104 protein-coding genes, 3 tRNA genes and 1 other RNA gene (2 of these 108 running past the window's edge) are annotated in these 113372 nt (G+C 59.2%); 75 read left to right on the top strand and 33 right to left on the bottom strand.

Features of this window, described 5'->3' with window-relative positions; translation table 11 throughout:
• The 14 genes from pdxB to hisP all read left to right on the top strand — a co-directional run.
• On the top strand, positions 1-153 hold the end of the coding sequence (pdxB, locus tag ACJ8J4_RS08455) for a 4-phosphoerythronate dehydrogenase PdxB (protein WP_043140127.1). Its footprint begins 969 nt before the window's first position; 153 of the gene's 1122 nt are visible here — the last part of the coding sequence; its start codon lies off the left edge, out of view; its stop codon occupies positions 151-153.
• A 110-nt stretch (positions 154-263) separates the two neighbouring features.
• Positions 264-1274: an aspartate-semialdehyde dehydrogenase gene (locus tag ACJ8J4_RS08450; RefSeq protein WP_025303693.1), complete on the top strand. Its 1011-nt coding sequence runs from the start codon at positions 264-266 to the stop codon at positions 1272-1274.
• A complete protein-coding gene (gene truA, locus ACJ8J4_RS08445) occupies positions 1274-2095 on the top strand; it encodes a tRNA pseudouridine(38-40) synthase TruA (protein WP_043140123.1) in 822 nt (273 codons plus the stop codon). Before ACJ8J4_RS08450 ends, truA begins: the two co-directional genes overlap by 1 nt.
• 78 nt (positions 2096-2173) lie before the next feature.
• Complete coding sequence (locus ACJ8J4_RS08440; protein ID WP_004936130.1) at positions 2174-2836, top strand: DedA family protein; 663 nt, start codon at positions 2174-2176, stop codon at positions 2834-2836.
• A 232-nt stretch (positions 2837-3068) separates the two neighbouring features.
• Positions 3069-3977, top strand: a complete 909-nt coding sequence (gene accD / locus ACJ8J4_RS08435) for an acetyl-CoA carboxylase, carboxyltransferase subunit beta (RefSeq protein ID WP_025303691.1) — start codon at positions 3069-3071, stop codon at positions 3975-3977.
• A 191-nt stretch (positions 3978-4168) separates the two neighbouring features.
• Positions 4169-5434: a bifunctional tetrahydrofolate synthase/dihydrofolate synthase gene (folC, locus tag ACJ8J4_RS08430; RefSeq protein WP_043140120.1), complete on the top strand. Its 1266-nt coding sequence runs from the start codon at positions 4169-4171 to the stop codon at positions 5432-5434.
• Entirely contained in the window at positions 5435-6172 is a 738-nt protein-coding gene (dedD, locus tag ACJ8J4_RS08425) for a cell division protein DedD (RefSeq protein ID WP_025303689.1), read from the top strand. It begins immediately after the preceding gene.
• Positions 6173-6406: 234 nt separating this feature from the next.
• Positions 6407-6907 (top strand): colicin V production protein, encoded by a 501-nt coding sequence (gene cvpA / locus ACJ8J4_RS08420; protein ID WP_004936119.1) that lies wholly within the window; start codon positions 6407-6409, stop codon positions 6905-6907.
• A 21-nt stretch (positions 6908-6928) separates the two neighbouring features.
• A complete protein-coding gene (gene purF, locus ACJ8J4_RS08415; RefSeq protein ID WP_025303688.1) occupies positions 6929-8446 on the top strand; it encodes an amidophosphoribosyltransferase in 1518 nt (505 codons plus the stop codon).
• 131 nt (positions 8447-8577) lie between these two features.
• On the top strand, positions 8578-9150 hold the full coding sequence (locus ACJ8J4_RS08410) for a UbiX family flavin prenyltransferase (RefSeq protein ID WP_019453741.1): 573 nt from the start codon (positions 8578-8580) through the stop codon (positions 9148-9150).
• 303 nt (positions 9151-9453) lie between these two features.
• Entirely contained in the window at positions 9454-10236 is a 783-nt protein-coding gene (hisJ, locus tag ACJ8J4_RS08405; RefSeq protein ID WP_004936109.1) for a histidine ABC transporter substrate-binding protein HisJ, read from the top strand.
• An 82-nt stretch (positions 10237-10318) separates the two neighbouring features.
• Positions 10319-11005, top strand: a complete 687-nt coding sequence (locus tag ACJ8J4_RS08400) for a histidine ABC transporter permease HisQ (protein WP_025303686.1) — start codon at positions 10319-10321, stop codon at positions 11003-11005.
• Positions 11002-11706 (top strand): ABC transporter permease, encoded by a 705-nt coding sequence (locus ACJ8J4_RS08395; protein WP_025303685.1) that lies wholly within the window; start codon positions 11002-11004, stop codon positions 11704-11706. Before ACJ8J4_RS08400 ends, ACJ8J4_RS08395 begins: the two co-directional genes overlap by 4 nt.
• Positions 11707-11727: 21 nt before the next feature.
• Complete coding sequence (hisP, locus tag ACJ8J4_RS08390; protein ID WP_004936098.1) at positions 11728-12501, top strand: histidine ABC transporter ATP-binding protein HisP; 774 nt, start codon at positions 11728-11730, stop codon at positions 12499-12501.
• A gap of 7 nt (positions 12502-12508) precedes the next feature.
• Here the strand turns inward: hisP and ACJ8J4_RS08385 are convergent, their stop codons facing one another.
• From ACJ8J4_RS08385 to yfcG, 3 genes are all read right to left on the bottom strand, one after another.
• Entirely contained in the window at positions 12509-13423 is a 915-nt protein-coding gene (locus ACJ8J4_RS08385) for a TIGR01777 family oxidoreductase (RefSeq protein WP_025303683.1), read from the bottom strand.
• Between the two features lie 16 nt (positions 13424-13439).
• Positions 13440-13811: a dihydroneopterin triphosphate 2'-epimerase gene (folX, locus tag ACJ8J4_RS08380; RefSeq protein WP_025303682.1), complete on the bottom strand. Its 372-nt coding sequence runs from the start codon at positions 13809-13811 to the stop codon at positions 13440-13442.
• 111 nt (positions 13812-13922) lie between these two features.
• Positions 13923-14552: a GSH-dependent disulfide bond oxidoreductase gene (gene yfcG / locus ACJ8J4_RS08375; RefSeq protein WP_043140104.1), complete on the bottom strand. Its 630-nt coding sequence runs from the start codon at positions 14550-14552 to the stop codon at positions 13923-13925.
• A gap of 233 nt (positions 14553-14785) precedes the next feature.
• Between yfcG and yfcE the strand changes: the two genes are divergently transcribed.
• Both yfcE and yfcD read left to right on the top strand, forming a co-directional pair.
• The gene (gene yfcE / locus ACJ8J4_RS08370) at positions 14786-15337 is read left to right on the top strand and encodes a phosphodiesterase (RefSeq protein ID WP_025303680.1); all 552 of its coding nucleotides are present in this window, start codon (positions 14786-14788) and stop codon (positions 15335-15337) included.
• A gap of 99 nt (positions 15338-15436) precedes the next feature.
• Entirely contained in the window at positions 15437-15982 is a 546-nt protein-coding gene (yfcD, locus tag ACJ8J4_RS08365) for an NUDIX hydrolase YfcD (RefSeq protein WP_025303679.1), read from the top strand.
• Between the two features lie 54 nt (positions 15983-16036).
• On the opposite strand, the gene ACJ8J4_RS08360 is transcribed toward yfcD, so the two are convergent.
• Positions 16037-17056, bottom strand: a complete 1020-nt coding sequence (locus ACJ8J4_RS08360; RefSeq protein WP_151428807.1) for a LacI family DNA-binding transcriptional regulator — start codon at positions 17054-17056, stop codon at positions 16037-16039.
• A 310-nt stretch (positions 17057-17366) separates the two neighbouring features.
• Here ACJ8J4_RS08360 and ACJ8J4_RS08355 point away from each other — a divergent pair, with 310 nt between their 5' ends.
• The 5 genes from ACJ8J4_RS08355 to ACJ8J4_RS08335 all read left to right on the top strand — a co-directional run bounded on the left by ACJ8J4_RS08355 (position 17367) and on the right by ACJ8J4_RS08335 (position 21403).
• Complete coding sequence (locus ACJ8J4_RS08355) at positions 17367-17810, top strand: PTS sugar transporter subunit IIA (protein ID WP_049207320.1); 444 nt, start codon at positions 17367-17369, stop codon at positions 17808-17810.
• 92 nt (positions 17811-17902) lie between these two features.
• Positions 17903-18184 carry a PTS sugar transporter subunit IIB gene (locus tag ACJ8J4_RS08350; RefSeq protein WP_025303676.1) on the top strand — a complete coding sequence of 94 codons (282 nt, stop codon included), beginning with the start codon at positions 17903-17905 and terminating at the stop codon, positions 18182-18184.
• Positions 18185-18207: 23 nt separating this feature from the next.
• On the top strand, positions 18208-19587 hold the full coding sequence (locus ACJ8J4_RS08345; protein WP_043140091.1) for a PTS ascorbate transporter subunit IIC: 1380 nt from the start codon (positions 18208-18210) through the stop codon (positions 19585-19587).
• A gap of 12 nt (positions 19588-19599) precedes the next feature.
• Positions 19600-20451, top strand: coding sequence for a transketolase (locus ACJ8J4_RS08340; RefSeq protein ID WP_049207319.1), 852 nt, complete (start codon positions 19600-19602; stop codon positions 20449-20451).
• A complete protein-coding gene (locus ACJ8J4_RS08335; protein WP_264383666.1) occupies positions 20444-21403 on the top strand; it encodes a transketolase family protein in 960 nt (319 codons plus the stop codon). The genes ACJ8J4_RS08340 and ACJ8J4_RS08335 overlap by 8 nt, the downstream gene beginning before the upstream one ends.
• Before the next feature lie 63 nt (positions 21404-21466).
• Here ACJ8J4_RS08335 and pta read toward each other — a convergent pair whose 3' ends face one another.
• Complete coding sequence (pta, locus tag ACJ8J4_RS08330; protein ID WP_043140081.1) at positions 21467-23629, bottom strand: phosphate acetyltransferase; 2163 nt, start codon at positions 23627-23629, stop codon at positions 21467-21469.
• 74 nt (positions 23630-23703) lie between these two features.
• Positions 23704-24906, bottom strand: coding sequence for an acetate kinase (gene ackA, locus ACJ8J4_RS08325; protein WP_025303669.1), 1203 nt, complete (start codon positions 24904-24906; stop codon positions 23704-23706).
• Between the two features lie 358 nt (positions 24907-25264).
• Here ackA and yfbV point away from each other — a divergent pair, with 358 nt between their 5' ends.
• The 4 genes from yfbV to ACJ8J4_RS08305 all read left to right on the top strand — a co-directional run bounded on the left by yfbV (position 25265) and on the right by ACJ8J4_RS08305 (position 28962).
• The gene (gene yfbV / locus ACJ8J4_RS08320) at positions 25265-25720 is read left to right on the top strand and encodes a terminus macrodomain insulation protein YfbV (protein WP_025303668.1); all 456 of its coding nucleotides are present in this window, start codon (positions 25265-25267) and stop codon (positions 25718-25720) included.
• A 143-nt stretch (positions 25721-25863) separates the two neighbouring features.
• Positions 25864-26358, top strand: a complete 495-nt coding sequence (locus ACJ8J4_RS08315; RefSeq protein WP_016926898.1) for a YfbU family protein — start codon at positions 25864-25866, stop codon at positions 26356-26358.
• 17 nt (positions 26359-26375) lie between these two features.
• A complete protein-coding gene (locus ACJ8J4_RS08310) occupies positions 26376-27032 on the top strand; it encodes a sugar phosphatase (RefSeq protein ID WP_197824142.1) in 657 nt (218 codons plus the stop codon).
• A gap of 79 nt (positions 27033-27111) precedes the next feature.
• On the top strand, positions 27112-28962 hold the full coding sequence (locus tag ACJ8J4_RS08305) for an SLC13 family permease (RefSeq protein WP_072008257.1): 1851 nt from the start codon (positions 27112-27114) through the stop codon (positions 28960-28962).
• 27 nt (positions 28963-28989) lie between these two features.
• On the opposite strand, the gene yfbR is transcribed toward ACJ8J4_RS08305, so the two are convergent.
• On the bottom strand, positions 28990-29589 hold the full coding sequence (gene yfbR, locus ACJ8J4_RS08300; protein ID WP_025303666.1) for a 5'-deoxynucleotidase: 600 nt from the start codon (positions 29587-29589) through the stop codon (positions 28990-28992).
• 107 nt (positions 29590-29696) lie between these two features.
• Entirely contained in the window at positions 29697-30911 is a 1215-nt protein-coding gene (locus ACJ8J4_RS08295) for a pyridoxal phosphate-dependent aminotransferase (RefSeq protein WP_025303665.1), read from the bottom strand.
• An 856-nt stretch (positions 30912-31767) separates the two neighbouring features.
• On the opposite strand from ACJ8J4_RS08295, the gene lrhA reads away from it, so the two are divergent.
• From lrhA to nuoN, 14 genes are all read left to right on the top strand, one after another.
• A complete protein-coding gene (gene lrhA / locus ACJ8J4_RS08290; RefSeq protein ID WP_025303664.1) occupies positions 31768-32712 on the top strand; it encodes a transcriptional regulator LrhA in 945 nt (314 codons plus the stop codon).
• A gap of 708 nt (positions 32713-33420) precedes the next feature.
• Positions 33421-33858 carry an NADH-quinone oxidoreductase subunit NuoA gene (nuoA, locus tag ACJ8J4_RS08285; RefSeq protein WP_025303663.1) on the top strand — a complete coding sequence of 146 codons (438 nt, stop codon included), beginning with the start codon at positions 33421-33423 and terminating at the stop codon, positions 33856-33858.
• A 15-nt stretch (positions 33859-33873) separates the two neighbouring features.
• Positions 33874-34548, top strand: coding sequence for a NuoB/complex I 20 kDa subunit family protein (locus ACJ8J4_RS08280; protein WP_004936039.1), 675 nt, complete (start codon positions 33874-33876; stop codon positions 34546-34548).
• 96 nt (positions 34549-34644) lie between these two features.
• The gene (gene nuoC / locus ACJ8J4_RS08275; protein ID WP_025303662.1) at positions 34645-36441 is read left to right on the top strand and encodes an NADH-quinone oxidoreductase subunit C/D; all 1797 of its coding nucleotides are present in this window, start codon (positions 34645-34647) and stop codon (positions 36439-36441) included.
• 2 nt (positions 36442-36443) lie between these two features.
• Entirely contained in the window at positions 36444-36995 is a 552-nt protein-coding gene (gene nuoE / locus ACJ8J4_RS08270; RefSeq protein WP_004936034.1) for an NADH-quinone oxidoreductase subunit NuoE, read from the top strand.
• The gene (gene nuoF / locus ACJ8J4_RS08265) at positions 36992-38338 is read left to right on the top strand and encodes an NADH-quinone oxidoreductase subunit NuoF (protein WP_043140066.1); all 1347 of its coding nucleotides are present in this window, start codon (positions 36992-36994) and stop codon (positions 38336-38338) included. Before nuoE ends, nuoF begins: the two co-directional genes overlap by 4 nt.
• 77 nt (positions 38339-38415) lie before the next feature.
• A complete protein-coding gene (nuoG, locus tag ACJ8J4_RS08260; protein WP_264383665.1) occupies positions 38416-41154 on the top strand; it encodes an NADH-quinone oxidoreductase subunit NuoG in 2739 nt (912 codons plus the stop codon).
• Positions 41151-42128, top strand: coding sequence for an NADH-quinone oxidoreductase subunit NuoH (nuoH, locus tag ACJ8J4_RS08255; RefSeq protein ID WP_025303661.1), 978 nt, complete (start codon positions 41151-41153; stop codon positions 42126-42128). Before nuoG ends, nuoH begins: the two co-directional genes overlap by 4 nt.
• Before the next feature lie 14 nt (positions 42129-42142).
• On the top strand, positions 42143-42685 hold the full coding sequence (gene nuoI / locus ACJ8J4_RS08250; RefSeq protein WP_025160170.1) for an NADH-quinone oxidoreductase subunit NuoI: 543 nt from the start codon (positions 42143-42145) through the stop codon (positions 42683-42685).
• A gap of 13 nt (positions 42686-42698) precedes the next feature.
• Positions 42699-43256, top strand: a complete 558-nt coding sequence (gene nuoJ, locus ACJ8J4_RS08245) for an NADH-quinone oxidoreductase subunit J (RefSeq protein WP_019453717.1) — start codon at positions 42699-42701, stop codon at positions 43254-43256.
• Positions 43253-43555, top strand: a complete 303-nt coding sequence (nuoK, locus tag ACJ8J4_RS08240; RefSeq protein ID WP_004936014.1) for an NADH-quinone oxidoreductase subunit NuoK — start codon at positions 43253-43255, stop codon at positions 43553-43555. The genes nuoJ and nuoK overlap by 4 nt, the downstream gene beginning before the upstream one ends.
• Positions 43552-45399, top strand: a complete 1848-nt coding sequence (gene nuoL, locus ACJ8J4_RS08235) for an NADH-quinone oxidoreductase subunit L (protein ID WP_264383664.1) — start codon at positions 43552-43554, stop codon at positions 45397-45399. Before nuoK ends, nuoL begins: the two co-directional genes overlap by 4 nt.
• Positions 45400-45494: 95 nt before the next feature.
• Positions 45495-47024, top strand: a complete 1530-nt coding sequence (gene nuoM / locus ACJ8J4_RS08230; RefSeq protein ID WP_025303660.1) for an NADH-quinone oxidoreductase subunit M — start codon at positions 45495-45497, stop codon at positions 47022-47024.
• Positions 47025-47030: 6 nt separating this feature from the next.
• Positions 47031-48488 carry an NADH-quinone oxidoreductase subunit NuoN gene (gene nuoN, locus ACJ8J4_RS08225; protein ID WP_025303659.1) on the top strand — a complete coding sequence of 486 codons (1458 nt, stop codon included), beginning with the start codon at positions 47031-47033 and terminating at the stop codon, positions 48486-48488.
• Between the two features lie 59 nt (positions 48489-48547).
• Here the strand turns inward: nuoN and ACJ8J4_RS08220 are convergent, their stop codons facing one another.
• Entirely contained in the window at positions 48548-49423 is an 876-nt protein-coding gene (locus ACJ8J4_RS08220) for a LysR family transcriptional regulator (protein ID WP_025303658.1), read from the bottom strand.
• Positions 49424-49711: 288 nt separating this feature from the next.
• Here ACJ8J4_RS08220 and ACJ8J4_RS08215 point away from each other — a divergent pair, with 288 nt between their 5' ends.
• The 10 genes from ACJ8J4_RS08215 to menE all read left to right on the top strand — a co-directional run bounded on the left by ACJ8J4_RS08215 (position 49712) and on the right by menE (position 60087).
• Positions 49712-50947: an MFS transporter gene (locus ACJ8J4_RS08215; protein WP_167324472.1), complete on the top strand. Its 1236-nt coding sequence runs from the start codon at positions 49712-49714 to the stop codon at positions 50945-50947.
• 130 nt (positions 50948-51077) lie between these two features.
• Positions 51078-51587, top strand: coding sequence for a DUF1097 domain-containing protein (locus tag ACJ8J4_RS08210; protein WP_025303656.1), 510 nt, complete (start codon positions 51078-51080; stop codon positions 51585-51587).
• A gap of 239 nt (positions 51588-51826) precedes the next feature.
• Positions 51827-52591 carry a gluconate 5-dehydrogenase gene (idnO, locus tag ACJ8J4_RS08205; RefSeq protein ID WP_025303655.1) on the top strand — a complete coding sequence of 255 codons (765 nt, stop codon included), beginning with the start codon at positions 51827-51829 and terminating at the stop codon, positions 52589-52591.
• A 22-nt stretch (positions 52592-52613) separates the two neighbouring features.
• Positions 52614-53645 (top strand): L-idonate 5-dehydrogenase, encoded by a 1032-nt coding sequence (idnD, locus tag ACJ8J4_RS08200; RefSeq protein ID WP_148123615.1) that lies wholly within the window; start codon positions 52614-52616, stop codon positions 53643-53645.
• Positions 53646-53726: 81 nt separating this feature from the next.
• Complete coding sequence (gene elaB, locus ACJ8J4_RS08195) at positions 53727-54038, top strand: stress response protein ElaB (RefSeq protein ID WP_025303653.1); 312 nt, start codon at positions 53727-53729, stop codon at positions 54036-54038.
• 380 nt (positions 54039-54418) lie between these two features.
• A complete protein-coding gene (gene menD / locus ACJ8J4_RS08190) occupies positions 54419-56095 on the top strand; it encodes a 2-succinyl-5-enolpyruvyl-6-hydroxy-3-cyclohexene-1-carboxylic-acid synthase (RefSeq protein ID WP_148123614.1) in 1677 nt (558 codons plus the stop codon).
• Entirely contained in the window at positions 56092-56862 is a 771-nt protein-coding gene (menH, locus tag ACJ8J4_RS08185; RefSeq protein ID WP_043136534.1) for a 2-succinyl-6-hydroxy-2,4-cyclohexadiene-1-carboxylate synthase, read from the top strand. The genes menD and menH overlap by 4 nt, the downstream gene beginning before the upstream one ends.
• Before the next feature lie 11 nt (positions 56863-56873).
• Entirely contained in the window at positions 56874-57731 is an 858-nt protein-coding gene (gene menB / locus ACJ8J4_RS08180) for a 1,4-dihydroxy-2-naphthoyl-CoA synthase (protein ID WP_043136531.1), read from the top strand.
• Positions 57731-58714 (top strand): o-succinylbenzoate synthase, encoded by a 984-nt coding sequence (gene menC / locus ACJ8J4_RS08175; RefSeq protein WP_264383663.1) that lies wholly within the window; start codon positions 57731-57733, stop codon positions 58712-58714. Before menB ends, menC begins: the two co-directional genes overlap by 1 nt.
• Positions 58702-60087: an o-succinylbenzoate--CoA ligase gene (gene menE, locus ACJ8J4_RS08170; protein WP_264383662.1), complete on the top strand. Its 1386-nt coding sequence runs from the start codon at positions 58702-58704 to the stop codon at positions 60085-60087. Before menC ends, menE begins: the two co-directional genes overlap by 13 nt.
• A gap of 43 nt (positions 60088-60130) precedes the next feature.
• On the opposite strand, the gene katA is transcribed toward menE, so the two are convergent.
• Positions 60131-61567, bottom strand: a complete 1437-nt coding sequence (gene katA, locus ACJ8J4_RS08165; RefSeq protein WP_025303647.1) for a catalase KatA — start codon at positions 61565-61567, stop codon at positions 60131-60133.
• A 338-nt stretch (positions 61568-61905) separates the two neighbouring features.
• On the opposite strand from katA, the gene ACJ8J4_RS08160 reads away from it, so the two are divergent.
• A complete protein-coding gene (locus tag ACJ8J4_RS08160) occupies positions 61906-62445 on the top strand; it encodes a YfaZ family outer membrane protein (protein WP_038876374.1) in 540 nt (179 codons plus the stop codon).
• Positions 62446-62506: 61 nt separating this feature from the next.
• On the opposite strand, the gene tyrP is transcribed toward ACJ8J4_RS08160, so the two are convergent.
• On the bottom strand, positions 62507-63715 hold the full coding sequence (gene tyrP / locus ACJ8J4_RS08155) for a tyrosine transporter TyrP (RefSeq protein ID WP_004935940.1): 1209 nt from the start codon (positions 63713-63715) through the stop codon (positions 62507-62509).
• A gap of 245 nt (positions 63716-63960) precedes the next feature.
• On the opposite strand from tyrP, the gene ACJ8J4_RS08150 reads away from it, so the two are divergent.
• Entirely contained in the window at positions 63961-65157 is a 1197-nt protein-coding gene (locus tag ACJ8J4_RS08150) for a nicotinamide mononucleotide deamidase-related protein YfaY (protein WP_033632521.1), read from the top strand.
• Here ACJ8J4_RS08150 and ACJ8J4_RS08145 read toward each other — a convergent pair.
• Positions 65147-66382 carry an FAD-dependent oxidoreductase gene (locus tag ACJ8J4_RS08145; RefSeq protein ID WP_264383661.1) on the bottom strand — a complete coding sequence of 412 codons (1236 nt, stop codon included), beginning with the start codon at positions 66380-66382 and terminating at the stop codon, positions 65147-65149. The two genes, ACJ8J4_RS08150 and ACJ8J4_RS08145, sit on opposite strands and share 11 nt — an antisense overlap.
• Positions 66383-66498: 116 nt before the next feature.
• Between ACJ8J4_RS08145 and ACJ8J4_RS08140 the strand changes: the two genes are divergently transcribed.
• On the top strand, positions 66499-67320 hold the full coding sequence (locus tag ACJ8J4_RS08140) for an AraC family transcriptional regulator (RefSeq protein ID WP_043136550.1): 822 nt from the start codon (positions 66499-66501) through the stop codon (positions 67318-67320).
• A 230-nt stretch (positions 67321-67550) separates the two neighbouring features.
• A complete protein-coding gene (locus ACJ8J4_RS08135) occupies positions 67551-67703 on the top strand; it encodes a Hok/Gef family protein (protein ID WP_004935921.1) in 153 nt (50 codons plus the stop codon).
• A 59-nt stretch (positions 67704-67762) separates the two neighbouring features.
• On the opposite strand, the gene yfaE is transcribed toward ACJ8J4_RS08135, so the two are convergent.
• The 4 genes from yfaE to ubiG all read right to left on the bottom strand — a co-directional run bounded on the left by yfaE (position 67763) and on the right by ubiG (position 72677).
• The gene (yfaE, locus tag ACJ8J4_RS08130) at positions 67763-68023 is read right to left on the bottom strand and encodes a class I ribonucleotide reductase maintenance protein YfaE (protein ID WP_025303642.1); all 261 of its coding nucleotides are present in this window, start codon (positions 68021-68023) and stop codon (positions 67763-67765) included.
• A 3-nt stretch (positions 68024-68026) separates the two neighbouring features.
• Positions 68027-69157, bottom strand: coding sequence for a class Ia ribonucleoside-diphosphate reductase subunit beta (nrdB, locus tag ACJ8J4_RS08125; RefSeq protein ID WP_019453694.1), 1131 nt, complete (start codon positions 69155-69157; stop codon positions 68027-68029).
• 67 nt (positions 69158-69224) lie between these two features.
• Positions 69225-71513, bottom strand: coding sequence for a class 1a ribonucleoside-diphosphate reductase subunit alpha (gene nrdA, locus ACJ8J4_RS08120; protein ID WP_025303641.1), 2289 nt, complete (start codon positions 71511-71513; stop codon positions 69225-69227).
• Between the two features lie 438 nt (positions 71514-71951).
• Entirely contained in the window at positions 71952-72677 is a 726-nt protein-coding gene (gene ubiG / locus ACJ8J4_RS08115; RefSeq protein WP_025303640.1) for a bifunctional 2-polyprenyl-6-hydroxyphenol methylase/3-demethylubiquinol 3-O-methyltransferase UbiG, read from the bottom strand.
• 212 nt (positions 72678-72889) lie between these two features.
• On the opposite strand from ubiG, the gene gyrA reads away from it, so the two are divergent.
• Entirely contained in the window at positions 72890-75532 is a 2643-nt protein-coding gene (gyrA, locus tag ACJ8J4_RS08110) for a DNA topoisomerase (ATP-hydrolyzing) subunit A (protein ID WP_049203668.1), read from the top strand.
• A gap of 167 nt (positions 75533-75699) precedes the next feature.
• Positions 75700-78561 carry a two-component system sensor histidine kinase RcsC gene (gene rcsC / locus ACJ8J4_RS08105; protein ID WP_089181144.1) on the top strand — a complete coding sequence of 954 codons (2862 nt, stop codon included), beginning with the start codon at positions 75700-75702 and terminating at the stop codon, positions 78559-78561.
• Positions 78562-78622: 61 nt separating this feature from the next.
• Here rcsC and rcsB read toward each other — a convergent pair whose 3' ends face one another.
• Genes rcsB through ACJ8J4_RS08085 form a run of 4 tightly spaced genes read right to left on the bottom strand, consistent with a single transcriptional unit; the run spans position 78623 to position 83605 of the window.
• A complete protein-coding gene (gene rcsB / locus ACJ8J4_RS08100) occupies positions 78623-79273 on the bottom strand; it encodes a response regulator transcription factor RcsB (protein ID WP_004935900.1) in 651 nt (216 codons plus the stop codon).
• A complete protein-coding gene (rcsD, locus tag ACJ8J4_RS08095; protein WP_164063925.1) occupies positions 79266-81968 on the bottom strand; it encodes a phosphotransferase RcsD in 2703 nt (900 codons plus the stop codon). Before rcsD ends, rcsB begins: the two co-directional genes overlap by 8 nt.
• 20 nt (positions 81969-81988) lie before the next feature.
• The gene (locus ACJ8J4_RS08090) at positions 81989-83143 is read right to left on the bottom strand and encodes an MFS transporter (protein WP_049294881.1); all 1155 of its coding nucleotides are present in this window, start codon (positions 83141-83143) and stop codon (positions 81989-81991) included.
• A 54-nt stretch (positions 83144-83197) separates the two neighbouring features.
• Entirely contained in the window at positions 83198-83605 is a 408-nt protein-coding gene (locus ACJ8J4_RS08085) for a DUF4186 domain-containing protein (RefSeq protein WP_062826730.1), read from the bottom strand.
• A 238-nt stretch (positions 83606-83843) separates the two neighbouring features.
• On the opposite strand from ACJ8J4_RS08085, the gene ACJ8J4_RS08080 reads away from it, so the two are divergent.
• The 3 genes from ACJ8J4_RS08080 to ACJ8J4_RS08070 all read left to right on the top strand — a co-directional run bounded on the left by ACJ8J4_RS08080 (position 83844) and on the right by ACJ8J4_RS08070 (position 86012).
• Positions 83844-84158, top strand: a complete 315-nt coding sequence (locus tag ACJ8J4_RS08080; RefSeq protein ID WP_442516054.1) for a hypothetical protein — start codon at positions 83844-83846, stop codon at positions 84156-84158.
• A 148-nt stretch (positions 84159-84306) separates the two neighbouring features.
• A complete protein-coding gene (gene ompC, locus ACJ8J4_RS08075) occupies positions 84307-85437 on the top strand; it encodes a porin OmpC (protein WP_025303634.1) in 1131 nt (376 codons plus the stop codon).
• Positions 85438-85595: 158 nt separating this feature from the next.
• The gene (locus tag ACJ8J4_RS08070; RefSeq protein WP_025303633.1) at positions 85596-86012 is read left to right on the top strand and encodes a VOC family protein; all 417 of its coding nucleotides are present in this window, start codon (positions 85596-85598) and stop codon (positions 86010-86012) included.
• On the opposite strand, the gene ACJ8J4_RS08065 is transcribed toward ACJ8J4_RS08070, so the two are convergent.
• Positions 86006-86584: a TetR/AcrR family transcriptional regulator gene (locus ACJ8J4_RS08065; protein WP_049207296.1), complete on the bottom strand. Its 579-nt coding sequence runs from the start codon at positions 86582-86584 to the stop codon at positions 86006-86008. The genes ACJ8J4_RS08070 and ACJ8J4_RS08065 overlap by 7 nt on opposite strands.
• Positions 86585-86691: 107 nt before the next feature.
• On the opposite strand from ACJ8J4_RS08065, the gene ACJ8J4_RS08060 reads away from it, so the two are divergent.
• From ACJ8J4_RS08060 to ACJ8J4_RS08045, 4 genes are all read left to right on the top strand, one after another.
• Positions 86692-87159: a nuclear transport factor 2 family protein gene (locus ACJ8J4_RS08060; RefSeq protein WP_025303631.1), complete on the top strand. Its 468-nt coding sequence runs from the start codon at positions 86692-86694 to the stop codon at positions 87157-87159.
• Positions 87160-87285: 126 nt separating this feature from the next.
• Positions 87286-87615 (top strand): osmotically-inducible lipoprotein OsmE, encoded by a 330-nt coding sequence (gene osmE / locus ACJ8J4_RS08055; protein WP_025303630.1) that lies wholly within the window; start codon positions 87286-87288, stop codon positions 87613-87615.
• Between the two features lie 157 nt (positions 87616-87772).
• Positions 87773-87860, top strand: a tRNA-Ser gene (locus ACJ8J4_RS08050).
• Positions 87861-87866: 6 nt separating this feature from the next.
• Positions 87867-87942 (top strand) — tRNA-Thr (locus tag ACJ8J4_RS08045).
• A 225-nt stretch (positions 87943-88167) separates the two neighbouring features.
• Here ACJ8J4_RS08045 and ACJ8J4_RS08040 read toward each other — a convergent pair.
• Positions 88168-88410, bottom strand: coding sequence for a DinI family protein (locus ACJ8J4_RS08040; protein ID WP_025303629.1), 243 nt, complete (start codon positions 88408-88410; stop codon positions 88168-88170).
• An 871-nt stretch (positions 88411-89281) separates the two neighbouring features.
• Between ACJ8J4_RS08040 and ACJ8J4_RS08035 the strand changes: the two genes are divergently transcribed.
• Both ACJ8J4_RS08035 and ACJ8J4_RS08030 read left to right on the top strand, forming a co-directional pair.
• On the top strand, positions 89282-89935 hold the full coding sequence (locus ACJ8J4_RS08035) for a helix-turn-helix domain-containing protein (RefSeq protein ID WP_043136493.1): 654 nt from the start codon (positions 89282-89284) through the stop codon (positions 89933-89935).
• Positions 89936-90424 carry a hypothetical protein gene (locus tag ACJ8J4_RS08030; protein WP_043136490.1) on the top strand — a complete coding sequence of 163 codons (489 nt, stop codon included), beginning with the start codon at positions 89936-89938 and terminating at the stop codon, positions 90422-90424.
• Here the strand turns inward: ACJ8J4_RS08030 and ACJ8J4_RS08025 are convergent.
• The 4 genes from ACJ8J4_RS08025 to ttrS all read right to left on the bottom strand — a co-directional run bounded on the left by ACJ8J4_RS08025 (position 90417) and on the right by ttrS (position 94460).
• Complete coding sequence (locus ACJ8J4_RS08025; RefSeq protein WP_043136485.1) at positions 90417-91148, bottom strand: metallophosphoesterase family protein; 732 nt, start codon at positions 91146-91148, stop codon at positions 90417-90419. The genes ACJ8J4_RS08030 and ACJ8J4_RS08025 overlap by 8 nt on opposite strands.
• 17 nt (positions 91149-91165) lie before the next feature.
• Complete coding sequence (locus ACJ8J4_RS08020; protein ID WP_025303625.1) at positions 91166-91828, bottom strand: VUT family protein; 663 nt, start codon at positions 91826-91828, stop codon at positions 91166-91168.
• A gap of 339 nt (positions 91829-92167) precedes the next feature.
• Complete coding sequence (gene ttrR / locus ACJ8J4_RS08015; RefSeq protein WP_197813408.1) at positions 92168-92767, bottom strand: tetrathionate respiration response regulator TtrR; 600 nt, start codon at positions 92765-92767, stop codon at positions 92168-92170.
• Entirely contained in the window at positions 92739-94460 is a 1722-nt protein-coding gene (ttrS, locus tag ACJ8J4_RS08010) for a tetrathionate respiration histidine kinase TtrS (RefSeq protein WP_212637192.1), read from the bottom strand. The genes ttrR and ttrS overlap by 29 nt, the downstream gene beginning before the upstream one ends.
• Positions 94461-94688: 228 nt before the next feature.
• Between ttrS and ttrB the strand changes: the two genes are divergently transcribed.
• From ttrB to ttrA, 3 genes are read left to right on the top strand one after another with little or no spacing between them, the layout of a single operon-like run.
• A complete protein-coding gene (gene ttrB, locus ACJ8J4_RS08005; protein ID WP_049208488.1) occupies positions 94689-95426 on the top strand; it encodes a tetrathionate reductase subunit TtrB in 738 nt (245 codons plus the stop codon).
• Positions 95423-96448 (top strand): tetrathionate reductase subunit TtrC, encoded by a 1026-nt coding sequence (ttrC, locus tag ACJ8J4_RS08000; RefSeq protein WP_049294873.1) that lies wholly within the window; start codon positions 95423-95425, stop codon positions 96446-96448. The genes ttrB and ttrC overlap by 4 nt, the downstream gene beginning before the upstream one ends.
• On the top strand, positions 96441-99512 hold the full coding sequence (gene ttrA / locus ACJ8J4_RS07995) for a tetrathionate reductase subunit TtrA (RefSeq protein ID WP_164068463.1): 3072 nt from the start codon (positions 96441-96443) through the stop codon (positions 99510-99512). Before ttrC ends, ttrA begins: the two co-directional genes overlap by 8 nt.
• A gap of 49 nt (positions 99513-99561) precedes the next feature.
• Here ttrA and ACJ8J4_RS07990 read toward each other — a convergent pair whose 3' ends face one another.
• Positions 99562-100470 (bottom strand): LysR family transcriptional regulator, encoded by a 909-nt coding sequence (locus ACJ8J4_RS07990; protein ID WP_049294871.1) that lies wholly within the window; start codon positions 100468-100470, stop codon positions 99562-99564.
• A gap of 125 nt (positions 100471-100595) precedes the next feature.
• Between ACJ8J4_RS07990 and mhbT the strand changes: the two genes are divergently transcribed.
• The 5 genes from mhbT to ACJ8J4_RS07965 are packed head-to-tail and all read left to right on the top strand — an operon-like array spanning position 100596 to position 105595.
• Positions 100596-101945: a 3-hydroxybenzoate transporter MhbT gene (gene mhbT, locus ACJ8J4_RS07985; protein WP_164068465.1), complete on the top strand. Its 1350-nt coding sequence runs from the start codon at positions 100596-100598 to the stop codon at positions 101943-101945.
• Positions 101946-101963: 18 nt separating this feature from the next.
• The gene (gtdA, locus tag ACJ8J4_RS07980; RefSeq protein WP_049208494.1) at positions 101964-103001 is read left to right on the top strand and encodes a gentisate 1,2-dioxygenase; all 1038 of its coding nucleotides are present in this window, start codon (positions 101964-101966) and stop codon (positions 102999-103001) included.
• A 15-nt stretch (positions 103002-103016) separates the two neighbouring features.
• Positions 103017-103718 (top strand): fumarylacetoacetate hydrolase family protein, encoded by a 702-nt coding sequence (locus tag ACJ8J4_RS07975; RefSeq protein ID WP_060447936.1) that lies wholly within the window; start codon positions 103017-103019, stop codon positions 103716-103718.
• Between the two features lie 19 nt (positions 103719-103737).
• Positions 103738-104382, top strand: a complete 645-nt coding sequence (gene maiA, locus ACJ8J4_RS07970; protein WP_025303615.1) for a maleylacetoacetate isomerase — start codon at positions 103738-103740, stop codon at positions 104380-104382.
• Positions 104383-104401: 19 nt separating this feature from the next.
• A complete protein-coding gene (locus ACJ8J4_RS07965) occupies positions 104402-105595 on the top strand; it encodes a 3-hydroxybenzoate 6-monooxygenase (protein WP_164068467.1) in 1194 nt (397 codons plus the stop codon).
• Between the two features lie 112 nt (positions 105596-105707).
• Here ACJ8J4_RS07965 and ACJ8J4_RS07960 read toward each other — a convergent pair.
• The 4 genes from ACJ8J4_RS07960 to ACJ8J4_RS07945 all read right to left on the bottom strand — a co-directional run bounded on the left by ACJ8J4_RS07960 (position 105708) and on the right by ACJ8J4_RS07945 (position 108045).
• A non-coding RNA gene (locus ACJ8J4_RS07960) (RtT sRNA) lies at positions 105708-105837 on the bottom strand.
• A 34-nt stretch (positions 105838-105871) separates the two neighbouring features.
• A tRNA-Pro gene (locus ACJ8J4_RS07955) sits at positions 105872-105948 on the bottom strand.
• A 78-nt stretch (positions 105949-106026) separates the two neighbouring features.
• A complete protein-coding gene (gene yejM, locus ACJ8J4_RS07950; protein ID WP_442516053.1) occupies positions 106027-107808 on the bottom strand; it encodes an LPS biosynthesis-modulating metalloenzyme YejM in 1782 nt (593 codons plus the stop codon).
• Positions 107809-107817: 9 nt separating this feature from the next.
• A complete protein-coding gene (locus ACJ8J4_RS07945) occupies positions 107818-108045 on the bottom strand; it encodes a YejL family protein (RefSeq protein WP_004935782.1) in 228 nt (75 codons plus the stop codon).
• A gap of 210 nt (positions 108046-108255) precedes the next feature.
• Between ACJ8J4_RS07945 and yejK the strand changes: the two genes are divergently transcribed.
• Complete coding sequence (gene yejK / locus ACJ8J4_RS07940) at positions 108256-109263, top strand: nucleoid-associated protein YejK (RefSeq protein ID WP_025303563.1); 1008 nt, start codon at positions 108256-108258, stop codon at positions 109261-109263.
• 84 nt (positions 109264-109347) lie between these two features.
• On the opposite strand, the gene rplY is transcribed toward yejK, so the two are convergent.
• Complete coding sequence (rplY, locus tag ACJ8J4_RS07935) at positions 109348-109632, bottom strand: 50S ribosomal protein L25 (protein ID WP_019453645.1); 285 nt, start codon at positions 109630-109632, stop codon at positions 109348-109350.
• A 162-nt stretch (positions 109633-109794) separates the two neighbouring features.
• Positions 109795-111552: a DEAD/DEAH box helicase gene (locus tag ACJ8J4_RS07930; RefSeq protein WP_049294869.1), complete on the bottom strand. Its 1758-nt coding sequence runs from the start codon at positions 111550-111552 to the stop codon at positions 109795-109797.
• Positions 111553-111870: 318 nt separating this feature from the next.
• On the opposite strand from ACJ8J4_RS07930, the gene rsuA reads away from it, so the two are divergent.
• Both rsuA and ACJ8J4_RS07920 read left to right on the top strand, forming a co-directional pair.
• Complete coding sequence (gene rsuA, locus ACJ8J4_RS07925; RefSeq protein WP_025303560.1) at positions 111871-112584, top strand: 16S rRNA pseudouridine(516) synthase RsuA; 714 nt, start codon at positions 111871-111873, stop codon at positions 112582-112584.
• A gap of 41 nt (positions 112585-112625) precedes the next feature.
• A protein-coding gene (locus ACJ8J4_RS07920; protein ID WP_025303559.1) for a Bcr/CflA family multidrug efflux MFS transporter crosses the window boundary here: on the top strand, positions 112626-113372 show its 5' portion. It continues 450 nt past the right edge of the window; only the first 747 of its 1197 coding nucleotides appear in the window; it begins with the start codon at positions 112626-112628; its stop codon lies beyond the right edge, outside the window.

Here is a 113372-nt window from a genome sequence, read left to right as displayed (position 1 = left end):
GCGCCGCTGCGCAAAGTCGCTGGGCAACCGGGCGAATTCGATCGCCTGCGCAAGCACTACCAGGAGCGCCGCGAGTGGTCTTCGCTGGCCGTGCAATGCGATGACAGCGCCAGCGCCGAGCTGCTCGGCAAGCTGGGCTTTAGCCTGGCGTAGCGCGTAAGGTTGTCTTAAGCCAACGCCGCTACAGTGAGCGGTAAAGATTATCGGGCGGTGATTGCACTGCCCGTCTGCTTTTATGAATGAAATACTCTGGAGAAAACCCGATGTCTGACGGCTGGAATATCGCGCTGCTCGGCGCCACTGGCGCGGTAGGTGAAGCGTTGCTGGAATTGTTGCAGGAACGCCAGTTCCCGGTGGGTGAGCTCTATCCTCTGGCAAGCGAACGCAGTGCGGGCGCCAATGTGCGCTTCAACGGCAAGTCTCTTCTGGTGCAGAACGCCGAAGAGTTCGACTGGTCGCAGGCCCAACTGGCCTTCTTCGTCGCCGGCAGCGACGCTTCCGCTCGCTATGCCGAAGAGGCCGGCAACATGGGCTGCCTGGTGATCGACACCAGCGGTCTGTTCGCCATGGAGCCGGATGTGCCGCTGGTGGTACCGGGTGTTAACCCGCAGGTGCTGGCGGATTACCGCAACCGCAATATCGTCGCGGTGGCTGACAGCATGGTCAGCCAACTGCTGACGGCGATCAAACCGCTGACCGAACAGGCGGGGCTATCGCGTCTGCACGTTACCACGCTGATGTCGGTATCCTCGCGCGGCAAGGCCGCGGTGGACGATCTGGCCGGCCAGAGCGCGCGCCTGCTGAACGGCATTCCTGCCGAGGAAGGCGTCTTCGCTAAACAGCTGGCGTTTAACCTGCTGCCGCTCGTTGCCGACGAGCAGGGCAGCGTGCGCGAAGAGCGTCTGATCGTCGATCAGGTGCGCAAGGTGCTGCAGGACGAAGGGTTGCCGATTTCGGTGAGCTGCGTTCAGTCGCCGGTGTTTTACGGCCATGCGCAGGTGGTGCACCTGGAAGCGCTGCGCCCGCTGTCCGCCGAAGAGGCGCGCAGCGAGCTCGAAGAAGTCGAGGACATTCAGCTGAGCGAAGAGGACGATTACCCGACTCAGGTGACCGAAGCCTCCGGCAGCGATGCGCTCAGCATCGGTTGCCTGCGTAACGATTACGGCATCCCCGAGCTGCTGCAGTTCTGGACGGTGGCGGACAACGTGCGCTTCGGCGGCGCGTTAATGGCGATCGAAACCGCCGAGCGTCTGGTGCAGGAGCAGATGTACTGATGTCAGAGGTGGTCTCGTCCGCTCAGCCGACGCTGAAGGTAGCGCTGGGCATCGAATATGACGGCAGCCGGTACTACGGCTGGCAGCGGCAGCAAGAAGTGGCCAGCGTGCAGGAGCGCCTTGAGCAGGCGTTGAGCAAGGTGGCGGATGCGCCGATCAACGTGCTGTGCGCCGGGCGCACCGACGCCGGGGTGCACGCCACCGGGCAGGTGGTGCATTTCGAAACCACCGCGCGTCGCAAGGACGCCGCCTGGACGATGGGCGTGAACACCCATTTGCCGCCGGACATCGCGGTGCGCTGGGTGAGCCCCGTCGCCGACGATTTTCACGCGCGTTTCAGCGCTACCGCGCGCCGTTACCGCTATATTATTTTCAACCATCGCTACCGGCCGGCGGTGTTGCAACAGGGGGTGACGCACTTTTATCACCCGCTGGATGCCGATCGCATGCACCGGGCGGCGCAGGCGCTGCTGGGCGAGAATGACTTCACCTCGTTCCGCGCGGTGCAGTGTCAGTCGCGCACCCCGTGGCGCTGCGTAAAACACGTTAAGGTTACGCGCTACGGCGAATATATTGTGGTAGATATCAAGGCGAATGCCTTTGTGCATCACATGGTTCGCAATATCGTCGGCAGCCTGATGGAGATCGGCTGCGGCAATCAGGATGAGAACTGGATGGCCGAGTTGCTGGCGCTGAAGGATCGCAATCTGGCGGCGGCGACGGCGCGAGCCGAGGGGCTGTATCTGGTTGCCGTGGACTATCCCGATCATTTTGGTCTACCGCGGCCGCCGATGGGGCCGCTGTTTTTGCCCGACGATTAAACGCCGGCACGCCTGAAAGCGTCGCTCCCTTGTGCTTCTGCCGGGTGATTGAAACACCCGGTATCAATGAGAGAATTTATGGACATCATCAAGTTTATTATTGATTTCATTTTGCATATTGATGTGCACCTGGCCGAGCTGGTCGCACAATACGGCATGTGGGTCTACGCTATTCTGTTCCTGATCTTGTTTTGCGAAACCGGCCTGGTGGTGACGCCGTTCCTGCCGGGGGATTCTTTGCTGTTTGTCGCCGGCGCGCTGGCGGCGTTGCCGACCAACGATCTCAACGTGCACACCATGGTGGCGTTGATGGCCGTAGCGGCGATCATTGGCGATGCGGTGAACTACACTATCGGGCGGTTGTTCGGCGAGAAGCTGTTCAGCAACCCGAACTCGAAAATTTTCCGCCGTAGCTACCTGGACAAGACGCATCAGTTCTATGAGAAGCACGGTGGGAAAACGATTATTCTGGCGCGATTCGTGCCGATCGTGCGTACTTTTGCGCCGTTCGTCGCCGGCATGGGGCATATGTCCTATCGCCACTTCGCCGCCTACAACGTGATTGGTGCACTGGTTTGGGTGCTGCTCTTCACTTATGCTGGCTACCTGTTCGGCGATCTGCCGGTGGTGCAGGAGAACCTGAAACTGTTGATCGTCGGGATCATCATCGTTTCGATTCTGCCGGGCGTGATTGAAATTTGGCGTCACAAGCGCGCGGCCGCCCGCCAGCAAAAACAGTAAAAACATCGCTTAACCTGTCGGTTCGACCAGTTTTTTGTCCACAGCGCCGGGCCGATATGGTTTAATGAGCGACATTATGGTCTGTTCCTGCGAACAACCCTGAAGCCGATGCCTCAGTCGCCGCGCTTGCCGCGCCGCGAACGGGCATTTTTTCATTGGGGTGTTTTCAGGGGGATTGTTAAAGCATGAACAGCGGACTGGCGTGTGCCAGGTTCAAACAGAAAGGTCATCGATGAGCTGGATTGAACGAATTCTTAACAAGAGCAATATCACACAAACCCGTAAAGCGAGCATTCCTGAAGGGGTCTGGACCAAATGCGACAGCTGCGGCCAGGTTCTCTACCGCGCCGAGCTGGAGCGTAATCTGGAAGTGTGTCCGAAGTGCGACCACCACATGCGTATGGGCGCGCGCGCGCGTCTGCATACCCTGCTGGACGAAGGCAGTGAAGTGGAGCTGGGCAGCGATCTGGAGCCGAAGGACGTTCTGAAATTCAAGGATTCCAAGCGCTATAAAGATCGTCTGGTCGCCGCACAGAAAGCGACCGGCGAGAAAGATGCGCTGGTGGTGATGAAGGGCACGCTGTACGGTATGCCGATCGTCGCCGCATCCTTCGAATTCGCTTTCATCGGCGGCTCAATGTCTTCCGTGGTCGGCGCGCGTTTCGTGCGTGCGGTTGAGCAGGCGCTGGAGGACAACTGTCCACTAGTGTGCTTCTCCGCCAGCGGCGGCGCGCGCATGCAGGAAGCGCTGATGTCGCTGATGCAGATGGCGAAAACCAGCGCGGCGTTGGCTAAGATGCAGGAGCGCGGCTTGCCGTACATCTCCGTGCTGACCGACCCGACCATGGGCGGCGTCTCTGCCAGCCTGGCGATGCTGGGCGACATCAATATCGCCGAGCCGAAAGCGCTGATCGGCTTTGCCGGCCCGCGCGTCATCGAGCAGACCGTGCGCGAGAAACTGCCGCCGGGCTTCCAGCGCAGCGAGTTCCTGATCGAAAAAGGCGCGATCGACATGATTGTTCGCCGTCCGGAGATGCGCCAAACGTTGGCGAGCATTCTGTCCAAGCTGACCAACCAACCGCAGCCGCATTTCGATGAGGCCGCGCCGGTCATTGAGCCGGAGCCGCAGGCCGACGCCTGAGGCAAAGACAGATCCCGCCCGGGTTCAGCCGCCACTTTGTGGCTAAGTGACGGCTGATGCCCGTTCCCTGCCGGCCGTGGCCTATCGCGCCATGGTTTGCGGGTTGGCGGCGGTTACGAAGCGCATCGCCTTTACCGCGGTGAGGGTGGTGCCCTGATGGATTAATGAACCCAAGTTCAGTGACGGGACTCATGCAAAACCACCAAATTCCCCAAGCCACGTCGCCATTGAGCTCGTGGCTTTACTATCTGGAACGTCTGCACAGCCAGGCGATCGAACTCGGCCTTGAGCGCGTACAGCGCGTCGCGGCGCATCTGGATTTACTGACCCCCGCACCCACGGTGTTCACCGTTGCCGGCACCAACGGCAAAGGCACGACCTGTCGTACCCTCGAAGCCATTCTGCTGGCCGCCGGCCTGCGCGTCGGCGTCTACAGTTCGCCGCATCTGGTGCGCTATACCGAACGCGTGCGCATTCAGGGGGAAGAGCTGAGCGAAGCAGAGCATAGCCGCTCGTTCGCCGCCATTGAAGCCGGCCGCGGCGAAACGTCGCTGACCTATTTCGAATTCGGCACCCTGTCGGCGCTGCAGCTGTTCAAACAGGCGCGGCTCGACGTGGTGATCCTGGAAGTGGGCCTGGGCGGGCGTCTCGACGCCACCAATATCGTCGATCCGAGCGTGGCGGTGATCACCAGCATCGCGCTCGATCATACCGACTGGCTGGGCAACGATCGCGAAAGCATCGGCCGTGAAAAGGCCGGTATTTTCCGCAGCGGCAAGCCGGCGGTGGTGGGCGAACCCGACATGCCGGACAGCATTCGCCAGGTCGCCGAAACGCTGGGCGCACCGCTGTATCGCCGCGGTGAAGCCTGGAGCTTCAGCGAGCAGGGCGATCGCTGGCAGTGGCAGGGCGGCGACACGCAGCTGACCGATCTGCCGACGCCGAACGTACCGCTGGCGAACGCCGCTACCGCGCTGGCGGCGCTGAACTGTTCGCCGCTGGAAATCGACGAACGCGCGATCTTCACCGGGCTGCAGCAGGCGACGCTGCCGGGGCGTTTCCAGATCGTGCGGCGGGAGCCGATGCTGATCCTCGACGTGGCACACAACCCGCACGCCGCCGGCTATCTGGCCGGGCGTCTGGCCAAGCTGCCGCGCGACGGCGGCAAGGTACGCGCGGTGGTGGGCATGCTGTCCGACAAGGACATCGCCGGCACGCTGGCCTGCCTCAGCGAGCAGGTGGATGAATGGTACTGCGCACCGCTCGACGGACCGCGCGGTGCCAGCGTCGAACAGCTGGCGCAGCATCTGACGGAACCGCGCCGCTTTAATGATGTCGAAACTGCCTGGCGGCAGGCTATGCAGGATGCTGATAAACAGGATATTGTGATCGTCTGTGGATCGTTCCACACCGTGGCGCAGGTGATGGCGGCGTTAGACGAGATGCGGGGAGTGTGAGTGGCGAGTAAATTTCAGAACCGACTGGTTGGAACCGTGATTCTGGTGGCGCTGGGGGTAATCATCCTGCCAGGGTTGCTGGACGGCAAAAAGAAGCATTACGAGGATGAGTTCGCGGCCATTCCATTGGTGCCGAAGGCGGGCGACGTCGAAGAGAACGACGTGCTGCCGCCGGTGACGCAGCCGTTGCCGGCGCAGCCGCCGGAAGGGGCGGGCGCGCTGGTCGAGCAGCAGGCGGCCAACGAAGCGGCGGCGCAACAGGCGGTGCGGCAGAGCGCTCAGCAACCGACGCAGGTGGCGCCGCCGCCGGTCGAGACGCGTCCTCAGCCGGTGCAGCAGCCTAAGCCGAAGCCGGTGGAAACCAAACCGGTGGAAGTGAAACCAAAACCGGTACCGCAGCCGAAGCCGGTGGAGGTGAAACCGGTGCCGAAGCCGGAACCGACGCCGAAACCAGAACCGGCGCCGCAGCCCAAACCGGCGGAAGAAAAAGCGCCGTCCGGGCAAGCCTATGTCGTGCAGCTCGGGGCGCTGAAGAACGCCGCCAAGGCGAACGAGATTGTCGCTTCGCTGCGTCTCTCGGGCTATCGCGCCTTTACCGTGCCGTCAACGCCGGTGCAAGGGCAGATCACCCGCATCTACGTTGGCCCGGACGCTTCCAAGCAGAAGCTGCAGGCGGCGCTGCCGTCGCTGAACTCGATCAGCGGGCTGAGCGGGCAGGTGAAGCCGTACGGCCGTTAAACCCCGCGGGGGCGCAGCAGGATGCGCCCCTGAATTCAGGAGTGGTGGAGAGAAAGCGAGAGAAACCGCGCCTTTTACAGGCGAAATCACCTATGTAGGCGCGGCGATTGGGAATTTTTTAATCGCCGCTTTTTATTTGTAACGTGGTAGGAAATCCCCTACGCAAACGTTTTCTTTTTCTGTTAGAATTCGCCGCGAATTGGATGCAGGGGCGATTCATCATTGGAATAGTTCATGGTCTGGATTGATTACGTCATTATAGCGGTGATTGGATTTTCGGCTCTGGTGAGCCTGATCCGAGGGTTTGTTCGCGAAGCATTGTCACTTGTGACATGGGGATGTGCGTTTTTTGTTGCCAGCCATTTCTACTCTTACCTTGCGGTCTATTTCACTCGTTTTGAAGATGAACTGGTGCGAAACGGCATCGCGATCGCGATTTTGTTCATCGCGACCCTGATCGTAGGGGCTATTGTTAACTATGTGATTAGCTCACTGGTAGAGAAAACCGGGTTGTCGGGCACCGACCGGGTGCTGGGCATCTGCTTCGGCGCACTGCGCGGCGTGTTGATTGTCGCGGCGATCCTGTTCTTCCTGGATACCTTTACCGGCTTTTCACAAAGTGCCGACTGGAAACAGTCGCAGCTGATCCCCCAGTTCAGTTACGTCATCAGGTGGTTCTTTGACTACCTGCAGAGCACGTCGAGTTTCTTGCCGACCCAATTGCCGGGGCGGTAGCGCTGATGAGGAAAAGACAACATGTGCGGTATTGTCGGTATCGCCGGTTTCATGCCGGTAAACCAGTCGATTTATGATGCGCTGACGGTGCTTCAGCACCGTGGCCAGGATGCCGCAGGCATCGTCACCATTGACGCCCACAACGGGTTCCGTTTGCGTAAAGCCAACGGCCTGGTGAAGGATGTGTTTGAGGCGCGCCATATGCAACGCTTGCAGGGCAACATGGGCATTGGCCATGTGCGTTACCCGACGGCCGGCAGCTCGAGCGCCTCTGAGGCCCAGCCTTTCTACGTCAACTCGCCGTTCGGCATTACGCTGGCCCACAACGGCAACCTGACCAACGCCCATGAGCTGCGCCAAAAGCTGTTCGAAAGCGGCCGCCGCCATGTCAACACCACCTCCGACTCGGAAATCCTGCTGAACGTGCTGGCCAGCGAGCTGGATCGCTTCCCGCACTATCCGCTGGAAGCCGACAACATCTTTACAGCGGTCGCCGCTATGCATCAGCAACTGCGCGGCGCTTACGCCTGCGTGGCGATGATCATCGGTCATGGCCTGCTGGCGTTCCGCGATCCCAACGGCATTCGTCCGCTGGTGATCGGCAAGCGCACGCTGGAGGATGGCCGCAGCGAGTACATGGTGGCTTCCGAGAGCGTGGCGCTGGATACCCTGGGCTTTGAGTTCCTGCGCGATGTGGCGCCGGGCGAAGCGGTGTACATCACCACCAAGGGCCAGCTGTTCACCCGCCAGTGCGCAGAGAACCCGAAAACCAACCCGTGCCTGTTCGAATATGTTTATTTTGCGCGCCCAGACTCCTTTATGGACAAGATCTCGGTCTACAGCGCCCGCGTGCGCATGGGCCAGAAGCTGGGTGAGAAGATCGCCCGCGAGTGGGAAGATCTGGATATCGACGTGGTGATCCCGATTCCTGAAACTTCCTGCGATATCGCGCTGGAGATCGCGCGTATTCTCGAGAAGCCATACCGCCAGGGCTTCGTGAAAAACCGCTACGTTGGCCGCACCTTTATCATGCCGGGCCAGCAGGCGCGTCGCCAGTCGGTACGCCGCAAGCTGAACGCCAACCGTGCCGAGTTCCGCGACAAGAACGTGCTGCTGGTGGATGACTCCATCGTGCGCGGCACGACCTCTGAGCAAATCGTCGAGATGGCGCGCGAAGCGGGCGCCAAGCGCGTGTATCTGGCTTCCGCCGCGCCGGAAGTGCGTTTCCCTAACGTCTACGGCATCGACATGCCGAGCGCCAACGAACTGATCGCCCACGGGCGTGAAGTGGATGAAATCCGTCAGATTATCGGCGCCGACGGGCTGATCTTCCAGGACCTCGACGATCTGATCGAAGCGGTGCGCGAAGAGAACCCGGACATCATCCAGTTCGAATGCTCGGTCTTCAATGGTATCTACGTGACCAAAGACGTTGACCAAAGCTATCTGGAATACCTGGAGTCGCTGCGCAGCGACGATGCCAAGGCGATGCGGGTGCAAACCGAAGCGGAAAATCTGGAACTGCACAACGAAGGCTAACGGTCTGCGTTGATCCCTCAAGGTGCATCGCCGCGTCTGCGGCGGTGCACCTTGTTCCTCTGACTTGCTTATCCCTCGCCATTGCGGCAAAGTCTGCCTGATCTTACTTTTTACGGCAGAGGCCATTCTTCATGAAACGACTCATCATCGGCATTTCCGGCGCCAGCGGCGCGATCTACGGCGTGCGCCTGTTACAGGTTTTGCGCGACGTCGCAGAGGTGGAAACCCATCTGGTGATGAGTAATGCTGCAAGACAGACGCTGGCGCTGGAAACGCCGTACAGCCTACGGGAAGTGCAGGCGCTGGCCGACGTGGTGCACGATGCGCGCGACATCGCCGCCGGCATCTCCTCCGGCTCTTTCAAAACCCTGGGTATGGCGATCCTGCCTTGTTCGATCAAAACCCTGTCTGGCATCGTTAACAGCTACAGCGACGGGCTGCTGACCCGCGCCGCCGACGTGGTGCTCAAAGAGCGCCGCCGTTTGGTCTTGTGCGTGCGGGAAACGCCGTTGCATCTTGGCCATTTACGGCTGATGACGCAGGCGGCGGAGATGGGCGCGGTGATCATGCCGCCGGTGCCGGCGTTTTACCACCAGCCGAAAAGCGTGGAAGACATCATCGATCAAACCGTCAATCGGGTGATCGACCAGTTTGATATCGAATTGCCGACCGATCTGTTCACCCGCTGGCAGGGTGCTAATTAACAGTTTTATCCCTAAATTGGTACATTTGTGCAACACCGCACTGAATTGGGGCGGAGTATGCACCATAATGATCCCACTTCATCACGCTCACTGTTTCATGGTGCCGCCTTATTGCGGTTGCCAGTGGCGCGGCCCCAACCGGCCGATTTAATTTTGCGGTTATCGTCCCAGGAAACAGTATTGTGAAGGTCGGAGCCGTTCCCTCCGCCCGTAGCACCTAATGTGGCACGATTACTGCAAATTGATTTGGTGGGGAAAGTAATGCCCGTAGTGGCATCAAAAAAATCAATTTGAGGGTAATTTATGAAAAAGCGGGTTTTGATTTTGCCGTTAGTTCTGGCTTTGAGCGCCGCCAGCAGCGCCTTTGCCGCCATTCCTTCCACGCTGAAGATTGGCACCGATCCGACTTACGCACCGTTTGAATCCAAAAACGCCAAAGGCGAATTGGTTGGCTTTGACATTGATTTGGCCAAAGAGCTGTGCAAACGCATCAATACCCAATGCACCTTCGTGGAGAGCGACTTCGACGCGCTGATCCCCTCCCTCAAGGCGAAGAAAATCGACGCCATCATCTCTTCGCTGTCCATCACTGAAAAACGCCAGCAGGAAATCGCCTTTACCGACAAGCTGTATGCCGCCAACGCGCGTCTGATCGCGCCGAAAGGGTCCAAGCTGTTGCCTACCGTGGACGCTCTGAAAGGCAAGAGCGTGGGCGTGCTGCAGGGCACCACCCAGGAAGCCTACGCCAACGCCATGTGGCAGCCGAAGGGCATCACCGTCGTGCCTTACCAGAACCAGGATCTGGTTTACGCCGATCTGGCTTCCGGCCGTATTGACGCCGCCTTCCAGGATGAAGTGGCGGGCAGCGACGGCTTCCTGAAACAGCCGCCGGGCAAAGACTATGCGTTCGCCGGCGAATCGGTGAAGGATGACAAGTTCTTCGGCGTCGGCACCGGCATGGGGCTGCGCAAGACCGATACCGAGCTGAAAGCGGCGCTGGACAAAGCCTTCGCCGAGATGCGCAAAGACGGCACCTACGACAAATACGCGAAAAAGTACTTCGACTTTGACGTCTACGGCGGGTAATCCGCTTACCGTTCCATGCTGTGACTGCGGGGCCGGCGTGCCGGCCCCGATGGTTCGGATCCTAGACCACAGGGTGAAGTAGATGCTGCAAGGCTATTCCCAACTGATTTTCGAGGGGGCTCTGGTGACGTTGGAGCTGGCCCTCAGTTCCGTGTTGCTGGCGGTGGTGATCGGCCTGATCGGCGCCGGTGGCAAACTGTCTCATAACCCCTTTATCTCCGGTCTGTTCGGCGCCTATACCACGCTGATCCGCGGCGTGCCCGATCTGGTGCTGATGCTGCTGATCTTTTACGGCCTGCAAATCGCGCTGAACAACATCACCACGCTGCTCGGCTTCTCGCAGATCGATATCGATCCGCTCGGCGCCGGTATCATTACCCTCGGCTTTATCTACGGTGCTTACTTCACTGAGACCTTCCGCGGCGCCTATCTGGCGGTGCCGAAAGGGCAGATCGAAGCGGCGACGGCCTACGGCTTCAGCGGCGCGCAGATCTTTCGGCGCATTCTGTTCCCGGCGATGATGCGTTTCGCTTTGCCGGGCATCGGCAACAACTGGCAGGTGATCCTGAAGGCGACGGCGCTGGTGTCGATCCTCGGCCTGAACGACGTGGTGAAAGCCACGCAGCTGGCGGGGAAAGGCACCTATCAGCCGTTCTTCTTCGCCATCGTGGCCGGCGTGGTGTACCTGATCTTCACTACCGTTTCCAACGGCGTGCTGCTGTGGCTTGAACGGCGTTACTCACTGGGCGTCAAGAGGGCCGAGCTATGATCGAGATTTTGCAACAGTATTGGCAGTCGCTGCTGTGGAGCGACGGCTACCGTTTCACTGGCGTGGCAGTCACGCTGTGGCTGCTGATCGCCTCGGTGGTGATGGGCGGGCTGCTGGCGATCCCGATGGCGGTGGCGCGCGTCTCTTCCCTTCGCTGGGTGCGTTTCCCGGTGTGGCTTTACACCTATGTGTTTCGCGGTACGCCGCTGTACGTGCAGCTGCTGGTGTTCTACTCCGGCATGTACAGCCTCGAGATCGTGCGCGGCACCGAGTTTCTTAATGCGTTTTTCCGCAGCGGGCTTAACTGCACCATCCTGGCGCTGACGCTCAACACCTGCGCCTATACCACCGAGATCTTCGCCGGGGCGATCCGCGCGGTGCCGCACGGTGAAATCGAGGCCGCCAACGCCTACGGTTTCTCGCGCTTCAAGATGTATCGCTGCATCATTTTGCCTTCGGCACTGCGCACCGCGTTGCCGGCTTACAGCAACGAAGTGATCCTGATGCTGCACTCCACCGCGCTGGCGTTTACCGCCACCGTGCCGGATCTGCTGAAGATCGCGCGCGACATCAACGCCGCGACCTACCAGCCGTTCTACGCTTTCGGCATCGCGGCGGTGCTGTACCTGATCATCTCCTACGTGTTAATCAGCCTGTTCCGCAAAGCTGAAAAACGCTGGATGGCACACGTTAGTCACTGATAAATGACGGGAAGAAAAACCATGTCTGAGAATAAATTAGCCGTCACGGAATTGCACAAACGCTATGGCGACCACGAAGTGCTGAAAGGCGTCTCGCTGGCGGCCAACGCCGGGGATGTGATCAGCATCATCGGCTCCTCTGGCTCCGGCAAAAGCACCTTTCTGCGCTGCATCAACTTCCTCGAGAAGCCGAGCGAAGGCTCGATCAGCCTGAACAACGAAGATATTCGCATGGTGCGCGACAAGGACGGCCAGCTGAAAGTGTTCGACAAGAAGCAGCTGCAGCTGCTGCGCACCCGCCTGACCATGGTGTTCCAGCACTTTAACCTGTGGAGCCATATGACGGTGCTGGAGAACGTGATGGAGGCGCCGGTGCAGGTGCTGGGGCTGAGCAAGGCCGACGCGCATGAGCGCGCGGTGCGTTACCTGGATAAAGTGGGCATCGACGAGCGGGCGCGCGGCAAGTACCCGGTGCACCTGTCGGGTGGCCAGCAGCAGCGCGTCTCCATTGCTCGCGCATTGGCGATGGAGCCGGAGGTGCTGCTGTTTGACGAACCGACGTCGGCGCTGGATCCCGAGCTGGTGGGCGAGGTGCTGCGCATCATGCAGAAGCTGGCGGAGGAGGGAAAAACCATGGTGGTGGTGACGCACGAAATGGAATTTGCGCGCCACGTTTCCAACCACGTGATCTTCCTGCACAAAGGGTTGATCGAAGAGCAGGGGCCGCCGGCCGAGCTGTTCGGCAACCCCAAAAGCCCGCGCCTGCAGCAGTTCCTGTCCGGCGCGTTGAAGTAACCTCAGATCAGCGGGCTTCGGCCCGCTGATTAATCACGTCATCCAATGCCTGTTCCAATTCCAGATAGCGGAAGTGGAAGCCGGCCTCTTCCAGGCGCTTCGGCACCGCCCGCTGCCCGCCGAGCACCAGCACCGCCGCTTCCCCCATCAACAGCCGCATGGCGAACGCCGGCACCCGCAGAAACGCCGGGCGATCGAGCACGTTGGCCAATTGGGCAGCGAACTGCTCGTTGTGCACCGGGTAGGGCGCGACCATGTTAAACGGGCCGCTCAGCGTGGCGTGATCCAGTAGATAAATAATGCCGTTGACCATGTCGTCGAGATGGATCCACGGCAGATATTGGCGACCGTCGCCGATCGGGCCGCCCAGCCCGAAGCGGAACGGCGGCAGCATTTTGGCCAGCGCGCCGCCCTGTGGCGCCAGCACCACGCCGGTGCGCAGCAGGCAGACGCGGGTGGCATCGCTTTGCGCCTGCAGCGCCAGCGTTTCCCAGCGTTGACACAGTTGGTGGGTGAATTCGTCGTGCGGTGGCTCCTCTTCGGTCACCACCGCCTGCCCCTGATCGCCGTAGTAGCCGACGGCGGAACCGGAAATCAACACACCGGGCGGCGTGCTGCCGGCCTTGATAAGCTGCGCCAATCGTTCGGTCAGATCCCAACGGCTGCGGCACAGGCGCTCTTTCTGCTGTGCGCTCCAGCGCTTGTCGGCGATAGGTTCGCCGGCCAGGTTGATCACCGCGTCGAATTCATCCAGCGACTGCCGGTCGTCCAGCGTTTGCCAATAGCTCGGCCGATCGCCCAGCCGGGCTCGGGCTCGCCGCTCGTCTCGGGTCAACACCGTAATGTGGTGAGAAAGCGCCAGCAGCCTGGCCGTCAGACTGCTGCCTATCAATCCCGTTGCGCCGGTGATCAGGATCCGCATGGTCGACCTCCCTGAGTTAGTCCCGGCGGTAGCTCATGGTCATGGAAACCGAATCGGCGTAGCGCAGGGCCAGAAGTTTATCTATCTCCACTTCAGCATAGGTTACCCAGGCGTGTTCTTTTACGATGTCGAGCACATCCTGCGTTAATTTTTCCAGCAACGCGAAACGGTTATCTTCCACATGGCGGATGATCGCTTTGGTGATGGTGCGGTAGTTGAGTGCATCGGCGATGTCTTCGCTGTTGCGCGCTTTGTCCGCCGGGTAGTGGATCACCACGTTGATCAGGACGTCCTGTCGGTTGTTGATTTCCTCTTCCTTGATACCGATGAACGTGCGCAGCCGCAGATTTTTAATGCGAATAACGGCGTCGGGTTGACTGAAAGACATCAGAGATTCTCCATAGGTCTGATTATTAGCGTTCAGAATACACGGAAAGTAAGGAAAAGATAACGAGGGGACGATGTGACTCCCCGGCCGACGGGGAGTCGGGGAAGGCGCTTAGCCTTGTTCGGCCAGTTTGTAGGCGCGCTCGGTCGCCGGGCGGTTGCTGATGCGCTCGAACCAGTTGCGCACCGCTGGGTAATCTGCCAGATCGATGCGTTGACGCGGATGCGATACGACCCACGGATAGGTGGCGATATCGGCGATGCTGTAGTTGTCGCCGCCCAGGTACGGGTGTTTTTGCAGTTCAGCTTCCAACACGCCGTACAGCCGCTTGGTCTCCAGATGGTAACGCTCGATGGCGTAAGGCACCGGCTGCGGCGCGTAGTGATTAAAGTGGTGATTCTGCCCGAGCATCGGCCCGAACCCCGCTACCTGCCAGAACAACCACTGTAGGGTCGCGGCGCGTTCGCGCAGGCCGGTGCTCAGCAGCTTGCCGGTCTTCTCCGCCAGATACAGCAGGATTTCCCCGGATTCGAACAGGCTGATTGGCGCGCCGCCGTCCACCGGTTGCTGATCGACGATCGCCGGGATTTTGTTGTTGGGAGAAATGCTCAGAAAGTCCGGTTTGAACTGGTCGCCGGCGCTGATGTTTACGCGATGGATACGGTAGGGTAAGCCGACCTCTTCCAAAAACAAGGTGATCTTGTGACCATTGGGAGTAGGCGCGTAATACAGGTCAATCATGTTGCCTCCTGCGGTAAGGTGATCTGTAATTCATTACACGTTGCTGCGGTCTTCGCCGCGCACAAAGGTATATCAGAGATCCAACAATAGCAGCTAAGGATAGCAGGCTATGTGGGATTCGTCCGATGCTATCTGCGCAGTTGGATCACAATTCTCCACCGGGGCGGGCGGCGGTTTGCCGTACGGCGCCGGCGCGGTAAAATGGCGCTTATTTCCCTCTATAGGACAAGGTTATGAAGCTGATGTTCGCCTCGGATATCCACGGATCGCTGCCGGCCACCGAACGCGTGCTGGAATTATTCGCACAACACGGCGCTGACTGGCTGATTCTTCTGGGTGATTTGCTGAATCACGGCCCGCGCAACGCGCTGCCGGCCGGCTATCAGCCCGCTCAGGTTGCCGAACGATTGAATCGCTATAGCGACAAGATCATCGCCGTTCGCGGCAATTGTGACAGCGAGGTCGATCAGATGCTGCTGACGTTTCCTATCGAGGCGCCGTGGCAACAGGTTCTACTGCAAAAAAGACGATTGTTTTTGACCCACGGTCACCTTTATCATCCTTCGGCACTGCCGCCGTTATCCCGCGGTGACGTCCTGGCCTACGGCCATACGCATCTGCCGCAGGCGGAGCGGCAGGGTGAGATCTATTGCTTCAATCCGGGCTCGGTCAGCATCCCGAAAGGGGGCTTCCCGGCTAGCTACGGCATGTTGGATCGGGGCACTTTGCGCGTGCTGACGCTCGACGACGGCAAGGTCGTCGCGGAGGTGGCGTTAACACGCTAAACGCACTAATTTATACACACACAATAAAAATCTTTGAAAAACACTCATTGATTAACCAGCGCGCGGGATGCATCGCGCCAAAATAGAAGGTTTTAGAGGATGGCGGAACAGGGTCAGGCTGCAGATACCGAATGGGTTGATATCGTCGACGAGCAAAACGAGGTGATTGCGCAATCCAGTCGTCAACAGATGCGGGCGGAGCGGCTGCGTCATCGTGCGACCTATATTGTGGTGCATGATGGGATGGGAAAAATTCTGGTGCAGCGTCGCACCGAGATTAAAGACTTCTACCCGGGCTGGTTGGACGCGACGGCGGGTGGCGTAGTGCAAAGCGGTGAAAACGTGCTGGATTCGGCGCGCCGCGAGGCGGAAGAAGAGCTGGGCATCGCCGGCGTGCCTTTCGCCGAGCACGGTCTGTTCTACTTCGAAGAAGATCAGTGCCGGGTGTGGGGCGCGCTGTTCAGCTGCGTGTCGCACGGCCCGTTCGCGCTGCAGGAAGAGGAAGTGGCCGAGGTGTGCTGGCTGACGCCGGAAGAGATCACCGCTCGCTGCGACGAGTTTACCCCGGATTCGCTGAAGGCGCTGTCGCTGTGGCTGACGCGCAACAACGAACAGGATTACGGTAAGCCGCTCGACAACCACTGAGGCGCCAACGCGTGAGAAAGCCGGTCATCGACCGGCTTTTTTTACGGTTCGGATTCAGCAGCTGTCGCGGCGGCACAGCGTGGCGGGCAGGGAGCCTGCCTGCTGCCAGGGCTGATCGTTCAGCCGTGCCAGCAGCGCCTGGCCGGCCTGAATGCCGATATCGCGATGCGGAATGGTCATGGTGGTCAGCGGCGGCTGGCACACCCGGCCGAACTCGCTGTTGCCGAACCCCACCACCGCCAGATTGTCCGGCACCTTGATGCGCCGCCGCTGGCATTCGTACAGTGCGCCGCCGGCCAGTTCGTCCGAGGCGCACACCAGCGCGTCCAGTTCCGGCCAGGCCAGCAAGAATTCCGGCAGCTGCTGCGCACCGGTGCTGAAGCTGGCGGGCTGCGCGGCGTTGATCACCCGATGCGGCGACATATGGTTGCGCAGCAGCGCCTTGTGCCAGCCCTGCAGGTGCTGCTGGAAAATCCACTGTTCCTGATTGGCGCACAGCAGCCCGATATTCTGATAGCCGCTGGCGATCACCGTTTGCGTCAGCTGATACATGGCCGCCACATAGTCGATGCCGATGCTCATATCGATCGGATCGGCGCGCACGGCGCCGATCTCCACCACCGGAATGTTGGCGGCGATCAACGCGTTGCGGGCGTTTTGCGAATGCTCGACGCTGAGCAGCACCGCCGCCGCGAGGTTGTAAGAGAGCAGCGTCTCCAGCAGCTTTTCTTCGCGCTCCAGGTGGTGCTGCGACTCCGCCAGCATGATGTGATAGCCGGCCGGCTGCAGCACTTTCTGCAGGCCGGCGAACATCTCGGCGCAGCCAGATTCGGACAGGCTGGGCACCACCATGGCGATGGTGTAGGACGAGGCCGACGCCAGCGAACTGGCTGCCAGATTGGGCAGGTAGCCCAGTTCGCTCACCGCGGCTTCAATCTTCTCGCGCAGTTTGTCTGAAACCTGCTCCGGCGTGCGCAGCGCGCGCGACACCGTCATGGTGCCGACGCCCGCCAGCTGCGCTACGTCAGCCAACGTCACCCTGCCTGTGCTGCGTCGTTTTTTACCGATCGACATGCCTAATCCCAACTGAAATGCGCGAGCGGCGCATAAAAATGGTGAGGGTGGGAAGCCGACGGCGCGGCTTCGACGATCCCCGTATGCGGCACATTCTACCCCGTTACCCGAAAGAGCGAGAAAAAATTGTGGTTAACGCCATGCCGCCACGCGGTGTTTTGATAGCGCTATCACAGATCCGCATGATAGCGCTTTGGTAGCGCTATCTTTGTGATATCCATCACTGTGTCGTCGAGAGGGGTTGATTAAAGTTTTACCGTCGTCGGTGAATTAATCACCGGCCGAAACCATCAACGTTTGGGAGGGTAATGTGCTGAAAGAGTGGCTGACCGCCGATCATATACAGCTGTGCGAACGGGTGGAGGACTGGCGCCAGGCGGTCACGCTGAGCGCGCAGCCGCTGCTGCAAGGCGGCGTGATTACGCCGAATTACCTGACGGCTATCTTTCATCAGCAGGAGAAGCTCGGCCCTTACTTCGTCCTGGCGCCGGGCATCGCCATGCCGCACGCCAGGCCGGAGGAGGGCGCCAACGCGCTGGGGCTGTCGCTGTTGAAGATCCATCAGGGCGTGAATTTCCATTCCGCGGATAACGATCCGGTTCAGGTGGTGGTGATGCTTTCGGCGCCCGACGGCAACAGCCACATTGAAATGATTTCGCAGTTGGCGGAATTATTTTCCGATAACTCGGCGATGGAGGCTTTATTTCACGCCACAGATAAACGGCAAATTGAGGAAATTATCGCCCGCTATTAACGTTTAATCACCAGGAACACGATTAATGCTAACAACGCCGGGAATATGACCGGCGGCGCTACCCTACACGCTAAATTCAACAGGTGGATATTATGAAAATCATGGCGATTTGCGGTTCCGGTCTCGGCAGCAGTTTTATGGTGGAAATGAACATTAAAAAAGTGCTGAAAAAGATGGGCGTGGAGGCCGAAGTCGAACACTCCGATCTGTCGTCCGCTACCCCCGGTGCCGCCGACGTGTTCGTGATGGCGAAAGACATCGCCGACAGCGCCAGCGTACCGGCCGAGCAGCTGGTGGTGATCAGCAACATCATCGACATTAATGAGCTGGAAGCCAAGCTGCGCGCTTACTTCGAAGCCCACTCAATCATCTAAATAAAACGATTGGCGAGGTGGATATGTTTATCCAGGAAACGCTTAAGTTTGTGGTGGATATATTAAAGGTGCCTTCGGTGCTGGTCGGGCTTATTGCGCTGATCGGTTTGCTGGCGCAAAAGAAATCGTTTTCCGACGTGGTGAAAGGCACGGTAAAAACTATTCTCGGCTTTATCGTTTTGGGCGGCGGTGCCACGGTATTGGTCGGATCGCTCAATCCGCTAGGCGGCATGTTCGAACATGCGTTCAATATTCAGGGCATCATCCCGAACAATGAAGCGATCGTCTCCATCGCGCTGGAGAAATACGGCGCCTCCACCGCGTTGATCATGGCGTTCGGCATGGTGGCGAACATCGTGGTGGCACGGTTCACCCGGCTGAAATACATCTTCCTGACCGGCCACCACACCTTCTACATGGCCTGCATGATCGGCATCATCCTGACGGTGGCGGGCTTCGAGGGCGTGCAGTTGGTGTTTACCGGTGCGCTGACCCTGGGGCTGGTGATGGCGTTCTTCCCGGCGATCGCCCAGCGTTATATGCGTCGGATCACCGGCAACGACGATATCGCCTTCGGCCACTTTGGCACCCTGGGCTACGTGCTGTCCGGCTGGATCGGCTCGAAGGTGGGTAAAAATTCGCGCTCGACCGAGGAAATGAACCTGCCGAAAAACCTCAGCTTCCTGCGCGACAGCTCCATTTCGATCTCGATGACCATGATCGTCATCTACCTGATCCTGGCGATCTGCGCCGGGCGGGCCTATGTGGAGAGCGAGCTCAGCGGCGGCCAGAATTACCTGGTGTATTCGATCATTCAGGCCATCACCTTCGCCGCCGGGGTGTTCATCATCCTGCAGGGCGTGCGCTTGATTCTGGCGGAAATCGTGCCGGCGTTCACCGGCTTCTCGGAAAAACTGGTGCCTAACGCGCGGCCGGCGCTGGATTGCCCGGTGGTCTATCCCTATGCCCCCAACGCGGTGCTGATCGGCTTCCTGTTCAGCTTCCTTGGCGGGTTGGCCGGGCTGTTCCTGCTGGGGCAGCTGAAAATGGTGTTGATCCTGCCCGGCGTGGTGCCGCATTTCTTCACCGGCGCTACCGCCGGGGTGTTCGGCAACGCCACCGGCGGGCGGCGCGGCGCGATGCTGGGCGCCTTCGCCAACGGGCTGCTGATCACCTTCCTGCCGGTGCTGCTGTTGCCGGTGCTGGGGGCGCTTGGCTTTGCCAACACCACCTTCTCCGACGCCGACTTCGGCGTGATCGGCATCCTGCTGGGCAACATGGCGCGCTTTATGTCGAAGGAGATGATCATGCTGGCGATCGTCGCCGTGTTCGCGCTGCTGGTGGCGCATAACTTCCTGGGAAAACGCAAAGGCGCGCCGGCCGCTGACCGCGTCGAGAAATAACGAGGCAGACTGATGAACGACACAACGAGCGAAACGGAAATTGAAGAGCTGCAGACCCTGGCGCGCGCGATCCGCCTGGAAACATTGAAGGCGTTGACCGGGCTGGGCTTCGGCCACTACGGCGGCTGCATGTCGGTGGTGGAGACGCTGGCGGTGCTGTACGGCAGCGTGATGCGTATCGATCCGGCGGATCCGGACTGGCCGGAGCGCGATGACTTCGTGCTGTCGAAAGGGCACGCCGGCCCGGCGCTGTACAGCACGCTGGCGATCAAGGGCTACTTCCCGCTGGCGGAGCTGAAGACCCTCAACCAGAACGGCACGCGTCTGCCTAGCCACCCGGACCGATTGCGCACGCGCGGCGTGGACGCCACCACCGGTTCACTGGGGCAGGGCGTGTCGATCGCCGCCGGCATGGCGTTATCCCATCGGCTGGCGGGGCGTCGTAACCGGGTGTTCAGCATCCTCGGCGACGGTGAGCTGAACGAAGGGCAGTGCTGGGAGGCGTTCCAGTTTATCGCCCACCACAACCTGAACAACCTGACGCTGTTCATCGATTACAACAAGCAACAGCTAGACGGTGCGCTGGACGAGGTGATCCAACCGTTCGATCTGGCCGCCAAGTTCCGCGCTTTCGGCTTTGAGGTGCAGACCATCAAGGGCGACGACATCGCGGCGCTGCTGGCGGCGGTGGCGCCGGCGCGCGGCGGTGAACAGCGGCCGCTGGCGATCGTGCTCGACAGCATCAAAGGGCAGGGCGTGACCTATCTGGAAAACCTGTCGAACTCACACCACCTGCGCCTGACGCCGGACGTGCAGCTGGAAATCGAAAAAGCCATCGCCGAACTGGAGGCCGCCCATGTTTAACGTAGTGATCCAGTTGGAAAACGACGCCGTCGAAATGCGCAAAGTCTATGCCGGTGCGGTGCGTCGGCAGATAGAAGCGGGCGCACCGATCATCGCGCTGGAGGCCGATTTGATGAGCTCGATGGCGATGGACGGCGTGCACAAGGATCACCCGCAGCACGTGATTAACTGCGGCATCATGGAGGCCAACGTGATCGGCGTCGCCGCCGGGCTGTCGCTCACCGGCAGGGTGCCGTTCGTGCATACCTTTACCGCCTTCGCCAGCCGCCGCTGTTTCGATCAGCTGTTCATGTCGCTGGATTATCAGCGCAACAACGTCAAGGTGATCGCCTCCGACGCCGGGGTGAGCGCCTGCCACAACGGCGGCACCCACATGTCGTTCGAGGACATGGGCATCGTGCGAGGGCTGGCGCACTCGGTGGTGCTGGAAGTGACCGACGCTACCATGTTCGCCGACATTCTGCGCCAGCTGATGGATCTACGCGGCTTCTACTGGGTGCGCACCATCCGCAAGCAGGCGACGCGCATTTACCAGGAAGGCTCGCGCTTTACCATCGGCAAGGGCAACCTGCTGCGCGACGGCGACGACATTACGCTGATTGCCAATGGCATCATGGTGGCGGAGGCGCTGAAGGCGGCGCAGATGCTGGCGCAGCAGGGCGTCAGCGCGGCAGTGATCGATATGTTCACCCTCAAGCCTATCGACCGTGAACTGATCAAAACCTACGCGGCCAAGACCGGACGCATCGTCACCTGTGAAAATCACAGCATTCATAACGGGCTGGGATCCGCAGTGGCGGAGGTGCTGGCGGAAGAGTGCCCGACGCCGATGCGGCGCGTGGGGGTGAAGGAGCGTTACGGCCAGGTGGGCACCCAGGCGTTTTTACAGCAGGAGTACGGCCTGACCGCCGAGCATATTCTGGAGGCTGCCGGGCAGTTGCTGGCGCGTTAGGGAACGCAAAAGAAAAGCGCCGGTCAATGACCGGCGCTTTTTTATCGCTCAACCTGAAGAATATCAGGCCTTGGCGGCGGCAGCGTCAGCCTGGGAAGACTGGATCGCCGTCAGCGCAACGGTGTAGACGATATCGTCAACCAGTGCGCCGCGCGACAGGTCGTTCACCGGCTTACGCATGCCTTGCAGCATAGGGCCGATGGAAACCAGGTCAGCGGAACGCTGTACCGCTTTGTAGGTGGTGTTGCCGGTGTTCAAATCCGGGAAGATGAAAACGGTCGCCTGGCCGGCTACCGGTGAGTTCGGCGCCTTGGACTTGGCAACGTCGGCCATGATGGCGGCGTCGTACTGCAGCGGGCCGTCGATGATCAGATCCGGGCGTTTTTCCTGCGCCAGACGGGTCGCTTCGCGCACTTTCTCGACGTCGCTGCCCGCACCGGAGTTACCGGTGGAGTAGGAGATCATCGCTACGCGCGGCTCGATGCCGAAGGCAGCGGCGGAATCCGCAGACTGGATGGCGATTTCAGACAGCTGCTCGGCGGTCGGATCCGGGTTGATCGCGCAGTCGCCGTAGACCAGTACCTGGTCAGGCAACAGCATGAAGAACACGGAGGACACCAGCGAGCTGCCCGGTGCGGTTTTGATCAGCTGCAACGGCGGACGGATGGTGTTGGCGGTGGTGTGAACCGCGCCGGAGACCAGACCGTCGACTTCGCCTTGTTCCAGCATCAGGGTGCCGAGCACCACGTTGTCTTCCAGCTGCTCGCGCGCGACCACTTCGGTCATGCCCTTGCTCTTGCGCAGCTCAACCAGACGCGGCACGTAGTTTTCACGTACGGCGACCGGATCGACGATTTCGATGCCTTTGCCCAGCTCAACGCCCTGCGCTGCCGCTACGCGCTGGATCTCGTCCGGATTGCCGAGCAGCACGCATTCCGCGATGCCGCGTTCGGCGCAGATGGCCGCCGCTTTTACGGTACGCGGCTCGTCGCCTTCCGGCAGCACGATGCGCTTGCCGGCTTTACGCGCCAGCTCGGTCAGTTCGTAACGGAACGCCGGTGGAGACAGGCGGCGTGAACGCTCAGAGGTGGCGGTCAGCGAGTCGATCCACTCGGTGTTGATGTGGCTGGCCACGTAGTTCTGCACTTTCTCGATGCGCTGGTGGTCGTCCGCCGGCACTTCGAGGTTGAAGCTCTGCAGGCTCAGCGAGGTTTGCCAGGTGTTGGTGTCAACCATGAACACCGGCAGGCCGGTTTGGAAGGCGCGTTCGCACAGCTTCTTGATCGGCTCGTCGATGGCGTAGCCGCCGGTCAGCAGGATGGCGCCGATTTCCACGCCGTTCATCGCCGCCAGGCAGGCGGAGACCAGCACGTCAGGACGGTCTGCGGAGGTCACCAGCAGAGAGCCTGGGCGGAAGTGTTCCAGCATGTGCGGGATGCTGCGCGCACAGAAGGTCACGGACTTCACGCGGCGGGTCATGATGTCGCCTTCGTTGACCACGCGGGCCTTCAGGTGGCGAGCCATGTCGATGGCGCGGGTGGCGATCAGATCGAAGCTCCACGGCACGCAGCCCAGAACCGGCAGCGGGCTGTTGGCGAACAGCTGCGCAGGATCGACGTGGGCGATGCTGGCTTTGGTGGAGTCGTCGAAGATTTCGGACAGGTCAGGACGGGTACGGCCCTGATCGTCGACCGGTGCGTTCAGCTTGTTGATGATAACGCCGGTGATGTTTTTGTTCTTGCTGCCGCCGAAGCTGGTGCGCGCCAGTTCGATGCGCTCTTTCAGCTGCGCCGGGGAGTCGTTGCCCAGCGCCAGCACGAAGACGATCTCGGCGTTCAGGGTTTTGGCGATCTCGTAGTTCAGCGCGTTGGCGAACTGGTGTTTGCGAGTCGGCACCAGGCCTTCGATCAGCACCACTTCCGCGTCTTTGGTGTTCTCGTGGTAACGCGCCACGATCTCTTCCATTAGCACGTCTTGCTGGTTGGAGCTCAGCAGGCCCTCAACGTAGTCCATGCGCAGCGGTTCGGCCGCCGTAATGGTGGAGTTGCTGCTGCGGATGATGGTGGTGGTCTGGTCGAGCGCGTTGTCGCCGGTGCGCGGTTGAGCGATAGGCTTGAACACGCTCAGACGAACGCCTTTTTGCTCCATGGAGCGGATGACACCCAGGCTGACGCTGGTCAGGCCGACGCTGGTGCCGGTGGGGATCAACATAATAGTACGTGACACAGAATAGTCCTCTTCACGATTAACATGAGGCTAAAACAACACCGTCAGCCTGGGCTGACGGTGTTTTGAGAGCATTACGCGGTCAGGCGGGATGCGTCCTGCGCGATGACCAACTCTTCGTTGGTCGGGATCACCAGCGCCAGGCGGCTGCCGTCTTTGGTGATGGCGCCGGATTTGCCGAAGCGAGCGGCCATGTTGCGGTCGTGGTCGATTTCGAAGCCCAGCAGGCCCAGTTTGTTCAGGGTCAGCTCACGCACCATGCCGGCGTTCTCGCCGATGCCGCCGGTGAAGATCACCGCGTCCAGACGGCCTTCCATCAGCGCGCTGTAGGCGCCGACGTATTTGGCCAGACGGTGGCAGAACACGTCCATGGCGCGTTTGGCGTCGGCTTTGCTGTCGTAGTTGTCTTCAACGTAACGGCAGTCGCTGGTGACTTCGGTCAGGCCCAGCAGGCCGGATTCTTTGGTCAGCATCTTGTTGATCTGGTCAACGCTCATGCCCAGAGAATCGTGCAGGTGGAAGATGATAGCCGGATCGATGTCACCGCTGCGGGTGCCCATCACCAGGCCTTCCAGCGGGGTCAGACCCATGGAGGTGTCAACGCACTGGCCGTTGCGCACTGCGGTGACGGAGCCGCCGTTGCCCAGGTGGCAAGTGATCACGTTCACTTCTTCTACCGGTTTGTTCAGCATCTTCGCGGCTTCTTGAGTCACGTAGAAGTGGCTGGTGCCGTGTGCGCCGTAGCGGCGAACGCCGTGGTCGCGGTACAGGCTGTACGGCAGGGCGTACAGGTAAGATTCTTCCGGCATAGTCTGGTGGAACGCGGTGTCGAACACGGCAACGTTCTTGTCGGCCAGGTTAGGGAAGGATTTCAGCGCTTCCGCGATGCCGATCAGGTGAGCTGGGTTGTGCAGTGGTGCAAACGGCACGGAATCTTTGATACCCTGCAGAACTTCGTCGTTGATCACGGCAGAAGCGGTGAACTTCTCGCCGCCGTGCACGATGCGGTGGCCGATAGCGGTCAGCTGCGCGGAAAGCTCTGGTTTTTGTGCCAGAATAGTATTAACAATGAAGTTCAGCGCTTCGCTGTGTGCAGCGCCGGCCCCCAGGGCAGCTTCGTGTTTGGCGCCGTCCATTTTCCACTTGATGCGAGCTTCAGGCAGGTGGAAACACTCGGCCAAACCGGAGAGGAATTCGTCGCCGTTAACGGCATCGATGATGGCGAATTTCAGAGAAGAACTGCCGCAGTTAAGAACCAGTACTAGCTTACTCGACATGGAAGTACCTACTTAAATAGTCGTGTTGTTAAAAGAAAATCGAACACACGTGGTGAATTAATCGTCAATCAGACAACAAGCGTAGCGCATAGTGCCGATGACATTTATGATTAACATCATGTGAAGTGCACAAATCACAGGATGATGGAAAAACCGATGATTTCTCTGCGGTTTAAATAATCTTGATTTTTATAGGGCTAAAAGTTGACAAAATTTACGTCATCTTCTACCGGCCACAAGGCCGGCTTAGGATACCGATAGCCCGGTGCAAACACAAAATAAATTTAAAGCTTCAAATTTTTTAGTATGGTCTCTGGCAGCACGCTTTTAGTTTCTTTACGTGACGTTGAGGTACGCAATGACGAGCAAACCGTCCGGTTCCGTAAGCTGGTTTCAGGTCTTCCAGCGCGGGCAGCATTATATGAAAACCTGGCCGTCAGACAAACGTCTGGCACCGGTCTTTCCGGAGAATCGCGTTGCGCGTGCCACCCGTTTCGCTATCCGTTTCATGCCGCCGTTGGCGATTTTCACGCTGACCTGGCAGATCGCGCTGGGCGGCCAGCTGGGCCCGGCGATCGCCACCGCGCTGTTCGCCTGCAGCCTGCCGATGCAGGGCTTGTGGTGGCTGGGGCGTCGTTCGGTCACGCCGCTGCCGCCGACGCTGCTGCAATGGTTCCATGAGGTGCGCAACAAGCTGACGGAAGCCGGGCAGGCGGTGGCGCCGCTCGAAGGCACGCCGACCTATCAGTCGTTGGCTGATTTGCTCAAGCGCGCCTTCAAGCAGCTGGACAAAACCTTCCTCGACGATCTGTAAATGAAAAAAGGCCGCGCTGATGCGGCCTTTCTCGTCAAAGCGGCAATAACCCCGGTTTAAATCAAAGAACGGTCGAGTTGTGATTTCCTGCGTTCTTGCGCTGTGCGATGCTCCCGCCATCACACAGAAATGAGGAAATCCTGATGGAAATGACCAACGCCCAGCGGCTGATCCTGTCGAACCAGTACAAGATGATGACCCTGCTCGATCCGGACAACGGCGACCGTTATCGCCGGTTGCAAACCATCGTCGAACGCGGCTTCGGTTTGCAAATGCGCGAACTGGATCGCGACTTCGGCGAACTGAGCGAAGAGGTGTGCCGCACCATCATCAACGTGATGGAGATGCACCATGCGCTGCAGGTTTCCTGGGGCAACCTGAAAGAGAAGCAGGATCTGGACGAGCGCCGCCTGGCGTTTCTCGGCTTCGACGCCGCTACCGAGGCGCGCTACCTGAGCTACGTGCGTTTCCTGGTCAGCACCGAGGGGCGTTATACTCACTTCGATTCCGGTAGCCACGGTTTTAACGCCCAGACCAAAATGTGGGAAAAGTACCAGCGTATGCTGGCGATCTGGCTGGCCTGTCCGCGCCAGTATCACTTGAGCGCCGTTGAGATAGCGCAAATCATCAATGCTTGATTAAGAAGAGGTTTTCTGTGGAGTGTAAGGGTTTTCTGTTCGATCTTGATGGCACCCTGGTGGATTCTCTGCCGGCGGTAGAGCGTGCCTGGACGCACTGGGCCGAGCGCCGCGGCGTCGATCCGCAAGCGGTGCTGGACTTCATTCACGGTAAACAGGCCATTACTTCTCTGCGCCACTTTATGCCGGGCGAAAGCGAAGCGGAAATTCAGCGCGAGTTCCAACTGCTGGAGCAGGTGGAAGCGCAGGATACCGACGGCGTTCGCGCGCTGCCGGGCGCCATCGCGCTGCTGGAGCGCCTGAACGCGCTCGGCATCCCTTGGGCGATCGTCACCTCCGGTTCGGTGCCGGTGGCCGGCGCTCGCCGCCAGGCCGGCGGTTTGCCGCAGCCGGCGGTGTTCATCACCGCCGAGCAGGTTAAACACGGTAAGCCACAGCCCGATGCCTACCTGCTGGGCGCCGAGCGCCTGGGGCTGGCGCCGCACGAGTGCGTGGTGGTTGAAGACGCGCCGGCCGGCATTCTTTCGGGTCTGGCTGCGGGCTGTCAGGTGATTGCGGTCAACGCCCCGACCGATGCGCCGAAGCTGGAGCAGGTCGACCTGCGGCTGGATTCGCTGGCGCAGATCGCCGTCGATAAAACGGCGCAGGGCGCGATCGTTCGCCGGCTGGCCTGAGTGGCATTATCTTCACCCTAATTGATTAGACCCCGCTTCGGCGGGGTTTTTTTATGCTATTTTTTAGACCTTTGGACATTTGCCGGATGAGGCCGTTTTGAACAGCGAATTACTGTGGGTGCTGAGTTTACTGCTGATTGCCATCGTGCTGTTTACCACCAACAAGCTGCGGATGGACGTGGTGGCGCTGTTGGTGATTATCGCCTTCGTGCTGAGCGGCACGCTCAGCCTGCAGGAAGCGACGGTCGGTTTCAGCGATCCCAACGTGATTTTGATCGCCGCGCTGTTCGTGATCGGCGAAGGGTTGGTGCGTACCGGCGTGGCCTATCAGGTGGGCGACTGGCTGGTGAAAGTGGCCGGCAGCAGCGAAACCAAAATGTTGATGCTGCTGATGGTGACGGTCGCCGGGCTGGGCGCGTTCATGAGCTCGACCGGCGTGGTGGCGATTTTTATCCCGGTGGTGCTCAGCGTGACGGCCAGAATGAAGATCGCGCCGGGGCGGCTGATGATGCCGCTCAGCTTCGCCGGGCTTATCAGCGGCATGATGACGCTGGTGGCCACGCCGCCCAACATGGTGGTCAACAGCGAACTGGTGCGGGAAGGCATCCATGGTTTCGGTTTCTTCAGCGTGACGCCCATTGGCCTGGTGGTGCTAGCGCTGGGCGTCGGCTACATGCTGATCGCCCGGCGTTGGCTGGGCAGCGGTGACACCGGCAAAGCCGGCGACGACTGGCAGCGTCGCACCTTCCGCGACCTGATCCGTGATTACAAGCTGACCGGCCGCGCGCGGCGGCTGGCTGTCCGCAGCGCTTCGCCGCTGATCGGACGTTCGCTGGATGAACTGCACCTGCGTGCGCGCTATGGTGCCAACGTGGTGGGCATCGAGCGCTGGAAACGCTTCCGGCGGGTGATGGTCAGCGCCTCCGGCAGCACCGAGCTGCGCGAGGGCGACGTCCTCTTGATCGACATGTCGGACAGCCAGGTCGATCTGCGCGAATTCTGCGGCGAGCAGCGGCTGGAGCCGATGGTGCTGCGCGGCGATTACTTCTCTGAACAGTCGCGCAACGTCGGCATGGCCGAAGTGTCGCTGATCCCGGACTCGGCGCTGCTGGGCAAAAGCCTGCGTGAAGCAGCGTTCCGCAGCCGCTACGATCTGAATGTGGTGGGCATCCGCCGCCACGGCGAGACTCTGAGCGGCAAGCTGGTGGACGAGCCGCTGGAGCTGGGCGACATTTTGCTGGTGATCGGCGACTGGAAGGCGATTCGTCAGCTGCAGGCCAAAACCCACGACTTTATCGTGCTCAACCTGCCGGCCGAAGTGGACGAAGTGGCGCCGGCCATCACCCAGGCGCCGCACGCGCTGTTTTGCCTGGCGTTGATGGTGGCGATGATGCTGACTGACGAAATCCCCAACCCGATCGCGGCGTTGATCGCCTGCCTGCTGATGGGCAAGTTCCGCTGTATCGACATGGAGAGCGCCTATAAATCGATCCATTGGCCGAGCATCATTTTGATCGTCGGCATGATGCCGTTCGCGCAGGCGCTGCAAAAGACCGGTGGGGTGGATCTGATCGTCCGCGGGCTGATGGACGTCGCCGGCGGCGCGGGGCCGCGCGTGATGCTGCTGTGCCTGTTCGTCTTGTGCGCCACCATTGGCCTGTTTATTTCCAATACCGCGACGGCGGTGCTGATGGCGCCGATCGCCATTGCCGCCGCGCGCGAAATGGGCGTCTCGCCATACCCGTTCGCGATGATTATCGCCATCGCCGCGTCCGCCGCCTTTATGACGCCGGTCTCTTCACCGGTCAACACGCTGGTGCTGGGGCCGGGCAATTACAAATTCGGCGATTTCGTGCGTCTCGGCGTGCCGTTCACCCTGTTGGTGATGGCGGTCAGCGTGATTGTGGTGCCGTGGCTCTACGGCTTTTAACGGCGCAGCGAGGCTGCGCCGGTGGGGTTACAGAGAGCTGTCGAGGCTGATTTCGTCCAATGACAGGCTGAAACTGGGAATGAACACGTCCATAAAGTAGTCCATTTCCGGGCTGCGGCGCTGTTCCAGGGTTTTATCCAGCCGCGCCTTGGCCAGGGTGAATTCATTGTTGCCGGCAGAGAGTTCCTCCAGACATTTCAGGTAGGCGCACAGCGCGTCTGCCTGCTTCACTACCTGCTTTTCATCTTCGCTGTAGTAGTGCTCATCGAGAATGGTGCGGAAATCGTTGCGCAGCTCAGCGGGGATCATGTCCAGCAGCTTTTGCTGGGCGATCTTTTCGATCTTCTTGTATTCATGGGCGATCTGCGGATTGTAGTACTTGATCGGCGTCGGCATGTCGCCGGTGATCACTTCGCTGGCGTCGTGATACATCGCTAACAGCGCAACGCGGTCGGCATTGAGGTTGCCGTTGAATTTGCGGTTCTTGATCACCGCCAACGCGTGGGCGACGAAAGCCACCTGCAGACTGTGTTCGGAGACGTTCTCGGTACGCACGTTGCGCATCAGTGGCCAGCGGTTGATCAGTTTCAGGCGGGACAGATGGGCGAAGAAATGGCTCTGGCTCATGGTGCTCTCTTTAACGGCAAGTGAGGGCCCCATTGTGAAGCAGTGACGGCGAATTTTGCAACCGGGCAATAAGAGAAGAGCGCAGCAAGGCGCTGCGCCCCAGGCGATTACTGGTGGTAACCTTCAAGGAAGCGGCCCAGCTTGCCGACCGCCATTTCCAGTTCGTCTACGCGCGGCAGGGTGACGATGCGCACGTGATCCGGGTAAGGCCAGTTGAACGCCGAACCTTGCACCAGCAGCACTTTTTCCTGTAGCAACAGATCCAGCACCAGCTTCTGGTCGTCGTGGATGTTGAAGCGTTTGGCATCGATGCGCGGGAACATGTACAACGCGCCCTGCGGCTTCACGCAAGAGACGCCCGGGATGTCGTTGAGCAATTCCCAGGTGCGGTTGCGTTGTTCGTACAGGCGGCCGCCGGGCTGAATGAATTCGCTGATGCTCTGATAACCGCCCAGCGCGGTCTGAATGGCGTGCTGCATCGGCACGTTGGCGCACAGGCGCATCGAAGCCAGCATCTCCAGCCCTTCGATATAGCCTTTGGCGTGCTTCTTCGGCCCGTTCAGCACCATCCAGCCCTGGCGGAAGCCCGCCACGCGGTAGGTTTTCGACAGGCCGTTGAAGGTCACGGTCAGCAGATCTGGCGCCAGTGCGGCGATCGAGTGGTGTTCGGCGTCGTCGTACAGGATCTTGTCGTAGATCTCGTCGGCGAAGATGATCAGGTTGTGTTGACGGGCGATCTCGACGATCTGTTCCAACAGCGCTTTGCTGTAAACCGCGCCGGTCGGGTTGTTTGGGTTGATGATCACGATACCGCGGGTGCGCGGGGTGATCTTGCTGATGATATCGTCCAGATCCGGGAACCAGCCGGCCTGCTCATCGCACAGGTAGTGCACGGCCTTGCCGCCGGACAGCGATACCGCAGCGGTCCACAGCGGATAGTCCGGCGCCGGTACCAGCATTTCGTCGCCGCTGTTGAGCAGCGCCTGCATGGATTGGACGATCAGCTCAGAGACGCCATTGCCAATGTAGATATCCTCAACGGTCACGTCACGCATGTTGCGCGCCTGATAGTGCTGCATGATCGCTTTACGCGCCGAGAAGAGGCCCTTGGAGTCGGAGTAGCCTTGCGCCGTGGGCAGATTGCGGATCACGTCGACCAGGATTTCGTCCGGGGCGTCGAAACCGAACGGGGCAGGGTTGCCGATGTTCAGTTTCAGGACTTTGTTGCCTTCTTCTTCAAGACGTTTAGCTTCTTTAAGCACCGGGCCGCGAATGTCATAGCAGACGTTGTCCAGTTTGCTGGATTTCTCAATGGGGGACATAAAAAGTTGAGCCTTTTGCTGGGATAGGGGCGCTCCTACCGTGGGACGCCGCAACCCGCCCAATGTACTCCTGGCGTAGTTGCTTTTGAAGGGTTTTGCACGCCTTTGGTGCAAATGCATGTCGTAACGGGGGATTTTAGTTATGATAAGCAAAGGTAAAGTTATTTTGTGGTTCATAATTTCATGAACTATAATTTTACTAGGGTTTTGTTCTGTTAAATCAAGCGTCGATAAACGAGACGTGCCGGCGATCGCGGCCGGCAGCAGTGAACTGATAAGCCGAAAGGGAGAATAGGCTTCAATAAACTGTAAAGGAACGATAATACCGGAGTAGTCTGATAGCGGGGTGTCGGTTCGCGCACCACACTAAGGAAAATGACATATTTACATTAGCTTTACTTTATATTTTACCTTAAGCATTGTTTATGTGGTTATAAGATTATTATTTAAAGCAAAAATCTTAATGATTGAATTTATTAAATTCATTGAGTAGTCACAAGAAGTCGGTACCGTTAATTATTTATCTTTTTTGCTCTGGAATGCAGTCTGAAGGCCGGTTGATAAGGGTTCTCAGTAGCACGAATGGAGTGGAAATTAGGCAGTATGAATGAGTAAAATCTCAGGTTCGGTGGGGGTTTTCCCTTTTCACCGGTATTCAGTCCCCCGCGTTCTATAAGCACCATCGATAGATCGCATTTTAAAAAGCGATAGAGGTAACGAATCATAAGTAATTTTTTTGCCCTCCACTTATGAGTGGGGTACTGTCATAACAGGCGCCGTCCTTTTCAACGGCGTCTGAGAAACACACCAGGGTAGTAGTTCGTAAATTAGAATTTAAAAAAGTGAAGAATACACTATGACAACTGCAAATCGTCCGATACTTAATCTCGACCTCGATCTGCTAAGAACCTTTGTTGCGGTTGCTGATTTGAATACCTTCGCCGCGGCGGCTGTTGCCGTTTGCCGTACTCAATCAGCCGTCAGTCAACAAATGCAGCGATTAGAGCAACTGGTCGGCAAAGAACTGTTTGCCCGCCATGGGCGCAACAAACTCCTGACTGAGCATGGTATTCAGCTTCTCGGTTATGCCAGGAAGATCCTGCGCTTTAACGACGAAGCCTGTACCTCGCTGATGTACAACAATATAAAAGGTGTTCTGACCATCGGTGCTTCCGACGACACCGCCGATACCATTCTGCCTTTCCTGTTGAACCGCGTGACTGCCATCTATCCGAAGCTGGCCATTGACGTGCGCGTAAAGCGCAGTACGACGATGGTCGATCTGCTGGAAGAGGGCGAGATCGATTTGGCGGTGACCACGGCCGATCCTGCCGGGCACCCGCACATCGTGCTGCGCACGTCGCCGACGCTGTGGTATTGCGCCGCCGATTATCACTATCAGGCCGGCGAACCGATCCCGCTGGTGGTAATGGATGAGCCAAGCCCGTTCCGCGCGCTGGCGATTAAACAGTTGGACGAAGCCGGTATTCCGTGGCGTATCGCCTACGTCGCCTCCACGCTGTCCGCGGTGCGGGCGGCCTGTAAAGCCGGCCTGGGCGTGACCGCACGGCCGATCGAGATGATGAGCCCCGATCTGCGGGTGCTGGGCGCGGTGGAAGGTTTGCCGCCGCTGCCGGATACCCAGTATGCGCTGTGCAAAAACGCGCAGTGCAGCAACGAGCTGGCGATGGCCATCTTCAGCGCGATGCAGGGCGGCAATGACGGCTATGGCTTCAACGGTGCGGAAGGCGGTCTCCAGAGCGATCAGGATGACGCCAGCCTGGTGGACGAAGAAGAATAACGTCGCGGCGCGATATCTGATGAAAAACCTCTGCTTCGGCGGAGGTTTTTTTTGCCCTTTTTTTACCTAAAAATTTATTTATATGTATTTGGCTTGTATTTTCAATTGAATTGGCTGTTTTGTTAACTTTTAAGCGTTAATGAAAAGAGAGTTTGGCCGGGTTTAATACGCTAAGTTCGTTTTTTGAGCAATAAGATTGAATGGGTTAAAGGCATGGTAATAGCAGGGGTATTTTGTTAGCTTATAGCGGCCGTTTTTGCGGCTCAATTTGAGGAAAATTGTTAAAGGGCCACACTTTTTTTGAGGATTTATGCTGAAAACGTGTCCTGGATCAAAAAAATACCCCTAGGTAGTGAGTGGAAGAACAGGGAATTCCTGAGACAATGGTATAGTAAAACTGAAATGTGCATGTTGGTTTATATCTATCTGTTTCTACACAAAAATTAACTGACACGATTTAGCCTGTCCCTGGCGCATCAAATGTTAATCAAATGATACGTATGTAAACTAGTGTGTAGATACTTTTGTCAAAGTTGACAAAAGGTTATAGAAAGGAGTAAAAAGCCCACAGAAAAACGCTGCCTAACTCGCTGTAAAAGCAGTTTGTTTGTGTGGTTATTTATCCTTCCCTTAAATCGATGTGGCGCACTAACTGCCGGTGACAAGAGCAGTGCGATCGACGCCACTTTTGATGAGTAAGCATAGAGTATGTCAACAACCACTGAAGTTATCGCTCATCACTGGGCGCTCGCCGTATTTCTCGTTGTGGCTATCGGGCTCTGCGGCTTAATGCTGCTGGGCGCGTTCTTCTTGGGCGGGAGAGCCCGGGCGCGCGCCAAACACACCCCGTTTGAATCAGGCATCGACTCGGTCGGCACGGCGCGCATGCGCTTGTCCGCCAAGTTCTACCTGGTGGCCATGTTCTTCGTTATTTTCGACGTTGAAGCCTTATACCTGTATGCCTGGTCGGTCTCGGTTCGCGAGAGCGGTTGGGTAGGCTTTATCGAAGCCGCCATTTTCATTTTGGTGCTATTGGCCGGTCTGGTTTATCTGGTGCGCATCGGCGCGTTGGATTGGACTCCGGCGCGTTCCCAACGCCGCAGCAAACCGAGCACGATCACTAACACCAACAGTCATCCGCAGTAACAGCGAGGCATTAAGATGGACTATACGCTCACCCGCATAGACCCGAACGGTGAGAACGACCGTTATCCCCTGCAAAAACAGGAGATCGTCGCCGATCCCCTGGAACAACAGGTCCACCGCACGGTTTACATGGGTAAACTCGAACATGCGCTGCATGACATGGTGAACTGGGGGCGTAAAAACTCTATTTGGCCGTATAACTTCGGCCTTTCGTGCTGTTACGTGGAGATGGTGACGTCGTTTACCGCCGTTCACGACGTGGCGCGTTTCGGTGCGGAAGTGTTGCGCGCCTCCCCGCGTCAGGCTGACCTGATGGTGGTGGCCGGTACCTGTTTCACCAAGATGGCCCCGGTCATCCAGCGCCTGTACGAGCAGATGCTGGAACCGAAGTGGGTGATCTCGATGGGCGCCTGCGCCAACTCCGGTGGTATGTACGACATCTATTCCGTGGTGCAGGGCGTGGACAAGTTCCTGCCGGTCGACGTGTACATTCCCGGCTGCCCACCGCGTCCGGAAGCCTACATGCAAGCGCTGATGTTGCTGCAGGAATCTATCGGCAAAGAACGTCGCCCGCTGTCGTGGGTTGTCGGCGATCAGGGCGTTTACCGCGCCAATATGCAGTCTGAAAGAGAGCGTAAACACGGCGAGCGCATCGCGGTGACCAACCTCCGGACGCCTGACGAGATTTAAGACGTTCATTTAACGTCCATCTTAGTGCGCTATTGGTTAACACAGCGAAAAGTGAAACTTGCGGCGAATAACCCTTTAGTGTGGTGAAAAAAAATTATGACAGATTTGACGACGCACGACGCCTTGCCTGCCTGGCAGACCCGAGATCACCTTGACGACCCGGTGATCGGCGAACTGCGCAACCGTTTTGGGCCGGAAGCCTTTACTGTTCAGGCCACCCGTACCGGCATGCCCGTGGTATGGGTTAAACCTGACCAGTTACTGGAAGTAATGACGTTCCTGAGAAAACAGCCGAAGCCGTATGTCATGCTGTTCGATCTGCATGGCGTGGACGAACGTCTTCGCACCCACCGCGACGGCCTGCCCGCTGCGGATTTCTCCGTTTTCTACCATCTGATTTCCATCGAGCGCAACCGCGACATCATGCTGAAGGTGGCGCTGTCTGAAAAAGACCTGCACGTGCCCACGGCGACCAAGGTATTCCCGAACGCCAACTGGTATGAGCGCGAAACCTGGGAAATGTTCGGCATCACCTTCGACGGCCACCCGCACCTGTCGCGCATCATGATGCCGCAGACCTGGGAAGGGCACCCGCTGCGCAAGGACTACCCGGCGCGCGCCACCGAATTCGATCCTTTCGTGCTGACCAAGCAGAAAGAAGATCTGGAGATGGAAGCGCTGACCTTCAAGCCGGAAGACTGGGGCATGAAGCGCGGCACCGAGAACGAAGACTTCATGTTCCTCAACCTCGGCCCGAACCACCCGTCTGCGCACGGTGCGTTCCGCATCATTCTGCAGCTGGACGGCGAAGAGATCGTCGACTGCGTGCCGGACATCGGTTATCACCACCGCGGCGCCGAGAAGATGGGCGAGCGTCAATCCTGGCACAGCTACATTCCGTACACCGACCGCATCGAGTATCTCGGCGGCTGCGTGAACGAAATGCCTTACGTGCTGGCGGTCGAGAAGCTGGCCGGTATTAAGGTGCCTGAGCGCGTCGACACTATCCGCGTGATGCTGTCCGAGCTGTTCCGTATCAACAGCCACCTGCTGTATATCTCCACCTTCATTCAGGACGTCGGCGCGATGACCCCGGTGTTCTTCGCCTTTACCGACCGTCAGAAAATCTACGATCTGGTGGAAGCGATTACCGGCTTCCGTATGCACCCGGCCTGGTTCCGCATCGGCGGCGTCGCGCACGATCTGCCGCGCGGTTGGGATCGCCTGCTGCGTGAATTCCTCGACTGGATGCCGAAACGTCTGGATTCTTACGTGAAAGCGGCGCTGAAGAACAGCATCCTGAAAGGCCGTTCCATCGGCGTAGCGTCTTACAACGCCAAGGAAGCGCTGGAGTGGGGTGTGACCGGTGCCGGCCTGCGTGCTACCGGCGTTGAGTTCGACGTGCGTAAATGGCGTCCTTACTCCGGCTATGAGAACTTCGACTTCGAAGTGCCAGTGGGCGACGGCAACAGCGACTGCTACACCCGCGTGATGCTGAAGGTGGAAGAGCTGCGCCAGAGCCTGCGCATCCTCGAACAGTGCCTGAACAACATGCCGGAAGGCCCGTTCAAGGCCGATCACCCGCTGACCACGCCGCCGCCGAAAGAGCGCACGCTGCAGCACATTGAAACGCTGATCACCCACTTCCTGCAGGTTTCCTGGGGCCCGGTGATGCCAGCCAACGAATCATTCCAGATGATTGAAGCCACCAAAGGGATCAACAGCTACTACCTGACCAGCGACGGCAGCACCATGAGCTACCGCACCCGGGTACGTACGCCGAGCTTTGCGCACCTGCAGCAGATCCCATCGGTCATCCGAGGCAGCCTGGTTTCCGACCTGATCGTCTATCTGGGTAGTATCGATTTTGTAATGTCAGATGTGGACCGCTAACTATGCATGATCAAAAAGACAATCACGCAGTCAACGATGCGCTCGAGCCCATCAATGCAGCCGCTCCTCAGAGCGGCGTTGATGCATTTGTACTGAGCGCGGAAGAACGTGATGCGATCGAGCACGAAAAGCACCATTACGAGGATCCGCGCGCCGCTTCCATCGAAGCACTGAAAATTGTGCAGAAGCAGCGCGGCTGGGTTCCGGACGGTGCGATTTACGCCATCGCGGAAGTGCTGGGCATCCCCGCCAGCGACGTAGAAGGCGTGGCCACGTTCTACAGCCAGATTTTCCGTCAGCCAGTAGGACGTCACGTGATCCGTTATTGTGACAGCGTTGTTTGTCACATCACCGGTTACCAGGGCATTCAGGCCGCTATCGAGAAGAAGCTGAACATCAAGCCGGGTCAAACCACTTTTGATGGCCGCTTCACGCTGCTGCCGACCTGCTGTCTGGGCAACTGCGATAAAGGGCCGACCATGATGATTGATGAGGACACTCACAGTCAGTTGAAGCCTGAAGATATCGAGACGCTACTGGAGCAGTATCAATGACCAAGCACATTGTACGCACTCCCGAAACGCATCCGCTGACCTGGCGTCTGCGCGATGACAAGCAGCCGCTGTGGCTGGACGAATACCGCAGCAAAAACGGCTATGCCGGCGCAGAGAAGGCCCTCAAAGGCCTGGCCCCGGACGAGATCGTCGGCCTGGTGAAAGATTCCGGGCTGAAGGGCCGTGGCGGCGCGGGCTTCTCCACCGGTTTGAAGTGGAGCCTGATGCCGAAAGACGAATCCATGAACATCCGTTACCTGCTGTGTAACGCCGATGAGATGGAGCCGGGCACCTATAAAGACCGTCTGCTGATGGAGCAGCTGCCGCACCTGCTGGTGGAAGGCATGCTGATCTCCGCGTTCGCGCTGAAAGCCTACCGCGGTTACATCTTCCTGCGCGGCGAATATATCGAAGCAGCGGCGCATCTGCGTCGCGCCATCGCGGAAGCCACCGACGCCGGCTATCTGGGCAAGAACATTCTCGGCACCGGATTTGATTTCGAGCTGATCGTGCACACCGGCGCCGGCCGTTACATCTGCGGCGAAGAAACTGCGCTGATCAACTCGCTGGAAGGCCGCCGCGCCAACCCGCGTTCCAAGCCGCCATTCCCGGCCAGTGCCGGCGTCTGGGGCAAGCCGACCTGCGTCAACAACGTCGAAACGCTGTGCAACGTGCCGGCCATTTTGGCGAACGGCGTGGAGTGGTACACCGGCATCTCCGGCAGTGAAGACAAAGGCACCAAGCTGATGGGCTTCTCCGGCCGGGTGAAAAATCCGGGCGTCTGGGAGCTGCCGTTCGGCACTACCGCGCGCGAGATCCTGGAAGACTACGCCGGCGGCATGCGCGACGGTCTGCGTTTCAAAGCCTGGCAGCCGGGCGGCGCGGGGACCGACTTCCTGACCGCCGATCACCTCGACCTGCCGATGGAATACGGCGCGATCGGCAAAGCCGGCAGCCGTCTCGGCACCGCGCTGGCGATGGCGGTAGACCACGAGATCGGCATGGTGCCGCTGGTGCGTAACCTGGAAGAGTTCTTCGCCCGCGAGTCCTGCGGCTGGTGTACGCCATGCCGCGACGGCCTGCCGTGGAGCGTGAAGATCCTGCGTGCGTTGGAAAACGGCGAAGGGCAGCCGGGGGATATCGAAACCCTCGAACAGCTGTGCCGCTCCCTCGGCCCGGGCAAAACCTTCTGCGCCCACGCGCCAGGTGCCGTAGAGCCACTGCAAAGCGCGATTAAATATTTCCGTGAAGAGTTCGAGGCGGGTATCGCCGTGCAGCACTTCGGCAACGCCCATGCGATTGGCGGCATTCAGCCGAACAATCTGCTGAAGCAGCGCTGGTAAGCCGAACTCGCCCGAACACGGCCAGAATTTTTGATTAACGCCTGCCGCAAGGCAGGCCACTTGGAAGCATGCTGACTATGGCTACGATTCATGTAGACGGCAAAGAGTATAAGGTAGACGGGGCGGACAACCTGCTGCAGGCTTGTCTTTCCCTCGGCCTTGATATTCCTTACTTTTGCTGGCATCCGGCGCTGGGAAGCGTCGGCGCTTGCCGCCAATGTGCGGTAAAGCAATACCAAAACGCGGAAGATACGCGCGGCCGTTTGGTGATGTCCTGTATGACCCCGGCATCCGATGGCACCTTCATCTCCATCGATGACGGCGAAGCGAAGCAGTTCCGTGAAAGCGTGGTCGAGTGGTTGATGACCAACCACCCGCACGATTGCCCGGTCTGTGAAGAAGGCGGTAACTGTCACCTGCAGGATATGACGGTAATGACCGGCCACAGCTTCCGCCGCTACCGCTTCACCAAGCGTACCCACAACAACCAGGAGCTGGGGCCGTTTATCTCGCACGAGATGAACCGCTGCATCGCCTGCTACCGCTGCGTGCGTTACTACAAAGACTATGCAGACGGCACCGACTTCGGCGTGTACGGCGCGCACGACAACGTCTACTTCGGTCGCCCGGAAAGCGGCACGCTGGAAAGCGAGTTCTCCGGCAACCTGGTGGAAGTGTGCCCGACCGGCGTCTTCACCGACAAAACGCACTCCGAACGCTACAACCGTAAATGGGACATGCAGTTCGCGCCGAGCATTTGCCAGCAGTGCAGCATCGGCTGTAACACCAGCCCGGGCGAGCGCTATGGCGAGCTGCGCCGTATCGAAAACCGTTACAACGGCAGCGTGAACCACTACTTCCTGTGCGACCGCGGCCGTTTCGGTTACGGCTACGTCAACCAGAAAGATCGTCCGCGTCAACCGCAGCAGCTGCGCGGCGACGACTGGATCACCCTGAACGCCGAGCAGGCGATGCAGGGCGCGGCGGACATCCTGCGTCAGGCGAAGAAAACCATCGGCATCGGCTCCCCGCGCGCCAGCCTGGAAAGCAACTTCGCGCTGCGCGAGCTGGTCGGCGCCGAGAACTACTACACCGGTATCGCTCAGGCGGAGCAATCACGCCTGGCGCTGATGCTGAACGTGCTGAAGAACGGCGGCGTTCATACGCCGGCGCTGCGTGAGATCGAAGATTACGACGCGGTGCTGGTGCTGGGCGAAGACCTGACGCAAACCGGCGCGCGCATCGCGCTGTCCGTGCGTCAGGCCGTCAAGGGGAAAGCCCGCGCGATGGCGGCGGCGCAGCGCGTTGCCGACTGGCAGATCGCGGCGGTGCAGAACATCGGCCAGCACGCCAAGTACCCGCTGTTCACCACCAACGTCGACAACACTCGCCTGGACGACATCGCCGCCTGGAACTACCGCGCGCCGGTTGACGAGCAGGCGCGCTTCGGCTTCGCCATCGCGCACGCGCTGGATAGCGCGGCACCGGCGGTGAACGATCTGGCCGAAGGCCTGAACAAGAAAGTCGATATCATCGTGCAGGCGCTGACCGGCGCACGCAAACCGCTGATCATTACCGGCAGCAACGCCGGCAGCGAAGCCATCATCGAAGCGGCGGCCAACATCGCCAAAGCGTTGAAGGGTCGCGGTTCCGATGTCGGCATCACCTTCGTGGCGGGCGCCGCCAACAGCATGGGCCTGGCGATGATCGGCGGCGGTTCGCTCGATCAGGCGCTGGAACAGCTGGCGAGCGGCGCAGCCGATACCGCCATCGTGATGGAAAACGATCTCTATCGCCATGCGCCGGCGGCGCAGGTGGACGCAGCGTTGGCCAAGGTCAACAACCTGATCGTCGCCGATCACCAGCGCACCGCGATCATGGACAAAGCCAACCTGATCCTCTCCTCGGCCAGCTTTGCCGAGAGCGACGGTACGCTGATCAACCAGGAAGGCCGCGCGCAGCGCTTCTTCCAGGTATACGATCCGGCTTACTACGACGACGCCAAGAAGAATCAGTTCACCGTGATGCTGGAAAGCTGGCGCTGGATGCACTCGCTGCACTCCACCTACACCAGCCGCCATGTGGACTGGACTCAGCTCGATGACGTGATCGCCGCTTGCGTCGCCGCGTTGCCGCAGCTGCAGGGCATCGTCGATGCCGCGCCGGACGCGACGTTCCGCATTCGCGGTCAGAAGCTGGCGCGTTCGCCGCACCGTTCCAGCGGCCGTACCGCCATGCGCGCCAACATCAGCGTGCACGAGCCGCGTCAGCCGCAGGATAAAGACACCATGTTCGCCTTCTCGATGGAAGGGAACAACAGCCCGCTGGCCGATCGTCAGCAGATCCCGTTCGCCTGGGCGCCAGGCTGGAACTCACCGCAGGCATGGAACAAGTTCCAGGCCGAAGTGGGCGGCAAACTGCGCCACGGCGATCCGGGCGTGCGCCTGATCGAAGCGGGGGAGGGCAGCCTCGGTTACTTCGACCGCGTGCCAGCCGCCTTCAATCCGAACGACGGCTGGCGTGTCGCGCCTTACTACCACCTGTTCGGCAGCGATGAAATGTCGCAGCGCTCTCACGTGATCCAGCAGCGCATGCCGGAAGCTTACGTGATGGTCAACCCGGCCGACGCGGCGACCCTTGGCGTCAACGCGGGCAGCCTGGTGGAGTTCAGCTGTGCGGGCCAGACCTTGCGTCTGCCGGTACGTCTGAGTGAAACCCTGACCCAGGGCCAGGTTGGTTTGCCGCTCGGCTTGCCAGGGATCCCGCCGATTTTGGTGGGTGCTAAGGTAGACAATCTGCGGGAGGCAGCACGATGAGCTGGTTTACCCCTGAGGTGATCGACATTCTGATCGCCGTTCTTAAAGCGGTCGTGATCCTGTTGGTGGTCGTGGCGTGCGGGGCGTTCATGAGCTTCGGCGAACGCCGCCTGCTCGGCCTGTTCCAGAACCGTTACGGACCGAACCGCGTAGGCTGGGGCGGCTCGCTGCAGCTGGTCGCCGACATGATCAAAATGTTCTTCAAGGAAGACTGGGTACCGAGATTCTCCGACCGGGTGATCTTCACCCTGGCGCCGATGATCGCCTTTACTTCCCTGTTGCTGGCATTTGCCATCGTTCCGGTCAGCCCGACCTGGGCGGTGTCCGATCTCAACATCGGCATTCTGTTCTTCCTGATGATGGCCGGCCTGGCGGTGTACGCCGTGCTGTTCGCCGGATGGTCGAGCAACAACAAATACTCGCTGTTGGGCGCGATGCGCGCCTCCGCGCAAACCCTGAGCTACGAAGTGTTCATCGGCCTGTCGCTGATGGGCGTGGTGATGCAGGCGGATTCGTTCAACATGCAGGCCATCGTTGAATCCCAGGCGCACGTCTGGAACGTCATTCCGCAGTTCTTCGGCTTCGTGACCTTTGCGATCGCCGGCGTGGCGGTGTGTCACCGCCACCCGTTTGACCAGCCGGAAGCCGAGCAGGAACTGGCTGACGGTTACCACATCGAATATTCCGGCATGAAGTTCGGTCTGTTCTTCGTGGGGGAATACATCGGTATCGTCACCGTGTCCGCCCTGATTGTGACGTTGTTCTTCGGCGGCTGGCAGGGTCCGTTCCTGCCGCCATTCATCTGGTTCGCGTTGAAAACGGCCTTCTTCATGATGATGTTCATCCTGATCCGTGCCGCGCTGCCGCGTCCGCGTTATGACCAGGTGATGTCCTTCGGCTGGAAAGTGTGCCTGCCGCTGACGTTGCTGAACCTGCTGGCAACCGCCGCGGTCATTTTGTACAACGCTCAATAAGGGGTGAATAAACCATGACATTGAAAGAGTTAGTGGTTGGTTTCGGCACCCAGGTGCGCAGCATTTGGATGATTGGCATGCATGCCTTCGCCAAGCGCGAAACCCAGATGTATCCGGAAGAACCGGTTTACCTCCCGCCGCGCTACCGCGGCCGCATCGTGCTGACGCGCGATCCGGACGGCGAAGAGCGCTGCGTCGCCTGTAACCTGTGTGCGGTTGCCTGCCCGGTCGGCTGTATCTCGCTGCAAAAAGCGGAACAGAAAGACGGCCGTTGGTATCCGGAGTTCTTCCGCATCAACTTCTCGCGCTGCATTTTCTGTGGCCTGTGCGAAGAGGCTTGCCCGACTACCGCTATCCAGCTGACGCCGGATTTCGAACTGGGTGAGTACAAGCGTCAGGATCTGGTGTACGAAAAAGAAGATCTGTTGATCTCGGGGCCGGGTAAATATCCGGAATATAACTTCTACCGGATGGCCGGTATGGCGATTGACGGCAAAGCCAAAGGCGAAGCCGAAAACGAAGCCAAACCGATCGACGTCAAAGGTCTGTTGCCCTAAGGAGCCAGCAAGCATGGAAATTGCATTTTATCTGGCAGGTTTGATTGCGGTGGCCGCGACGATTCGCGTGATCACCCATACCAACCCTGTGCATGCGCTGCTGTATCTGATCGTCTCGTTACTGGCGATCTCGGCAGTCTTCTTCTCTCTCGGTGCCTACTTTGCCGCCGCGTTGGAAATCATCGTCTATGCGGGCGCCATCATGGTGCTGTTCGTGTTCGTGGTGATGATGCTGAACCTCGGCAACGTGCAGCAGCAAGAACGCGACTGGATGAAGCCGACGGTGTGGATCGGGCCTGGCCTGTTGTCACTGGCGCTGCTGGTGGTATTGATCGTCGCGATCCGCAGCGTATCCGATCAGGGTATCAGCGGCGAGATGGTCGACGCGAAGGCGGTGGGCATCAGCCTGTTCGGGCCTTACGTACTGGCGGTTGAGCTGGCTTCAATGCTGCTGCTGGCGGGTCTGGTTGTCGCCTTCCATATCGGCCGCGAGCACAAGCCTGGCGAGGTGCTGAGCAACGCGCCGGCGAGTGGCGAAATGGCGAGAAGAAAATCGGAGGAGCAAGCATGATCCCTCTTCAACATGGCCTGATCCTGGCGGCTATCCTGTTTGTGCTCGGGCTGACCGGGCTGCTGGTGCGCCGCAACCTGCTGTTTATGCTGATCAGCCTGGAAGTGATGATCAACGCTGCGGCGTTGGCGTTTATCGTGGCGGGAAGCTACTGGGGCCAGGCGGACGGGCAGGTGATGTACATCCTGGCGATCAGCCTGGCGGCAGCCGAGGCCAGTATCGGCCTGGCGCTGCTGCTGCAGCTCTACCGTCGTCGTCATACCCTGAATATTGATACTGTCAGTGAGATGCGCGGATGAACCTATTATATTTAACAATTCTGCTACCGCTGATCGGGTTCCTGCTGTTGGCATTTTCCCGCGGTCGTTGGTCTGAAAACACGGCGGCCACCGTCGGCGTGGGTTCTATCGGCCTGGCTGCGCTGGTCACGGTGTATGTGGCGATGGATTTCTTCGCCCAGAAAGCCGCCGGCGTGCAGCTGTTCGAGCAAAGCCTGTGGACCTGGATGGCCGTCGGTAACTTCAATATCGGCGTGACCCTGGTGCTGGACGGCCTGTCGCTGACCATGCTGTCGGTGGTCACCGGCGTCGGCTTCTTCATCCACATGTTCGCTTCCTGGTACATGCGCGGTGAAGAGGGCTATTCGCGCTTCTTCGCTTACACCAACCTGTTTATCGCCAGCATGGTGGTATTGGTGCTGGCGGACAACCTGCTGCTGATGTATCTGGGTTGGGAAGGCGTGGGCCTGTGCAGCTACCTGTTGATCGGTTTCTACTATAAAGATCCGGCCAACGGCGCGGCGGCGATGAAAGCCTTTATCGTCACCCGCGTGGGCGATGTGTTCCTGGCGTTCGCGCTGTTCATCCTCTACAACGAGCTGGGCACGCTGAACATCCGCGAGCTGATGATCCTGGCGCCGCAGAAACTGGCGGTGGGCGATACGGCCATCACCTGGGCGACCCTGATGCTGCTGGGCGGCGCGGTCGGTAAATCGGCGCAGCTGCCGTTGCAAACCTGGTTGGCGGACGCGATGGCGGGCCCAACCCCGGTTTCCGCACTGATCCACGCGGCGACCATGGTGACCGCGGGCGTCTATCTGATCGCCCGTACGCACGGCCTGTTCCTGATGGCGCCGGAAGTGCTGCACCTGGTGGGCATCGTCGGTGCGGTCACTCTGCTGCTGGCCGGCTTCGCCGCGCTGGTGCAGACCGACATCAAGCGCGTGCTCGCTTACTCCACCATGAGCCAGATCGGTTACATGTTCCTGGCGCTGGGCGTGCAGGCATGGGACGCGGCGATCTTCCACCTGATGACCCACGCGTTCTTCAAGGCGCTGCTGTTCCTGTCGTCCGGTTCGGTGATCCTGGCTTGCCACCACGAGCAAAACATCTTCAAGATGGGCGGCCTGCGCAAGAGCATCCCGCTGGTGTACGTCTGCTTCCTGGTGGGCGGCGCGGCGCTGTCTGCGTTGCCGCTGGTCACGGCCGGCTTCTTCAGTAAGGACGAGATCCTGGCGGGCGCGATGGCCAACGGTCACATCAACCTGATGATTGCCGGCTTGGTTGGTGCGTTCATGACCTCGCTGTACACCTTCCGTATGATTTTCATCGTGTTCCATGGCGAAGAGAAAATCAAAGCGCATGCCGGTAAAGGCATCACTCACCACCTGCCACTGCTGGTTCTGCTGGTGCTGTCTACCTTCGTCGGCGCGATGATCGTGCCGCCGTTGCAGGGCGTGCTGCCGGATACCACCGAACTGGCGCACGGCAGCGTGCTGACGCTGGAAATCACCTCTGGCGTGGTGGCTATCGTCGGCATTCTGCTGGCGGCCGCGCTGTGGCTGGGCAAACGCAGCCTGGTCAACAGCATCGCCAACAGCGCGCCGGGTCGTTTCTTCTCGACCTGGTGGTTCCATGCCTGGGGCTTCGACTGGCTGTATGACAAAGTGTTCGTCAAGCCGTATCTGGGCATTGCGAAGCTGCTGCAGCGTGATCCGCTGAACTCGCTGATGAACCTGCCGGCCGTCTTCTCCCGCTGGGGGAACCGCGGTCTGACGGTGAGCGAGAACGGTCAGGTGCGTTGGTATATAGCGTCTATGGGTGTGGGTGCAGTGGTCGTATTGGCTCTGTTGATTTTGGTTTAATTGAATAATTTAAACAGACGCATTTTTCGGGCGTAGCGCCGGGCAGGCGCTACGTACAAAGTTTGAAATTATTCGTATAAGGGACACAAAACGCCATGCTATTACCTTGGCTAATTCTTATCCCCTTTATCGGCGGTCTGCTGTGCTGGCAGCTTGAGCGCTTCGGTACTAAGGTGCCGCGCTGGATAGCGCTGATCGCAATGGGGCTGACGTTGGCGCTCTCTCTGCAGTTGTGGATGCAGGGCGGCTATACCTTGACCACGCCGAAAGGCATTCCGCAGTGGCAGAGCGAATTCCTGCTGCCGTGGATCCCGCGCTTCGGCATCTCCATCCACCTGGCGCTGGACGGTCTGTCGCTGCTGATGGTGGTGTTGACCGGTCTGCTGGGCGTGCTGGCGATCCTCTGTTCCTGGCGTGAAATCCAGAAGTATCAGGGCTTCTTCCACCTCAACCTGCTGTGGATCCTGGGCGGCGTTATCGGTGTGTTCCTCGCCATCGACATGTTCCTGTTCTTTTTCTTCTGGGAAATGATGTTGGTGCCGATGTACTTCCTGATCGCGCTGTGGGGGCACAAAGCGTCGGACGGTAAAACCCGTATCACCGCGGCGACCAAGTTCTTCATCTACACCCAGGCCAGCGGTCTGGTGATGCTGATTGCGATCCTGGGCCTGGTGTTCGTGCATTACAACGCCACCGGCGTGTGGACCTTCGATTACGAAGACCTGCTGCAAACGCCGATGTCCCACAACGTGCAATATCTGCTGATGCTGGGCTTCTTCATCGCCTTCGCGGTGAAAATGCCGGTGGTGCCGCTGCACGGCTGGTTGCCGGACGCGCACAGCCAGGCACCGACCGCAGGTTCCGTCGACCTGGCGGGCATCTTGCTGAAAACCGCGGCCTACGGCCTGCTGCGTTTCAGCCTGCCGCTGTTCCCTGAGGCTTCGCACGAGTTCGCGCCAATCGCCATGTGGCTGGGCGTGATCGGCATCTTCTACGGCGCCTGGATGGCGTTCGCGCAGACCGACATCAAGCGTCTTATCGCCTACACCTCGGTATCGCACATGGGCTTCGTGTTGATTGCCATCTACACCGGCAGCCAGCTGGCTTACCAGGGCGCCGTGATCCAGATGATCGCGCACGGTCTGTCCGCCGCCGGTATGTTTATTATCTGCGGCCAGCTGTATGAGCGTCTGCATACCCGCGACATGCGTCAGATGGGCGGCCTGTGGGGGCGTATCAAGTTCATCCCTGCGCTGTCGCTGTTCTTCGCCGTGGCTACGCTGGGGATGCCGGGTACCGGTAACTTCGTCGGTGAATTCATGATTCTGTTCGGCAGCTACCAGGTGGTGCCGGTGATCACCGTGATCTCTACCTTCGGTCTGGTGTTCGCTTCGGTTTACTCGCTGATCATGATGCAGCGCGCTTACTACGGTGCGCCTAAATCCGACCAGCCGCTGCAGGGCATGACCGCGCGCGAACTGTTCATCATTCTGCTGCTGGTGGTGTTGCTGGTTCTGCTGGGGGTTTACCCGCAGCCGATTCTGGATACTTCCAACGCGGCGATGAGCAACGTGCAACACTGGTTTGGTTCGTCAGTTTCAGCAATTTCAACAACAAGGCCGTAATTCGCCATGACAATAACTCCTCAACAACTGATCGCACTGCTGCCGCTGTTGATCGTCGGATTGACGGTGGTGGTTGTGATGCTAGGCATTGCGTGGCGACGCGACCACTTTATCAACGCCACCCTGACCGTGATCGGTCTCAACCTGGCGCTGCTTTCGCTGTACTTTGTCGGCCAGGCAGGCCCAATGGACGTCACCCCGCTGCTGCGGGTTGACGGTTACTCGATGTTCTACACCGGGCTGGTGCTGCTGGCGAGTCTGGCGACCTGCACCTTCGCCTATCCGTGGCTGGTCGGCTATCCGGATAACCGCGAAGAGTTCTACTTGCTGGTGCTGATCGCCGCCATGGGCGGCATCCTGCTGGCGAGCGCCAACCATCTGGCTTCGCTGTTCATCGGTATCGAGCTGATCTCGCTGCCGCTGTTCGGCCTGGTGGGTTATGCCTATCGTCAGAAGCGCCCGCTGGAAGCTGCCATCAAGTACATGCTGCTGTCCGCCGCCGCGTCGTCGTTCCTGCTGTTCGGCATGGCGCTGCTGTACGCTGAATCTGGCGATCTGTCGCTGGCCGGCCTCGGCAAGAGCCTGCAGGAAAACATGATGCACCAGCCGCTGATCCTGGCCGGTATGGGCATGATGATCGTCGGTCTGGGCTTCAAGCTGTCGCTGGTGCCGTTCCAACTGTGGACGCCGGACGTGTATCAGGGCGCGCCTGCGCCGGTCTCGACCTTCCTGGCAACCGCCAGCAAGATTGCGATCTTCGCGGTCGTGATGCGTCTGTTCCTGTATGCCCCAGCCGCCGACAACGAAGCGCTGCGCCTGGTGCTGTCGATCATCGCGTTCTGCTCTATCTTGTTCGGTAACCTGATGGCCATCAGCCAGACCAACATCAAGCGTCTGCTGGGCTACTCGTCGATCGCTCACCTGGGCTACCTGCTGGTGGCGCTGATTGCGGTGCAAACCCATCAGCTGTCGCTGGAAACCGCCGGCGTTTACCTGGCCGGTTACCTGTTCAGCAGCCTGGGCGCCTTCGGCGTGGTCAGCCTGATGTCCAGCCCGTACCGCGGCCCGGATGCGGATTCGCTGTTCTCTTACCGTGGTCTGTTCTGGCATAAGCCAATCTTGTCCGCGGTAATGACGGTGATGATGCTGTCGCTGGCCGGTATCCCGATGACGCTGGGCTTTATCGGTAAGTTCTTCGTGATCGCGATGGGCGTCAGCGCACACCTGTGGTGGCTGACCGGCGCAGTCGTGGTAGGCAGCGCCATTGGCCTGTACTACTACCTGCGTGTGACCGTCAGCCTGTTCCTCAGCGCGCCGGAATCGCTGCAGCGCGACACCCCGAACAACTGGGCGTTGACCGCCGGTGGCGTCGTGGTGCTGATCTCAGCCGCGCTGGTGCTGCTGTTGGGGGTTTATCCGCAGCCGCTGATTTCGCTGGTGCAGATGGCGCAGCCGACGTTCTGATAACGCTTCAGACGGTAAAAAGGTCGCTTCGGCGGCCTTTTTTTATGGAGAAACGGCACTTAGCCGTAATGGGCGCTAAACGACGTTTCCAGCGCCTGCACCACCGCGCGCACGCGGGCGGCACGCTGCAAATCGGGATGCAGCACCAGCCAGATATCCACCCAGTCTTTATTCTCTGGCAACAGGCGCACCAGCTCCGGGTCTTTATCCGCCAGAAACGCGGAGAGCAGGCCGATGCCTAGCCCGCTGCGAGTGGCGGAGCGCAGCAGCAGCTGTGAATTGCATTGCAGCACGACGTTGGGCTCGTGCAGGGCTTCGCCGCAGAAATTGTTCCAGTGGCGCGGCACCAGCTCGCGCGGGAACATCAGCAGATCGTGACCGCGCAGCTGCTCGCCTTTGACCGGCATACCTCGCCGAGCCAGATAGTGCGGGCTGGCGTACAGGCCCATCTCGATGGTGGCCAGCCGCTTGATGATCAGTTCATCGTCATCGGGGCGTGCACCGCGGATCGCCAGATCCGCGCCGTGATAAGAGATATCGGCGATGTTCAGTGCCGTCAACAGCGTGACGGTGATGGCCGGATAGCGTTCCCGCAGATCTTGCAGCGCGGGTATCACGAAGGCTTCGGCCAGGGTATCGGTGGTGGCGATGCTCACGTGGCCGTGCAGGCTGTCATCGCCGCTGGCGGCTTTGCGGTTGATCGCCTGCACCGCATTCTCCATCTTCATCACGTCCGCCAGCATTTCTTCCCCCAACGGGCTGAGGGCGAAGGATTTCGGCGTGCGGATAAACAGCTTGGAACCGAGAGCGTCTTCGAAAGCGGAGAGCCGTCGACCGACGGTCGCCTGATCGACATGCAGCTGGTTGGCGGCTTTGCGTAGCGTGCCACAGCGTGCGACGGCCAAAAAGAAGCGCGCGTCGTCCCAATTCATCATGCCATTTCCTCTCTGCAGATTTGTCGGCGCCGTGGGGCACAGGCCGAGCCAGGCGAACAATAACGGTTTCTATCATAAAGCGTTGTTCTGCCCGGGGGGAGAGAAAGACGGTTAGCGGGCTGCACATCGGCGGTTATTTCTCTGGTGATGCAAGAATGCATCAGGGTGATTCATTCTTGACGATACTTCGCCCGTCGCCGGAACGCTATGATAAGCGCCGTTCCCGGCAGGCCGGGTGAGGAAAATGTCGACGGCAGGCCGCCGTCTGCCGTCTTTGGGAGTTGAAACATGTCAGAAAATACCGCCAGCCAGATTGCGGCGCCGCAAAATGCTCAGGCGTCGGGCAGGACAATTTTATTGTTCCTGGCGCTGGCTTTGATGTCGGCATTGCTGAACAGCAGCGCGCCGACGCCGCTTTATCCGCTGTATCAGCAGCAGCTTGCGCTAAGCTCGGTCAGTCTGACCGTCATCTACGGCGCCTATGCCGCCGGCGTGCTGATCTCTTTGTTCGGCGTCGGCAATCTGGCCGGCAAAGTAAAGGATTTACGCAGCATGATCGTGCCGGCATTGCTGGTGGTGTTGAGCGGCGCCCTGCTGTTCGCGCGGGCTGATACCTTTGCCATGATGCTGATGGCGCGGCTGTTGGCCGGGGTGGGCACCGGGGCGCTAACCGGCGCGGCGAACATCGCGTTGGTGCGGTTTGGGCCGCGCGACGGCGGCAAAAATGCGGCGTTGATCGCGACGCTGTCATTCACCACCGGATTGGCGCTGGGCCCGATCTTCAGCGGCATCGCCTTGCAGACCGGTTTCCATCCCACGACGCTGCCATTTGTTTTCATCATGGTCATGGCCGCCGTGGCTGCGTTGGGCGTGATGTTCTCGTGGCCGCGTGGCGTGGTTACGGCGCCGAGCCATGTTACGTCGGCCGAGACAGAAAAAAGCTCGCTGCTCGATGGCTTGCGCGCCACCGGCGGTAAATTCTTTGTGTGTGCAGGGGCTTTATTTATCTGTTGGGCGCTGGCCGCCAGTATTTTGGCAATCGGCCCCGGCGTGGCGGAAACGCTGTTAGGCCTGCACGCTCGTGGCGTCTTTGGCTATGCGATTGCGGTGTATCTGCTGATCGCCGGTATCAGCCAGATCCTGAGCCGCCGCGTTAACGCCCGTCATTCGCTGTTGTTCGGTTGCCTGGCGCAGGTGCTGGCGGCAGTGGTGTTCACCATGGCGATCCAGTGGCATTCTCTTGGGCTGGCGGCGGTGGGGCTGGTGGTGGCCGGCTATGCTTATGGCGCCATTTTCGTCGGCAGCGCGACCCTGGTGAACCTGATTTCGCCGCCGACCAGCCATGCGCGCTTGCTTTCGCTGTTTTACGTTATCGCTTATATCGCCAACTGGGTGCCGATCTTGCTGGGCGTGGTGGTCGATCGCGTCGATCTGAATCAGGCAACCCATTTGCTGTTCCTGGGCAGCACCGTGGTGTGCCTGTTGTTGGCATGGAAGACGTCCCGGGTGGGGTTCCCTCGCTAATTGCTTTGTGATGAATATCTATTTTTTATAATTAATGATTCTTTAATTACATTTATAGTGTGATTTTAATCGCATAAATTGGCCTGTTTTCGGGTAAACTGCGCGCTTTCTTTTTGCTGCAGGTCACTTTATGAACGTTCTTTTCGCCATTGCCGTCACCACCGGGATCCTGTCCGGTGTTTGGGGATGGGTTGCCGTCAGTTTGGGCCTGATCGGTTGGGCCGGCTTTCTCGGCTGCACGGCGTATTTCGCCTGCCCGCAGGGCGGACTGAAAGGGCTGTTGATCGGCGCGTTGACCTGCTGCAGCGGCGTCTTCTGGGCAATGGCGATCATCCACGGCAGCGAACTGGCGCCGCAGTGGAATCTGCTGGGGTATCTGCTGACCGGCATCGTGGCGTTCCTGATGTGCATTCAGGCTAAACAGCAGTGGCTGGGATTCGTACCCGGCACCTTTATCGGCGCCTGTGCGACCTTCGCCGGCGGCGGCGATTGGCCGCTGGTGACGCTTTCCCTGCTGGTGGGCCTGCTGTTCGGCTATGCGATGAAAAACAGCGGTCTGTGGTGGGCGGCACGCAGCGATAAAGCCCGCGCTACGCCGCCGATGGACCCGAATGCCGGCTCAAACGGTGCCGCCGAGTGAGTTGCTGCCGCGCCGCTGTGCGGCAGTATCTCCTGATAACCAGGACGGTAACGCTGTTGAAAATTGTCTATTTTAAAAGGGATAGGTATTGACTCTTCCTGTAGGGATTGCGTGAGATCACGTTAAAAGTAACAGGGTTTCGTAACATTATTTTCAGTGATTCCCATCACGTTTTTACCGGTAACAATCGGCTGAGATAGAGGTCTGTCCGATTGGAGGCCTGAAGGCCGGGAATCACCATGCACAACCTGTTTTCTCTGGATAACAAAACCGTCTTAATCACTGGTGCCTCGCGCGGCATTGGTTTTCTGCTGGCGCGCGGCCTGGCACAGCAAGGCGCGCATATTCTGATCAATGCCACCACCGAAGAACATGCCCGGCACGCCGCCGATCGCCTGCGTGAAGAGGGGCTGCGCGCCGATGCGGCGGCGTTCGACGTCACCGACTCCCAGGCGGTGCATGCCGCCATCGACCGTATCGAAGCGGACATCGGCGCGATAGACGTCTTGATCAACAACGCCGGTATCCAGCGCCGCCACCCGTTCACCGAATTTCCGGAGCAAGACTGGGACGACATCATCGCCGTCAACCAGAAGGCGGTCTTCATCGTGTCGCAGACCGTAGCGCGTTATATGGTGCCGCGCCGGCGCGGCAAGATAATCAATATCGGTTCGATGCAAAGCGAGCTGGGGCGGGACACCATTACCCCTTATGCGGCGTCCAAGGGCGCGGTGAAAATGCTGACGCGCGGCATGTGCGTGGAGCTGGCGCGCTACAACATTCAGGTCAACGGCATCGCCCCCGGCTACTTCAAAACCGAGATGACGCAGGCGCTGGCCGACGATCCGGCCTTCACCGCCTGGCTGACCCAACGCACGCCTGCCGCGCGCTGGGGCGATCCTCAGGAGTTGATCGGCGCGGCGGTGTTCCTGGCCGCCGACGCCTCCGCCTTCGTCAACGGGCAGTTGCTGTTTGTCGATGGCGGCATGTCTGCGGCGGTGTAATCTTTTTTCGTGGAGTCTGGAGATGAAAATTCAAACCCAGTCCTGCGTGGTCAATGGCAAGCGAGACGTGGCGGTGATCGCGCAAGAAGTGGATTATCGGGGGCAGGGAACGCTGGTAAAAATCAGCCGCGGCGGCATCTGCGGCTCGGATCTGCATTACTTCCAGGAAGGCAAGGTCGGCAATTTTCAGGTGCGTCAGCCGATGGTGCTGGGCCATGAGGTGATCGGTGAGGTGGTCGCCAGCGATTCGCCGCAGCTGCCGGTCGGGCAGAAGGTGGCGCTCAATCCCAGCAAACCCTGCGGGCAGTGCAAATACTGTCTGGCGCAGCAAAGCAATCAATGCGTCGAGATGCGCTTTTTCGGCAGCGCGATGTATTTTCCGCACGTCGACGGCGCTTTTACCCAATACAAAGTGGTGGATAGCGCGCAGTGCATTCCTTACGCTGCCGATCGCGACGACAGGGTAATGGTGTTCGCCGAACCGCTGGCGGTGGCTGTCCACGCGGCGAAGCAGCCCGGCGATGTGACGGGGAAAAAGATTTTCGTGTCCGGCGTTGGCCCGATCGGCTGCCTGCTGGTGGCGGCGCTGAAAGCGCTGGGCGCCGCCGAGATTGTCTGCGCCGATCTCAGTCCGCGCTGCCTGGCGATCGCGAGGCAAATGGGGGCCGATCGGTGCCTGCATGCCGCGGACGACGATTTTAGCGATTATCTGCAGGACAAGGGGTATTTTGAGGTCGCCTTTGAAGTGGCGGGGCACCCGCAGTCGCTGCAGCGCTGTCTGGAGATCACCCGCGCCAAAGGCACTGTGGTGCAGGTGGGCATGGGCGGCAGCTTCCCCGATTTTCCGCTGATGTTGTTGATTGCCAAGGAACTGAATCTGCTTGGATCGTTCCGCTTCGTGGCGGAGTTCGCGTTGGCGGTGGCCTGGCTGGCCGACGGCGTGATCGATCCGCTGCCGTTGCTGTCGGCGGAATTCGCCAGCGGGCAGTTGGCGCAGGCGCTGACGTTTGCCGGCGATAAACGCCAGGCTGCCAAGGTGCAATTGGTGTTTTAGGGTAAAAGTCCGATGGCCGCAGGCGGCGATCCTTGTCTATAGTGTAGGAACGCTTAATTTTTCAACCACGGAGATCTCACGATGGCAAGACATACGGATGCTGAGCAAACTACGCTGGATGACGATCTGAGAATGCTGACCGAGACGCTGGAAGAAGTGCTGCAATACACCGGCGATCGCGCGGATCAGGCCTACATCGACATCAAGTCGCACGCCGAGCAGGCGCTGAGTGAGGTCAAGGCGCGCTGGGCGAACACCGGCGAATCTTACTATGCGCGCGCCAAAGAAGCGGTGCACCGCACCGACGACTACGTGCGGGACAAACCCTGGCACAGCGTGGGCATCGGCGCCACCGTCGGGCTGGTGCTGGGATTGTTGCTGGCTCGCAAATAAACCATGCCATCGGGGCGGCGCAGGCCGCCCCGTGTTTTTCTTCAGACTGTGTTGTTCATTCCGCCGTTTTACCGAAAGCTTTTCCTTATCCTGCCTATACTTCCCGCTAGCCGCCGTTGGAGCACCCCTATTTCCCTTGTTTTTATATGGACGGATTGAGCCGACGCCGCCGCAAGTGTAAAGTGTTTGTGTATTTATTGTTTGTTTTTTGTTCTAAATCAAATAATTATCTGGTGTAAACACCCAGGGATATACGGCGTTCTTGCGCTGGCGCAAAAGCCGTGAAAATAACACCTCATATAATACAGAGCGTAACTACAGGCGCGGCGTCTGTCGGCTGCGTCGGAGACGATCTCTGCTAACTGACTTGTGAGCGAACTATGTCGACAAGTGTTTTTAATCGCCGGTGGGCGGCTGTGCTGCTCGAGGCGCTGGCCCGCCATGGGGTGCGGCATGTTTGTATCGCTCCGGGATCGCGCTCCACGCCGCTGACGCTGGCCGCCGCGGCCAACCGATCGTTTATCTGCCATACCCATTTTGATGAGCGCGGGCTCGGTCATCTGGCACTCGGGCTGGCGAAGGCGGCGCGTGAGCCGGTGGCGGTGATCGTCACGTCCGGCACCGCGGCGGCGAACCTTTACCCGGCTTTAATCGAAGCCGGCCTGACCGGTGAACGGCTGGTGTTTCTCACCGCCGATCGGCCGCCGGAACTGATCGACTGCGGCGCCAATCAGGCGATCCGTCAAAATGGCCTCTACAGCAGCCACCCGACGCTGGCGATCGATCTGCCGCGTCCTACGCCGGATATTCCGGCCGCGTGGCTGGCCTCCAGCGTCGACAACGCGATGGCGCGCTTGCAGCATGGCGCTTTGCATATCAACTGCCCGTTCGCCGAACCGCTGTACGGCGGCGATGAGCGTCACTATGCCGAATGGTCCGCCGCGCTGGGCGACTGGTGGCAGAGCGATCGTCCGTGGCTGCAGGAAAGCGAGACGCATGCAGTGCCATTGCCGCAGCCGGACTGGTTTTTCTGGCGACAAAAGCGCGGCGTGGTGCTCGCCGGCCGCATGAGCGCACAAGAGGGCGCACAGGTGGCGGAATGGGCCGAAACGCTGGGTTGGCCACTGATCGGCGATGTACTGTCGCAGACCGGGCAACCGCTGCCCTGTGCCGATTTATGGCTCGCGCATCCGCAGGCGCAGCGCCTGTTGCAAGACGCGCAGCTGGTGGTGCAGTTCGGCGGCAGCTTGACCGGCAAACGCCTGCTGCAGTGGCAGGCGCAGTGCCGGCCGGAAGAGTATTGGGTCATCGACGAGCTGCCGGGGCGGCTCGATCCGGCCCAGCACCGGGGGCGGCGCCTGCGCGCCGGCGTGGCGCAGTGGTTGGCGCAGCATCCGGCGCAACCGCGCGCGCCGTGGGCCGCCGGGCTGGCTGCGCTGGCGGATAAGGCGCTGACGGCGGCGTCCACGCATCTGTACGATAACTTTGGCGAAGCGCAGCTGGCGCACCGCCTGCCGGAACTGTTGCCGGAGAACGGCCAGCTGTTTCTCGGCAACAGCCTGGTGGTGCGACTGATCGACGCGTTAACGCCATTGCCCGTCGCTTACCCGGTATTCAGCAACCGTGGCGCCAGCGGTATCGACGGTCTGATTTCCACCGCCGCCGGCGTACAACGTGCCACCGCCAGGCCAACGTTGGCGGTGGTGGGCGACCTTTCCGCACTGTATGACCTCAATGCGCTGGCGCTGCTGCGCCACTGCTCGGCGCCGACGGTGCTGATCGTCGTCAATAACAACGGCGGCCAAATTTTCTCGCTGCTGCCGACGCCCGAAGAAGATCGTCAGCGCTTTTACTGCATGCCGCAGAACGTTGAGTTCAGCCATGCGGCGGCGATGTTCCAGCTTGACTACGCGCGGCCGGAGAACTGGAGCCAGCTGCAACAGGCGGTTGAGCAAGGCTGGCGGCGCGGCGGCGCCACGCTGATAGAACTGCAGGTGTCGCCGAGTGAAGGGGCCGAAAGCCTGCAATACCTGGTACAACAGATGGCGGTGCAATGATGCTGGCGACGCGAATTTTGCAACAGGGCGAAGCGGGGCGTCCGTGGCTGGTGTGGCTGCACGGCCTGCTCGGCAACAACAATGAATGGCGGGTGATCGCCGCGCGCTGCCCGGAATGGCCGTCGCTGGCCATCGATCTGCCCGGCCACGGCGATTCCGTGGCGGTGGGCTGCCGCGGCTTCGACGACATCAGCGCGCAAATCGCCGCGACCCTGCAACTGCGCAATATTGAACGTTATTGGTTGGTGGGCTACTCGCTCGGCGGGCGCATCGCCATGTATCACGCTTGCCACGGCCGCCATGACGGCCTGCAAGGGGTGATCGTCGAGGGCGGCAATCCGGGGCTGGAGGACGAACAACAGCGCCGCGATCGTTGCGAGCAGGATGCGCGATGGGCGGCGCGTTTTCGCAGTGAGCTGATTGCCGAAGTCTTGGCTGACTGGTATCAGCAGCCGGTGTTCAAAGAGCTTAGCCATGTGCACCGCCAGGCGTTGATCGCCGCGCGTTCGGTCAACAGCGGCCCGGCGATTGCCGACATGCTCGAAGCCACCTCGCTCGGGCGGCAGCCTTATCTGGCGCCGCAGCTGCGCCAACTGACCGTGCCGCTGCGGGTGCTGTGCGGTGAGAACGACCCCAAATTTCAACGGCTGGCGCGCGACGCCGGGTTGCCGTTGCGCATCGTGCCGCAGGCCGGCCACAACGCGCATCTGGCCAATCCGCAGGATTTCGTCGCCGAGCTGCAGACATTTCTCGTTAACCCTGGTTAAAGGAACCGAACATGCTTTATCCGAATGAAGAACACCTGTATGCCGCTATCGCCTGGCAGGATTGCACCGGCGATTTCGAAGACATCCTGTATCACAAATCCGCCGACGGCATCGCCAAAATCACCATTAACCGGCCGCAGGTGCGCAACGCGTTCCGCCCGCAAACGGTCAAAGAGATGATCGACGCGCTGGCCAACGCCCGTTACGACGACGGCATCGGCGTCATTATTCTGACCGGCGCCGGCGATAAGGCCTTCTGCTCCGGCGGCGATCAGAAAGTGCGCGGCGACTACGGCGGCTATCGCGACGACAGCGGCGTACACCACCTCAACGTGCTGGACTTCCAACGCCAGATCCGCACCTGCCCGAAGCCGGTGGTGGCGATGGTGGCCGGCTATTCGATCGGCGGCGGCCACGTGCTGCACATGATGTGCGATCTGACCATCGCGGCGGATAACGCCATCTTCGGCCAGACCGGTCCGAAAGTGGGCTCGTTCGACGGCGGCTGGGGCGCGTCTTACATGGCGCGCATCGTCGGCCAGAAGAAGGCGCGCGAAATCTGGTTCCTGTGCCGCCAGTACGACGCCGCCGCCGCGCTGGACATGGGCCTGGTCAATACCGTGGTGCCGCTGGCCGAACTGGAAAAAGAGACGGTGCGCTGGTGCCGCGAAATGCTGCAGAACAGCCCGATGGCACTGCGCTGTCTGAAGGCGGCGCTGAATGCCGACTGCGACGGCCAGGCCGGTTTGCAGGAGCTGGCGGGCAACGCCACCATGCTGTTCTACATGACCGACGAAGGGCAGGAAGGGCGCAACGCGTTCAACGAGAAGCGCCAACCGGACTTCAGCAAATTCAAGCGTAACCCGTAATGAACGGGGCAAACCGCAGCGCGGCGCTATACCGTTACAGCCTGCCGATGGAGGCGGGCGTGGTGCTGCGCAATCAACGGTTGAAAACGCGTGACGGATGGGTGGTGCAGCTGTGTCAGGGCGAGCGTGAAGGTTGGGGAGAAATCGCGCCGCTGCCGGAATTCAGCCGGGAAACGCCGGCGCAGGCCGAACAGGCCGCGTTGGGCTGGCTGCAGGCCTGGTTGGCGGGCAACGAACCGGAGCACAGCGCGCTGCCCTCGGTGGCCTTTGGGCTCAGCTGTGCGCAGGCCGAGCTGGATCAGCGTTTGCCGATGCAGGCGGATTTTCGCAAGGCGCCGCTGTGCACCGGCGATCCGGATGAGCTGTTCGAGACATTGAGCGCTTTGCCGGGCGAGAAAGTCGCCAAGGTGAAGGTGGGGCTGTATGAGGCAGTGCGGGACGGCATGATCGTCAACGTGTTGCTGGAGGCGTTGCCGGATCTGCGGCTGCGGCTGGACGCCAACCGCAGCTGGACCCGCGCCAAGGCCGACGGCTTCGCCAGGTATGTTAACCCGGCATGGCGCGATCGTATCGCCTTCCTGGAAGAGCCCTGCAAGACCCGTGATGAATCGCGCGACTTCGCCCGGGCGACCGGTATCGCCATCGCCTGGGATGAGAGCGTGCGGGAGGCGGACTTTGTGGTGCAGGCCGAGCCGGGCGTGGCGGCCATCGTGATCAAGCCGACGCTGGTCGGCAGCCTGGCGCGTTGCCAGACGCTGGTGGCGCAGGCGCACGCGGCGGGCCTGACGGCGGTGATCAGCTCCAGCCTCGAATCCAGCCTGGGGTTGACTCAACTGGCGCGCATCGCCCATTGGCTGACGCCGGATACCGTGCCGGGCCTGGACACGCTGGGGTTGATGCAGGCGCAGGTGCTGCGCCCGTGGCCGGGCAGCGCGTTGCCGCTGCTGGATGTCTCGGCGCTGGAGTGCCTATGGCGCCGTTGAACGATTGGCCGTGGCGACACTGGGCGCGCACTCAGCCGCAGGCGACGGCGCTGATGCTCGGCGAACAACCGCTGAGCTGGCTGGCGTTGCAGAGCCAGGTGGATGAGCTGGCGGCGGATTTCCAGCATCAGGGCGTTGAACCGGGCTGCGGTGTGGCGCTGTGCGGTAAAAACAGCTATCCGCTGCTGCTGGCCTATCTGGCGCTGTTGCAGTGCGGCGCACGCCTGTTGCCGCTCAATCCCGCCTTGCCGACGCCGCTGCTGGCGCAGCTGTTGCCGGAATTGGATATGACCTTTGTCTTCGGCCCGGACTCGTTGCCGGCGCTGCCGGAAGACGTGATTCGATTGACCCCGCCGTCGACCGAGCCGCGTTGGCCAGACCTGCCGACGTGGGATGCGCAGCGTCTGGCGACGCTGACGTTGACCTCCGGTTCCAGCGGCATGCCGAAAGCGGCCGCACACAGCTATGCCAACCATCTGGCCAGCGCCGCCGGGGTGTTGGGGCTGATGGCGTTTCAGCGCGAGGATTGCTGGCTGCTGTCATTGCCGCTGTTTCACGTCTCCGGCCAGGGTATCGTCTGGCGCTGGCTGGCGGCGGGCGCCCGGTTGGCGGTGCGCGAGATGCACCCGCTGAACGAGGCGTTGGCGGGATGCACGCATGCCTCGTTGGTGCCGACCCAGCTGTGGCGGCTGCTGGCGCAACCGCTGGCGGACATGACGCTGAAGGCGGTGCTGCTCGGCGGCGCGATGATCCCGGTGGAACTGACCGAGCGGGCGGAGGCGGCGGGGATCCGTTGCTGGTGCGGCTACGGGCTGACCGAACTGGCCTCCACGGTGTGCGCCAAGCGCGCCGATGCGCGGCCGGGCGTCGGCCTGCCGCTCGGCGGCCGTGAGGTAAAACTGGTGGATGAAGAGGTCTGGATCCGCGCCGACAGCCTGGCGCTTGGCTACTGGCGTCATGGTCATCTACAGCCGCTGGCCGATGAACAGGGCTGGTTTGCGACCCGCGATCGCGGCGCGATGATCGAGGGGGAGCTACGCATTCTCGGCCGGCTGGACAACCTGTTTTTCAGCGGCGGCGAAGGGGTGCAGCCGGAAGATATCGAACGCGTGCTGGCGGCGCACCCGCAGATATCGCAGGCGTTTGTGGTGCCGGTGGCGGACGCCGAGTTCGGCCAGCGGCCGGTGGCGGTAATCGATGGCGATCCGTCGCTGTCGCTGGCGACGCTGCTCGCCTGGTCGCAGGATAAGCTCGCCAATTTCCAACGCCCGACGGCATTGCTTCCGCTGCCTGACGAGCTGAAAAACGGCGGCATCAAGATTTCGCGCCGCCAGTTGCAGCAGTGGGTGGCGCAGCGTCTCTCTGAGGCATAAAAAAGCCGCCCGTAAGGGCGGCTGAGTGAATGATGCAAGGGGATTATTTCAGCCCCAACGCCTTGGCGACGCCGGCGCCGTAGTCGGGGTGCACCTTGGTGAACAGCTCGACCTGACGACGCTGGATGTGTTCCGGCACCTGCGACAGTTCGCCGGCGATGCGGGTGAACATGCGCTGGTGCTCTTCGGCGCTCAGCAGGTTGAACAGCGCGCGCGGCTGGCTGTAGTAATCGTCGTCTTCACGATGATTCCAGTGGTCGGCCGCGCCCTCAATGCTCAGCGGCGGCTCGCTGAAGTCCGGCTGCTCCTGGAACAGGCCGAAGCTGTTCGGTTCGTAGGTGGCGCCGTTGCCGCTGTTGCCGTCCACGCGCATCGCGCCGTCGCGATGGTAGTTGTGGAACGGGCATTTGGCGCCGTTCACCGGGATCTGGTGGTGGTTGACGCCCAGGCGGTAGCGGTGCGCATCGCCATAGGAGAACAGGCGGCCCTGCAGCATTTTATCCGGCGAGAAACTGATGCCCGGCACCACGTTGGCGGGGTTCATCGCCACCTGCTCAACCTCGGAGAAGTAGTTGTCGGGGTTGCGGTTCAGCTCGAAATAGCCGACGTCGATCAGCGGGTAGTCGCCGTGCGGCCACACCTTGGTCAGGTCGAACGGGTTGTATGGCGTCTGCGAGGCCTCATGCTCCGGCATGATCTGGATCTGCAGCTTCCAGCGCGGGAAGTCGCCGCGTTTGATCGCATCGAACAGATCGCGCTGTGAGCTTTCGCGATCCTTGGCGATGATCGCTTCCGCTTCTTCATCCATCAGGTTTTCAATGCCTTGCTCGCAGCGGAAGTGGAATTTCACCCAGAAACGTTCGTTGGCGGCATTGATAAAGCTGAAGGTGTGGCTGCCGAAACCGTGCATGTGACGGTAGGATTTCGGAATGCCGCGATCGCTGAAGTCAATGGTCAGCTGGTGCAGCGACTCCGGCAGGTGGGAGAAGAAGTCCCACTTGTAGACTGGGTTGCGCAGGTTGGTATGCGGATCGCGTTTCACCACGTGGTTGAGATCGGGGAATTTCAGCGGATCGCGCAGATAAAACACCGGCGTATCGTTACCCACCAAATCCCAGTTGCCTTCTTCGGTATAGAACTTCATGGCGAAGCCGCGAATATCGCGCTCGGCGTCGGCGGCGCCGCGTTCACCGGCGACGGTGGAGAAGCGGATAAACATGTCGGTCTGTTTGCCGATTTCGGAGAAGATCTTGGCGCGCGTGTAGCGGGTGATGTCGTGGGTAACGGTAAAGGTGCCGTAGGCGCCGGAACCCTTGGCGTGCATGCGACGCTCGGGGATGACTTCACGGTCGAAGTGGGCCAGTTTTTCCAGGAACCACACGTCCTGCAACAGCATCGGGCCGCGTTTGCCTGCGGTGATCACGTTATTGTTATCGACAACCGGGGCGCCGGCTGCGGTGGTCAGTCCTTTCTTGCTCATCACTTGCTCCTTATCGTAGTGCAGTTAAGTAAAGACTCGGGCGGTTTAAGCGTTCATCAGCATAGTCCTTTGGCGGGGCTTCTTCCCCTGACCTTGGTCAAAGCCACTACTAGTTGTAGCCCTATTGCCGAGCGACGGCAAATAGGTCTCGGTTATCGTTGGCATCGCCTTGACGAATATGGATTTTTGTTTGCAAATTTTTACATTTATTTGATTATTGAAGAATTTTTTCGCTTTCATCCCTTAAATACTCATTGCGCTTTGGTATAGACTCATGACGTTATTATTATGCGTTGATTCGATCATTCGGTACGGATGACAAACCAGAGGGAAAGATGATGAAAAAGACTTGGGTCGCGTGCGCGGCAGGATTGCTGTTTGTGACCGGTGCGGCGAACGCCATCAGCGTGTCGGGCGAAGCCGGGCAACACTACACCAACCTGGGCGTTGGCATGAGCACCGGCTCTTCAGGTCTGGGCTTGACCGGCAACTGGGCGCGCAGCGACCACGACGGCAACGTCGGCAGCGTGGGGTTGAACTTCGGTGTGCCGCTGGGGCCGTTGACGGCGACCGTAGGTGCCAAAGCGCTGTACCTCAGCCCGAAAGACGGGAAGAGCGGCGGGGCGGTCGCGCTGGGCGGCGGCCTGGAGTGGGAGATCAACCGCTACTTCAGCCTGCACGGCGAAGGTTACTTTGCGCCTGACTCTTTCACCAGCGGCGTGAAGGCCTATAACGAAGCCAGCGGCGGCCTGCGCTGGAAGTTCCGTCCGCTGAGCGTGGACGTGGGCTACCGTTACATGCAGATGGAAGGCAAAGACGGGCGTCGCGACAACACCCTGGCCGATGGCCCTTATGTCGGTGTCGGCCTGAGCTTCTAAGGCTGCGAAAAAAGGGGCCATTGCGGCCCCTTTCTCTTTATCATTCCTTGTCTTTCGTCGCTTACCCGACCGCCGGCAGCATGCCGCTGGCGATGCCCAGTTGAATGGCGATCACCGTTACCCCGCAGACAAACACCAACGCCAGCGCAGGGGTGCCGCCCCAGACGCGATATTGTGCCTGATGCTTTTGGCGAGTTTTCCACACCAGCAGCGAAGGCAGCAGCAGCGCCAGCACCGACAGGGCGATGGCGGCGAAACCCAGCGCCAGCACGAAACCGCGCGGGTAGAATAGCGCGAAGGCCAGCGGCGGCAGGAAGGTGATGGCGCCGGTTTGCAGGCGGCCACGCACGTTATCTTGACGCTTGAACAGGTCAGCCAGGAAATCGAACAGCCCGAGCGCGACGCCGAGGAACGAGGTCGCCAGCGCCAGATCGGCGAACAGGTGCACCGCCAGTTCAACGTGCGGTGAAGCTACTGCATCACGCACCGCCTGCAACAGGCCGTTTAGCCCGGCCTGCTGAGCCAGGATGCCGACGAAGGTGTCGGAGCTGATGCTGCCCAACGTCGCCAGCTGCCAGAAGATATAGGCGATCAGCGGGATCGCGCTGCCGATGATAAACACCCAACGCAGTTTGCGAATGTTGCCGCCCATGTAGTTGACGATGCTCGGCACGCTGCCGTGGAAGCCGAAAGAGGTGAAGATCACTGGAATGGCCGACAGCGCCAGGCCTTGCTCCAGCGGCAACGTCATCAGATTGGTCTGGTGGATATTCGGCAACATCAGGCCGAGCATCACCACCAGGAACACCACTTTCGCGCTGAACAGGATGCGGTTGAACAAGTCGACCGAGTGGGTGCCGATGCACACCACGCCGCCGGCCACCAGGGTGAACAGCAGGACGCCGAGCGACACCGGGAAGTCCTGCGACGTCCATTGGCTGATGCTGGTGGCGAGCAGTTCGCCGGCGCCGCTGATATAGGCGGCGGTGAGGGCGTACATCAGGAACATCATGCTAAAGCTGGTCAGCCACTGGCCGCCGCCGCCGAGATAACGTTTGGCGAGCGTGCCCAGACCGGTATCCGCCTGCTCATGCTGGTAAACCTCCACCAGTAACAGCGCGGTGTAACACATCAACAGCCACAGCCCGACCAGTAAGGCCAGCGTGACGCCGAAGCCGACGCCGGCCGCCGCCAGCGGCATCGCCAGCATCCCGGCGCCAATGGTGGTGCCCGCCACGATAAAAACACTGCCAAGAGTGCGATTCTTCACGTTTTTTCTCTACCAGCCGAAAGATTTTGAAAATTATAGGTAACGATTTATGAGGATGGCAGGATAGTGGAAGCCCTAATTTGTGTCAAACCGACGTTACGCATGATGTACAGTAATGTTTACATTGCAGCGGGCTGCATGGCGCATGAGAAACGAACCCATGGCTGAAATTATCCGCAGGCGGCTAGTGAAAAGTTATTTACGGGCTTCTATAGTGGAATGACCAAAAAATGTGGGAGAGATCAATGTTAAGGGTGGAGATGCTTAGCACCGGCGATGAGGTGCTGCACGGGCAAATTATTGATACCAACGCCGCCTGGCTGGCGGACTACCTGTTCCAGCAGGGGGTGCCGATGAGCGGGCGTGAAACGGTCGGGGACAGCCTCTCTGCGTTGATCGAGATCCTGCAGGAACGCAGCCACATCGCCGATGTGTTGATCGTCAACGGCGGCCTGGGGCCGACCAGCGACGATCTCAGCGCGCTGGCCGCCGCGAAAGCCAGCGGCGTAGAGCTGGTCGAACGGGCTGACTGGTTGGCGCGCATGGAAGCCTATTTCGCCGAGCGCGGGCGGCCGATGGCCCCTTCCAACCGCAAGCAGGCGCAGATCCCGGCCAACGCGGAAATGCTGGATAACCCGGTAGGCACCGCCTGCGGGTTCGCGCTGCAGCTGAACCAATGCCTGATGTTCTTCACCCCCGGCGTGCCGTCGGAATTCAAAGTGATGGTCGAACAGCAGATCGTGCCGCGTCTGCGCCAGCGCTTCACCTTGCCGGCACCGCCGCTGTGCCTGCGCCTGACCACCTTCGGCACCTCCGAGAGCGATCTGGCCGCCGAGCTGGACGGCCTGCCGCTGCCGCCGGATGTGGTGTTGGGTTACCGTTCCTCCAGCCCGATCATCGAACTGAAGCTGACCGGGCCGGAAAGCCGGCGCGCGGAGATGGAGCTGGCCTGGCGACGCGTGCGCGAAGTGGCGGGGGACAACTGCATCTTTGAAGGCACCGACGGGTTGCCGGCGACGCTGACGCAGCGTCTGAATCAGCAAGGGCTGAAGCTGGCGTTGAGCGAGCAGTTCAGCGGCGGTTTGATCAATCTGCAGCTGCAGAGCGAAGGGGCGCCGCTGGCGGGGGGCGAGCTGCTGCCGGCGCACTGCATCGAAACGCTGGAAACGACGCTGGCGCGCGCCCGCTCGCTGGCGGAATTGACCGGTGCGCCGTTGGCGTTGGCGGTCAGCGCCATGCGCGATGAGCAGGTGAGCATTGCGCTGCACACGCCGCGCGGCGGCATTGGCCAGACCGTGCGTTATCGCGCGTCGCGCCACGGCCTGCGGCTGCGGCAGGAGTCGGTGGCGATGCTGGCGTTGGATATGCTGCGCCGCTGGCTGAATGGGGGCCAGGCGTGCGGTAAAAACGCCTGGCTGGAGGTGGTGGAAATTATCGAGTGACGGGTATTGGCGTTGCTGAGTCTCCCGTCTTGTCGGCTTCATCGCGCTGCATCAGCCGTTCGGACGCCAGGCGTGAAAGACGTATTGCCGCGGCGCCTCGCGTTTGCAGCTCTGTACCGTAGTTCCTGAGCGCCTGCGCGGCGCTGTCTGAGTGCGCCAGATGCGCCGCCAGGCTGGCGGCGTCTACCAGCGCGGTGTTGGCGCCGAGCCCACCCGCCGGGCTCATGGCGTGCACGGCGTCGCCGAGAAAGGCGATGCGTTCGCTGTGCCATTCCGGCATTGCCGCCGTAACCTGCACCGTCCGCACGCTGAGCGACAGGGGATCCGCCAGCGCTAACGCCGTTTGCAAAGCGGGCGCCCATCCCTGCGAGATATGCCGTACATGCGCCTGCAGCGTTGCGCTTCCCTTCGCCCGTGTCGGCCCGCCGAGCCGTTCAGCCGATCCGATACAGGCCCAATAGAGATAATCGTCGACCGGCGTGAGGCGGCAATCGGGCGCGTAGTCGGCCGCCAGCTGCGCCATGGGCGCCTGAAAGCGCATCGGTTCAATCACCAGCGATACGCCGTCAGCGAAGATCACCGATACGCCGTTCAGCAGCTCAGGGGCCAATTGGGCCCGGGTTGCCGCATCGAGCGGTGTTTTGCCGTAGAGGGTGACCGCGCCGCTGTCTTCGGGCCCCGCCTCGGGCAGGCAGCGCCGCCGCACCAGCGAGTTGACGCCGTCGGCGGCGATCAGCACATCGACTCGCACTTGCTCGCCGTTTGCGAACTGTAGCTCCACGCCCTGCGGCGTTTGTGCAAATTCACGCAAGGTATGGCCGAAACGCACCCGGTCTTGCAGGCCGGCAAGCAGGATCTCGCGCAGCGTTTGGCGATGAATGCCGAGATCGCCGCTCGGTTCTTGCGTTTGGCGCTGGCTGGACGGCAACCAGTGCTCGGGGCGCCGGCCGGTGAGCGGGGCAAGCTGCGGATCCCATAGATTGCTCTCGCCGCTGTTTTGCGCGCTGCCGGCGCAGAGCAACCGGTAGTGCGCCGGCGGCAGGCAGGCGGCCAGCGCCTGCTGGCCAGACGGATCGATGCGCAGCCGGTAGCCCTGATCGCGCGCTTGCGGCGTGGTGTCGCGTTCAAACACCGTGGCGTGGATGCCGAAGCGGCTCAGCCCCTGAGCCAGACACAGACCGCCGGGCCCGGCGCCGATAATGCCAATGCTGGGTGTTGTCATCATGTTCCCTCGTGAGTCAGTGGCCACAAACGGGAGCGGCCGGAAGCATTTCATTATGTCGGCGCAGGAAAAGGTTGATATAACGGTATCTGGACTAAAAATAGTGATAAGTGGCCAATGTGAACGATAACCCTCACTTCACTGACGCTGACTGCAGCGAATGGCGGGCGGGCCCCTGGCTGATCGCCCTTGGCGGCCGCGACGCGGCAGGCCGGGAGTATCGGTTGGGCACGCGCGAATACGACTGGCATCAGCATGTGCGCGGGCAGTTGCTGTGCGTCGAAAGCGGCTTGTTGCATGTACGCACGGCGCAGGGCGATTGGGTGCTTCCGCCTCAGCGGGCGGGTTGGATCCCGCCGGCGACGGAGCACCGGGTGCAGGTCTGCGGCGCACTGAGCGGCTGGAGTTTGCTGCTGGCGCCGGAGGCCTGCCACGATCTGTCGAATGTACCCTGCGTCATCGGCATTAGCGCCGTGCTGCAGGCGCTGGCTCAGCGAGCAGAAGGCTGGGACAAGCGCAGCGCGCTCACCCTGGAGCAGGATCGCATGGCGCAGGTGATGCGGGACGAGATACGTTTGGCGCCGACGGAACCACTGCATTTGCCGATGTCGTCCCATCCGCGCCTGGCCGGCGTTCTGCAGGCCTTGCTGGCGCAGCCGGGGAGCGAGCGTTCGCTGGAGGCGTGGGCTGAATGGGGGGCGATGTCGCCGCGTACCCTGCGGCGGCTGATGATCGGCGAGACGGGGTTGAGTTTTGCACAGTGGCGCCAGCAGGCCCGGTTGTCGTATGCGTTAGCGAAGCTGGCCGAAGGCGAGACGGTGCTGCAGATAGCGGAAACGCTGGGATATGCCTCGCCGAGTAATTTTATCGCCATGTTTCGCAAAGCCTTTGGCGATTCTCCGGCACGTTATTTTTCCGCATCGGCAGGCAAGGGGCGCTAAGCGAAATACTTTGAGGATAGTTATATATCCCTAATTAATCATAAGGTTATAGGGGATATTCGCGGCGAGAGAATGCTGTTACTCTCTTGACGGGTGCTTGAGACTGTTCGTCTTGGGCATTGTGTGACAAGGCGGATAGATGAAAGCCCCAGACTGACTCTCAATCAGAATGGGGCTGCCCTAACGCCTAGACACCGTTATGGTAGCCCCTTCACAGCAAGGAGGCAAGCATGCGCTTAAGGCATGTGTTTCACTCGCTAACCGTTGTATGTATTACGGTTTTGTTATTTATCTGGATGATAAGAGACTCGCTGTGCGAGCTGAAAATCTACCAGGAAAATATCACTATCCTGATCAGGTTGGCGTGTGAGGTGAAGCGGTAATCATAGGGCGGGGGCAACCCCGCCTTCTGGTCTCCAGGCGCGGTTTCCGGCACCCGACTTTACATTTCCAGCTCGATATCCGTCAGCGGCATGCAGCAGCAGGGCAGGATCTCGCCGGCGTTGATAAACGCCAGCGGCTGCTGGCGGTAGGTCACTTCACCTTTCACCAGCTTCAGGCGGCAGGCACCGCAATAGCCGGATCGGCACTGATACTCCACCTGCACGTCGTGCAGTTCCAGCACGTCGAGCAGACAGTTTTCACTGTTGGGGCAGGAGAGCTGCGTGCCGGCGGCGCGCAGCGTTACGATTGGCGTCGCCATCGCTTACAGTTCGAAGTCGCTCAGGTCGTCGGCGTTGATCTCCGAGTCGATCTGGCCAACCAGGTAGGAGCTCACTTCCACTTCCTGCGGCGCTACCTGCACGTTGTCGGACACCAACCAGGCATTGATCCATGGGATCGGGTTGGAGCGGGTTTCGAACGGCAGACCAAGGCCGACCGCCTGCATGCGGATATTGGTGATGTATTCCACATACTGGCACAGGATGTCTTTGTTCAGGCCAATCATCGAGCCGTCGCGGAACAGGTATTCCGCCCACTCTTTCTCCTGCTGGGCGGCCAGCACGAACAGATCGTAGCACTGCTGTTGACATTCCTCGGCGATCTCCGCCATTTCCGGATCGTCGGCGCCGGAACGCATCAGGTTCAGCATGTGCTGGGTGCCGGTCAGGTGCAGCGCTTCGTCGCGGGCGATCAGCTTGATGATCTTGGCGTTGCCTTCCATCAGTTCGCGCTCGGCGAACGCGAAGGAGCAGGCAAAGCTGACGTAGAAGCGGATCGCTTCCAGCGCGTTCACGCTCATCAGGCACAGGTACAGCTGCTTCTTCAGCGCGCGCAGATTGACGGTGACGGTTTTACCGTTCACCTGGTGGGTGCCTTCACCCAGCAGGTGATAGTAGCTGGTCATCTCGATCAGATCGTCGTAGTAGCCGGAAATGTCTTTCGCGCGCTTCTTGATCTCTTCATTGGTGACGATGTCGTCGAACACTAACGCCGGATCGTTGACGATGTTGCGGATGATGTGAGTGTAGGAACGGGAGTGGATGGTCTCGGAGAACGACCAGGTTTCCACCCAGGTTTCCAACTCAGGGATCGAGATCAGCGGCAGCAGGGCGACGTTCGGGCTGCGGCCCTGGATGGAGTCCAGCAGCGTCTGATATTTCAGGTTGCTGATGAAGATGTGCTTCTCGTGCTCCGGCAGCGCCTGGTAATCGATACGGTCGCGGGAAACGTCAACTTCTTCCGGGCGCCAGAAGAAGGAGAGCTGTTTTTCGATCAGCTTTTCGAAGATTTCATGCTTTTGCTGGTCGAAACGCGCAACGTTTACCGACTGGCCGAAGAACATCGGCTCTTGCAGCTGGTCGTTTTTGGTCTGAGAAAAAGTGGTGTAAGCCATAAGCCTGAATCCATCGTAACGTGGCTAAATGAAGGGGCCGGAAAATTCCGGCCCGCTAGGTCAAACTTTAGATCTTGCAGGCGCCGCTTTCGCAGTCGTCATCGCCGGCCTTGGCAGGCTGCAAATCTTCCTGGGCGTCTTCCGCACCGTCGCGGGTGTTTTGGTAGTACAGCGTTTTCACGCCGAACTTGTAGGTGGTGAGCAGGTCTTTCAACAGCTGCTTCATCGGCACCTTGCCGCCCGGGAAGCGGGTCGGATCGTAGTTGGTGTTGGCCGAGATCGACTGGTCGATGAATTTCTGCATCAGCCCAACCAGCTGCAGATAGCCGTCGTTGCTCGGCATTTCCCACAGCAGCTCGTAGTTGTCTTTCAGACGCTCATACTCCGGCACCACCTGGCGCAGGATGCCGTCTTTCGACGCCTTGATGCTGATGTGGCCGCGCGGCGGCTCGATGCCGTTGGTGGCGTTGGAAATCTGCGAAGAGGTTTCCGATGGCATCAGGGCGGACAGCGTCGAGTTGCGCAGGCCGGTTTCCTGGATCTCTTTACGCAGGGTTTCCCAGTCGTAGTGCAGCGGCTCGCTGCAGATCGCATCCAGGTCTTTCTTGTAGGTGTCGATCGGCAGGATGCCCTGCGAATAAGTGGTTTCGTTGAACCACGGGCAAGCGCCTTGTTCCTGAGCCAGACGGTTGGAGGCTTTCAGCAGGTAGTACTGAATGGCTTCGAACGTTTTGTGGGTCAGGTTGTTGGCGCTGCCGTCGGAATAGCGTACGCCGTTCTTCGCCAGGTAATAAGCGAAGTTGATGACGCCGATGCCCAGGGTGCGGCGACCCATCGCGCCACGGTGCGCAGCCTTGATCGGGTAATCCTGATAATCCAGCAGGGCGTCCAGCGAACGTACCGCCAGGGTCGCCAGCTCTTCCAGGTCGTCCAGGCTGTCGATCGCGCCCAGGTTGAAGGCAGACAGGGTACACAGCGCGATCTCGCCGTTTTCATCGTTGACGTCTTCCAGCGGCTTGGTCGGCAGGGCGATTTCCAAGCACAGGTTGGACTGACGCACCGGCGCGATCTGCGGATCGAACGGGCTGTGGGTGTTGCAGTGGTCGACGTTCTGGATGTAGATACGGCCGGTAGAGGCGCGCTCTTGCATCATCAGCGAGAACAGCTCAACCGCTTTCACGCGTTTCTGGCGAATGCTGTCATCTTTCTCGTACTGGGTGTACAGGCGCTCGAACTCGTCCTGATCGGCGAAGAACGCGTCATACAGTCCCGGCACGTCGGACGGGCTGAACAGGGTGATGTCTTCGCCCTTGATCAGACGCTGGTACATCAGGCGGTTCAACTGCACGCCGTAGTCCATGTGACGCACGCGGTTGCCTTCAACGCCACGGTTGTTTTTCAACACCAGCAGGCTTTCTACTTCCAGGTGCCACATCGGGTAGAACAGCGTTGCTGCACCACCGCGCACGCCGCCCTGCGAGCAGGATTTGACGGCGGTCTGGAAGTGTTTGTAGAACGGAATGCAGCCGGTATGGAAGGCTTCACCGCCACGGATCGGGCTGCCCAGCGCGCGGATGCGGCCGGCGTTGATGCCGATGCCGGCGCGCTGCGAAACGTATTTCACAATGGCGCTGGAGGTGGCGTTGATGGAGTCCAGGCTGTCGCCGCACTCGATCAGCACGCAGGAGCTGAACTGGCGGGTTGGGGTGCGCACGCCGGACATGATCGGCGTAGGCAGCGAAATCTTGAAGGTGGAAATCGCATCGTAGAAACGTTTGACGTAGTCCAGACGGGTTTCACGCGGGTAGTTGGAGAACAGGCACGCAGACACCAGCAAATACAGGAACTGGGCGCTTTCGTAGATTTCGCCGCTGACGCGGTTCTGCACCAGGTATTTGCCTTCCAGCTGCTTGACGGCGGCATAAGAGAAGTTCATGTCGCGCCAATGATCGATAAAGGAATCCATCTGCTCGAACTCTTCAGCGCTGTAGTCTTCCAGCAGATGCTTATCGTATTTGCCCATCTCGACCATGCGAGTGACGTGGGCGTGCAGCTTCGGTGGCTCAAACTGGCCGTAAGCCTTTTTACGCAGGTGGAAGATCGCCAGGCGAGCGGCCAGGTACTGATAGTCCGGCGCATCGCGGGAGATCAGGTCAGCTGCGGCCTTGATGATGGTTTCGTGAATGTCGGCGGTTTTGATGCCGTCATAAAACTGAATGTGTGAACGCAACTCTACTTGAGAAACCGAGACGTTGTGTAATCCCTCAGCGGCCCAATCGATGACCCGGTGGATTTTGTCGAGATTGATGCGCTCTTTACGGCCATCGCGTTTAGTTACAAGCAGACTTTGGTTCATGTGGTGTTTTACCTGTCCGTATGGTGCCCCTAAGCAGAAGTGTAGTCGCTCTGCTCAGTATGTAAACACTATATATAGGGGTTGTATGTCGGTGAGGTAACAAGATAGTGAGAAAAAACGGCGTTTGCAAGTGAACAAAACCGGCCTAATTTGTGGATAACTTGGGGGTGAAATGCCACTTGCCGTTCGCAGTGCGCGCCGTGACTGGCGCGACAAGCTTGTCAATAAGCACGATCAGATTTTACTGAAAAACTGAAAAAACCGATCGTTTGGCGCTTTATTAAACGTTAGAAAAAAACGGCATATTGATCTGATTTAATATTCTAAAAAACTGTCTACAACCGCTATTTTGATCGAAGTCGCGGAAATTAGGTATTTTTCCTAATACCGCGTTGGCGCCGCCCCCCGGTAATGCAGGGCCGGCGCGGTTTACCGTGCTTAACCTTCGTGCTGGGTGTGCACCATGTAGTTCACGTCAACGTTGCGCCCAAGCTTGAAATGATCGGTGATCGGGTTGTAATGCAGGCCGATCATGTGCTTTTCGCGCAGCGGCGTGCCGTCGACCCAGCCGATCAGTTCGGACGGGCGAATGAACTTCTTATGATCGTGGGTGCCCTGCGGCACCATCTTCAGTACGTACTCGGCGCCGATCACCGCCATCAGCCAGGCTTTGGTATTGCGGTTAATCGTTGAAAAGAACACGTGACCGCCCGGTTTCACCAGATGGGCGCAGGCGCGCACCACCGAGGCCGGATCGGGCACGTGCTCTAGCATCTCCATACAGGTGACCACGTCGTAGCGCTGCGGATTGGCCTGAGCGTGGCTTTCTACGGTCTCCTGCACATAGGTGACGTCCATGCCGCTTTCCAATGCGTGCAGCCGGGCGACCTGCAGCGGCTCTGCGCCCATGTCCAGGCCGGTCACTTTGGCGCCTTCGCGCGCCATGCTTTCCGCCAGAATGCCCCCGCCGCAGCCCACGTCGAGCACCTGCTTGTCAAAGATGCCGCCGGCGCGCTGCATGATGTAGTTCAGGCGCAGCGGGTTGATGCGGTGCAGCGGTTTGAACTCGCCTTCCAGATCCCACCAGCGGGAGGCGACAGCCTCGAACTTGGCGATTTCCTGGTGGTCAACGTTTTGCACTCGGCTGGATGATTCTGCGTTCATGGGCTTGTCTGGCTCCTTGTTCTCGTTGCGCGGATTATACATGTTCCGGCGCGGCATCGTCTGCGCCGATGCGTTTTTAGCGCACTTATCTGCACAATTTCCGTGAAACAGCGGCGGTTATTTTCCCGTAAAGCGTGCTTTGTGATATAGTTTTACACCTTTGCCACTATGGCAGCGGGCAGATGAATCATTAGTAGAGGGATAGCAGCTCCATGAGCGACCTTGCCAGAGAAATCACACCGGTAAACATCGAAGACGAGTTGAAAAACTCGTATCTGGACTATGCGATGTCCGTTATTGTCGGACGTGCGCTGCCAGATGTTCGTGATGGACTGAAGCCGGTTCACCGCCGCGTTCTGTACGCGATGAGCGTATTGGGTAACGACTGGAATAAACCATACAAGAAATCGGCCCGTGTCGTCGGGGACGTGATCGGTAAATATCACCCGCACGGTGACAGCGCGGTTTACGACACTATCGTGCGTATGGCTCAGCCGTTTTCACTGCGCTACATGCTGGTGGACGGTCAGGGTAACTTCGGTTCCGTCGACGGCGACTCCGCCGCGGCGATGCGTTATACCGAAGTGCGCATGTCCAAAATTGCTCACGAACTGTTGGCGGATCTGGAAAAAGAAACCGTCGACTTCGTGCCTAACTATGATGGCACCGAGCAGATCCCGGCCGTCATGCCGACCAAGATCCCGAACCTGCTGGTTAACGGCGCATCGGGCATCGCCGTGGGCATGGCCACCAATATCCCGCCGCACAACCTGGCGGAAGTCGTCAACGGCTGCCTGGCCTATATCGACGATGAAAACATCAGCATCGAAGGGCTGATGGAACATATTCCGGGGCCAGACTTCCCGACGGCGGCGATCATCAACGGCCGCCGCGGTATTGAAGAGGCCTACCGCACCGGGCGTGGTAAAATCTACCTGCGCGCGCGCGCGGAAGTGGAAGCCGACGCCAAGACCGGGCGCGAAACCATCATCGTTCACGAGATCCCGTATCAGGTGAACAAGGCGCGTCTGATCGAGAAGATCGCCGAGCTGGTCAAAGAAAAACGCGTGGAAGGCATCAGCGCGCTGCGCGACGAGTCCGATAAAGACGGCATGCGCATCGTCATCGAAGTCAAACGCGACGCGGTCGGCGAAGTGGTGCTGAATAACCTGTATGCGCTGACGCAACTGCAGGTCACCTTCGGCATCAACATGGTTGCGCTGCATCAGGGGCAGCCTAAACTGCTGAACCTGAAAGACATCCTCGAAGCCTTCGTGCGCCACCGCCGCGAAGTGGTCACCCGTCGCACCATCTTCGAACTGCGCAAAGCCCGCGATCGCGCCCATATCCTGGAAGCGCTGGCTATCGCGCTCGCCAACATCGATCCGATCATCGAGCTGATTCGCCGTGCGCCGACCCCGGCGGAAGCGAAAGTCGCACTGGTAGCTCAGCCGTGGGATCTGGGCAACGTCAGCGCCATGTTGGAACGCGCCGGTGACGACGCCGCCCGCCCTGAGTGGCTGGAGCCGGAGTTCGGCATCCGCGACGGCAAGTACTACCTGACCGAGCAGCAGGCTCAGGCGATTCTGGATCTGCGTCTGCAGAAACTGACCGGCCTGGAGCACGAAAAGCTGCTGGAAGAATATAAAGAGCTGCTCAACTTCATCGCCGAGCTGATCTTTATTCTGGAAAGCCCAGAGCGCCTGATGGAAGTGATCCGCGAAGAGCTGGTGGCGGTCAAAGAGCTGTACAACGACGGCCGTCGCACCGAGATCACCGCCAATACTTCCGACATCAACATCGAAGACCTGATCAACCAGGAAGACGTGGTGGTGACCCTGTCTCACCAGGGCTACGTGAAGTATCAGCCGCTGTCCGACTATGAAGCCCAGCGCCGCGGCGGCAAAGGCAAGTCCGCCGCGCGTATTAAAGAAGAAGACTTTATCGATCGCCTGCTGGTGGCCAACACCCACGATACGATCCTGTGCTTCTCCAGCCGTGGCCGCCTGTACTGGATGAAGGTGTACCAACTGCCTGAAGCCAGCCGTGGCGCGCGCGGTCGTCCAATCGTCAACCTGCTGCCGCTGGAAGCCGATGAGCGTATCACCGCCATCCTGCCGGTACGCGAGTATGAAGAAGGGCGCCACGTGTTCATGGCCACCGCCAGCGGTACCGTGAAGAAAACCGCGCTGACCGAGTTCAGCCGTCCGCGCAGCGCCGGCATCATCGCCGTCAACCTCAACGAGGGCGACGAGCTGATTGGTGTCGATCTGACCGACGGCAGCAACGAAGTGATGCTGTTCTCCGCCAACGGTAAAGTGGTGCGCTTCCCGGAAGCGCAGGTGCGTTCGATGGGCCGTACCGCGACCGGCGTACGTGGCATCAACCTCGGCGAAGGTGACAGCGTGATCTCACTGATCGTGCCGCGCGGCGAAGGCGACATTCTGACCGTCACGCAAAACGGCTTCGGTAAACGTACCGCCGTGACCGAGTATCCGACCAAGTCACGTGCCACCCAGGGGGTTATCTCCATCAAGGTGAGCGAGCGTAATGGCCAGGTGGTTGGCGCCGTGCAGGTGGAAACCAGCGACCAGATCATGATGATCACCGATGCAGGCACGCTGGTGCGCACCCGCGTTTCGGAAGTCAGCGTGGTGGGCCGTAACACCCAGGGCGTGACGCTGATCCGCACGGCGGAAGACGAAAACGTCGTCGGTCTGCAGCGCGTGGCCGAACCGGTGGAAGACGAAGAGCTGGATAGCCTGGAACCGGGCGCGGAAGCGGTGGAAGAAGACACCACGCCGCTGGACGATGGCGACGACGCGGCTGAGCCGATGGACGACGACAACGTTTAAAGCAAGGTGAGGGCGTCGGCATGCCGACACCGTAATGCACTGAGACAAAAGGGCCTGGCAGCGATGCTAGGCCCTTTTTCAGTTATATGGTTTAATTGGCGCACCGAGCCGCCGGCCGCCGTGCCGGCGATAGCGTGCGCCGCCACTGACTTTCGTATGGTATCCGATTGAAATACTTAGCCTCTTTTCGAACTACGCTGAAGATATCCCGCTATCTGTTCCGGGTGCTGGCGATTTTGCTGTGGTCGTTGGGAGCGCTGCTCACCACCTTTTATATTCTGAATATCCTGCATCAGAAAGAATCGGACATCCGGCAGGAGTACAACCTCAATTTCGACCAGGCACAGGGCTATATCCGCCATTCCGCCGACATCATCCGCGATATCAAGTATATGGCGGAGAACCGCCTCAACGGGTCGGTCAGCAGCCTGGACATGTTCAGCGGCGTGTTTCCCGGCAAGGGCAGCCCGCCGCAATTCTTTCCGCTGTACCCGGAGTCCAACTGTGCGCTGAGCACCACCTACCGCAGTTCGCTCGATTCACTGAGCGGCCTGATCCAGTATTGGAAAGAGAACTTCGTGGCGGCCTACGATCTCAACCGGGTGTTCTTCATCGGCGGCGACAGCCTGTGTATGGCAGAATTCGGCGGCGGCAATGCGAGTGCCAATCGGGAAAATGTGCTGAAGTCACTGCACGAGCGCATTCTGAAATACCGCAACGCCAAGAATCAGGACAAAGACAACAACCTGTATTGGATCAGCCCCAGCGCGCAGCGGCCGGACGTCGGTTATCTGTATGTACTGACGCCGATCTATATCGGCAACAAGCTGGAGGCGTTGTTGGGCATCGAACAAACCGTTCGGTTGGAGGATTTCGTTACCGCCGGCAACCTGCCGATCGGCGTCACGCTGCTGGATGAGAACAACGAGCCGGTGCTGCGTCTGGCGGACGGCGATCGCTATGCTGCTTCGCTCAACAGCTATCCCGTAGAGCACGCGTACTTCGGCTATGTCGACAATTACCGCGACCTGATTCTGAAGAAAGCGCTGCCACCTTCTTCGCTGAGCATCGTCTATGCACTGCCGGTGAAAAGCGTGGTGGAACGCTTCAAAATGCTGATCCTCAACGCGCTGTTGCTGAACCTGTTGTCAGCCATCGTGCTGTTCACGCTGGCGTGGCTGTTTGAGCGCAAGATGTTCCTGCCGGCGGAGGACAACGCGTTTCGCCTGGAAGAGCACGAGCAGTTCAACCGCAAGATCGTCGCCTCGGCGCCGGTGGGTATCTGTATCCTGCGCATCAGCGACGGTACCAATATCCTGAGTAACGAACTGGCGCATAACTACATCAACCTGTTGACCCACGAAGATCGCGATCGCATTACGCGCATCATTTGCGAACAGCAGGCGAATTTCGTCGATGTGATGACCAGCAACAACAACAACCTGCAGATCAGCTTTGTTCACTCGCGCTACCGTAACGAAGAGGTGGCGATTTGCGTGCTGGTGGACGTCAGCGCGCGCGTGAAGATGGAAGAGTCGTTGCAGGAGATGGCGGCGGCGGCGGAGCAGGCCAGCCAGTCCAAATCGATGTTCCTGGCTACCGTCAGCCATGAGCTGCGCACGCCGCTGTACGGCATTATCGGCAACCTCGATCTGTTGCAAACCAAGGCGTTGCCGCAAGGGGTCGATCGGCTGGTCAATGCGATGAACAACTCTTCCGGCCTGCTGCTGAAAATCATCAGCGATATTCTCGACTTCTCCAAAATCGAGTCCGAGCAGTTGAAGATCGAACCGCGCGAGTTCTCCTGCCTGGAGGTGATCACCCATATCGCCGGCAACTATTTGCCGCTGGTGGTCAAGAAACGTCTGGGGCTGTACTGCTTTATCGAACAGAACGTGCCGGAGCGCATCTTCGGCGATCCGGTGCGGTTACAGCAGGTGCTCTCCAATTTGGTGAACAACGCCATCAAGTTCACCGATACCGGCTGTATCGTGCTGCAGGTCTGCACCCGCGGCAGCTACCTGGAGTTCAGCGTGCGCGATACCGGCGTCGGTATTCCGGAGAAAGAGGTCTCGCGCCTGTTCGACCCGTTCTTCCAGGTGGGGACCGGTGTTCAGCGCCACTTCCAGGGAACCGGTTTGGGGCTGGCGATCTGCGAAAAATTGGTCAACCTGATGGACGGCGATGTCTCTGTCGAGTCCGAACCGGGGTTGGGCAGCTTGTTCAGCATTCGCATTCCGCTGTTCAACGCCCAGTTCCCGATCCCGCAGGCCAGCGATACCTGGCAGGGCCGGCGGCTGTGGCTGGATATCCGCAATCAGCGGCTGGAAAGCTACCTGATGGCGATCCTGGGCGGTTACGGCGCCGATATCCAACGCTATGACGGGCAGGAGACCGCTGCCGGTGAGGTGCTGCTCAGCGATTACCCGCTGATGCTGGACACGCCGCTGCTGGCTCAGATCCAATTCTCCACCGAGCATATCGGCCCGTCGCAGGAAACCCGGCCAGGCTATTGGATGCACAGCACCTCCACGCCGCGTGAAACGTTGACCTTGCTCAACCGGTTGTTTGGCGTCGGCGGCGGCGCGGCAGAGGGGCTGGTGCAGCTGCCGGTGCCCGCCAAGGCCAGCGCGGCGGACAACGGCGATATTCATCTGCTGGTGGTCGACGATCATCCGATCAACCGTCGCCTGTTGTCCGATCAGCTGGGGTCGCTGGGGTATCAGGTGGTGACCGCCAACGACGGCGTCGACGCGCTCGGCGTACTGAAACAGCATCACGTCGATATTGTGCTGACCGACGTCAATATGCCGAACATGGACGGTTATCGCCTGACGCAGGAACTGCGACAGATGCAGTTCAGCTCGCCGGTAATCGGCGTGACGGCGAACGCGCTGGCGGAAGAGAAGCAGCGCTGTCTCGAGGCGGGCATGGATAATTGCCTGTCGAAACCGGTTACGCTGGAGACGCTGGAACAGACGCTGGCTTACTACAGTCAACAGGTGCGCTACAGCCGCAGCGAGGCCTGAAAAGCAAACAGGCACGGCGGATGCCGTGCCTGTTTGGCGTTCACCTGCCGTGAGGCGGGTTTTAGTCTTTGTCCAACGGCGTCATGCTGACGGACGAGAGATAGTTGAGCAGGGCGATGTCGTTCTCGACGCCCAGCTTCATCATCGCCGATTTTTTCTGGCTGCTGATGGTTTTGATGCTGCGGTTGAGCTTTTTAGCGATTTCGGTCACCAGGAAACCTTCGGCGAACAGACGCAGCACTTCGCTTTCTTTCGGCGACAGGCGTTTGTCGCCATAGCCGCTGGCGCTGATTTTTTCCAGCAGTTTAGAGACGCTTTCCGGCGTGAACTTCTTGCCTTTCTGCAGGGCGGCCAGCGCCTTCGGCAGATCGGTCGGCGCGCCTTGTTTCAGCACGATGCCTTCGATATCCAGATCCAATACCGCGCTCAGGATCGCCGGGTTGTTGTTCATGGTCAGCACGATGATCGACAACTGCGGATAGTGACGCTTGATGTACTTAATCAGCGTGATGCCGTCGCCATACTTGTCACCCGGCATCGACAGATCGGTGATCAGCACGTTGGCGTCCAGCTTGGACAGATTGTTGATCAGTGCGGTTGAGTCTTCGAACTCCCCAACGACATTCACCCATTCAATTTGCTCAAGTGACTTCCGGATGCCAAACAGTACGATAGGATGGTCATCAGCAATAATTACGTTCAGGTTATTCATGTTGTTGGCTACCTTGCTTCAGCAGTCTGCTGACGAAAAAATCAATCTGACTGATGTTATTCTCGATCTCGGGCGCATCACCTTCTGCGATGCGCTGTTCTAACGATTCGCACAGCTGCTTGCCGGGAAGCAGATTTAACATGGCAAACACGCCTTTCAGGCGGTGTGCGGTTTGTGACAGCGCATTGAAATCACTGCTGCCCGCCTCAGTATACAGTTTTTTGACATCGTCGGGTACTGTATCGACAAACAGCCCATAGTAATCACTTGATTTCAATTGTTTTTCATAGAGTTGGATATCTTCTGAACTCAATGAAAGCGGGCTTTCTTCCTGTTCCAGCGCGGCCATTTGCTGTTCGATCAACATCAGCACAGCGTCGATTAATGCCCCGTTCAGGTTGTAGTTCACCCTAATGTAGCGTTTATCCAGCGCTTGCCAACCCGGCTCATCGGTCGCCAGCAGCAGGGTGTAGTCATCGGCCCGCTGCGGGTTATCCGTCAGCAGCACGTCATAATCGCGATTGACCGCGCGATCTTCGGCGACGAGACAGTCGGCGCCGTAGGCCTGCAACAGGCGGGTCACGATGCCGCGCACTTCATCCGACGTGACGTCCAGCAGGGCGGTGACGCCGTCGAGCAGCTTTTCCTGCTCCTGCGGTTCTTTTTTCTCCATCTCCATGGCGACGCGAATGGTGTAGCGAGTGCCGATATCCACCTTGCTGTGAATGTCCAACTGGCCGTTAAGCTTCTTGCACAGCTGATTGCACAGGAAGAAGGTGAGGCCGGAACCGTGGTTGAAGCGGTCCACCAGCGTCTGGCTGAGGAACGGATAGTTGAGGTTGCTGATCTCTTCGTTGGAGATGCCGGAGCCGGTGTCGTTGATTTGGAAAATCAGGCGGTCAGGGTGCTCGGGCTCATGGTCGATGACCAGAGAAATCTTGCCGCAGGCGGTAGTGATAATGGCGTAATGCACCAGCAGCGAGATCACCTTGCGCAGCGCGTTGGCGTCGCCGATATAGTTCTGCTCGACGTCCAGCTGGAAATGCTTGAACAGCGCCAGCCCCTTTTGATTGAGGGCAGGCAGGGCCTCCAGCAGTAACTCGTCGATCAGCGCCGTTGGGTTGAACGGCTCGCGTGTGGGTTGCCAGTCCTGGGTTTCCAGCCGGGTCAGCAGGGTGATGTTATCGATCAACTCCAGTACCGAAGCCGACGCCGTCGTCAGCTGGCCCAGCAGCGCCTGCTGTTGTTCCTCATCCGGCCGGTTGTGCAGGCGGTCGACCAGATCGTGCATCTGACGTACCGGCTGATTCAGCTCGATGCCCAGATTGTGCAGCATCAGTTTGCGCGCCTGAACGTTTTTGTCGTATTCGCGCCGCGCCTGCTGCAGCCGCTTGTTCACCATCACCTCTTTATCCTGATCGTTCATCAGGAACAGGTAGGTGTCCGGCGAGAGCTGGCTGCGGAAAATGCGAATTTCATACACCTCGTTGTTGACCGTCGCCTGGATCACTCCGTGATGCTGTTCGGCCATATGGGCGATCTTTTGCAGGCTGAGATGCGGCAGCAGGTGCTCGGCGATTTTGTTGCTGGCGATCACCGTATTGTTGGCGAAGCTGTAGACCAGCAGGCCGGAGGGCAGGCTGGAGACGATCTCCCGATTCAGCGCGCGCTCGGCCTCCAGTTCCACTGCCATGTTTTCGCTCGGGCGAATGTACTGGCGGCGGATAAAGTAGATGCTCAGCATCGACAGCGCCAGCAGCAGCAAGTTGACTGCGATCAGCCAGATGTTGTTGCGCAGCAGATCGATGGCCAGATTGATAGCCGAAACGCGATACACCACCTTCAGCGGCGCATTGGGCAGGGCGGCGCTGAACTCCACCCAGCCCCCGCTCATCGTTGCATGGGTACCGAGGACGGTTTCCGACGGGATGGTGCTGTCGTCGAGATCGACATCATCCGGCAGCAGCAGGAAATTGGCGCGGGCCAGATTGGCCGGAATGATGTCGTTGATCGGCAAATCAAAGGCGATCACCGTCGCCAGATGCCCCGGCTGATTAAAGGTGGTGCGAATCGAAAACGAATAGGCGTTCTGGAAGCGTTGCTTGCGCAGATCGGAAAAGCTCTCGCGTTCGTCGAGCATATTGGCCTGCTGCAGCATCTCGGCGCGGCGTTCGTCCGCCGAGGTGGTCAGGTAGCTTTCCCGAAAGCGCGAAGCCAGCTCTTTGAGCGGCTGGGTAGTGATCAGGCTGAGGCTGTTGTCCTGACCATTGAGGTAATACATGGCGTAGTTCTCGGTCTTGGCGCCCCAGCGGGTATCCAGGTAGTCCGAGATGTTGGCGATCATCGCCAGCGTGTTCTCGTCATGGCTGCCGAAGATCACCGCGTCGGTTTTCTTGTGCGGTTTCTCGACATAATAGACGTCGGGCCGCAGGCGGGTTTCCTGCAAACCAGGATCGACATTCTGCGCCGGCGCATTGCCGAATTTGTCATAGACCTGATAGGTCATATAGCGGTAGGTATCGATACGCTTTTGCAGCGAACCGGCGATGCTATTGAGCGTGTACTTCTTTTCCGCCAGCCAGGCATTGGTGTAGTTGTAGCCATACAGACCGATGCCGATCGTCAGCAGCACGATAAACAGCAGGAAGCAGCGGGTAATGTTGCTGGAGCTGATGGTCAGTTGTTTATTTTGCATAGTGGCTGCGCATTCCTGAATCAGCGAGTGACGGCCCTGGCGCTGGCGGTCACCGCCAACAGCAGAGCGGCTACGCAGGCGAAGGCCACCGTCAGGTTGGAAAACTGAGCGATGAAGCCGATCAGCGCCGGGCCGGCCAGAATACCGGCATAGCCGACGGTGGTGACGGAAGCGATCGCCAAATTGGCCGGCATGTCGCGCTGGTTGCCTGCGGCGCTGAACAGGATCGGCACGACGTTCGAGGCGCCCAGGCCGACCAACATGAAACCGGCCAGCGAAACGGTAGCGTGATTGAAGGCGATGGCCAGACCCAGGCCGAAAGCGGCACACAGGCTGCCCAGCAGCAGCACCCGGTAGCGGCCCAGCGAGTTCACCACCCGATCGCCATTGAGGCGGCCGAGCGTCATGGTGATGGAAAACAGCGCATAGCCCAGACCGGCCTGGCTGTGTTCGACACCGCGCAACGTGGTGAGGAACAGCGCGCTCCAGTCGAGCATCGATCCTTCCGCCAGAAACATGATAAAGCACAGAATGCCGATGAACATCACCCAACCGCGCGGCAAGACGAACATCGGCCCGCCGTCGTCGGCGCCGCTCTCACGCAGCAGATGGCGGCTGGCAAGCGCCAGCAGGACTATCACCGCCAGCACGGTGAGCAGGGTGGATTGCAGCGGTGTCAGCCCCAACCACAGCAACGCGCTGACGCCGCCGGCGCCGGCAATGCCGCCGATGCTGAAGAAACCGTGAAAGCCGGACATCATCGCCTTGCCGCTGGCGCGTTCGACGATCACCGCCTGAACGTTCATCGCTACGTCGATCATGCCGATTGCCGCACCGAATAGCAGCAGCGCTACGGCCATGCCGCCGAGGGAATCCATCAGTGCCAACAGCGGCAGATCAATACACAATCCCAGACCCGCCATCAGGATCACCGCGCGGCAGCCCAGTTTGCCGGTCAGGAAACCGGTCAGCGGCATCGCCAACAAGGAGCCGGCGCCGATACAGAGCAGCAACAGGCCGAGCGAACCGTCATCGATACCGATGCGCGCTTTGGCGAAGGGGACCAGCGGCGCCCAGGCGGCCATGCCGAGACCGGCGACGAAAAAGGCCAGACGGGTGGCGATCTGTTGAGGAATGCCGGGCGTTTGCTGTTCATTGCACAAGGTAGCTGTCATGTAAGCGTCAGGATCTTGGGTCAAAAGAATGGTGAAAGTTACTGACAGTTTTTATCACAATCCGCGATCCGGATCGAAAATATTCGCGCCTGACATCTCCCTGGCACCGCCTCTGCGCACCAGCCACAGCGCGATAGCTTGGACAATATACTCCTTTTGCTGCTCGTTCAGTGCGACGCCTTGCGGTATGCCGTGCCACTTTTCCAGACAGCTGCGGCAGCAGGTAGCGGTGGCATGCTGGGCGACGAACACCGGGTGGCCGCGCATCGGTGTTTGCTTGCCGTCATTCTTAGGATGGGCGGCGGCCAGGCGGCGGTCGATAAAATCGCGGGCATGGCTGAGTATCAGCGGCAATCCCTTGCCGTCGAGATAAGTCTGGTCTTTGGCATTTAAACGGAAGCGAGCGCGGAAGGGGGAGGTTTGTAGCCGCCGCCACAGCACGTCGGGTTGAAAGGGCATCATGAATTTTACTCGCTGGAGGTGCACTTTTTTCAGGTTATCAGAATTGAAACTCTGCGGCTAATTGTGCCTGTGGCGGGAAATAATCGGTGGGATAAAGCACGAAATGAAAAGTAATTTCAATTTGTAGACTAAAATAAGGGAAAAGATTAGCAATTAGTGCGAAAGTAAATTAATGAAACTATATCATTAGGTTATTTATTTGCGTGCTATTTGTACGAGTCGGAATTGTGAGGAGAGTATGGAGAAAAATAAAAAACCGGCCAGAAGCCGGTTAAAGGAGTGCAGAAATTATCCTCGGATCTCGGATAATGAAGGTAATAATGAAAATAATGATGATAGCGAGGTGATTATAGCGGCTGCGTGCGGACGGCGTTTTGGCACAATGTGCTTATTGTCTGGCTCAATTGTATGGTTGGCTTTTTTTCTTAAAGATATGTATAACTACATGATTTTTTATCAATTAATCTATTCTTTGTCTTTAAGTGCTTTATTTTGTTTGTCTGTAATGTTTTGTGAAAGTTCGCGCGTATTTACATTTGGAAACCTTTATTAATTACACTGAAACACTATCGGATACTTGGTATCATTTTCTTTCTGGATTAATATAACCCTTGTTACCAGAATGGTAATGCACAGTCGTGCTAATAATGCTCGAAAAGGGCAGTGGCCGTAGCTCGACATAATTAACGAGGATAATAACGATGAAACTTCGAGTACTCTCTCTGATGGTACCCGCACTGCTGGTTGCAGGCACAGCAGGCGCGGCGGAAATCTACAACAAAGACGGTAATAAACTGGATTTGTACGGTAAAGTCGACGGTCTTCACTATTTCTCCAGCAACAACGGCGTGGACGGCGATCAGTCTTATATGCGTTTTGGCCTGCGCGGCGAAACGCAAATCAGCGATCAGCTGACCGGTTACGGCCAGTGGGAATATCAGGCGAACCTGAATCACGCTGAAAGCCAGGACAACAAGAACTTCACCCGTTACGGCTTCGCCGGTCTGAAATTCGGCGACTATGGCTCCTTCGACTACGGCCGTAACACCGGCGTGCTGTACGACGTCGCGGCGTATACCGACTTGCAGCCTGAGTTCGACGGTATGACCTACGGCGCCGACCAGTTCATGTTCCAGCGCTCCAGCGGCCTGGCGACCTACCGTAACAACGACTTCTTCGGTCTGGTTGACGGCCTGAACTTCGCCCTGCAGTACCAGGGTAAAAACGGCAACGGCGAAGAGACCAACAACGGTCGTGACGTTCTGGGTCAAAACGGCGAAGGCTACGGTATGTCCATGAGCTATGACATGGGCTACGGCATCAGCGCCGCAGGTGCCTTCTTCAACTCGCGTCGTACCAGCGAGCAGAACGGCGGTAACGGTCATCAGAACATCATGGGTCGCGGCGACAAGGCCGAAGGGTACTCCGGCGGTCTGAAATATGACGCCAACGACGTCTACCTGGCGGTGATGTTCACCCAGTCCTACAATGCGGCGCGTTTCGGTAGTTCTGACAGCAGCGTTTATGGCTACGCCAACAAGGCGCAGAGCTTCGAAGCCTACGCGCACTACCAGTTCGACTTCGGTCTGCGTCCGTTCGTGGGTTATAACCAGACCAAAGGTAAAGACCTGGGCCGCGCCGGCAACGGCAAGGACTACGGCGATCAAGATCTGGTCAAATTCGTCGACCTGGGTGCGACCTACTTCTTCAACAAAAACATGTCCACCTATGTTGATTACAAAATCAACCTGGTGGACAACAACGACTTCACCGACGCTGCCGGTATTAACACCGACAACGTGGTTGCCGTGGGCCTGGTTTACCAGTTCTAAGCACCTCAGTGTGAACGTCATCGCGCGGCCTTCGGGCCGCGTTTTTTTTGCCTGTAAGCCGGTAAAAAAGCACGGATTGATCCGCTATCGGCACGGGAAGCACCGTGGTTTTCCTCCTCTAAGCCTACGCTGTCAGTACAGAAAAAGAGGGGGATGATATGGAACTCAAGATCGACAAGGTGATCGAAACGGTGCTGTACGTCAGCGATATTGAACGCGCGGACGCTTTTTACCGGGAGGTGCTGAAACTGCCGGCGATGGTCGCTAACGAACGGTTTCGCGCCTATAACGTCGGCGATCGAAGCGTACTGTTGCTGTTTATCGAGGGCGACTCGCTGCGCGGGGCGCACTATCCTACCGGGTTTATTCCTGCGCACGATGGCGTGGGGCCAGCGCATATCGGGCTGGCGGTGGCGAAAGCGCAACTGCCACACTGGGAACGGCATCTGACGGCCAACGGCGTGGAGATTGAGGGGCGGATGCGCTGGGAACACGGCGGGGAGAGTATTTATTTTCGCGATCCCGACGCCCACCTGTTAGAACTGGTGACGCCGGGCATCTGGGCCAATTACTGATCGAACCCGCCTTGTGCCAGCAACGCCAGAGCGGCATTCAGCACCTGCAGCGCCGCCTGCGGTTGCCGCTCTATCTGCACTCTGACGATGGCGCCGTCGATCAGCATCGCCAGCATTGCCGCCTGCTGTTCCCGCCGTGGGCCGGCGGGCAGGTGACGTGCCAGTTCCTCCGCCATTTGCCGCTTATGCCGGCTGGCGATGTGCAGGCTTTCCGGCAGCAGATCGGCGATTTCCACCGCCGTATTGATAAATGCGCAGCCGCGAAAGCGCGGTTCGTCGAACCACTCCGCTAGGCAGGGCGCCAACGCCGGCAGCAGCCCACCGGTTTGCGCCACATGATGGGCCAGCGATGTGCTGAACCAGGTGAGCCACTGCTGATGGCGATAGGTCAAAAACGCCGTAATTAAATCATTCTTGCTGGGAAAGTGGCGATAGAAGGTCACCTTGGTCACGCCCGATTCTTTGATGATGCGATCGATGCCGGTGGCGCGGATCCCTTCTTGATAAAACAGATCGTGCGCCGTCAGCAGGATGCGCTGGCGGGCGGGTAAGGCGTTGAGATCGGCGGTCATCATTTTCTCCCAGGCTATTTCCGAGTCATTGTAGACAACTCTGTCTACATGCGCTAGCGTAATGACGTAGACAGAGTTGTCTACACGCCTTCACTCAGGAGATAAACATGAGCATTAAACCCCCATTGCCGCCTTTTACCCGCGAATCCGCTATCGAGAAGGTGCGGCTGGCGGAGGATGCCTGGAATAGCCGCGATCCCGAACGTGTATCGCAGGTGTATTCCCTCGATACCCACTGGCGTAACCGCGCGGAATTTGTCGATGGCCGCGCGGCGGTGGTCGGCTTTTTGCAACGCAAGTGGGCGAAAGAACTGGAGTATCGGCTGATTAAGGAGCTGTGGGCGTTTGATGGCGCGCGCATCGCGGTGCGTTTCGCCTATGAATGGCGCGACGATTCCGGCAACTGGTATCGCAGCTTCGGCAATGAGAACTGGGAGTTCAATCAGGAGGGGCTGATGATCAACCGTCACGCCTGCATCAACGACATGCCGATCCGCGAACAGGATCGGCGTTTTCATTGGCCGCTCGGCCGGCGCCCGGACGATGTCCCGGCCCTGAGCGATTTCGGTTTTTGAATCTGATGGGATGCTGCGATGGCCTTTTGAGAGCAAAAGCGCACCGATCGACAAAGGGGAATTTGTAGAAAAGCCTTCCCGCTTCTAGACTTAGGGAACAACAAATGCACTCCAAGAGGACAAGCTATGACGAAGAAGTTGGTTTTGGCCGTCGGCACTGCGGCGGTATTCTCCATTCTTGCCGGTTGTACCACCTATGATCGCGCAGCCAGCTATGTCAATGAGCCGGTGGTCAGCGATGTCAAAGTAGGGATGACCAAGCAGCAGGTGCGGGCTATCGCGGGTCCACCGTCGACCACTGCCACACTGGTTCATGCGCAGGGCACCTGCGACACCTATGCGGTGGCGCCGCGCGACGGCAAGGTGCAAACCTACTTTGTCAGCTACAACGACACGGGCCATGTCATGAACAAGGGCTATCAAACCTGTTCAGACTACGATTCTCAGCCGAAATAATCGCGTTTCGGCCGACCAAAAAAGCCTCGTTTGCGCGGGGCTTTTCATTTTTTAAGCGTTTAAGGCCTGAAGTTTAGGCAACTGCACCGGTTGTGCCATTTTTTTGCATCAAAACGATAGACATTTCATAACGGTATCGCTAATATCAGCGCCCATTGGAAGGATGGCCGAGTGGTTTAAGGCAACGGTCTTGAAAACCGTCGAGTGTAACAGCTCCCAGAGTTCGAATCTCTGTCCTTCCGCCAAATTCAGCCGGCTTAGCTCAGTAGGTAGAGCAACTGACTTGTAATCAGTAGGTCACCAGTTCGATTCCGGTAGCCGGCACCATGACAGAGGCCCCAGCAGCGATGCTGGGGCTTTTTGTTATGGTATTGGTGCGCTAGAAAAGTGCACACTGCAGCAGTGCGCGCTTCGAATAGCATCGATATTAACATTAACCAACCGATAACCGGATGGGGGAGGCACCGCGTCAATCCCATTAGCCAAGGGCTGAACGTTTGCATATACTGGCGGAAATATAGCCGGTGGGCGAGCCCGGCTATCAGACAGGGTTCAAATATCAGTGACCAGCCACTGATCCGCTTCTTCGAACATCTCTTCCAACATTCGGTTCAGCTTCTCACGATCGCTTTTGCTGGCGTCGGAGTTCAGGCCGTTGGCCTGCATCGGCTTCACGCGCACCTCCGCCTCCGGGAACAGCACATGCACGCGTTTTTCCAGCTCGTTGCGAATAATCTCGGCGGCGTTGGGTAGCCCAGCGACGTTGCGCTTGTCGTACACTAATTCTACAAACATGACTCACCTGTAAACACTGATTTAATGTACAGTATTCTGGCCTGAGGAAGGCGGGTTGGCAAGAGGGGGGCGCAATTTTGCATAAGGCGTTTATTCTTACTTGCGCAGCGGGCTGCCAAGCCTGCCACTGAATCTTTTCTTTACGTCTGGCCAGTGGTCTGCATTTTCCTCGCTCACTTCGTGCGTGAATATTCAAAGGGCACGATTATCCTCCGCAACCTACATTTTTCTCCCTTACTAATCAGTATGTAAGGCGGTGGCGTCGGGCTGGGGGCTCCCTGGTGTTGGGGGCCCGACGCCACCTTTCTGGTCGCCGTTCTTGGCATAATATCGATCAATGCAGGTATGCGCCGGAACTCGGCGCTACGGGCGCTGACGCAGCTTCTTCGCGTTCTGACAGAGAAAAAATCCCGAGTATTGGCCAATGGTCGCTCGAGGAGCGATGAATAAAGCACTCATCTCATTTCCTTTAAAATTATCGAACCGGGATGCGGTTTGCTCTCCAGGTTGGCTTCTGTGCGTTAAATTGCTGCGGGGTTAATGTTTAGCATTTTGGGTTTCTCCTGCGTCGGCTATGGCGTGAATGCGATGAAGATATCCCGGGCGTTATAAAGCGCCTCTGATGTTTGATGAACGGGCATATGAGTTAGCCTGTGCAGACAGCATTTTTATAAGTAAATTGAATCATTTAAAAGGCAGTCAGTCATGTTCGGCAAGACCGGTGATTTACAACAAAATTATTATATTACAATGTATTATATTTATATTTCGTATACCAAAGGCCCCGAGTCATTGTCATAGCCACCCTAGAAGTGGTTTAATGTTTTTAATTCACTTTAATGACACTAAAGTATAGGTTTAAAACATTATAATGCAACCAAACAACATTAAAATATCAGAAGAAAATGGTATGTCATTGAAAATGATAGGTGAAAACCTTACTTACCTCATGCGCATGCACGGGATTGACGCCAGTCGGTTGAGCAGCGAAACAGGGATAGGTATTGCCACGATCAATAATCTGAGGAAAGGCGTGGGGAATCCCACGATCTCTACGCTTGCGTCCATTGGTGAATTTTTCAGCGTAAAAGTAGGGGAGCTGACTGACAAGGATTTAAGCGTCACGGGAGAGGCCAAACACAATGTGAGATCGCTTCCGCTCATTAGCTACAGCGATGTAGAACGTTTTCTGGCCAACACGATCAGAACGGCAGATACCTATACGACAGAAGTCGATGACATGACGGACGATTCGCTGTTTGTGGTAGAGATAACGAATAATTCACTGTCGCCTGAATTAGACCGTGGAACGTATTGTGTGATCTCGCTCAAGGAGCCATTTTGCGATGGCGATATCGTCCTGGTTAAGCTGAAAAATTACCCAATATGCTTAAGGCGAGTTTTTGTTTCCGACGGCGACTTGTTGTTTACAAACATCTCATTAGATTCAGATAGCAGTGTGAAGTCCTATAGCGATTATGCGATCGTCGGTGTTCTATTGAAAACGATAAAGAGGCTGAAATAAATGGACTTATTTAACATAATGAGAAGGTTAAGAAAAATATACTCTCCCAGTTACCTCTATACGTTAGATCGTAGCGTGATCCGAACGGCGGATGGATATTGGCTTTTCAAAGAGTTTGGCACCCATACTTTCGTGAAAAAAAACTGGGGGCAACTCATCGAGGGCGATTTTCTCAGGCATGTTAACCCGAAAGATATCGCTTTTATCGCCGAGACCGAATCTAAAATAAAAATCGCCTCGGCCAAACTGTCGATTCATGAAGAGAAACGAAACTGTATGTGGACGTTGAAAAACGATGTTGACTCGATATCAATATCAGGGGCGGATTTTCTAAGGGATCGCGATCTTGTCGACAAAACCGAGTCCTTGGATGCGACGAAAATAGCCTTCTATGCCGGGGTAAAGGAAGGCAGAGCACTCTCTGCCTCATTGAAAAATGCTAAGAAAAGCGACAGATCTAAAAAAACAATACTGACGTTGATTAAATAAACCAGGGTTCGACGTGAATATGCTCATCGAACGTAATCACGCTGAAGGCAGAATTGTCTATGCTGCTGACAGCGCTTGTGCCGTTCTTCCATTGCGAACAAATCGCTGGGGAAACAGAGACTAAGGTTTCCCCCAGCTTTCTTTGGAATAGCGTATGTGCATGGCCTGAGCCGATAAACTTAACGTTTAATCGTTGGCAGAGGCTCAAAAACTCCTCGGCATTGTTTAACATACAGCTATCAACAATCGGGGTGCCTACCGGAATAGGGTGATGATGCAAGAAGACGGCGACCTTTTTATTGTCACTTGCGACGATGGCTTTTTCAAGCGTGTCGAGCGCATGCGTCGAGACCCTGCCGAAATCTTCGTTATCGACCACCGAGTCGATGCTGAGCATGCGCCATTCGTCATCTTCAAACGAGTTTATATCGTAGCTGCCGCCCTGCTTACGGGCTGTATCGTCCAGATTCTTTTTGTTGTCGTGGTTGCCTGGGAAAAAATAGAAAGGTAAGGAAGTGCGGTTCATTATCTTAAAGAAGCGCTCATAAGAGGGGATATCGCCATCATGAGAGATGTCACCCGTCACAATGATTAAGTCGGCATTGATTTTATCGGCATTGGCATTAATGAAGTCAATGGCCCTGTCGAAATTAGCAAGATGCTTCGAAGCCAGCGCGCTTTCATTAGGCATAATATGTATGTCGCTAATCTGAATTACTTTCATGCGAGACCCTGTTGATATTACTTAAATGGATTGTATGAGGTGCCCCAATCATAATGATCGGTGTTTTCTATCTTCTTAACCCACTCGACTAAGGCGATGGCGAGCGGCAGTAATACAATAGAGACGACAACTTTATAAGACCACGTCGTGCTTATGATATTAACCAACTCCATGAAGGTGTATTTTCCTGAAAGACTGATCGGATAGGCTGTCAGCAACAGGGCGGCCTGTGTAGACATGGAGCCAACAATATATCGGATAAAGAAGTATTTGCCGGAGAAGATAATCTTCATCTTTGAAATAATAAAACCATTGACGAAATAAGCGACCGGAACGGACACCCAGGTGCCTATCATGACTCGCCAGAATTCATGGTATAAAGAATAATAGTGTGTGGCGATATCGTTATTTTCTGGCTGAATAACGGCTGAGAGATTAAGTATTATGACATATAAGCTTTGGCAGAACACCATGATCCATATTGCTCTTACCGACAATTTATAGCCATAAACTTCAGTCAGCAATGTGGATATCAAGAAACACAAGGAGAATACAATGCCGCTTGCCGTTATTTTAAAACCATAGATATCAAAGACCTTATAAACCAACGTGTCGCAGGTGATCATAATGGTCACCGTCAGGCCAACAAAAAGGCCATAGAGCTTGAGATTTCCTTGCATTTTATTCCTTATTTAGTCCGTGTTCTTCTGTTATTCATAATCCATACTTATTTAAAACGTCAACCGGGCGGCCAGATAGTGGCGTAATGATGCTCGAGCCATGTCACATGGACATCATCTCTCTTTATTCAAAACAACGCCTCTCCTTTCCCTCACGGGGTTCCTGAAGGCGAAAGCGCTACGCTGGGTTTTGCGGAGAATGCTGATAGCCTGTTGGTTGAGAAAAGGTGATTCTACCGTAATTCATTAATATTTCTAATAAATATATTGCCTGGATCGCGCTGTGTCAATCAAGGAAAGAGGAATACGGGACGTTAGCTTGATGAGGGCTTTATGCATTCACTCCCGGGGCGTGGGCGGCAGAGCCTGCAGCTGAATCACCAATTCCGCCAGGCTGGCGGCCTGCATTTTCTCCATCACTTTCGCCCGGTGAACCTCTACGGTGCGCAGCGCGATATTCAGCCGCTCCGCCATTTCCCGATTCATCATGCCCCGCACCACCAGCTGCGCGATGTCGCGTTCTTTCGGCGTGAGCATGCGGTAGCGGCCGCAAGTTTCATGGCGCTGCTGGGCTTTGGCCGAGACCTGCTGCGCCCGTTCGAGGGCGGCGATCAGCGGTTCTGCGGCGATCGGTTTTTGCAGGAAATCCACCGCGCCGTACTTCATCTGCTCCACCGCCATCGGCACGTCGCCATGGCCGGACAGGAACACCACCGCCAGCGTACTACCGCGGCGGCGCAGTTCCCCGTAAACCTGGTGGCCGTCAAGTTTCGGCATCCGCATGTCCAGCAAGACGATCCCGGTCTGAAACAGGTCGGCCTGGGTCAGAAAGCCGGTGCTGTCATTCCAGCACTGCACGTTGTGACCGAAGCTGGTCAGCAAAAAATGGCAGGCGTCGGTGACGGCGGCGTCATCGTCCACCAGATGAATTAGCGACATGGTTTTCCTCATCGTTCAATATGAAATGCAGCGTTATGCACAGCCCATTGCGGCTGTCGGGGGCGGGGCGGTTCGCCAGGCGGATTTCGCCGCCGCCGTAGCGGGCCAGGCGCCGGCAAATGGCCAACCCCAGCCCCATGCCGCCGGCTTTGGTGGTGTTGAAGGGGCGAAAAGCCTGTTCCAGCCCGGCCGTTGTCATGCCGCCCGCGTTGTCCTGCAGATGCAACTCGATCGCCCGTTCGCTCTGGACGGCGGAAAGCCAGACGGCATTGGCTCCGGCCTGCGCCGCATTCAGCAGCAGGTTCGCCAGCAGCTGTTCCAGCAGCGCCGGCGGCAGGGTTAGCGTCAGCGAAGGCGCCACGTTGTTGAACAGTTTCAGGTCGGGATAGCGCTGCGTCAGGCGCAGCAGCGTCCACACCCGCTCGGCGGTTTCGCTTACCACCGCGGGTCGCCAGCGCGTTTGATCTATCGCCTCAGCGGTGGGCTGCACCCACTGGCGCAGGTTATGAATCGTCTCGCCGCCGCGCTGCGCCTGTCGGTCGATATTTTCCAACGGCCCCAACAGCGGATGCCCGGCGTCCGTTTTGCGCAGTTGGATCAGGCATCCCTGCGCATAAAGGCGAATGGCCGCCAGCGGCTGGTTGAGCTCGTGCGCGAAGCCGGAGGCCATTTCCCCCAGCACGTTCAGCTGCCTGGCGTTCTCCAGCGCCTGCTCCTGCCGCCGCAGTTGCTCTCCGGCATGGAGCAACTGCCGCCCGCGCCGGCGTACCAGCAGCGCGATCCAGATATGGTTGACGATCAACAGCGCCAGCACCGCCAGCGACAGGCCGACGGCCGTCTGATGCTGGATCAGCCAGCTCTTGATATCCAGCCACAGCCGCCGCTGTTCCGGGTGTTGATTGACGGCGCGCAGCAAGGCTTCCACCTCGCTGGTCGAGACCGGTGCGCCCCATTGAAAGGGAGACTGCGGAGGTGCGGTCAGCAAGGCTCTTGCCACCGCATCCACCAGTGAGTTATCCAGGCCGGGCAGGGCGGCGAACGACCAGTTGGGGTAAAGCGGCGTGCTGCTGACGCAGGGAACCGATGTGGGCCGTTGCAACAGCGGGCGAAAATCCGCCGGGTTGATCAGGCCTTCTCGATCCATTTTCTCCAGCAGGCAGACGGGGACGATGGCGGCCTGAATGGCGCGCTCGCGCAACAGATAGAGCAGGGCATCGGCAGGGAAACCGGTAAAGCGCAGGTGGAAATCGCGATCGGGCCGCATACCGGCATCGCTGAGCGCCTTATAGCCGGTCAGATAGCCGCCGAAGGCCTGCGGATCGATGGCGCCCAGCGTTTTGCCCATCAGCGCCTGCGGCGTCGTGATGCCGCTGTCGCGCCGCACCAGAATCACGCTGCCGATGATGTTGCCCGTTGCCCGATCGCCGTTGGCGGCGCGCAATGATGCCAGCCAGCGCAGATGATAGCGGCTGTTCAACTGCACGAACTGCGCCGGATTAGTGACCACGAACTGCACGCTGCCCCGATTGACCGCTTCGCGCATCTGCGTCAGATCGAGCGGCTGCAGGCGGAAGCGCTCACCGCCGACACTGCCGTTGAGGCTGTCGATCAGCGGCTGCCAGTCACGCGCGGTCGCCGCATCGCCGCGCATCGCCAGCACGCCGACCGACCACTCTCCCGCCTGTGCCGCCATCCCCCAACCGAGACTGAACAGCAGTAATAACACGACCCTCACAGCCCCTCCTGATGGGCAATTTGCCTGCCGCCACTTGTTTTAGATCAACGTTGGGGCCGGTATGTGGTTAACCACAATAGAGCGCCATCGATGCCATTTTTACACTGTAAATCATCGACATTGTTTATTCATCTAACGGGCATCAATAGCGTGATCGGGGTGATGCCCAGGGCGTGGGAGAGGCGCATGGACTTCAGTAAACGGCAGTTTTTGCAGCAGCTGGGCGTGTTGACGGCGGGGGCTTCGCTGATCCCCGTGGCGGAGGCCGGGCTGACGTTAGCGCCGACGCGGCGCGAGGGGGATGCGAGCCGCCGCTACGCGATGCTGATCGATCTGCGGCGTTGCGTCGGGTGCCAGGCCTGTACCGTGAGCTGCGCCATTGAAAACCAGACGCCGCACGGCGAGTTTCGCACCACGGTAAACCAGTACCAGGTCAGCCTCGAAGGTGAAGCGGTGGCGACCAACGTGCTGCTGCCCAGGCTGTGCAACCACTGCGACAACCCACCCTGCGTGCCGGTGTGCCCGGTACAGGCCACTTTCCAGCGTGAGGACGGGATCGTGGTGATCGACAACACGCGCTGCGTGGGGTGTGCCTATTGCGTGCAGGCCTGCCCGTACGATGCCCGCTTTATCAATCACGCCACCCAAACGGCGGACAAATGCACCTTCTGCGTGCATCGGCTGGAGGCGGGATTGTTGCCGGCGTGCGTGGAGTCGTGCGTGGGCGGGGCGCGGATCATCGGCGATATGCGCGATCCGCACAGCACGCTGAGCAAGATGCTGCGGCGCCACGAGGCCGAGATCAACGTCCTCAAGCCGGAGAACCAAACCGCGCCCCATGTGTTTTATCTGGGGCTGGATGACGCCTTCGTCACTCCGCTGCCGGGGCGGGCGCAGGTTGCCTTATGGGGGGAGGGACGATGAGTCGCCAACTGATGATCGCAGAAGTGCTGGGCCAACCGCAGGCGGTGAGCTGGCTGCCGTGGGCCGTGCAATATTTCTTCTTTATCGGCATCGCTGCCTGTGCTGCGCTGCTGGCCTGCGTGTGGCGCTGGCGCGGTGGAGATAACGCCGCGCATCTGGAGCGCATGGCGCTGTTTATCGGGCTGACGTGCGCCATCACCGCGCCGCTGGCGCTGACCGCCGACCTGCATCAAACCGCCCGCTTCTGGCATTTCTACGCCTACCCGACGCCCTGGTCTTGGATGCCGTGGGGCGCACTGTTCTTGCCGTTGTTTACCCTGCTGATCGGCCTGTGGTTTCTCGCACTCGAATTTGCGCGGCTGACGGGCAGGCCGGTTGCGCTGCTGCGTGGGATTGCGCCCGCTTGCGCGCTGGTGGCTATTGGCCTGCTGTTGTACACCGGGCGTGAGGTTTCCGTCGTGCGTGCCCGCCCAATCTGGTTCAGCTACGGATTTCCGATCGTGATGTTCCTCAGCGCGCTGCAGGCGCTCTTGGCCTTGCTGCTGCTGACATTGCGCGAACGGCCCGGTCTGCAGGCGCCGCTGGCGCGCGGGATGCTGCTGACGTTACTGCTGCTCGGCGGGGCGATCCTGCTGTGGGTATGCGGCGATACGTTATCCGGCGCGGCGGTACGCCACTGGCTGCAGACGCAGGCGATGGCGCGCCGGTATGCCGTGGGATGGATTGCGCTGTGGGGGCTGACGCTGGCGTGCGCCGCTTGGGCCGGTTCTCGGCGCTTGCCGCGCGGCGGTACGACGCTGCTGGTGGCCGGCGCACTGGGGCTGAGTTGGCTGATGCGCTGGACGCTGTTGATCGAGGTGCAAACCATCCCGAAATACAACGCGACGTATTCCCCTTATAGCCTGCCGCTCGGCACCGATGGCTTGCTGGCGATCGTCGGCACTTTCGGGTTGTGGCTGGCGTTAATGATCATGGTGCGTGAAGCACAGGCGTTTTTACTGCGGAGAAAACAACATGGCTAAACTCACCCGGCGTCAGTGGTTGAAAGTGGGCCTGGCCTTCGGCGGATTGTCCGCCTTTGGCCTGAGCTATCGCGAGGTCGCCAAACGGGCGATCGACGGCTTGATTCACGGCACTTCAGGGCGGGTGACCCTGGATCGCATCAACGGCAACTCCCTGCCGCCCGAAGGGCGGGCAATGCCGGAATGGCAAGGCAATCCGCAGCAGGCCATCTCGATGACCCAGTGTTTCGGCTGCTGGACGCAATGCGGCGTGCGGGTGCGGGTGGACAGGCAGACCGACCGGGTATTGCGCATTGCCGGCAACCCTTATCATCCGCTGTCTCAGGAACGGCACGTCGACTCGGCCTTGCCGCTGCAGGACGCGTTGGCGCAGCTGGGCGGCGAAAGCGGCCTCGATGCCCGTTCCACCGCCTGCGCCCGCGGCGCCACGCTGTTGGAGGGGCTTTACAGCCCGCTGCGGGTGCTGGAGCCGATGAAGCGCGTCGGCAAACGTGGCGAGGGCAAGTGGCAGCGCATCAGCTTTGAGCAGTTGATCGCTGAAGTGGTGGAAGGCGGCGATCTGTTCGGCGAGGGGCATGTGGAGGGCCTGCGGGCGATCCGCGATCTGGAGACGCCGATCGATGCCCGACAGCCGGGGCTGGGGCCGAAAGCCAATCAGCTGCTGGTGACCAACGCCGGTGACGATGGGCGCGACGGCTTCCTGCGGCGTTTCGCCCAGAACAGTTTCGGCAGCAAAAACTTCGGCGCGCACGGCGCTTACTGCGGGCTGGCCTACCGTGCCGGTTCCGGTGCGCTGATGAACGATCTGGACAAAAATCCGCACGTAAAACCCGACTGGGAACAGGTCGAGTTCGCGCTGTTTATGGGGACCTCGCCGGCACAGTCCGGCAACCCGTTCAAGCGCCAGGCTCGGCAACTGGCCAGCGCCAGATTGCGCAGCGAGTTCCGTTATGCGGTAGTGGCGCCGGCGCTGCCGCTGACCACCACATTGGCGGACGATCATGGCCATTGGATCCCGATATTGCCGGGCACCGACTCGGCGCTGGCGATGGCAATGATCCGTTGGATCCTCGACCACCGGCGTTATCAGGCCGATTATCTCGCCATCCCGTCGGAGGCCGCCATGCAACGTGCCGGCGAGAAGAGCTGGACCAACGCCACGCATTTGGTGATCGCCGAGAGCGAGCATCCGCGGGCGGGGCAGCATCTGACGCTGGCCGATCTGAATGGCGCCGGGTCGGCGTCGCCGTTGGTGGTCAACGGCGCGGGGGAACTGGTGGCGGCCGAGGCGTGCGACAGCGCCGAGCTGTGGGTAAGCCGTACGGTGACGCTGCACGACGGCGTGCAGGTGGGGGTGAAAAGCGGCTTCCAGTGTTTGAAAGAGGCCGCCGACAAGCTGTCGCCGGAGGCGTACAGCCGGCAATGCGGCGTGCCGGTGGCACGCATCGCGGCACTGGCCGAGGCCTTTACCGCCCACGGGCGCAAGGCGGCGGTGATCGCCCATGGCGGGATGATGGCGGCAAACGGGTTTTACAATACCTGGTCGGTGATGATGCTTAACGTGTTGATCGGCAACCTGAGCCTGGCGGGGGGCGTGTTCGTCGGCGGCGGAAAATTCAACGGCTTCGCTGAGGGGCCGCGCTATAACCTGGTCGAGTTTCCCGGCCTGGTAAAACCGAAGGGGCTGAATATCGCACGCAGCAAGGCCGCCTATGAAACCTCCGACGAGTACCGCGAAAAAGTGGCGGCGGGCGTTTCCCCCTGGCCGGCCAGGGCGCCCTGGTATCCGTTCGTCGCCGGGCAACTGACCGAGCTGCTGACATCGGCGCTGGCGGGGTATCCGTACGGGCTGAAAGCCTGGATCTCGAACATGACCAACCCCTTGTACGGCATCGCCGGGTTGCGCGGCGTGGCGGAGGAACGATTGAAAGATCCGGCGCGTTTGCCGCTGTTTATCGCTATCGATGCGTTTATCAACGAAACGACGGCGTTGGCCGACTATATCGTCCCGGACACCCATAATTTTGAGAGCTGGGGGTTCAGCGCCCCCTGGGGCGGCGTCGCCAGCAAGGCCACTACCGCGCGCTGGCCGATAGTGACGCCGGCGACCGCGAAAACGGCGCAAGGGCAGCCGATTTCCATGGAGGCGTTTTGCATCGCCGTCGCTAAACGCCTGGCGCTGCCGGGGTTCGGCGATCGCGCTATCGGCGACGGCCAGGGCGGGCTGCTGCCGCTCAACTGCGCCGAGGATTATTATCTGCGCGCCGCCGCCAACGTGGCGTTTGCCGGCAAGGCGCCGGTGCCGGCCGCGAGGGCGGACGAACTGACGCTGAGTGGTGTCGATCGCTTGTTACCGCAGCTTGCGCAGACGCTGCGCGCCGATGAAATCGACCGCGTGGCGTTTATTTACAGCCGCGGCGGCCGGTTCGCCGTTCACGACAGCGGCCGCCGCGACGGCAGCGTGGGCAACCGCTGGGAGAAACCGCTGCAGATCTGGAATGCGGAAGTGGCGAAGCACCGGCATGCGATCACCGGTGAGCGTTTCAGCGGCTGCCCCACCTGCTATCCGGCGCGTTTGTCGGACGGCCGCGCGGTGGAAGCGCTCTACCCTGAGCAGCAGTGGCCACTGCGCCTGATGTCCTTCAAATCCAACGTGATGAGCAGCTCCACCGCGGTGATCCGGCGCCTGCACGACGTGAAACCGGTGAACCTGGTGGCGCTGAACCCGGCGGACGGAGCGCGTTTCGGCATTCAACACGGCGACCGGGTACGTATCAGCACGCCGGGCGGCAGTCGAGAGGTGCAGATCAGTTTACTGGCGGGCGTGATGCCCGGCGTGATCGCGGTGGAACACGGCTACGGCCACTGGGAGATGGGGGCCAGTCAGCACTACCTGGACGGCGAACCGCTGGCGATGGATGAGCGCATCGCCGCCGGCATCAACCTCAACGATTTGGGCTTTGCCGATCCGACGCGCGAAGTGCCGAATACCTGGCTGGATTGGGTGACCGGTGCGGCGGTGCGTCAGGGGATCCCTGCGACCATCGTCAAACTTTCCGCGTAGGCGCAGCCGTAATGGCCTGCTGTGGCAGCTGGTTTTACGGTGCGGGGGGTTAAGCCTGCGTCAGCAGCTGCAAAAAGCGGCTCAGCGCGGCAAAAGGCGGTTCGCTGTTGCGCCAGAAGACGCCCACGCTGCCTTTCTGCTCTATCTTCGGCAGATTCAGGATCGCCAGCTGCCCCTGGCTGGCATAACGCTGCGCCAGCCGTAGGGAAAGAATGGAGATCATATCGCTGCTTTGCAGCAGGTTGGTACTGACGTTCATGGATGCCGATTCAACCGTGTTTTCGGGCAGCATCACGCCGTTATCCGCCAGCGCATTATCAATGCTGAGGCGGATGGGCGTGCCGGTCGGCCAGACAATCCAGCGCCAGTGGGTGAGATCGTGCCAGGTGAGGGAGGCGGATTCCGCCAGCGGATGGTGAGGGCGGGCAACAAAGCATACCGGTTCGGTGTAGAGCACTTGATAGTTGAGCGGCAGTTGCAGCGCCCGCCCGCCGACGCGGCCCACGACGACATCTACCGCGCCCGCGATCAGATCGTGCAGCAGCGGGGTCATCACTTTTTCCTCAATATTGAGATGCAGCGTTGGCATTTCCTGCAGCAGGCTCAATATGGCCTGCGAAACGCAGTCGGTGGCGACCGGCGAACAGCCGATTTTCAGGCTTCCCACCAGCCCGCCTTGCTTAAAGCGGGCGATTTCAGACTGCGAACGCTCGAGATCGTTGACCAAGCGCTGCGCATGCTGAAGCAGCAGTTTCCCTCCCTCGGAGGGGCGCAGCCCTTTGCTATGCCGCTCAAACAGCGTGATCCCAATCTCATCTTCGAGCTGTGACAACCATTTTGACAGAGCGGGTTGGGAGATGTTCATCATCCGGGCAACGTGGGTCAGATTTCCCTGCTCACCCAACGCCACCAACATTTGCAGATGGTGAAGTTTCATTTTCTGCGCCCAGTTCGCCATTTGCTATAACCCTCCGGTTATGTCTCTGCCTGAAAAGCCATTGTACATTTTATCGCTAAGGATACAAATTCGTAACATACCTAAAACAAGACAGACATCCCCCTACCTGCACCGAGGCGCTCACTATGACTCAACGGCGTGATTTACAAGCACTGATCGATGCTGCTCCCATCGGTAAGACGCAGTGGCGCGTTATCATCTGCTGTTTTTTGGTGGTGATGTTCGATGGTTTTGACACCGCCGCCATTGGTTTCATCGCACCCGACATCCGTACCCAATGGCAACTGACCGCCGGCGAACTGGCGCCGCTGTTTGGCGCGGGGCTGCTGGGGTTGACGGCGGGCGCACTGCTTTGCGGCCCGCTTTCTGACCGCTTTGGCCGCAAGCGCGTCATCGAACTTTGCGTGGCGCTGTTTGGCGCGCTGAGCCTGATTTCGGCCTTCTCCCCCGATATGCCAACGCTGGTCATTTTACGTTTTCTCACCGGCCTGGGGTTGGGGGGCGCGATGCCGAACACCATCACGATGACCTCTGAATATCTGCCTGCTCGCCGCCGTGGTGCGCTGGTCACGCTGATGTTCTGCGGTTTCACGCTTGGTTCAGCCCTGGGCGGGATCGTCAGCGCCCAACTGGTGCCGGTGATGGGGTGGCACGGCATTTTGGTGCTCGGAGGCGTTTTGCCGCTGATGCTCTTTGTGGTGCTGCTGTTTGCCCTGCCGGAATCCCCGCGCTGGCAGGTCCGCCGCCAACTGCCGCGCAAGGTGATTGCCAAAACGGTCAGCGGCATCACCCGAGAGTGCGATGAAGAGACCCATTTTTACCTCAACGAAGCCGCTACAGCGGCCAAAGGGAGCATCAGCCCGCTGTTTGCCGGCCGCCAGCTGCGCATTACTCTCATGCTCTGGGCGGTTTTTTTTATGAGCCTGTTGATTATCTATCTGCTCTCCAGTTGGATGCCGACGCTGCTTAACCATCGCGGTATAGATCTGCAGCATGCCTCTTGGGTGACCGCCGCTTTCCAGATGGGCGGAACGTTGGGGGCGCTGGGGCTGGGCGCGTTGATGGACAAATACAATCCCTTCCGGGTGTTGGCGGCGAGCTACGCCCTGGGCGCCGCGTGTATCGTCATGATTGGTCTGAGCGAGAACGGCCTGTGGCTGATGGCGCTGGCCATCTTCGGCACCGGCATCGGCATCAGCGGTTCGCAGGTTGGGCTGAATGCCTTGACCGCCACGCTCTATCCGACGCAAAGCCGGGCGACCGGCGTCAGCTGGTCCAATGCCATTGGCCGCTGCGGCGCGATTGTCGGCTCGCTTGCCGGCGGCGTGATGATGGCGATGAATTTCTCATTCGATACGCTATTTTTCATTATTGCCGTGCCGGCGGCGATCAGTACGGTGATGTTAATTCTGCTGACGGCTGTCGTTCGCCAGTCTGCCCCAGCCCCTGATACGTTGCCTCGCGCAGCGTCGTGAATGAAAAGGAGAATCCCTATGCCTGAACGCAATCAGGATGTTAATCCCAGCCGCCAGCAGTTCTACCGGCATATTTCAGGGCAGAACCTGACCCCATTGTGGGAGTCGCTGCACCATTTGGTGCCGCAAACGCCGAATGCAAACTGCGCTCCGGCTTACTGGAACTATCAGGCGATTCGCCCGCACCTGCTGGCCAGCGGCGAGTTGATTGGCGCCAAAGAGGCGGTTCGCCGCGTGCTGGTGCTGGAAAACCCGATGCTGCGCGGACAGTCCTCCATCACCCCGACGCTGTATGCCGGATTGCAGTTGATCATGCCGGGCGAAGTCGCGCCGAGCCATCGCCATAATCAGTCGGCATTGCGTTTTATCGTCGAGGGGAAAGGGGCATTTACCGCCGTTGACGGTGAGCGTACGCAAATGCATGAAGGCGACTTCATTTTGACGCCGCAGTGGCGCTGGCACGATCACGGTAATCCCGGCGAGGAGCCGGTGGTATGGCTGGACGGGCTGGATCTGCCGCTGGTGAACCTGCTGGGTTGCGGTTTCGCGGAAGACTATCCGCAAGAGCAGCAGCCCGTGACGCGCCAGGAGGGGGATTATTTACCGCGCTATGCAGCCAATATGCTGCCGCTGCGCCATCAGAAAGGCAACTCATCGCCCATTTTCAACTACCGCTACGATCGCAGCCGGGAAGCGCTGCACGACCTCACCCGCATGGGGGACGCCGACGAGTGGGACGGCTACAAGATGCGCTACGCCAACCCGGTGACCGGCGGCTATCCCATGCCCTCGATGGGCGCCTTCCTGCAGCTGCTGCCGAAAGGCTTTTCCTCACGGAAGGCGCGCACCACGGACAGCACCATTTACCACGTGGTGGAAGGGCGCGGCCAGGTCAGCATCGGCAGCGAAACCCTTCACTTTTCGGCAAAAGATATCTTCGTGGCGCCGACCTGGTTCGACGTGTCGTTTCAGGCGGACGAAGACACCGTGTTATTCAGTTTCTCGGACAGGCCGGTTCAGGAAGCCCTGGGACTGTTCCGCGAAGCACGTTATTAATTTGGGAGAGACAAAATGACGCAATACGTATTTGCACCGCAAGCCCCTGTGACGGTTCCTGTTGTGGGGAGTGATAAACAGTTTCCCGTGCGCCGTGTCTACTGCGTCGGGCGTAACTATGCTGCGCATGCCCGCGAAATGGGCTTTGACCCGGATCGTGAGCCACCGTTTTTCTTCTGCAAGCCTGCCGATGCGGTGGTGCCGGTGGCGGCCGGCGAAACGCTGGCGTTGCCGTATCCGTCGCAAACCGACAACTATCACTACGAAATCGAACTGGTGGTGGCGATTGGCAAACGGGGGAGCGATATTCCGCTGGACAAGGCGCATGAATACATTTGGGGATATGCCACAGGCCTGGACATGACCCGCCGCGATCGGCAGATGGACATGCGTCAGATGGGGCGCCCATGGGAAATCGGCAAGTCGTTCGATCTTTCTGCGCCCATCGCGCCATTGCATAAAGCCGGCGACAGCGCCGACGTGAACAACGCGCCTATCTGGCTGCAGGTCAACGGCAGCGATCGCCAGCGCAGCGACATCCGCCATCTGATCTGGTCGGTGAATGAAACCATCAGCTATCTGTCCGGCTTTTTTGAGCTGCAGCCCGGCGATCTGATTTTTACCGGGACGCCGGAAGGGGTGGGCGCGGTGGTGAAAGGCGATGTGATTACCGGCAATGTAGAGGGGCTAACCCCAATCGCCGTGAAGATTGTCTGAGCCGATTCAGAGGTGAATGATGAAGCTGTACAGTTTCTTTAATAGCTCAGCGTCCTACCGCGTGCGCATTGCGCTGGCGCTGAAAGGCCTCCATTACCAGACGGTGGGGGTCAATATTCGTATCGGGCAGCAGAATGAGCTGGCATATCGGCGAATGAACCCGGTCGGGCTGGTGCCGACGCTGCTCACGGACGACGGTGAGTCTCTCAGCCAGTCGCTGGCGATTATTGACTGGCTGGATCGCCATTTTCCTCAGTCGCCGCTGTTGCCGGCGGCCGACCCGGCGCGCAGCCGGATACTGGAAATCGTCTATGTTATTGCCTGCGATATTCATCCGGTAAATAACCTGCGGGTTTTACGCTACCTGAGTGAAGAGCTGAAGGTGAGTGAGGAAGAGAAAAAACGCTGGTATGCGCACTGGATCCGCCAAGGGCTGAGCGCCGTAGAACAGCTGTTGCTCCAGAGGCCGCCAGGACCCTTCTGCGTTGGCGATACCCCGACGTTGGCGGATTGCTGCCTGATCCCTCAGTGGGCGAATGCCCTGCGGATGGGGTGCGACCTGAGCGGGTACCCGCGCTGTAAAGCGGTTTACGACGCCTGTACTCGTCTCCCGGCGTTCATCGCCGCGGCGCCCGAAAACCAACAAGACAAAATCTCAGCCTGAGCCCGAAAGGAGGAAAACAATGGCTAAAGTGATGCGCGCAATTATCGTCGGGGGAGGCATTGGCGGCGCAGCGACTGCGCTCTCGCTGGCTCGCCAGGGCATTAAAGTGATGTTGTTGGAAAAGGCGCACGAGATTGGTGAGATTGGGGCGGGTATTCAGCTCGGCCCCAACGCATTTTCCGCGCTGGATAGCCTGGGTGTGGGCGGCGTAGCGCGTCAGCGCGCCGTCTTTACCGATCACATTACCCTGATGGATGCGGTCAATGCCCAGGAGGTGGTGTATATTGAGACCGGGCAAGCATTTCGCGATCACTTTGGCGGTCCCTATGCGGTTATCCATCGGGCGGATATCCACGCCTCTGTTTGGGAAGCGGTATTGACCCATCCGGATGTGGAATACCGTACCTCAACGCAGGTGGCGGGTATCAGCCAAACGGTGGACGATGTGACGGTATTTGATGAGCAGGGCAATCGCTGGACGGCGGATATTCTGATCGGCTGCGATGGCGTGAGGTCGGTGGTGCGGCAGTACCTGCTGGGCGATGCGCCGCGGGTGACCGGACATGTGGTTTACCGCGCCGTGATTAATTGCGATGAGATGCCGGAGGATTTACGCATTAACGCGCCGGTACTGTGGGCGGGGCCGCATTGCCATCTGGTGCATTACCCGCTGCGCGGCGGGAAGCAGTATAACCTGGTGGTGACGTTCCATAGCCGTCAGCAGGAGGAATGGGGTGTGAAGGAGGGCAGTAAAGAGGAGGTACTTTCCTATTTTTCCGGTATTCACCCGCGTCCGCGCCAGATGCTGGATAAGCCGACCTCATGGCGCCGCTGGTCAACCGCCGATCGTGAACCGGTGGAGAAATGGGGCAACGACCGTATCACGCTGGTGGGAGACGCAGCGCACCCGGTGGCACAGTATATGGCACAGGGAGCCTGCATGGCGCTGGAGGATGCGGTAACGCTGGGTAAAGCGCTGGAAGAGCATGGAGGGGATGCGGCAAAAGCGCTTGCCCTGTACGAGTCGGTACGTATTCCACGCACGGCGCGCATCGTCTGGTCAACCCGTGAGATGGGCCGTGTTTATCATGCCGCAGGCGTTGAGCGCCAGGTGCGTAATCTGTTATGGAAAGGCAAATCTCAGGCGGAATTTTATCGCGGAATGGAATGGCTGTACGGCTGGAAAGAAGAAAACTGCCTGCAGCCGCGCTGAGAGAGAGGCCCTGCCCAGGCCTCCGCTAGCGCATGGGCCAAACCGGTGCGGCCTAATCCTCTCAATATGCAGACGAAAAAAAACCTGCTGTAACAGCAGGTTTTCTTAAATTTGGTCGGCATGAGAGGATTATGCGCATCTTCGATGCTTGCCCTGCGGGCCGTTGCTAAAGCAACGTGGTCTCACTACGTTCGGCTCAAACCTCCTTCGGAGATTCTCATCCTCTCAATGTACAGACGAAAAAAAACCTGCTGTAACAGCAGGTTTTCTTAAATTTGGTCGGCATGAGAGGATTCGAACCTCCGACCCCCGACACCCCATGACGGTGCGCTACCAGGCTGCGCTACATGCCGACGCTATGAAAAATCATACTACCGATTCCCGATGTTAATGCAAGCGCCTCGCCACTTGATTGCTTTAGTTTTAAGCAGTTAGTTGGCGATAAAGCGTTTTACATCGGTCAGCACCTGCAGCAGCAGAGCAAGCTGCGGTTTCTCGTCTTTTATTTCTTCGCCGTTCTGATCGTAGACGCGATAGTTGCCGCTGTTGTCCAGCATCAGCGTCTGCGTCGGCGTAGTGATCACCAGCTGATTGCCATCGCCGGTGGCGATCCAGTCGTTGCGGCGCTGGGCGGTGAACAGATCTTCGCCCTGCGAATAGTCTTTCGGCGCGGTTTTCACGTGCAGCAACCGTTGCATCAAGGTGCGCATCACGTCGTTATGGCCGGTCAGCTTGCTGATGGTCTGCGCTGGGGTGCCCGGCCAGTGGATCACCAACGGCACCTGCAGTTGCGCCTGGTTGAAGGCAGTGCCGGCGCCCCATTGGCCTTTGCCGCTGTCGTTGAATTCGACGCCGTGTTCGGCGGTGATCACCACCACGGTTTTGTCCAGCAGACCGCGCTGTTTTAGGGTATCCAGCACCTGGGCTATCTGGGCATCCACGTCTTGCGCGCCGGTGCGATAGCGTTGGATAAAATCGGCCGGCGCCGGGGTTTTGTCGTCCTCGGCCGGCTCGGCGCCGCTGAAGTTGATATAGGAGAACCACGGCTCTTTGCCGCCCTGATCCGTCAGCCAGCGCTGCCATTGCTGCGTGGTTTGCGCGTCGCTTTGCGGCGCCGGCGTCGGCAGCGAGAAGTCGGTCAACAGGGCCTGGCGGTACAGGCTGGCGTTGAAACCGTCGGAAGAGAACAGCCCCAGTTGGTAGCCCTGATCGCCGAGCGCGTTGAGCAGCGCCGACGGCTTGCGGCCGGCGAGCACGCTGTCCAGATAGGTCGGAGAAATGCCGTAGAACAGGCCGAACAGCCCGGTGTCGGCATGATTACCCGAGCTGTAGTGATCGCTGAAGCGCACGTTTTCCTGGGCGAAGCGCGTCAGCGCCGGCATGTCCTGCGCCACGTCTTTGGCGCGAATGCCGTCCACCACGATCATCAGCAGGTTATAGCCGCTGCCTTTATCGCCGTAGCTGAGATCGCTGAGCGGATACTCCACCGCCACCGCTTCCGGGTTGCCCTGTTGCATCAGGCGGCGCTCATACTCTTGCTGGTCGAGCAGGCCGTGTTTTTCGAGGAACTTGCGCGCGGTCATCGGGTACGAGAGCGGCAGATTGGCTCGCTGCATGGTGATCGGGCGATAGAAGTTGGCGTCAGCCCAAATGTAAATCAGGTGCGACGCGAAAAAGGCGCTGATAAACAGCGCCGCCAGCGGTTTGCCGAAGCGGCGGCGGTTCAGGCTGCGCAGCTTCTGCCAGCTCCAAGTGCCGAACAACATCTCCACCAGGAAGATCACGGGCACGCAGATAAACATCAGCTGCCAGTCGCGCGACAGCTCACTCTGGTCCGGGTTGACCACCAGATCCCACACCACCGGATTGAGGTGCAGGTGGAAATGGGAGAACACTTCGCTGTCGACCAGCAACAGCGTGAGCCCGATGGTGGCCAGCGCGGCGGAAATAAATCGCAGCAGCCGCTGCGACATCACCACGAAGGTGAGCGGGAAGATCACCAGCAAATAGCCGGCGAACACGATAAAGCTGAAATGCCCCAGCAGGCTGACAAAGGCATAGACCCGGCCCAGCAGGGATGCGGGCCAGTCGGTAACAAACAGGTAGCGGCTGCCCAGCCCAAGGGCGAGCAGGATGTTGAATAAGGCGAACCAGTGCCCCCAGCTGATCATCTGGGAGACTTTTTCACGATAACGCTGACGGTTTGTCACCATAAGTCAATATTAATGTGCTTTGTCTTCACGGACAGAAGCCTGCAGGGCTTCCGCGAACGATCTTGCCAGGGTTTTCCGCTGCGCGGGGGCAACGCTGGTGTTGATCAAATTAGTGACCATGTTGCCCAGCACCATCAGGGAAAGATCGGTGGGGGTATGGTGTTTTTCCAGAACATTGACCAGCTCTGAGAGCAGTTGTTCAACGTGTTCGTCACTGTAACGGGATGATTGTGGCATAAAATTGCGCTTAGTAATCTGCAAAGTGCCCTATCTTACCGTATAGGGCAGTGATTTTCCGCTCTTTTATCACTTCCTGTCATTTGGGGAAGGGGGCGCCCGTGGCGGGGCTGCTCCTCGCAGCGCCTTTCCGGTTTGCCGCGGTTTTTAGTATTGCAGGTCGGGGCCTTCAGTGTTTGAATACGCGCCTAAAGAACAGGAGGATTTACCATGAGTCTGGATATCGACCAGATCGCTTTGCATCAGTTGGTGAAACGCGACGAGCAAACGCTGGACGTGGTGCTGCGCGATTCCTTGCTTCCTACCAACGCGGCGGTGGAAGAAATGATGACGGAACTGCATCGCGTCTACAGCGCCAAGAGCAAGGCCTTAGGCCTGTTCAACGAAGGTAGCGAGCTGGCGGAAGCGCTGCGCACCTGCCGCAAGGACGATAAGGACTTTCTGGCCTTCAGCCGCGCGGCGACCGGCCGCCTGCGCGACGAACTGGCGAAGTATCCGTTTGCCGAAGGCGGCGTGGTGCTGTTCGGCCAATACCGTTATCTGGCGGTGGAGTACCTGCTGATCGCGGTGCTGAACAGCCGTAACAGCATGCGCGTCAACGAAGAGCTGGATATCAACACCACGCACTATCTGGACATCAACAACGCCGATATCGTCGCGCGCATCGATCTGACCGAATGGGAAACCAACCCGGAATCGACCCGCTATCTGACCTTCCTGCGCGGGCGCGTAGGCCGTAAGGTCGCCGACTTCTTCATGGATTTCCTGGCGGCGTCCGAAGGGTTGGACACCAAGGCGCAAAACCGCGGGCTGCTGCAGGCGGTAGACGACTACTGCGCCGATGCGCAGCTGGACAAGAACGAGCGCCAGTCGGTGCGCCAGCAGGTGTACAGCTACTGCAACGAACAGCTGCAGGCCGGCGAAGAGATTGAACTGCAGGCCTTGTCGCAGGAGCTGTCGCCGCTCGGCGAGAAAGACTTCATGCAGTTCTCCAGCGAGCAAGGGTATGAGCTGGAAGAGAGCTTCCCGGCGGATCGCGGCACGCTGCGCCAACTGACCAAATTTGCCGGCAGCGGCGGCGGCATCAGCCTGAACTTCGACGCCATGCTGCTGGGCGAACGCATTTTCTGGGATGCGGCCACTGACACGCTGACCATCAGAGGCACGCCGCCGAACCTGCGCGATCAGCTGCAGCGCCGGACCGGCAGCGGCAAGTAAGCGTGCCGAATCGCAGACAATAAAAAACGCCGCAATTGCGGCGTTCTTTATTTCGGCGTCCCGAAAGGTTCGAAAACGTAGCGATTAAACGCGAACGAAGTCGATGTGAGCCAGTTTTGGCTTGAACGGGTGACGCTGTACAGCCTGAACCTTAACTTTGGTTTCTTTACCGTCGATAACCAGAGTTACTGCTTCGCTGTAGAATTCTGGTTTAGCTTCCATGTTCTTAACAGAATCATGGTCCAATTCGATGGAAACTGCAGCTTCTTTGCCACCGTAAACGATAGCTGGGAATTTGTTTGCTGCACGCAGGCGGCGGCTCGCACCTTTACCCTGGTCTTTACGTACTTCTACATTGATAGTGAACATTGTTTTTTCTCTTAAAAGAAAATTTACCCTGCTACAGGCGACCCAAGTAGCAAGTTCGGAAACCCGCTTTAACGCTGGGCAGGCCCAGGTAAAGCGCGCGGCATTTTAACGGAAAGCTGCCCGCAGGGCAACGAAAACCTGCCCAGGTTGGGGACAGTTCGCTCAGGCCAACTGATTGGCGCGGCGGAAACGGCCTTGATAATCGAACACTTTCTCACGCACCTGCCAAAACTGCCCGCGCTTGCGCGCCACCACGAAATCCGGATGGCGCAGCGCCTGCTGTTGCGCCAGCACGTCGGCGGCGGTGTGCCAGGCGAACGGCACGCCCGGCGCGCGCTGATGCGGGCGCAGGAACAGCATCTCGAACGCTTTGCGCTGCGCCGGCGTCTGCAGGCGGAAGCGCTCGCTGGTGCTGGTGCCGTCCTCGTCGTAATAGGTGGCCTTCAGCCATTCGCCCTTGTCGTCGCGGCCGCTCTGCAGTTCCATGCCGCCGCAGCGCAGCACCAGCGCGTCTTTCAGCTTCAGCGCCGCCTTCAGCATGTCATCGGGATCGACCAACACTTCCTGACATTGATGGCAGCGGCGTGCGGCGATATCGTTCTCCGCGCCGCAGTGCGGGCAACTCTTGAACCGGAAGCGGTAATCGCACTGCTCGCGGTGGCCGTCGTCGTCTTCCAGCCAGCCCTGGCAGCGGCGGCCGTAGTGCTCGATGATATCGCCGTTCTCGGTGCACTTGCCCCAGAACAGGTTGGCGAAGCCGCAGGCCGGGCAGAATACCTGCACCGGCTGGCTGTCGCCGTGCGGCTTGCTGACGCCGACCTCCGGCGTGAACAGATCGTGCGGGTTGCCGGCGTAGTCGAGGATCAGGCAATCCTTTTTGTTGGGCGCCAAACGCAGCCCGCGCCCGACGATCTGCTGGTACAGGCTGACGGACTCGGTGGGGCGCAGGATCGCGATCAGATCGACGTGCGGCGCGTCGAAACCGGTGGTCAATACCGCGACGTTGACCAGATAGCGCAGCCGCTGCTGTTTGAACGCGTCGATCAGCGCATCGCGCTCGGCGGGCGGCGTTTCGGCGCTGACCAGCGCGGCTTCGCCGTTCGGCAACAGGCCGTGGATCTCGCGGGCGTGTTCGACGGTGGCGGCGAAGATCATCACGCCTTTGCGATCCTCTGCGTACTCCACGATCTGGCTGATGATGTGCGGCGTGACGCGGTTTTGCCGCTTCAGCTCGCGGTTCAGATCCGCTTCGCTGAACAGGCCGTTGCTCCTGGTCTCCAGCCGGCTGAAGTCATATTGCACGATCGGCATATCCAGCCGCTCAGGCGGCACCAGGAAGCCGTTCTTAATCATGTAGCGCAGCGGCAGCTCGTAGATGCAGTCGCGAAACAGACTGGCGCCGTCGCCGCGGGTGAAGCCATGGTAGTGATACTGGTAAATCCAGCCCTTGCCCAGTCGGTAAGGCGTGGCGGTCAGCCCCAGCAGTCGCAGCTGCGGGTTGGTTTTCTGTAAATGCTGGATGATTTGCTGGTACTGGCTGTCGTCGTCGTCGCTGATGCGGTGGCATTCATCGACGATCAGCAGCGAAAAGGCGCCGTCGAACAGCGGCAGGTTGCGCGCGACGGACTGTACGCTGCCGAACACCACCTTGCCGGCGCTCTCTTTCTGCTGCAGGCCGGCGGCGAAGATATCCGCTTCCAGGCCGTAGGCGCAGTATTTGGCGTGATTTTGCGCCACCAGTTCCTTGACGTGCGCCAGCACCAGCACCCGCCCGCGGGCGCGCTTCGCCAGCTCGGCGATCACCAGGCTTTTGCCGGCACCGGTCGGCAGCACGATCAGCGCCGGTTCGGGGTGCCGCCGGAAATGGTTGATGGTGGCTTCGACCGCTTCCAGTTGGTAGGGGCGTAGGGTAAAGGCCATAAATGAACGCCGTAGGTTGGAATGGGCCGCCGGGAACCGGTTTTGTCACCTCTGTTCCCACAGAAACCGTGACATTTTACGTGCCGGGCGGCCGAAAAATTTCTATTATTATGCCTTCTGCGCGCGTGCGGTGCGAGAAGCGTGAAAATTACCCCTGTCGGGCAACGCGTTGTACCGCTATACTCGTGTGACAGCAATCGCTGTTCCCCCACGCGATTTCCCCCCTGAACCTGCCATTTGCACCCGGTGCAACGGCGGGCGTCATATTTTGGCAATACGATCAATGCGATCATAACAACGACAGGCAAAGCAGATCCCATGCGATTGGACAAGTTTTTATCTCAGCAGTTAGGCATTAGCCGTGCGCTGGTTGCGCGCGAACTTCGGGCTAAACGCGTCACCGTGGACGGTGAGGTGGTGAAGAGCGGGGCTGTCAAACTGACCCCGGAGCAAGAAGTGGCGTTCGACGGCAATCCGCTGCAGCAGCAGAACGGCCCGCGCTATTTCATGCTCAACAAACCGCAGGGTTACGTCTGTTCCACCGACGATCCCGATCATCCGACGGTGCTGTACTTCCTCGATGAGCCGGTCGCGTACAAGCTGCACGCCGCCGGACGGTTGGATATCGACACCACCGGGCTGGTGCTGATGACCGACGACGGCCAGTGGTCGCACCGCGTCACGTCGCCACGCCACCACTGTGAGAAAACCTATTTGGTGACGCTGGAGCACCCGCTGGCGGAAGACACCGCGCAGCGTTTCGCCGAAGGGGTGCAACTGCACAACGAGAAAGATCTGACGCGGCCGGCGACGCTGGAGCAGGTCGACGAGCACGTGGTGCGCTTGACCCTCAGCGAAGGGCGCTACCACCAAGTGAAGCGGATGTTCGCTGCCGTCGGCAATCGGGTGATCGAGTTGCACCGCGAGCGCATCGGCGCCATCGTGCTGGATGACGATCTGGCGCCGGGTGAATACCGCCCACTGACCGAAGAAGAGATCGCCAGCGTGGGCGCGCCGCACCTGCAGGACTGATAACCGATCATCGATTGCGGCCGATTAAGGAGTCGTGGAACGTGCAACAGAACCGAACCTCTCATCTCGGTTTGATTTTCATTCTGGGCCTGTTGTCCATGTTGATGCCGTTGGCCATCGACATGTACCTGCCCAGTATGCCGGTGATCGCCGCCCAGTTTGGCGTCGAGTCCGGCAGCGTGCAGATGACGCTCAGCGCCTATATGCTCGGCTTTGCCTTCGGGCAGCTGTTCTATGGGCCGATGTCGGACAGCATCGGCCGCAAGCCGGTGATCCTGTGGGGAACGCTGATCTTCGCCATCGCCGGCTGCGCCTGCGCCATGGCGCAATCGATCGATCAGCTGATCGGGCTGCGTTTCCTGCACGGTTTGGCCGCCGCCGCCGCCAGCGTAGTGATCAACGCCTTGATGCGCGACATGTTCACCAAGGACGAGTTCTCGCGCATGATGTCGTTCGTCATTCTGGTGATGACCATCGCGCCGCTGCTGGCGCCGATGATCGGCGGGGCGCTGCTGCTGTGGTTCAGTTGGCACGCCATCTTCTGGACCATGGGCGCCGCGGCGTTGATCGGTTCACTGCTGGTGGCCCTGTTCATCAAGGAGACGCTGCCGAAAGAACGGCGACAGCGGTTCCACCTGCGCACCACGCTGGGCAACTTCGGTTCGCTGTTCCGCCACAAACGGGTGCTGAGCTACATGCTGGCCAGCGCCTTCTCGTTCGCCGGCATGTTCTCGTTCCTCAGCGCCGGGCCGTTCGTCTACATCGAACTGAACCACGTTTCGCCGCAA

Origin of the sequence: Serratia sp. CY47280, assembly GCF_052168655.1 — a bacterium.
Taxonomy (GTDB): domain Bacteria; phylum Pseudomonadota; class Gammaproteobacteria; order Enterobacterales; family Enterobacteriaceae; genus Serratia; species Serratia bockelmannii.
Note: the sequence above shows the minus strand (reverse complement) of the source record. Positions and strands in the feature narration are given on the sequence as shown.

Bases quoted from the DNA above. Each gene is read 5' to 3' on its own strand.
- ACJ8J4_RS08450 (WP_025303693.1), top strand. From the start codon at position 264: ATGTCTGACGGCTGGAATATCGCGCTGCTCGGCGCCACTGGCGCGGTA.
- truA (WP_043140123.1), top strand. From the start codon at position 1,274: ATGTCAGAGGTGGTCTCGTCCGCTCAGCCGACGCTGAAGGTAGCGCTG.
- ACJ8J4_RS08440 (WP_004936130.1), top strand. From the start codon at position 2,174: ATGGACATCATCAAGTTTATTATTGATTTCATTTTGCATATTGATGTG.
- accD (WP_025303691.1), top strand. From the start codon at position 3,069: ATGAGCTGGATTGAACGAATTCTTAACAAGAGCAATATCACACAAACC.
- folC (WP_043140120.1), top strand. From the start codon at position 4,169: ATGCAAAACCACCAAATTCCCCAAGCCACGTCGCCATTGAGCTCGTGG.
- cvpA (WP_004936119.1), top strand. From the start codon at position 6,407: ATGGTCTGGATTGATTACGTCATTATAGCGGTGATTGGATTTTCGGCT.
- purF (WP_025303688.1), top strand. From the start codon at position 6,929: ATGTGCGGTATTGTCGGTATCGCCGGTTTCATGCCGGTAAACCAGTCG.
- ACJ8J4_RS08410 (WP_019453741.1), top strand. From the start codon at position 8,578: ATGAAACGACTCATCATCGGCATTTCCGGCGCCAGCGGCGCGATCTAC.
- hisJ (WP_004936109.1), top strand. From the start codon at position 9,454: ATGAAAAAGCGGGTTTTGATTTTGCCGTTAGTTCTGGCTTTGAGCGCC.
- ACJ8J4_RS08400 (WP_025303686.1), top strand. From the start codon at position 10,319: ATGCTGCAAGGCTATTCCCAACTGATTTTCGAGGGGGCTCTGGTGACG.
- ACJ8J4_RS08395 (WP_025303685.1), top strand. From the start codon at position 11,002: ATGATCGAGATTTTGCAACAGTATTGGCAGTCGCTGCTGTGGAGCGAC.
- hisP (WP_004936098.1), top strand. From the start codon at position 11,728: ATGTCTGAGAATAAATTAGCCGTCACGGAATTGCACAAACGCTATGGC.
- ACJ8J4_RS08385 (WP_025303683.1), bottom strand. From the start codon at position 13,423: ATGCGGATCCTGATCACCGGCGCAACGGGATTGATAGGCAGCAGTCTG.
- folX (WP_025303682.1), bottom strand. From the start codon at position 13,811: ATGTCTTTCAGTCAACCCGACGCCGTTATTCGCATTAAAAATCTGCGG.
- yfcG (WP_043140104.1), bottom strand. From the start codon at position 14,552: ATGATTGACCTGTATTACGCGCCTACTCCCAATGGTCACAAGATCACC.
- yfcE (WP_025303680.1), top strand. From the start codon at position 14,786: ATGAAGCTGATGTTCGCCTCGGATATCCACGGATCGCTGCCGGCCACC.
- yfcD (WP_025303679.1), top strand. From the start codon at position 15,437: ATGGCGGAACAGGGTCAGGCTGCAGATACCGAATGGGTTGATATCGTC.
- ACJ8J4_RS08360 (WP_151428807.1), bottom strand. From the start codon at position 17,056: ATGTCGATCGGTAAAAAACGACGCAGCACAGGCAGGGTGACGTTGGCT.
- ACJ8J4_RS08350 (WP_025303676.1), top strand. From the start codon at position 17,903: ATGAAAATCATGGCGATTTGCGGTTCCGGTCTCGGCAGCAGTTTTATG.
- ACJ8J4_RS08345 (WP_043140091.1), top strand. From the start codon at position 18,208: ATGTTTATCCAGGAAACGCTTAAGTTTGTGGTGGATATATTAAAGGTG.
- ACJ8J4_RS08340 (WP_049207319.1), top strand. From the start codon at position 19,600: ATGAACGACACAACGAGCGAAACGGAAATTGAAGAGCTGCAGACCCTG.
- ACJ8J4_RS08335 (WP_264383666.1), top strand. From the start codon at position 20,444: ATGTTTAACGTAGTGATCCAGTTGGAAAACGACGCCGTCGAAATGCGC.
- ackA (WP_025303669.1), bottom strand. From the start codon at position 24,906: ATGTCGAGTAAGCTAGTACTGGTTCTTAACTGCGGCAGTTCTTCTCTG.
- yfbV (WP_025303668.1), top strand. From the start codon at position 25,265: ATGACGAGCAAACCGTCCGGTTCCGTAAGCTGGTTTCAGGTCTTCCAG.
- ACJ8J4_RS08315 (WP_016926898.1), top strand. From the start codon at position 25,864: ATGGAAATGACCAACGCCCAGCGGCTGATCCTGTCGAACCAGTACAAG.
- yfbR (WP_025303666.1), bottom strand. From the start codon at position 29,589: ATGAGCCAGAGCCATTTCTTCGCCCATCTGTCCCGCCTGAAACTGATC.
- ACJ8J4_RS08295 (WP_025303665.1), bottom strand. From the start codon at position 30,911: ATGTCCCCCATTGAGAAATCCAGCAAACTGGACAACGTCTGCTATGAC.
- lrhA (WP_025303664.1), top strand. From the start codon at position 31,768: ATGACAACTGCAAATCGTCCGATACTTAATCTCGACCTCGATCTGCTA.
- nuoA (WP_025303663.1), top strand. From the start codon at position 33,421: ATGTCAACAACCACTGAAGTTATCGCTCATCACTGGGCGCTCGCCGTA.
- ACJ8J4_RS08280 (WP_004936039.1), top strand. From the start codon at position 33,874: ATGGACTATACGCTCACCCGCATAGACCCGAACGGTGAGAACGACCGT.
- nuoC (WP_025303662.1), top strand. From the start codon at position 34,645: ATGACAGATTTGACGACGCACGACGCCTTGCCTGCCTGGCAGACCCGA.
- nuoE (WP_004936034.1), top strand. From the start codon at position 36,444: ATGCATGATCAAAAAGACAATCACGCAGTCAACGATGCGCTCGAGCCC.
- nuoF (WP_043140066.1), top strand. From the start codon at position 36,992: ATGACCAAGCACATTGTACGCACTCCCGAAACGCATCCGCTGACCTGG.
- nuoG (WP_264383665.1), top strand. From the start codon at position 38,416: ATGGCTACGATTCATGTAGACGGCAAAGAGTATAAGGTAGACGGGGCG.
- nuoH (WP_025303661.1), top strand. From the start codon at position 41,151: ATGAGCTGGTTTACCCCTGAGGTGATCGACATTCTGATCGCCGTTCTT.
- nuoI (WP_025160170.1), top strand. From the start codon at position 42,143: ATGACATTGAAAGAGTTAGTGGTTGGTTTCGGCACCCAGGTGCGCAGC.
- nuoJ (WP_019453717.1), top strand. From the start codon at position 42,699: ATGGAAATTGCATTTTATCTGGCAGGTTTGATTGCGGTGGCCGCGACG.
- nuoK (WP_004936014.1), top strand. From the start codon at position 43,253: ATGATCCCTCTTCAACATGGCCTGATCCTGGCGGCTATCCTGTTTGTG.
- nuoL (WP_264383664.1), top strand. From the start codon at position 43,552: ATGAACCTATTATATTTAACAATTCTGCTACCGCTGATCGGGTTCCTG.
- nuoM (WP_025303660.1), top strand. From the start codon at position 45,495: ATGCTATTACCTTGGCTAATTCTTATCCCCTTTATCGGCGGTCTGCTG.
- nuoN (WP_025303659.1), top strand. From the start codon at position 47,031: ATGACAATAACTCCTCAACAACTGATCGCACTGCTGCCGCTGTTGATC.
- ACJ8J4_RS08220 (WP_025303658.1), bottom strand. From the start codon at position 49,423: ATGATGAATTGGGACGACGCGCGCTTCTTTTTGGCCGTCGCACGCTGT.
- ACJ8J4_RS08215 (WP_167324472.1), top strand. From the start codon at position 49,712: ATGTCAGAAAATACCGCCAGCCAGATTGCGGCGCCGCAAAATGCTCAG.
- ACJ8J4_RS08210 (WP_025303656.1), top strand. From the start codon at position 51,078: ATGAACGTTCTTTTCGCCATTGCCGTCACCACCGGGATCCTGTCCGGT.
- idnO (WP_025303655.1), top strand. From the start codon at position 51,827: ATGCACAACCTGTTTTCTCTGGATAACAAAACCGTCTTAATCACTGGT.
- idnD (WP_148123615.1), top strand. From the start codon at position 52,614: ATGAAAATTCAAACCCAGTCCTGCGTGGTCAATGGCAAGCGAGACGTG.
- elaB (WP_025303653.1), top strand. From the start codon at position 53,727: ATGGCAAGACATACGGATGCTGAGCAAACTACGCTGGATGACGATCTG.
- menD (WP_148123614.1), top strand. From the start codon at position 54,419: ATGTCGACAAGTGTTTTTAATCGCCGGTGGGCGGCTGTGCTGCTCGAG.
- menH (WP_043136534.1), top strand. From the start codon at position 56,092: ATGATGCTGGCGACGCGAATTTTGCAACAGGGCGAAGCGGGGCGTCCG.
- menB (WP_043136531.1), top strand. From the start codon at position 56,874: ATGCTTTATCCGAATGAAGAACACCTGTATGCCGCTATCGCCTGGCAG.
- menC (WP_264383663.1), top strand. From the start codon at position 57,731: ATGAACGGGGCAAACCGCAGCGCGGCGCTATACCGTTACAGCCTGCCG.
- menE (WP_264383662.1), top strand. From the start codon at position 58,702: ATGGCGCCGTTGAACGATTGGCCGTGGCGACACTGGGCGCGCACTCAG.
- katA (WP_025303647.1), bottom strand. From the start codon at position 61,567: ATGAGCAAGAAAGGACTGACCACCGCAGCCGGCGCCCCGGTTGTCGAT.
- ACJ8J4_RS08160 (WP_038876374.1), top strand. From the start codon at position 61,906: ATGAAAAAGACTTGGGTCGCGTGCGCGGCAGGATTGCTGTTTGTGACC.
- ACJ8J4_RS08150 (WP_033632521.1), top strand. From the start codon at position 63,961: ATGTTAAGGGTGGAGATGCTTAGCACCGGCGATGAGGTGCTGCACGGG.
- ACJ8J4_RS08145 (WP_264383661.1), bottom strand. From the start codon at position 66,382: ATGATGACAACACCCAGCATTGGCATTATCGGCGCCGGGCCCGGCGGT.
- ACJ8J4_RS08135 (WP_004935921.1), top strand. From the start codon at position 67,551: ATGCGCTTAAGGCATGTGTTTCACTCGCTAACCGTTGTATGTATTACG.
- yfaE (WP_025303642.1), bottom strand. From the start codon at position 68,023: ATGGCGACGCCAATCGTAACGCTGCGCGCCGCCGGCACGCAGCTCTCC.
- nrdB (WP_019453694.1), bottom strand. From the start codon at position 69,157: ATGGCTTACACCACTTTTTCTCAGACCAAAAACGACCAGCTGCAAGAG.
- nrdA (WP_025303641.1), bottom strand. From the start codon at position 71,513: ATGAACCAAAGTCTGCTTGTAACTAAACGCGATGGCCGTAAAGAGCGC.
- ubiG (WP_025303640.1), bottom strand. From the start codon at position 72,677: ATGAACGCAGAATCATCCAGCCGAGTGCAAAACGTTGACCACCAGGAA.
- gyrA (WP_049203668.1), top strand. From the start codon at position 72,890: ATGAGCGACCTTGCCAGAGAAATCACACCGGTAAACATCGAAGACGAG.
- rcsB (WP_004935900.1), bottom strand. From the start codon at position 79,273: ATGAATAACCTGAACGTAATTATTGCTGATGACCATCCTATCGTACTG.
- rcsD (WP_164063925.1), bottom strand. From the start codon at position 81,968: ATGCAAAATAAACAACTGACCATCAGCTCCAGCAACATTACCCGCTGC.
- ACJ8J4_RS08090 (WP_049294881.1), bottom strand. From the start codon at position 83,143: ATGACAGCTACCTTGTGCAATGAACAGCAAACGCCCGGCATTCCTCAA.
- ACJ8J4_RS08085 (WP_062826730.1), bottom strand. From the start codon at position 83,605: ATGATGCCCTTTCAACCCGACGTGCTGTGGCGGCGGCTACAAACCTCC.
- ACJ8J4_RS08080 (WP_442516054.1), top strand. From the start codon at position 83,844: ATGGAGAAAAATAAAAAACCGGCCAGAAGCCGGTTAAAGGAGTGCAGA.
- ompC (WP_025303634.1), top strand. From the start codon at position 84,307: ATGAAACTTCGAGTACTCTCTCTGATGGTACCCGCACTGCTGGTTGCA.
- ACJ8J4_RS08070 (WP_025303633.1), top strand. From the start codon at position 85,596: ATGGAACTCAAGATCGACAAGGTGATCGAAACGGTGCTGTACGTCAGC.
- ACJ8J4_RS08065 (WP_049207296.1), bottom strand. From the start codon at position 86,584: ATGACCGCCGATCTCAACGCCTTACCCGCCCGCCAGCGCATCCTGCTG.
- ACJ8J4_RS08060 (WP_025303631.1), top strand. From the start codon at position 86,692: ATGAGCATTAAACCCCCATTGCCGCCTTTTACCCGCGAATCCGCTATC.
- osmE (WP_025303630.1), top strand. From the start codon at position 87,286: ATGACGAAGAAGTTGGTTTTGGCCGTCGGCACTGCGGCGGTATTCTCC.
- ACJ8J4_RS08040 (WP_025303629.1), bottom strand. From the start codon at position 88,410: ATGTTTGTAGAATTAGTGTACGACAAGCGCAACGTCGCTGGGCTACCC.
- ACJ8J4_RS08035 (WP_043136493.1), top strand. From the start codon at position 89,282: ATGCAACCAAACAACATTAAAATATCAGAAGAAAATGGTATGTCATTG.
- ACJ8J4_RS08030 (WP_043136490.1), top strand. From the start codon at position 89,936: ATGGACTTATTTAACATAATGAGAAGGTTAAGAAAAATATACTCTCCC.
- ACJ8J4_RS08025 (WP_043136485.1), bottom strand. From the start codon at position 91,148: ATGAAAGTAATTCAGATTAGCGACATACATATTATGCCTAATGAAAGC.
- ACJ8J4_RS08020 (WP_025303625.1), bottom strand. From the start codon at position 91,828: ATGCAAGGAAATCTCAAGCTCTATGGCCTTTTTGTTGGCCTGACGGTG.
- ttrR (WP_197813408.1), bottom strand. From the start codon at position 92,767: ATGTCGCTAATTCATCTGGTGGACGATGACGCCGCCGTCACCGACGCC.
- ttrS (WP_212637192.1), bottom strand. From the start codon at position 94,460: ATGGCGGCACAGGCGGGAGAGTGGTCGGTCGGCGTGCTGGCGATGCGC.
- ttrB (WP_049208488.1), top strand. From the start codon at position 94,689: ATGGACTTCAGTAAACGGCAGTTTTTGCAGCAGCTGGGCGTGTTGACG.
- ttrC (WP_049294873.1), top strand. From the start codon at position 95,423: ATGAGTCGCCAACTGATGATCGCAGAAGTGCTGGGCCAACCGCAGGCG.
- ttrA (WP_164068463.1), top strand. From the start codon at position 96,441: ATGGCTAAACTCACCCGGCGTCAGTGGTTGAAAGTGGGCCTGGCCTTC.
- ACJ8J4_RS07990 (WP_049294871.1), bottom strand. From the start codon at position 100,470: ATGGCGAACTGGGCGCAGAAAATGAAACTTCACCATCTGCAAATGTTG.
- mhbT (WP_164068465.1), top strand. From the start codon at position 100,596: ATGACTCAACGGCGTGATTTACAAGCACTGATCGATGCTGCTCCCATC.
- gtdA (WP_049208494.1), top strand. From the start codon at position 101,964: ATGCCTGAACGCAATCAGGATGTTAATCCCAGCCGCCAGCAGTTCTAC.
- ACJ8J4_RS07975 (WP_060447936.1), top strand. From the start codon at position 103,017: ATGACGCAATACGTATTTGCACCGCAAGCCCCTGTGACGGTTCCTGTT.
- maiA (WP_025303615.1), top strand. From the start codon at position 103,738: ATGAAGCTGTACAGTTTCTTTAATAGCTCAGCGTCCTACCGCGTGCGC.
- ACJ8J4_RS07965 (WP_164068467.1), top strand. From the start codon at position 104,402: ATGGCTAAAGTGATGCGCGCAATTATCGTCGGGGGAGGCATTGGCGGC.
- yejM (WP_442516053.1), bottom strand. From the start codon at position 107,808: ATGGTGACAAACCGTCAGCGTTATCGTGAAAAAGTCTCCCAGATGATC.
- ACJ8J4_RS07945 (WP_004935782.1), bottom strand. From the start codon at position 108,045: ATGCCACAATCATCCCGTTACAGTGACGAACACGTTGAACAACTGCTC.
- yejK (WP_025303563.1), top strand. From the start codon at position 108,256: ATGAGTCTGGATATCGACCAGATCGCTTTGCATCAGTTGGTGAAACGC.
- rplY (WP_019453645.1), bottom strand. From the start codon at position 109,632: ATGTTCACTATCAATGTAGAAGTACGTAAAGACCAGGGTAAAGGTGCG.
- ACJ8J4_RS07930 (WP_049294869.1), bottom strand. From the start codon at position 111,552: ATGGCCTTTACCCTACGCCCCTACCAACTGGAAGCGGTCGAAGCCACC.
- rsuA (WP_025303560.1), top strand. From the start codon at position 111,871: ATGCGATTGGACAAGTTTTTATCTCAGCAGTTAGGCATTAGCCGTGCG.